Source organism: Streptomyces sp. NBC_01485, assembly GCF_036227125.1.
In the GTDB taxonomy this organism is placed as follows: domain Bacteria; phylum Actinomycetota; class Actinomycetes; order Streptomycetales; family Streptomycetaceae; genus Streptomyces.
Genome location: NZ_CP109435.1, coordinates 3366540 through 3481448 on the forward strand (window position 1 = coordinate 3366540; position 114909 = coordinate 3481448).

Below are 114909 nucleotides of genomic sequence, written 5' to 3' on the forward strand. Positions count from 1 at the left end.
TTCGTCGCCCCGGCGACCGCGACGGAGGAGAAGGTGGCCGAGGTCTTCGGCGCCGTGCTGTCCATGCCGCAGATCGGAGCCGACGGCAGCTTCTTCGAGCTGGGGGGCAACTCGCTCCAGGCGATGCGCGTGGTGAGCCGGCTGAACAAGCACTTCGGCGTCAAGGTCAACGTCCGTCTGCTGTACGGCGGTGCCACGGTCGCCACCATCGCCACGGCCGTCGACACCCTGACCGAGGCCAAGAAGGCGGCGGGTACACATGCTTGAGGCCCCGTCGGCCACGACGACCCCGACCCGCAGACACAACGACGCCCCTGCCGTTACCGGCTCCGCGCAGGCCCTGCTCCTGCGCCGTGGGGCGGAGCTGCTGAACCGGACCGATCCCGAGCTGGCCGTGCTGCTCGACCGGGAGGTGGAGGAGCAGACGGCGACGCTGGCGATGGTGGCGTCCTCCAGTGCCGCGAGCCCGTCGGTGCTGGCCACGGGCGGCGCCGCCCTGTCGAACGTGACGGCCGAGGGCTATCCGGGGGCCCGCTACCACCCCGGCGCGGGCCGGTTCGACGTGGTGGAGCGGCTGGCCGCCGACCGGGCCCGGCATGCCTTCGGCGCCCGCTACGCCAACGTCCAGCCGCACTCCTGCTCCTCGGCGAACCAGGCCGTGCTGGCCGCGTTACTGCCCCCGGGCGGCGTCCTGCTCGCCCTCGACCTGGACTCAGGGGGCCATCTCACCCACGGGTCCGCCGCCTCGGTCACCGGGCGCCACTACCGGGCCGTCCACTACGGCCTGGACGAACGGGGGTTCGTCGACTACGACCAGGCGGCCGAACTGGCCCGGCTGCACCGCCCCACGGTGCTCATCGCGGGGGCCAGCGCCTATCCGCGGATGCTCGACTTCGCCCGGTTCCGGGCGATCGCGGACTCCGTCGGGGCCTTCCTCGTGGCCGACGTCTCGCACATCGCCGGCCTGGTGGCCGCGGGCGAACACCCCAGCCCCATCGACCTCGCCCACGTCACCACCACCAGCACGTACAAGCAACTGGGCGGCCCGCGCGGGGGGTTGATCCTCATCGGCCGGGAACACCGCACCCCCGGCCCCGACGGCCGTACCCCGCTGGACCGGCTGATGCAGCGGGCGGTGTTCCCGCAGTCGCAGGGCACTCCGAGCCCGGCGGCGATCGCGGCGAAGGCGCATGCGCTCAAGTCGGTGGCGGAACCGGCGTTCAAGGAGACCATGCGGCTGGTCGTCGACGACGCCGCGGCGCTCGCCGGCGACCTGGCGGCGCTCGGCCACCGGGTGCTGACCGGCGGCACCGACAACCACATGGTGCTGCTGGACATGGCCGTACGCGGCATGACCGGTGTCGTCGCCGAACGGGCCCTGGAGGACTGCGGCATCCTCACGAACCGCAACCGCATCCCCGGCGACGTCAAACCGCCGCTCGTCGCCGGCGGCCTGCGGCTGGGCACGAACGTGCTGGCGCAGCGGGGCATGGGGCCCGCCGAGATGCGGGTCTGCGCCGGTCTCCTGCACGAGGTGCTCACCGCCACCACCGTCCGCACGGACACCGAGTACCGCACCGACCCGGCGGTCCGCGACCGGGTACGGGCCGAGGTGGCCGCCCTGTGCCGCGCCCACCCGCTGCCCTTCGCGGCCGCCGTTCCCGACGACGTCCCCGACCTCGCCCCAGGAGAGCGGCCTTGACCCTGAACGCGTCTCCCCACGCCCCCTCCCCGGCCGGTCGCCGCCCCACGCCTCCCGCGCTACTGCCGGCCGACCGGCCACGGCTGCCCGAAGCCGCCCCGGACCGCACCGCCACCGTCCGGGTGCGGCTCGGCCCCTCGGCCCGCACCGCCCCGGACGACCTGCTCCTGGCCGCGTTCACCGCGCTGCTGCACCGCTGGACGGGCCAGCCCGAGTTCACCTTCGCCGCCCGCACACCCGAGACGGGCGCGGTACACCTGACCTGCGCCGTCAAGGCGTCGGAGACCCTCACCGAACTGGCCCGCGCCACCGCCACCGCCACCACCTACCGGGCGGCGGCGGCCACGGACCCCGCCCACCCCGACGAGTTCGAACTCGTCCTGCACCCGCCGCACGCCGACGACGACCACCCGCGCACCGCCGAACTGCGGTACGCGCCCGCCCTGTTCGACCACGACACCATGGTCCGGCTGCTGGCCTGCTACCGCACCCTGCTGGACGACGCGCTGGCCGCCCCGGACCGTCCGGTCTCCGGGCTGCGTCTGCTCCCGGAGGCCGAGCTGCACCGCATGCTCGTCGAGTGGAACGCCACCGGCACGGACCTCCCGCACGACGTGTGCCTGCACACCGCGTTCGAGGCCCGCGCCGCCGCGTCGCCGGCCGCCCTCGCACTGGTCAGGGGCGGCAGCGGCCGGCGAACATGGACGTACCGCGAGGTCAACGAGGCGGCGAACCGGCTCGCCCACCATCTGCGCGACCTGGGCATCGGCCCCGACCGGCGGGTCGGCATCTGCCTGGAACGCTCCCCCGACCTGCTGGTCGCCGTCCTCGGAGTGCTCAAGGCGGGCGGCGCGTACGTACCGCTCGACCCCGACTACCCCGAGCAGCGTCTCGCCGCGATGATGACCGGCAGTTCGTGCACGGCGGTCGTCACCCGCAGCGGACCGGCCGCCGGCCTGCCCCTGCCGGACACCGCGCCGGGCGGCCCGGTGGTGCTCCTCGACCGCGACGAGGCCCTCCTCGCCGCCCGCCCGGCCCACAACCCGCAGGGCGGCGCCACCCCCGACGACCTCGCCTACGTCATCCACACCTCGGGCTCGACCGGCGCGCCCAAGCCGATCGCCCTGCGCCACCGCGGGGTGATGAACAACATCGCTGACCTCAACTCCCGTTACGGCGTGGGCCCTTGCGACCGGGTCCTCGCGCTGTCCTCGCCCAGCTTCGACATGTCGGTGTACGAGTTCCTCGGGCTGACGACCGCCGGCGGCACCGTGATCCTGCCGGAACCGGAGCGGGCCAAGGACCCCGAGCACTGGGCGGAGCTGCTGGCCGCCCACCGGGTCACCGTCTGGAACTCGGCCCCCGCCCTCCTCGACCTGGTCGTCAGCCACCTGGACGGCGTCGGCGCGCAGCCGCTCGGCGATCTGCGGCTGGCTCTGCTCGGCGGCGACTGGATCCCCGTGTCGCTGCCCGACCGGGCCCGCGCGGTGGCCCCCGCCCTGCGCTTCGTCGCCCTCGGCGGAGCCACCGAGTCGTCCATCCACTCCACCCTCTACGAGGTACGGGAGACCGACCCGCGCTGGACGAGCGTCCCGTACGGGCGCCCCATGGCCAACCAGCGCACCTACATCCTCGACGAGGCTCGCCGGCCGGTGCCGCCGGGCGTCCCCGGCGAACTCCACCTGGCGGGCATCGGGCTCGCCCGGGACTACCTCGGCCGGCCCGAGCAGACGGCGGAGCGGTTCTTCACCTGGTCCTGCGGCGAGGTGCGGGACGAGCGCCTCTACCGGACCGGCGATGTGGCCCGCTACGGCCCCGACGGCCTGATCGAGCTGCTGGGCAGGTCCGACTTCCAGGTCAAGGTGCGCGGTCTGCGCATCGAACTCGGCGAGATCGAGGCCGTCCTGCGGGCCCACGACACCGTCCGGGAGGCGGTCGTCACCGCGCACCCCGACGGGTCGGGCGACACCCGGCTGGTCGCCCATGTCGTCCCGGTGGCGGGCGGGGCCGTGAAGCCGGAGGCGGTCGGTGAGCATGCCGCACGGTCGCTGCCCCGCTTCATGGTGCCGAGTACCGTACTCGTCCTGGAAGAGCTGCCGTTGACGCCGAACGGCAAGGTCGACCGCAGGGCGCTGCCCGCCCCGCCGGCGGCCGTCGGCGAGCCGGACCGGTCGTACACGACGCCGGTCACGCCGACCGAGCGGACGGTGGCCGAGGTCTTCGCCACCGTGCTGTCCGTGTCCCGAGTCGGCGCGGACAGCAGCTTCTTCGCGGTCGGCGGCAACTCACTCCAGGCCATGCGCGCCGTCACCCGCCTCAACAAGCACTTCGGGGTGCGGGTCAGCGTCCGGCTGCTGTACGGCGACAGCACCGTCAGCGGCATCGCCTCCGTCATCGACGAGCGGCTCGCCCAGTCCGTACCGACCACGAACGGAGCACCGGAGCAGTGACCGAACCCTCCGTCGACAGCATCGTCCCCCTCCGCGAAACAGGCGCCCTGCCCCCGCTCCACTGCGTCCACCCGGTCTCCGGCTCGCCCTACTGCTACGCGGGCATGACGCACCAACTCGACGCCGAACGCCCGGTGTTCGGCTTCGAGGCACCCGGTTTCGACGGTGTCTCCGAGCCCGCGCGCTCCATCCAGGAGCTGGCCGACCGGCACACGGCCGCCCTGCGCACGGTCCGCCCGCACGGCCCGTACCAGTTGCTCGGCTGGTCGCTCGGCGGGGTCGTCGCCTACGAGATGGCACGCCTGCTGACCGCCGCGGGAGAAGACGTACCCCTGCTCGTCATCGTCGACGCGGCCCTGCCCGGCACGCAGTCCGTGCCGCCCGAGGACCAGCTCGCCCGCTACTTCCTGTACGACTTCCTCGGCGTGACGAGCGACCGGGCACCCGGCATCGACAAGGCCCTCGCGGGCATGCGGCCGGAGGCGGAACCGGCCGAGATCTTCGCCGCGGTGGAGCACGACGGCGCCGTGCCCGAGGAGTTCGACGCGGAGTTCCTGCTGGAGCGCTACGCCCTCTTCAGCACCCATGTCAGGGCCCTGCGGCAGCACTCCCTGACGTCGGACCACGACGGCCCCACGATCCTGATCAAGGCCGCGCGGTCGACGGAACGCCTGCTGGACTGGCACCCCCACCTGAGCCGGCTGACCGAACACACCGTGCCCGGCGACCACCACTCCGTGTGGCAGGAGCCCGGCCTCGCCGCCCTCAGCCGCATCGTCGACCAGGCCCTACGAGAGGCGACGCCGGCATGACGGAGCACGGCACCCACCCCGAGGCGGTCGCCACGGCCGAGCCGGACGGCCCACCGCCCCGCTCGCTGTGGCACCACCGGGACTTCATGGTGTTCTGGACGGGCGAGGCGCTCTCCCTGTACGGCACCCAGATCACCGCCCTGGCGCTGCCGCTCACCGCCGTCCTGGTCTTCGACGTGGGCGCGGAGCAGCTCGGCCTGCTGCGGTTCGCCCAGTTGGTCCCGTTCCTGGGGCTGGCGCTGCTCTTCGGCGTGTGGGTGGACCGGGTCCGCAAGCGGCCGGTGATGCTGGGCGCCAACCTGGCCCGGATGGTGCTGATCGGCCTGGTCCCGGTCCTCTACCACTACGACCTGCTGACGCTCCCGCTGCTGTACGTGCTGGCGCTGGGCGTCGGGGTGGCGACGGTGCTCTTCGACGTGAGCTGGATGTCGTACGTCCCGGTGCTGGTGAAGGACCGGCGCAGTCTGCTGGAGGCCAACACCAAGCTCAACGCCACGCTGTCGTCGGCGGACATCGCCGGTCCGGGCGTGGCCGGCACGCTGGTGAGCGCGTTCTCGGCGCCCTTCGCGATGACCGCCAACGCCTTCTCGTACGCCGTGTCGGTGGTCTCCCTCCTCCTCATCAGAACCCCCGAACCGGCCCCGCAGGCCCCCCGCGACAAACGGCCGCTGCGCGCCGAGCTCGCCGAGGGCCTGCGCTGGGTGTTCGGCAACCGGTGGCTGCGCGCGATCGGACTCGTCGGCTGCTCCTGCAACTTCCTGCTCACCATGGTGCAGTCGCTGTTCCTGCTGTACGCCGTGCGCGACAAGGACCTGTCGGCCGCCGCGGTCGGCTTCGTCATGGGCGCGGCGGCCGTGGGCGGTCTGCTGGGCGCGCTGGTGTCCGGCATGGTGGTGCGCCGGCTGACGGTGGGCCGCGCCTACCAGGTGTCGGTCTCGGTCATCTTCCTCGGCCCGCTGCTGATCCCGGTGGCGGCCGGTCCGAGCTGGCTGCTCATGATCTTCTTCGTCGCCTCGTTCTTCCTGGAGTACTTCGGCACCAGCGTCTCGAACGTCCTCATCGTGAGCCTGCGCCAGACCATCACCCCGCAGCACCTGATGGGCCGGATGACAGCCGCGATGCGCATGCTCCTGTACGGCGGCGGCGCGCTCGGCGGCCCCGTGGGCGGCCTGCTGGCGGCCCTGGCCGGACTGCACGGCGCCCTGTGGATCGCGGGCGTGATCTCCGCCGCGATGCTCGTCCCGATCATCCTGTCCCCGGTCGGCCGCCTCCGCGCCATGCCGACGGGGCCCGAGGACGGCGCCCTCACGGGCACGCCGGGTCCCGGGTAGGCGAGTTGCAGAAAGGTGACACTCCGGCACCGAAGTGTCACCTTTCTGTGCGGACCACCCCCGGGCAGGCACCCGACAGAGAGCCGCACCGCCCACGTGGTCAGCGGCCGTACCCGGCCAGCACGCCCGACCCGTCGCTCGGCTCGACCCGCACCGGGCCCGCCCCCGCCCCCGCCCCCGCCCCCGTCACGGCCACCGCCGCCGGATGCACCCCGGCGACGACCAGGTCCGCCATGCGCAGTCGGGGCCGGACGGTCACCTGTCCGGGCCAGGACAGCACGGCCGGCGGCAGGTCGGGCGCGGTCACTTCCAGCCCGCGCGGTGACACGCCCAGGCCCACGCCGAGGGCCTTCAGCACGGCTTCCTTCCTGGTCCAGACGCGCAGGAAGGCGGACGGCCGCTCGGCGTCGGGCAGGGCGTGCAGGGCGGCCAGTTCGGTGTCGGAGAGAGCGGCCCGCGCCGCGTTGTCGAGGGCGACGCCGACGAGGCTCCCGGCCTCCTCGACGTCCAGGCCCACCTGCCCGCCCCGGCACACGGCCACGCCGATGACGGCACCGCTGTGGGTGACGGAGAAGTCGTAGGGCACCGGCGCGTCCGGGGGCACGTCCAGCCGGGCCTTGCCGTGCGGTCCGCCGCAGCGCGGGCACACGCGCCGCAGGGGCACGTCCGCCGGGGGCAGACCGAGCAGCTCACCCAGGAGCAGCCGGCTCAGCGCGCAGCCGACCAGGAAACGGGCCTGGTCGGCGGGGTGGACGGTCGCGTCGTAGCGGCCACGCTCCACGGGGTCCAGCAGAGACAGCAGGCCCTCGTGGGCGTCACCGAGGCGCGCCCACGAGACCTGCACGGAGAACGTCAGTGCACGGCGCGCAGCATGCGCGTCACGTTGATCCGCGTCGGCGAAAGACCGAGCTCGACGCTCTGCATCATCCGCTCGCCGTTCAGCCGGCCGTAGGCCAGCAGATCCACGTTGGCCAGGCTGAATTCGGGCCAGGTGTGAATGCTCAGGTGCGACGCGGAAAGCAGCAGAATCGCGGTGACGGCACCGTTCGGGAAAACGTGCGATGCCTCGCCGAGTACCGTGGCGTTTCCCTTTTCGGCGGCCGTGCGCAGCACCTGGAGGAGGCGCTCCTCATCGGTCAGGATACTGTGATCGCTCACCCATACGTCGACGGCATAAGAGCACAGATCGTCGACGTTTATACCCTCGGTGGCGAGGTCGGTGGAGTTGGTCATGGGGAACCGGGGGTGACGAACCGCTGCCCCCGTCTCCTTTCACATAGGCGCTCGATGGTGCCCAGAGTAGCATCCGAGCCACCCTGCGGCGCGCAACCCTTTCCGGAAAGCGTTCCCGAAACACCTCGGTAAAACGTCCGACGGAAACTCCCGGGGAAATTCACAGAGAATATGCCGAGGGCCTTACCGAGGGATATGCCGGAGGCCACGGCAGGGAATGTGACGGGGAATATGACGGGGGAATTCGCAAGGCAGCCCACAGAGCGGGTCCGGACGGCTCCCCACCTGCCCGTATACTCGATAACCCGGAATCCATCATTCAGCCTGCCTGGAGCGGCATTGTGACGAACGCGCGTCGGCATCCTCGGAGTACCCCGGCCGATTCTGTACTCACGGAAGTCGCGGACGCCGTCCGGCTCCAGGAGGGCCCGCCCGGAGTACGGTCCGTCCTCCGCGCCCTGCGCCGCCTCGCCCCCGCCTCCACGAAGGATCTCAGCCGCGCGACCGGCCTGCCCGTCCCGATCGTGGCCGCGCTGGGGAACGAACTGCGCCGCCGGGACCTCGTCACCAAGCAGCGCCCGTCCCGGCTGACGGAAGCCGGTATGGACCTCGTCTCCCAGCTCGGCATGGACCTCGCCCTGGACGCCACCTGCCGCACCTGCGACGGGCGCGAGCTGGTCATCCCCGACGTGCTGGCCGAGGCCGTGCCGCGGCTGCGCGCGCTCATGGAGTCCGGCCCCGCCGCCGACATGGCCATCGACCAGTCGCACTGCACGGCCGAGACCAAGGTCCGCCGGGTCCTCGCGCTGCTCACGGCGGGCGCGCTGCCGGGCGGCTCGCTGCTGCTGATCGGCGACGACGACCTCGTCTCCCTCGCCGTCGCCGTGGTGGGCGACGTGCTCGGCGCCCCGATCGTCGAGCGGGTCACCGTCGTGGACATCTCCCCGGAGATCCTCGACCACATCCAGAAGGTGTCGGCCGGCCTCGGCACCCGGGTGGAGACCGTCCAGCACGACCTGCGCCTACCGCTGCCCGCCGAACTCCACCGGCAGCACGACGTGGCCATGACCGACCCGCCGTACACCCCCGAGGGCGCCCGGCTCTTCCTCTCCCGTGCGGTGGAGGGGCTGCGGCCGGGCCCGGCGCACAGCATCTTCTTCTCCTTCGGCGGCAAGAGCCCGGACGAGATGCTGGAGGTGCAGCGCGAGATCATGGCCCTCGGCCTGATCACCAACGGCTACATCCGCAACTTCAACGAGTACGAGGGCAGCGGCATCCTCGGCGGGGTCGGCTTCTTCCAGCACCTCCTGACCACCAACTCGACCACCCCCTCCCACGAGGGCGAGTTCAGCGGTCCCCTCTACACCGGCGACAAGCGGACCCGGCAGCGCGAGTACACGTGCGTGGCGTGCGACGCGCGGCTCCGCGTCGGCCCCGGCGCCCGCTGGGCCTCGGTCGCCGCCCTGCGCACCGAGGGCTGCCCGACCTGCGGCAAGGGCCCCTTCCGCCCGGGCCGCCTGGTCCCGGCGGAAGAACCGACGACGCCCCCGCCCCCCGCACAGTCCCCGGCCCCCGCCACCGCTCCCGCTCCCGCTCCCGCTCCCGCCACTCCCCCTGCCCCCACCGCGCCCACCCCCCGCGCCCACGGCTGGCATCCCCCGTCCGACGCCGACCGCGCCGCCCTCGCCGAGCGGGCGCGGCCGTACGCCACCCGGCAGGCCGGCGAGCGCGACCTGCCCGCCATCGGGGCGTTCGAGGCCGAGATCGCCCGGGTGTCGTTCGGCGAGGACGCCATCGACGATCCGGCCCGCTGGTCGGCACGCCTCGGCAAGGCCATGGAGAAGTCGAAGGAGGGCATGATCGTCGCCCACCGCCCGGGCGAGGACCCCGTCGGCTGGTGCTGGGTGAGCATCAACCAGAACGCCATGACCGGCGACCGCTACGCCAACTTCCGCTCCCTGGCGGTGTCCCCGCTGGACAACCGCGGCGACGTCGCCGAACTCCTCCTCACCGCGGGCCTGGAGTTCTGCCTGGCGAACGGCATCACGGAGGTCGTCGGCCGGGTGCACGTGAGCAACGTCCCGATGCGCACGGTCTACCGCAAGTTCGGCTTCGACCCCACCAGCCTGTCGATGAAGCTGTTCCTGCCCAAGAGCCGGGGGGACGCGTGACGTTCCCCGACCCCGGCCACGTCAAGTGCGTCGTCTGGGACCTCGACGGCACCCTCTGGGACGACATCGCCGTAGAGACCCCCACCGACGAACTCCCCACCCCCCGCCCGGAGATGCTCGCCGCGATCGACGCGCTGGCGGCACGCGGCGTGCTCAGCAGCATCGCGAGCCGCAGCGCGCCCGCCGTCCTGGACCGGCTGGCCGCCGGACGCCCGGAGGTGCGGGGCCGCTTCCTGGCCCCGCAGGTGTCCTGGCAGGACAAGAGCGAGTCGCTGCGCAGGATCGCCAAGGACCTCGGCATCGCGGCGGACGCCCTCCTCCTGGTCGACGACTCCCCGTACGAGCGCGCCGAGGTCGAGGCCCTGCTGCCGGGCGTGCGCACCCTCGCCCCCGAGGACGTGCCCGCGCTGCTGGCCGCGTTCGAGGGCCGGGAGGTCACCCCCGAGTCCCGTGAGCGCGTGCGCCGCTACCGCACCGAGGAGACCCGCCGGGCCGAGGGCGAACGCTTCCAGGGCTCACGCGAGGAGTTCCTGCGCTGGTGCGGCATGCGCCTCGCCGTCGGCGCGGCCACACCCGACGAGATCCCCCGCGCCCTGGAACTCGCCGCCCGCACCCACCGCCTGAACTCCTCCGGCCTCACCCCCGACCGGCTGCGCGAACTGGCCGCCTCGCCGGGACACGAGCTGTACACGGCCCGCATGGCGGACCGTTTCGGCGCGTACGGCGTCATCGGCGCCGCCCTCGTCGACCGCACCGCCCCCGCCGTCTGGTCCGTCCCGCTGCTCGCCCTCTCCTGCCGGGTCGCCGGCCGGGGCGCGGCGGCGGCCTTCCTGTTCCGGCTGCTGGAGCGGGCCCGCGCGGCGGGCGCCGAGGAGTTCCGGGTCACCCTGCGCCCGACCGACGCCAACCTGGAGATGCGCATCCTGCTCCGCCAGGCGGGCCTACGCCGCACGGACGACACCGGCCCCGCCCCTGCCACCGCCGCCGCCCCCGATGCGGCGGTGCTGGGCAGGCCCCTCCACGGCGACCTGCCGACCCCGCCCCCCTGGCTGCACGTATCCGACCGAGAGGAAGCCGACGCGTGACGGACACCCACAACCGGGCGACGGTGGAACGGCAGCTCCGTTCGATGATCGCCGAAGCCGCCCGCCTGGACGAGGCCGCCGTCGCGCGACTCCCCGCCGGCACCGAGCTGTTCGGCCCGGAGATCGCCCTCACCTCGCTGGCCGGCGTGACCCTGCTCGGCGCGATCGACCAGCGCTACGGCGTCGACGTGGCCACCCTGGACCTGAGCCTGGACAGCCTGCAGTCCATCGCCACCCTGACCGACTTCGTGACGGCACACCTCCAGTCGCACTAGCCACCCGTCTGTACGTCCCCCTTGTTCAAAAAGGGTGATCCGTACGGACGTGCCGTGACTCGTCCGGCGCGGCGGCGTTGAAGGGGAGTGCGGTGGCGCCCCCTGCCGCCGCGCGAACCGAATCACTAAGGAGAACGTGATGTCTCGCATCGCGAAGATCGCCGCTGTTGCCCTCGGCACCAGCGCCGTCGTGGTCAGCGGAGCCGGCCTGGCCATGGCGGACGCGGGCGCGCAGGGTGCGGCCGTGGGCTCGCCGGGCTTCCTGTCGGGCAACGTCGCGCAGGTTCCGGTCCACGTGCCGGTCAACGTCTGCGGCAACGCCATCAGCGTCATCGGCCTGCTGAACCCGTCCTTCGGCAACGCCTGCGCCAACGTCAGCGACCACGACCACGGCGACAAGCACGACGACAAGCACGGCGGCGGCTACGGCAACTGAGCAGTCTTCCGTACCCCCCGGTCGTACTCACCGTACGCACCACCAGGAAAGCCCCGGCACCTCGAGCGCCGGGGCTTTCCCCTGTCCCGGACCGGTCCGGGAACGACTCACGCGTACCGGCTCACGCGTACCGGTAGATCCCGGACACGTCCTCCAGTTGGTCCGGGGTCACGTCCCACGGGGGCATTTTCTCCAGCCGGGCGACGACCCGCCGGTACTGGCGGCCGGCCGGGCCGGGCGGTTCGGCGGGCAGGTAGCGGTGCTCGCGGTGCCGGCTCTGCCAGCGGGTCCACAGCAGGTCGACGAAGGCGTGGTGCAGCCAGAACACGGGGTCGTTGACGGAGGCGCCGCCGAGCATGACCCCGCCGACCCACCGGTGCACCCGGTTGTGGGTGTGCCAGGCGGCGCTGCCCGAGCCGGTCCCCCAGCCCTCCAGCTTGTTGCGGAAGCCCCGGGTGACCGTCGAGTCCCACGGCGAGGTGTCGTAGACCGGGTCCTGCAACGCCGCGTCCACCTCGCTCTTCGTGGGCAGGTCGATGGGGCTCGCGGCGCGGCCGAGGTCGCGGGTGAGGAACTCCCCGTCGGTCACGTTCTCCTTGAGGGTCCAGTCGCCGGTGGCGTAGGCGAACGGCCCGGTCGTCACCTGGTGGTCGGAGCGCCGTCCGTTGCCGCCGAGGAGATCCTTCGTCCAGGGCGCGGAGGTCGCGGTGCGCTCGCGCGTCCAGTCCCAGTACGGCACCGTCACCGAGGAGTCGACCCGGCGCAGCGCCCGCTCCAGGTCCAGCAGGAACCTGCGGTGCCAGGGCAGGAAGGAGGGCGCCATGTGGGCCGTCCGCAGCCCGCCGTCGCCGTCCGGGACGTAGTGGTCGATGTGCATCCGGACGAACTCGTCGTACTCCCCCGTCCGTTTGATCTCCAGCAGCGCCTTCACGAAGCGCCGCCGCTCGGCGGCGGTGAGGGTGCTGACGTCCTTACGCGTGTAGGCCATGGTGTCCCCCCATGTGTGTGTGATCGTGTGCCGCGGCCGCCTCGCGCAGCCGCTCGCCCGGCCCGAGTCCGTCGACGGCGGCGCGGGCCGCCTCCAGCGGCGTCGGGTACGAGCGGTAGTGGTCGACCATGCTCAGCCAGGTGCCGTCGGCGCGGCGCATGAGGTGCAGCGGGCGGCCGTCGACCGTGACCTCCCACTCGGCGCCGACCGCGGCCGCGGGCCCCGTCGGGGTGAGGACCCCGTGCAGGTGCCGGCCCCGGTAGGTCTCGTCGAACGAGGAGCCCGTGGGGCCGCCGTCCGCCGGGCGCGGGGGCCGGGAGGCGGCGAGGACGGGGACGATCGCGAGGGCGGCGGCGCCGCCGAGCAGCCCGCGCAGCAGGTCCCGGCGGCGGGCGAGGCGTGGCGGGCCGGCTCTGTCCGCGCCCGCCGGCAGTGCGGTCACGGGTACGGCGGTCACGGGTACCGCGTCGACGCTGACGGCCATGGTGTGCTCCTCGTCCGGTTGGGTTGTCCGAGGGAGTAACCGTCCGGTGGCCCGCCGGGACACGCGGACCGGGACACGCGGACCGGGCACGGCGACGGGCCCGGACGAGATGTCCGGGCCCGTGGTCGTGACGGTTCGTCGGTTCGTCGTCGGTCCTACAGTCCTTCGCCCAGACCGAGGTCCGCGCCGGGCACCGCCTGGAGCACCGGGGTGACCACGCCCGCCTCGGGCAGCTTCAGGTCCGGCAGACCGAAGCGGTCGGGGTTGGGCGCGGTGAGCGGGGAGTCCAGGGTCAGGCCGGGGCCGAGCGTGCGCAGGTCGGAGGCGGGGGCGTCGAGGGCGACGTGGTTGAACTGGTCCCCGAGGACCTCCGGCAGCGGCGCGCGCAGCCCCAGACCGGGCAGTCCGGCGGCGACCGGCAGTTGCGGGATCGCCCGCTCCGGGACGAGGCGGCCCTCGACGAAGCGCGGCCCTTCGGGCGCCCCGGGCGTCGGCAGCGGGATCTCGCCGCCGATCGTGGGCAGTTCCACGTTGAGGGACTTCTCGACGCCGTTCAGCGGTACGGGGACGGGGACCGTACCGATCGCGGCGGCGGGGGTCACGGAAGCGGCTGCGCCGGCCGCGGCCGCCACACACGTCAGCACTGCGGCGAGGGTTCCTCGGGTGGTCGACTTCATCTCGGGTACGGGCCCTTTCGAAGGAATACGGGAAATTCGGGGGGCGTTGCGTCCGTACCGGGTAACGAGCCGGAAAACGGCATCAGTTCACAATTCCCCCGACTGCCGTAATCGTGCGCATCATCAGCTCGTCCAGAAATCCCACCATCGGGTCAGGATCAGCATGCCGACCACGCCGATGTGCAGCAGCGGAGGCGCCCAGGCGAACTCGGCGAGGAAAGTCCGCACCCCGGCCGGGGCCGGCAGGAATCCGTGGCGTACGTCGAACGCGACGGCGTACCAGAACATGAGGATCGTGGCGACCCACGCCAGACAGCACCACAGGCACAGCGCGTTGATCCGGTACAGGGACTCGAACTGCAGCCAGGACACGAACCCGACGCCGAACAGGCAGCCGGCGGTGAAGGTCAGCCAGTACCAGCGGGGGAACGCGGCGCGGGCCAGCAGGCTCACGCCGACGCACACGACGATCCCGTAGGCCACCAGGCCCAGCATCGGGTTGGGGAACCCGAACGCCGAGGCCTGGTCGCTCTTCATGACGCCGCCGCAGGAGACGACGGGGTTCAGGCTGCACCCGGGCGTGAACCCGGGGTCCTCCAGCAGCTTGAACTTGTCGAGGGTGATGACCCAGGCGGCCAGCAGCCCGGCCGCGCCGGTGAGGACGAGCAGCAGGGCGTACGCCCGGCCGGCGCCCGCGGGCGCCGGGTGCGGATCGCTCATCAGCCGCGCAGGCGGCGGGCGGGCAGGACGATGTGCGCCGCGGCCGTCAGGGTCTCCTCGGCGCCCGCGAACGCGGTCAGCGCCTCGGCCGTGACGGCCTGGCCGGGCAGGGCCTCCGGCCAGGCGCGGGTGGTGAACACGAGGTAGGCGTAGCCGCGCTGCTCGACGGCCGCGAGCCACTCGGGCGGCGGCAGGCACTGGGCGTTGAGGCTCGGCATGTTCAGGACGGCCGCGCCGGACTCGACGAGCAGCGTGAACGGCAGGCTCGGCCGCTCGGTGCCGTCGACGACGTCCCCGCCGACGGGCATGCCGTTGTCGGTGAGCATCCGCTCGACGGCGGCGGCGGTCCCCTCGGGACCGTCCGCGGTGTCGCCGAGGGAGTAGGCCAGGAGGTAGGGCATGTCGCTGCCGTCGGGGGCCTCGCCGCTCCACGGCATCACGACGAGGGTGCCCAGGTCGGCCACGCGGAAGGGGCGGGTTGCGCTTGGGGTTGAGGTCACCGCGCGACCCTATCGGCGCGGCACGGGGCCGCCGGACGCGTTCTCACCCGACCGGAGGACGCCGGCCCGTTGCTCCACACGAACGAGGGACGCGCCGCTCGACCCGCCTCGAACAGCGCGAGGGCCGGTCCCGTCGGTGACGGGACCGGCCCTTTCGGTGGGACGCCTTCGTGGGGCCTTCGCGGGATGCCTTCGGGGGCGTCTCAGCCCTGCAGCGGCAGTCCGCCGAGGAGCGGGTTGTTCGTGTTGAGGGCACCGGCCGCGCCCTTGACGGTGCTGAGCACGGAGTCCTTGTTCTCGGTGTCGAGCGCGTTCGACTGGTGCTGGAGCGGCATCGCGTCCTCCAGCGTGATCGGCCCCCTGGTGAGGGTGTCCACAGCGCCGTTGAGGCTGGTGGGCGTGAGGTCGGCGGGGGTGGCGAACGCGGGTGCGGCGACACCGGCGAGAACCACGGATCCGGCAACGACAGCGGCAGCCTTCAGGGACTTCATCGGATTCCTTTCAGGGGAAACAAGGGAAATGACGACGTCGTGCCTAACGAGCCCCGCCGGGAGCGGAAACCCTGTACGCAGAAAATTTCTGCACCCCGGGGAGGAAGACACCGGGGTGCAGAAATCAGGGTTCGGAAACCGCGTGCGGAAACCGGGAAGGGGCCGTCAGCCGACGGGCAGGGCCGGCAGCGCCGGGGCCGCCGGAACGGCCGGTGCCGCGGGTACCGCCGGAGCCGCCGGAACCGCCGGTGCCTCGACCGGCAGGGTGGGCAGGGTCAGGCCCGCCCCGGCCAGCACCGCGGTGACCACACCGAGCAGACCGCCCACCACACCCGTCAGCGCCGGGGCGACCTTGCTGACGTCCAGCGACGTCGCCGCCGCGAGCAGCGCGTCAACTGCCTTCTGCAGCACCGCGACAGCGTCGGCCACGGGGTCGGCGGCAGCCGCCGCCCGCGACGTGCCGTGGCCGTGGCCGCTCTTGGCGAGCGCGGGAAGCGTGAGCACCGGCTTGGCCGGGAGAGCCGGGGCCGCCGGGAGAACGGGCGTGGCGGGGAGCGCCGGCGTGGCCGGGAGCGCTGGTGCGGCGGGGGTGGCGGGGAGCGCGGCGGCCGGGTCCGCGGGCAGCGCCGCGACCGGGTCGGCGGGCAGGGCGACCGGATCCGCGGGCAAGGCCTCGGTCGGGTCCGTCGGCAAGGCCTCCGTCGGATCCGCGGGCAAGGCCTCCGTCGGGTCGGTGGGCAGGGCCTCGGTCGGGTCCGTCGGCAGGGCCGGGGCCGTCACCGGGGCCGCTGCAGTGACCTTGGCGAGGGCCGCCTTGGCCGCGTCGCCGAGCTGGGTGGCCTGGTCGGCGGTGAGTTGACCGTCCTCGGCTTTGAGGACGGCGTCGACCAGGTCGGTGACCGGCTTGAGGACGGTGCCGAGATCGCCGAGGCCCTTGGCCTGGGTGAGCAACGCGTCGGTGCCGGGGACGGGCGCATCGGAAGCCGCGGCGGTGCGCTCACGGGCTGCGGCTCCGTCGGACGCCATGGCGGCGGGGGCGGCGATGCCGAGGACGAGGGTGGCGCACAGTGCGGTGCAGGCGATACGCCGTGTGGACAGGCCACGCATGAGGAAATCCTTTCGGTTGCGTCGGGTCTCGTGTCCACCGTGCAAACCGCCGTCGCACTCCGCAACAGATCCAACGCGCCGCGTAATCACCCATGGCCCACGTCGCACGCATCACCCCTGGTGAGGCGGCCTGTCAAGGTCCGTCGAGCGTGTCACGCGCTCCTCCCCCCATTCGGGGCAACACCTCAGGCGACGCATCCGGCAATGCGAACGGCCGCCCTCCTGGCGGGAGGGCGGCCGTTCGGCGAATGACGTGTCGTGACCTCTGGGGGGGGGAGGCGACGTCAGTCGTTGATGCAGGTGTTGCCGAAGGCCGGGTTCAGCAGGCCGACCAAGTTGAGCGTGTTGCCGCAGACGTTGACCGGAACGTGCACGGGAACCTGAACGACGTTGCCGGACAGCGCGCCCGGGGAGTGCTCGGCGACGCCGTTCGCGCCACTGTCGGCGGCGGCGATGCCGGAAGCGCCGGCGACGGCCGCAGCGGCAACGGAGGTCAGGACCAGGCCCTTCGCGATACGCGACATGGAGAGGTGCTCCTTGGGGGGTTTTGAAACAAACACCTGGGCGGGGATGCCCGGCGCTGAAGTCAACGCGCGGGGCGCACGGGAGTTGTGCCGCCGAACGAGTGATGCGACCGGAGAACAGGCTTCACCATTCCGACACAGTTGTCCGGTTTCGACGGATTAATCCGGACAGTGGTTAGAGTTACGCCTCGTCCGACGCACGCCTATAGCAGGCAAATCGCACGAAAGGGCACGCAGGTCATGCGTATTTCCCTGGGTTCCCTGGGCCCGACGCTGCGCCACGCGACGGCCGGCGTCCTCGCCCTCGCCTCCCTCTGGGTACCGGGCGGCGCCCGGGCGGCCGGCGCGCCGCCCGCGTCCGAGGCGCAGCGCCTGGCGTTCGCGCAGCGCTACCACGCGACACAGCACGGCGGGATCGTCCGCGCCGCCAACGCGGCGATCAGCTGCCGCGCGGCACCGGCGGCCGGGGCGACGCCCGTCTGCCCGTCCGTGCGCCAGGGCAAGGCTGCCGTCAACAACGAGTTCGACATGTTCTACGTCGACGTCGACGTAGACCCGAACACCTACAACTCCTCCAGCGCCGAGGTCCGTCTCCCGCAGGGCGCGCAGGTGTCGTACGCGCGGCTGTACTGGGGCGGCAACCTGCGCGTCGGCGAGCAGAAGCCGCCGAAGGACAACGGGCGGGTGCTGCTCGCCGAGCCGGGCGGGGAGTACAAGGCGGTGCTCGCGGACACGGTCGTCGGCCACCGGGTGGCGCAGGGCGCCGACGCCTTCCAGGCCTCCGCCGACGTCACCGACCTGGTGCGCGACAGCGGCACGGGGCTGTACACGGTCGCGCAGATCAACGTGGCCATGGGCAGGTCGGCGGCCGGCGCCTGGGGCGGCTGGACGCTGGTGGTGGCGTACGAGAACCCGGCGGAGCCGCTGCGCGACCTGTCGTTGTGGGACGGCTTCGACACCCTCGACGCCGCCGCCGGGAAGGAACTGCGGCTGCTCGGGCTCGACATCCCCCCGAACGCGAGTGGCCGGGCCGGGCTCGTCGGGTACGACGGCGACCGCGGCCGAACGGGTGATTCGCTCATGTTCTCGACCGGTGGCCGGGCGGCCTCCCCGCTCACGGACCCGGTCAATCCATCTGACGATGTGTTGAACTCCACGATCAGCGAGCCGGGGGAGGCTCCGGCGGCGCGTGCACCGGCGTACGTCAACACCCTCGGCTACGACTCCGACGTGTTCGATCTCGGCGGGGGTTTGCAGCGCGGCGGTGACCAGCTGGCCGTCCGGCTCGTTTCCCCCCGGGACGCGGCGTGGGCCGGGGCGCTCTTCGTCGCCGTCGACACACGAAAGAAGCAGTCAGGCGCGTTCCCGCACGTCCCGAGCGCCACCGTGAGCGAGGAAACCGCGCCATGCACCAGCCAGAACCCGACGACAGACCCCGGGTCCTGCACCTCACCCAGCCCGTGGACGGCGGCGTCGCCCGCGTCGTGACGGACCTGGCCCGGGCCCAGCTCGCGGCCGGTCTGCACGTCACCGTCGCCTGCCCCGGCAGCCCCCTCTCCGACACCCTGCGCTCACTGGGCGCGGACGTACGCGACTGGGCGGCGACCCGGTCGCCGGGACCCTCGCTCCCCGGGGAGGTGCGGCGGCTCGGACGCCTGCTCGACGAGGTACGCCCCGACCTGGTGCACGCGCACAGCGCCAAGGCCGGACTGGCCGGGCGGCTCGCGGTGCGCGGGCGGATCCCGACCGTGTTCCAGCCGCACGCCTGGTCCTTCGAGGCGGTCGGCGGCGCCACCGCCGCCCTCGCCCTCAAGTGGGAGCGGTTCGGGGCGCGTTGGGCGGACCGGCTGGTGTGCGTGAGCGAGGCGGAGCGCACGACCGGGCTGCGCGCCCGGATCGCCGGGCGGTGGAGCGTCGTCCCCAACGGCATCGACCCCGAGCGCTTCCACCCGGCCCCCGCCGGCACCGTACGGGCCTCGCTCCTGTCCGCTCTGCCCGCGCTCGACCCGGCCGCCCCGCTGGTGGTGTGCGTGGGGCGGCTGTGCCGGCAGAAGGGGCAGGACGTGCTGCTGGCCGCGTGGCCGGACGTCGCGGCGAAGGTGCCCGGGGCCCGGCTGGTGCTGGTCGGCGACGGGCCGGACGGGGAGCGACTGCGGTCCCGGGCACCGGAGTCGGTGCTGTTCGCCGGCGCCGTCGCCGACGCCGTGCCCTGGTACCAGGCCGCCGATCTCGTCGTCCTGCCCTCGCGCTGGGAGGGCATGGCGCTGGCCCCGCTGGAGGCGCTGGCCTGCGGGCGGCCCGTCGTGCTGACCGACGTGGACGGCGCCCGGGAGAGCCTGCCGGCCGCGCTCGCGCCCCGTGCTCTGGTGCCCGCCGAGAACCCGGCGGCGCTGGCCGACGCCGTCGCCGGACTGCTGCTCGACCCGCCGCTGCGCGAGGAGTTCGGCCACCAGGGGCGCCGGCACGTCCTGGCCACGCACGACGTGCGGCGGACGGCCGAGGCGGTCGCGGGCGTGTACCGCGAGCTGCTCACGACCACGGAAGGGGCGCGTGTCGCGCCCCCCGAGTGCAGGGAGTCCATCCTCTCGTGACTGCGGAAAGCACCGTCCCCTCTCCTGGCGTGCAGCCCGGATACTCGCCCGTCTCGGTCATTCCGCGGCGGGAGAGCGGAGCGGGATTCCGGTTCCCCACCCGGCGGCCCCCGGCGCGACCCCTGTCGCCGCTGCCGCTGCTGCTCGCCGACTGCCTGGCCGCGTTCCTCGGCGCGCTGGCCCTGACCGGGGCACAGCGCCGCCCCTTACTGGTCGCCCTGCTGGTCGCGGCGACGATACTGCTGCGCCCGCAGCGCCCGCGCCCGGTGGCGGGCGTGCTGGACGAACTGCCCGTCGTCTGCGGCCGGATCGCGGTGGCCTGGCTGACCCTGGGGGCGCTCGTCGCGGCCTGGCAGCCGGCGCACGCGCTCTCGGCCCGCACCCTGCTCCTGGGGTGCGCGGCGCAGGCCGTGGCCGCCTGCCTCGGCCGCGCTCTCGTGCACCGGCGGCGACGCCGGACGTTGCTGCGCCGGCCGCACGCCGCGCTCGTCATCGGCCCCGCCACGACCGCGCAGCGCGTGGCCGCCGCCGTGCTGCGCCACCCGCGCTGCGGCCTGCGGCCGGTGGGCATCGTGGCCGAGCGCCCCGACGGCTCCGACAGCCCCGACAGCCCCGACGCGCTGCCCGTGCTGACCACCGGTCAGGAGGTGCAGCGGGCCCTCATCCAGAACGGCGTCCGGGACGTCCTGTGCGTCCACCCCGCCGTCCGCACCGTGCAGGGCCCGCTGCTGCGGGCGCTCGCCGAGTCGGACTGCACGGTGTGGGAGGTCGACGCCGACACCCCCTCGTACGCGAGCCGTGAGCAGCTCGCCGGGTTCTCCTGCCGGCGTCTCGACATGGGCGGCCGGCGCCGGGGCGGCATCGGCAAGCGGCTGCTGGACATCGCGGCCTCCGGGACCCTGCTGCTGCTGATCAGCCCGCTGCTGCTGGTGTGCGCGGTGGTGCTGCGGCTGACCGACGGGCCGGGCGTCGTCTTCCGGCAGGAGCGCATCGGCAAGGACGGCCGGCCCTTCACGCTGCTGAAGTTCCGCACCCACCGCCCGGTCGACGAGCACGAGGCGGCGACCCGCTGGAGCGTGGCCGGCGAGCGGCAGATGAACCGCTTCTGCCGCATCCTGCGCCAGACCTCGCTGGACGAGCTGCTCCAGCTGTGGAACGTCCTGTGCGGCGACATGAGCCTGGTCGGGCCGCGCCCCGAACGGCCCTTCTTCGTCGGCGAGTTCAGCCAGACCTACCCCGGCTACGCGGCCCGCCACCGGATGCAGACCGGCATCACCGGCCTCGCCCAGGTGTACGGGCTGCGCGGCGACACCTCGATCGAGGACCGGGCCCGCTTCGACAACGCGTACATCGACAACTGGTCGCTGTGGCAGGACGTCTGCATCCTGCTGCGCACCGCGGCCTCCCTCGTCCGACCGACCGGGAGCTGACCCGCCGATGACCCTCGCCCTGCCCGTGCCGCGCGCCCGGACGCTGTCACCGGTCCTGCCCGTGGTCGCCGTGGTCGCCCTGCTCGGGCTGCCGCTCAACCCCGGCGCCGAGGGCGGCGCCGGGCCGGCCGACGCGCTGTCCGCGCTGGTCGTGCTGTTCTGCGCGGTCCGGCTGCTGCGGCAGCGGCACCGCCCCCTGTCCCGGACGGCCGCCCTGGTCCTCGGGCTGCCGGTCGCCGGGCTCGCGCTCGCCGCGATGGGCGCGTCCTCGCCGGGCGCGGGGCTCACCGGCCTCGGCCGCTACCTCCAGATCTTCGTGCTCGTCCCGGCGGCCGTCGTCCTCCTCGTCCGTGACCGGGCCGGCTTCCGGGTGCTGGCCTGGTCGTTCGTGGGGCTCGCGGGGTGGCAGGGGGCGGTCGGCGTCCATCAGTTCGTCACCGGGACCGGCGCCTCGTACCAGGGCGAGGAGATCCGGGCGGTCGGCACCTTCGGGCCGCAGGACGTGATGGGCATGGCGACCGTCGTGTCGTTCGGCCTGATCTGCGCGGTCGGGCTCGCCCTCGGCCGGACCTCGCTGCGGCAGCGGGCGATCGCCGCCGGCTTCGCGCTCGCGCTGCTGGTGCCGCTCGCGCTGTCCTTCAGCCGGGGCGCGTGGATCGCGACCGCGCTGACCTGCACGATCCAACTGGCCCTCGCCGGACTGCGGCGGGCGCTGAAGGTGGGCGCGGTGGCGGTCGCCGCCGGGGTGATCCTGGTCGGCGGCTTCGGCGTCGGCTCGGCGATGCTCCAGGAACGCATCAGCAGCATCACGCAGGTCGCGGACGCGCCCGACCAGTCGGTCACCGACCGGTACACGATGTGGGCGGCGGCGATCGGCATGTGGCGCGAACAGCCGCTCACCGGCGTCGGGTTGAAGGGTTTCCCCGAACACCGCGACGCGCACGCCTCCCTCGCGCTGTCCTCCGGCAGCGACACCGAGGGCGCCGGCTCGGGCTTCGTCCGGCAGCCGCTGCTCTCCCCGCACAACATGTACCTGCTGGTCCTCGCCGAACAGGGCCTGATCGGACTGCTCGCCCTCGCGGGCGGCTGGCTGGCGCTGCTGGCGTGCGGGCTGCGCGGCTGGTTCCGCGTCCGGCGGAGCGGCCCCGGCCTCGACTGCGCGCTCGTCGCCTGCGGCCTGCTGGTCTGGCAGCTCGTCGACTTCATGTACGCCGACATCGGCGGCCCCTCGACCGTCCTGACCGCCGTCGTCTTCGGGCTGGTGGCCTGGTGGGCACTGGTGGGCGCGGACACCGGCGACACCGGTCGCGGCGCCGACGGCAGCGCCGATGGCAGCGCCGGTCGCGGCATCAGTCGCGAGGAGACCCTCACCCGATGAAACCGACGCCGCCCCCGACCCCCCGCACGAACGACCCCGTCACCATGCCGTCGGCACGCTCCGCCGCGGAGACGGAGGAGCCGACCGAGCGGCCGACCGGGGAGACGGCAACGGCGACGGGGACAGTGGGGGCAGCGGGGGCAGCGGGGACAGCGGGGACAATTGAGCCGACGGCTGGGGAAGTACCCCAGGGGCCCGCCGGCACCGCCCGCCCCACGGCACCCACGGCACCCACGGCACCCACGGCACCCACGGCACCCACGGCCGAACACCCCCCGCCCTCCCGCGGTTTCCTGGCCAAGGCCGCTCTCGTCACCGCCGTGCTCTCCGTCGCCGGGGCGTTGCTCGGGCTGGTGCGGGATCAGGCGCTGGCGCGGCTGTTCGGGGCGGGGAGTGACACCGACGCGTTTCTCGTCGCGTGGACCGTGCCCGAGTTCGCGGCCACGCTGCTCATCGAGGACGGACTGGCGTTCGCGCTGATCCCCGCCTTCAGCATGGCACTGGCCCGCCGCTCCCAGGGCGCCCCCGGCGACCCGGTCCGCGCCCTGGTGGCCGGCACCCTGCCCCGCCTGTCGCTGGCGTTCGTCGCGGTCGGCGCCCTGCTCATCGGCATCGCCCCGCACCTGGTCGAGGCCCTCGCGCCCGGTCTGCCCGACCCGGCCCTCGCCGTCGACTGCACCCGGCTCACCGCGACCTGCGTGGTGAGCTTCGGCCTCGCCGGGTACTGCAGCGCGGCCCTGCGCGCCCACCGCCGGTACGTGGCGCCCGCCGCGATCTACGTCGCCTACAACGTCGGCATCATCACCGGGATGTTCGTGCTCGGCGGACGCTGGGGCGTGCGGTCGGCGGCGGCCGGGGTGGCGGTGGGCGGGCTGCTGATGGTCGTCGTCCAACTTCCTTCCCTGATCGGTCAGTTGAGGAGGCGAAAGGCAGGCGGGGCGGACGGTGACGTGGCCGCCGTGCCGGAGGCGCCCCGGCCGCTCGACACCGCTCTCCTCGCGACCGTCCTGCTGTTCGCCCTGTGCCGGCAGTCCCAGGTCCTCGTCGAGCGGTTCCTCGCCTCGCATCTCCCCGCCGGGGCGATCTCGCACCTCAACTACGCGCAGAAGGTCGCGCAGATGCCGATGATCCTGTCGGTGATGGTGTGCACGGTCACCTTCCCGGTGATCGCGCGGGCGCTGGCCGAGGGCGACACCGAGCGGGCCCGCGGCCGGGTGGAGCGGGATCTGGCGCTGGCCGCGTGCATCGTGCTGCTGGGCACCGCCGCCGTGGTGGCCTGCGCGCCGCAGATCGTCGAAGTGCTCTTCCAGCGGGGCGCGTTCACCGCGCGGGACACGGCGGCCACGGCCGGCGTGATGCGGGTGTACGCGCTCGGACTGCTCGGCCAGACCATGGTGGGCGTCCTGGTCCGCTCCTACTTCTCGGCGGGCCGCGGCTCCTGGTACCCGGTCGGCGCGATGGCCGCCGGCATCGCCGTGACCTCCTGGATCGGCGTCCTCGGCGTCACCGCCTGGGGCGTGTACGGGATCGCCGCCGCCAACGCGACCGGCATCACCGTCACCGCCCTGGTGCTGCTGGCCGGGATGGGCCCGCGCAGTGTCCCGGTCAGCGTCCGGGGCGTGCTGCGCGAACTGAGCCGGCCGGTGCGGGCGGCCCTGGTGGCGACCCTGACCGGGGCCCTCGCCGCCGCGCAGTTCACCGACCCGCTCGCCGGTCTCGCCGCCGGCGGGCTCACCGTGACCGCCGTCTTCCTGCTGTTCGGCCGGGCCCTGGGCGCCCAGGGCATCGTCTGCGCACTCCGTTCCGTACGTTCCGCGACCCGAAGGCTCTCCCATGGCCGCTTCTGACAACAGCAGACGCACTCCCGTCCCGTGGGTGGCGATGTACCACTCCGTGAACGACTGCCCCGAGGACCCGTACCACATCACGGTCACCCCCGAACGGCTGGAGAAACAGCTGATGTGGCTGCGCCGGCGCGGACTGCGCGGCGTCTCCATGTCCCGGCTGCTCGACGCCCGCGCCCGGGGCGAGGGCCACAACCTGGTCGGTCTCACCTTCGACGACGGGTACGCCGACTTCCTCACCGACGCCCTGCCCGTCCTGCGCCGCCACCGCTGCAACGCCACCCTCTTCGTGCTGCCCGGCCGGCTCGGCGGCGACAACGCCTGGGACCCGATGGGCCCGCGCAAGCCCCTGCTGACCGCCGACGGCATCTGCCGCGCGGCCTACGAGGGCGTCGAGATCGGCTCGCACGGCCTCACCCACGTCGACCTCACCCAGGCCGACGACCTCACCCTCAAGGCGGAGACCGTCGAGAGCCGCACCGCCCTCAGCGCACTCCTCGGCACCGAGATCGCCGGCTTCTGCTACCCGTACGGGACGATCGACCAGCGCGCCATGGACGCCGTGCGCGAAGCCGGATACTCCTACGCCTGCGCCATCGACCCCGGCGAGCTGAACGGCCTGCACGCCCTGCCCCGCCTGCACATCGGGCAGAACGACAACGCCCTGCGCATGTACCTGAAGTACCGGCTGCACGGGTTGCGCCGACGGCCCGTCGAGGGGCTGCGGTGAAGGCGCTGCACATCATCACCGGGCTGGGCGTCGGCGGCGCCGAGCAGCAACTGCGGCTGCTGCTACGGCACTTGCCGGTCGACTGCGAGGTGGTGACGCTGACGAACCCGGGGTCGGTGGCCGACGGGCTGACCGCCGACGGGGTGCGGGTCGTGCACCTCGGCATGGCCGGCAACCGCGATCTGGGCGCGCTGCCCCGGCTGGTCCGGCTCATCCGCTCCGGCGGCTACGACCTCGTCCACACCCACCTCTACCGGGCCTGCGTCTACGGCCGGCTCGCGGCGCGGCTCGCCGGGGTCCGCGCGGTCGTCGCCACCGAACACTCCCTGGGCGCCTCGCAGTTGGAGGGGCGCAGGCTGACCTCCGGGGTGCGCGCGCTCTACCTCGCCAGCGAACGCCTTGGCCGCACCACGGTCGCCGTCTCCCCCACCGTCGCCGACCGGCTGCGCAGTTGGGGCGTCCCGGCCCCCCGCATCGAGGTCGTCCCCAACGGCATCGACCTGACCCGCTTCCGCTTCGACCCGGACGCCCGCCATCGCACCCGCCGCCGCCTCGGCCTGCCCGACGACGCCTTCGTCATCGGCGGCATCGGCCGCCTCACGGCCGGCAAACGCTTTGACGTCGTCATCCGCGCCCTCGCCCAACTCCCCTCCGACCACTGGCTGTTGCTGGTCGGCGGCGGCCCCGAGGAGAACGTGCTGCGGCGCACCGCCCACGAGGCGGGGGTCGCCGACCGCGTCCTGTTCACCGGCGAACGCCCCTACGTCGCGGACCGCACGCCCGGCCCCGACCTGCCCTCCCTCACCTCCGCCATGGACCTGTTCGTCTCCCCCTCCCCCGAGGAGACCTTCGGCCTGGCGGTCGTGGAGGCCCTGGCCTGCGGCCTGCCCGTCCGCTACGCCTCCTGCCCCGCGATCGAGCACCTGCCCGCCCCCGCGACGGCCGGCGCCCACCGGGTGAGCGGCGGCCCCGAGGCGTTCGCCGCCGCGCTGGCCGAGGCCCGCGCGCAGGCCCCCGGCCCGCGCACCGCGCCCGACGCCGCCCGCCACTACGACATCACCCGCAGCGCCGCCCAGCTCATGGACGTGTACGCGGCCACCGTTTCCGGAGCACCCGTGCTCTCCCCCGCTTCCCCGACACCCCAGGGAGTCAGTTCCCCATGACCGAGAACCCCCGTCGTCCTGCCGGCCTGCGCCGCGCCAAGGCGCTCCCGCCCTGGTCCCTGCTCGCGGCCGGCGCCGCCGCCGGCGGCCTGCTCGGCGGCGTGTACGGGGCCGTCGAGCCGCCCGTGTACACGGCCACCGCCTACGTCGTCGCCGTCCCCACCGAGAAGTCCGACCCGGCGTCCGCGCTCGGCTTCGCGCAGGCCTACGGCCGGGTCGCCACCCAGCTCGCGGTGCTCGGCGACGCGCAGGTGTGGGCGGGCGTGCCGGTGAAGACGCTCCAGCAGAGCGTGCAGACGTCGACCTCGCCGGACGCCCCGATGGTGTCGATCACGGCGACCTCCGACCGGGCCGACCTGGCCGCCGACATGGCCAACGCGGTCTCCCGCTCGCTGACCCAGCACGCGAAGAGCTCCCGGGCCACCACCAACGTCGAGCTCCAGCAGTTCGCCCGCGCGATCCGGCCGACCGCCCCCTCCTCGGCGTCCCCGACGGTGACCGCCCTGGTCGGCGCGAGCGCGGGCGGGCTGCTCGGCGGGCTGGTGCTGCTCGTGCGGCCGAAGCGGGGCCGCGAGGAGGAGGCCGCGCGCCCCGCCGCCGTCCCCGGCCCGGCCCTCGCCGCCGACGCGCACGGAGCACTGTGAAACCGACGTTCACCACCGAACTCGTCACCGACGAGCAGGCCTTCGCCGCGCTCGCCCCCGCCTGGGGCCGCCTCTACCAGCGGTGCGCGACGGCCACCCCGTTCCAGAGCCACGCCTGGCTGCACTCCTGGTGGCTGTCGTACGGCAGGCCCGGCCGACTGCGCCTGCTGCTGGTCCGCGACGGCGCCGAACTCGTCGCCGCCGCCCCGCTGACCGCCGTCCGCCGACCGCTGCCGGCGCTCGTGCCGCTCGGCGGGGCGATCTCCGACTACGGGGACGTCCTCGTCGACGACGAACACGGCGAGCGGGCCGTCGCCGCGCTCACCGAGGGGCTCTCGGCGGCCGCCCGCACCGCGCTGATCGACTTCCGCGAGGTGCGGCCGGGCAGCGCGGTCGAGCAGGTCTACGAGCGGTGGCACGGGCCGCGACGCCGGGTGAGCGACTCGGTGTGCCTGGAGCTGCCGGCCGTCCCCATGGACGAACTGCTGGCCCGGCTGCCGTCGGCGAAGGCCCAGCGGGTGCGCGCCAAGCTGCGCAAACTGACCGCGCTGGGCGTCCAGCGCCAGATCGTCCGCCCGGAGGAGGTCGACTCGGCGCTGCGCCGCCTGCTGGAACTGCACCAGTTGCAGTGGCAGGGCCGGCAGGTGACCGGCGAGCACCTGCGCTCCCGTTTCTGCGAACACCTGGTCCGCTCGGTCGGGCCGATGGTGCGCTCCGGGGACGCGGTGGTCACCGAGTTCCGGCTGGACGACGACGTGGTCGCCGTCGATCTGACGCTGCTGTCGCGCCGGCTGGCCGGGGGCTATCTCTACGGCGCCCATCCGCGGTTGCGGGAGCGCAAGGCGGACGTCGCGGTGATGCTGCTCGACGCGTGCGCCGAGCACACCCGGGGCGGCGGGCGGGCCGCGCTGAGCCTGCTGCGCGGCAACGAGCCGTACAAGCACCACTGGCGGCCCGAACCGGTCGTCAACCAGCGGCTGCTGCTGGCCCGCCGGCGCACCGCGCCGCTGCTGTCGGCGGCCGTCTGCGACGTGGCCGCGCGGCGGCGGGGCAAGGAGCTGCTGCTCCGGCTGGAGCAGCGGCGGAAGGAGCGCGACGGTGGCGGCGGGTCCTGACGCGGGCCCGCCGCCACCGCACCGCGGTTCACCGGTTGCGCGACCACCAGTCCAGGCGGATGCACAGCTTGCCGCCGAGCCAGTACTCGACCCAGTCGCCGAGGTCCATCGGTGTGCAGTTCACCGGGGTCTCGGTCGTGGGCGGCTGCGGGGTGGGCTCGGTCGTGGGTTCTGTCGTGGTCGTCGGGGCGGTCGGTGTCGGGCTCGGCTCGTCCGTGCGGCCGGACAGGAGCGAGCGGTAGACCGCGGACGACTGCGGGTTCTGCCCGCACTGCCACACGCCGTGCGGGCAGTAGTCGGTCACCGTGTTGTACAGCGGTTTGTGCTCGTCCATCCAGGCGAGCATGCGCCGCATGTATTCGGCGTTGTCACCGTTGCGGAAGAGTCCCCATTCGGGATAGGAAATGGGTTTCCCGTGGGCTTTGGCGAATTCCACGTGTTCCTGGAGCCCGTAGGGTTCTTTCACCTGCTCGTCGAAGGACAGGCCGGTCGGCTGGTCGTAGGAGTCCATACCGACGATGTCGACGGTGTCGTCCCCCGGATAGCACCGGGTCCAGGGAACGGCGTCCCTGCCGCGGGTCGGCGTGAAGTCGAACCGGAATTTCTGGCCCGGCACCGAACGCATCGTGGAGACGATCCTGTTCCAGTACATCTTCCAGGCCTCCGGGTCCGGCCCGCACCGATGGGTGTACGTGATGCCGTTCATCTCCCAGCCGAGCACGATCACCGTGTCCGGCACCTCCAGTGCGACCAGCCGTTCGGCGAGAGCCCTGAAGTGGTGATCGAACTCCCCGGCCGCGCCCTGCCGCAGCAGCCCGCGCACCTCGGCGTCGGACACGCCCTCCTCGTTGCGCTCCATCATGGGCACGTTGAGGACGAGCATCCGGTCGTCCTTCTCCAGCCGCCAGTCCGCCCACACGTCGAGGAAGCCGGGCGGGCCCTCGATGTTGCGCCAGCGGTCGCCCGGCAGGTAGGTGTGGCCGACGCGCAGTTCGGCGCCGCCCAGCCAGTCGCTGAGCTCGGCGATCCGGGCCACGCCCCGGGCGCCGTAATCGAGGTAGGCGCCGAAGGCGGGGGCGACCTTCGCGGGCAGGGTGGACGGGGAGGCGGGGACCGGGGTGGGCGACTCCGCGGGGGTCTCCGGGGCCACCGGGACCGCTGGTGTCACCGGGGTCACCGGTGCCGCCGGGGTCGCGCTCGGCACGGGGGCGAACGGGTCGGCGTCCTCGGACACCGGGTCGGCCGCCGCGGGCGCCGGCTGGACGACCGCGGGCGCCGGGACGGTCGGGGTGGGAGCGGGAGGATCAGCGACCCGCACCACCCCCGCGCCCGCGGCGAAACCAGGTCCGGACGCCAGTGCGGCCGAGGCCGCGACCGCCGCCGCGACAACGGCCAGCCGTCGGGACCGCGCGCGGCGCTGTTGTGGAGCCATGCCTGCTCCTTTCTCCACTCTCACGTAACGCGCACTGCTCGCGCATTACCGACACTCAGTCATATGAAAGTCACACGAAAAGGAATCACGCCACCGCCGTTACGGCTTTCGAGTGCCTTGATCGCCCATATCGGTGACCTGAACCGAAGGACCCGGAGAAAAATGCCCGAGTCGCTGCTCGACACCCGCGTCCCCGCCGTTCTCCTGCGGATCGACCGGAATCCCTTTCACCACGGAACGCTGGGTGCCGTGCGCTCCCTCGGCAGAGCCGGCGTCGACGTGCACGTGGTCGCCGACTCGACGGGAAGTCCCGTACGCAAGTCCCGTTTCGTCCGCCAGTTGCATCCCCCGCCGCCGCCCGGCGCCACCCCCGCCGACATCGCCGCCGTCCTGCTGCGGGTCGCCGCCCGCATCGAACGGCCCGCCGTGCTGATCCCGATGGACGACGCGGGCGCGATCGCGGTGAGCCGGCTGCGCGAGGAGCTGGGGCCCGCCTACCTGCTGCCGCAGCAGCCCGGCACCGTGCCCGAACGGGTCGCCGACAAGGCGGAACTGGCCGATCTGTGCGCGGCGGCGGACGTGCCGCATCCGCTCACGGTCGTCCCCGACAGCGCGGCCCAGGCCGCCTCCGCCGCCTGGCGGCTCGGCCTGCCGGTGGTCGCGAAGTGGAGCCGGCCCTGGCTGCTGCCCGCCGGCTCGGGGCTGCGCAGCACGGTCGTGGTGCGCTCCACGCAGGAGGCGCGTGACCTGTACCTGCGCACCGAGGAGGCCGGCAGCCCGCTGCTGCTGCAGAACTTCCTGCCGCCGGCGCCGGACGGCGACTGGTTCTTCCACGGGTACGCCGACCGCACCGGCGCGGTCGGCGGCGGCGGCCCGGGCCGCAAGCTGTGCGCCTGGCCGCGCGGCGCGGGCCTCACAGCGGTCGGCGAGTGGACCGAGAACCCGCAGGTGCGGACGCTGGCCGAGCGGCTCACCGGCAGCCTCGGCTACCGGGGCATCTTCGACCTCGACTTCCGCCGCTGCGGCCTGACGGGCGACTACCACCTGCTCGACTTCAACCCGCGCCCCGGAGCCCAGTTCCGGCTCTTCGCCGACGGCGCCGGACTGGACGTCGTACGCGCCCAGCACCTGGACCTGACGCACCGTCCGCTGCCTGCCGGGGTGCCGCTGCCGGGGCGGGCGTTCGTGGTGGAGAACTACGCGCCGCTGGCCGCGCTGCGGCCGGCGCGGGCCGGCCGCGAACTGGCCTGGCACGCGGGCGACGACACCGCTCCCGGCCGGGCCATGTGGGGCCTGTGGGGCACCCACGTCGCACACCGGCTGCTCGACCGGGTCCGCCGGCTCGGCCCGGCGGGCGGGGCGGGGCTCCGCCCCCGCGTGATCCGCCAGGCGCCGCCGCCCCCGGTGTCCCTGACCGGCCTGACCGAACCGGCCGAAGCAGCCGAACCGACCGAACCGACCGACGACGAGAAAGCGAGCAGTTGCTGATGTACGACCTGCTGGTGGTGGGCGCGGGCCCGTACGGCCTGTCCATCGCGTCCCACGCCGCGGCCGCCGGGCTGAGCCTGCGCGTCTTCGGCCGACCGATGGCCTCCTGGCGCGACAACATGCCGGGCGGGATGTTCCTCAAGTCCGAGCCCTGGGCCTCCAACCTCTCCGACCCCGCGGCCCGCTGGCGGCTCGACGTCTACTGCGCGACCCAGGGCGTGACGGCCCGGCACGGGGAGCCGATCCCGGTGGAGATGTTCGCCGAGTACGGCCTGTGGTTCGCCCACAACGCCGTCCCGGACGTCGACGAGCGCACGGTGACCCGGATCGCGCCCCGGCCGGGCGGCTTCGAGGCGGTCACCGAGGACGGCGAGACCGTGCACGCCCGGACGGTCGCCCTCGCCGTCGGCGTGATGCCGTTCGTCGAGATCCCGGCGGCCCTGCGCGGCCTCTCCCCCGACCTCGTCTCGCACAGCAGCCACCACGGCGACCTCGAGCGCTTCCGCGGCCGGGACGTCACGGTCATCGGCGGTGGCCAGGCAGCCCTGGAGACGGCCGCCCTGCTCGCCGAACAGGACACCCGGGTAAGGGTGTTGGCCCGCGCCGGCCAACTGTGCTGGAACGACGTGCCGCCGCCCTGGGAACGCTCGTGGTGGCAGTCGGCCCGCTCCCCGCACAGCGGCCTGGGCCCCGGCTGGCGCAACTGGTTCTACGCCGAGCGCCCCGGCCTCTACCGCCGGCTCCCGGAGCCGACCCGGGCCCGGATCGCGGGGACAGCGCTCGGACCGGCCGGCGCGTGGTGGGTACGGGACCGGGTGGAGGGCTCCGTGGAGGTGCGCCTCGACCACGAGGTGACGGCGGCGCGGGCGGTGCCGGGCGGGGTGCGGCTGGAGGTGACGGGGGCGGAGCCCTTCGAGACCGAGCACGTCATCGCGGCCACCGGCTTCAAGGCGACCCGCGAGCGGCTCGGCCTGCTCTCCGGCGAACTGCGCGACGCGCTGGGCACGGTGGCCGACGGCTCCCCCGAGGTGGGCCGGGACTTCGAGTCGTCCTATCCCGGCCTGTTCATGGCCGGCCTGGTGACGGCGGCGGGCTTCGGCCCGGCGATGCGCTTCGTCCACGGCGCGACCTTCACGGCGGGGACGCTGGTCCGAGGCGTCCGGCGCCGGCTGCGCACGGGCGCGGCGAGCGGGGCGATCCCGGCGCCGGGCCGGCACGACGCGACGGAGACCGTGCGGGGTTGAGCGAGGCGGAGCGTGGGTGCCGGGCGCGAGGGCGTCCGGCACCCGCCGCGTTCACCGACCGGACGCCGCCCTGCCCCGCCGGTACAGCACGGCGCCACCCGCGATGAGCGCCGCACTGACCCCGGACGCGCCCAGCAGAGCCGCACTGTCACCACCGGTGTGCGCCAACTCCGGCGGCGTATGCCGACCACCCCCGTGGGGAGGCGTGGTGTGACCGCCACCGGGAGGGGGCGTGCTGCTGCCACCACCGCGGGGCGGGGTGGTGTGACCGCCACCGGGGGGCGGGGTCGTGTGACCCCCACCGGGAGGAGTACTCCCGCCGCCACCGGGGGGTGGGGTCGTGTGACCACCGCCGGGCGGAGTACTACCGCCACCACCACCGGACGGGGGCGTCGTGTGTCCCCCACCAGGCGGAGTGCTCCCGCCGCCACCGCCAGGCGGGGGCGTCGTGTGGCCTCCTCCACCCGGAGGCGGGGTCGTGTGGCCGCCACCTCCCGGGGGCGTGGCGTGACCGCCACCGGGAGGTGGAGTCGTGTGACCACCCCCGGGTGGAGGCGTGGTGTGACCACCGCCGGGAGGCGGGGTCGTGTGGCCACCGCCGGGGGGAGGCGTCGTGTGGCCGCCACCAGGCGGCGGAGTCGTATGACCCCCGCCGCCGCACGTGTCGCCGTAGCCCCCGCAGTCGTCACCCGGACCGTGGTCCCCGTATCCGTGGTCCCCGTACCCGTGGCCTCCGTACCCGTGGCCTCCGTACCCGTGGCCTCCGTATCCGGAGTCGCCGTATCCGGAGTCTCCGTACCCGTGGCCCCTGTGCCCGGAGTCCCTGTCCCCGGAGTCCCCGTAGCCGGAGTCCCCGTAGCCGGAGTCCCCGTAGCCCGAGTCGTCGTCGCCGTACGGGTTTGCGTGGGAGCGGTTCTTGTGGGTGTCCGCATGGTTGCCACAGGAGTTGCCGAACGCGGGGTTGAGCGCGGCGACGACGTCGACCGAGTTGCCGCAGGCGTTCACCGGTACGTGTACCGGGACCTCGACCTGGTTGCCCGACAGGGCTCCGGGCGAACCCTTGGCGGCCCCGTCGGCCTGCGAGTCGGCGAAGGCGTAACCGCCCCCGCACAGGGACAGAATGCTCGTCGCGGCGGCCGCCGCGACCATTCCCCTGCTCAGGGTCTGTCGCAATCTCGTTGTCTTCCTGCTTGAAGAAGTGGGAAGAGCCGGCCCTGGACCACGGGAAGTCGGTCCAAGGCCGGCCCTCGACCCAGCCGTACGGCTGGTGTGACGTGTCGTCAGTCGTTGACGCAGACGTTGCCGACGGTCGGGTTCAGCAGCGCGATGATGTTGATCGAGTTGCCGCACGCGTTGATCGGGATGTGGATCGGAGCCTGGACCACGTTGCCCGACAAGAAACCCGGGGAGCCGATGGCAGCACCGTGGGCGTCGGCGTCGGCGAAGGCCGGGGCGGCCCCGCCCAGCGCCAGGATCAGACCCGCGAAAACAGCAGCGCTCTTCTTCATGTCATTCCCTTCTCTGCGGTCATGCCTAGATGACGGTCGAAACCGAGCGAGCACAACTGGAACGGCTCACCATGACTCACAGACTGCAAACGAGAGATAGACAACCGAAGAAACTAAGGAACGTACGTCGCCAGGGAATTCACTCGAACGCCTTCATATAATTGACGCATCAGGCCCACTGGAGAAGAAACGCTTCGCCTGAGCAACTAGCCAAAATTGGCAGAATGTCAGTGGAAAACGGTGAACGAGCCGGTCCAACCAGTCCGCCGACGGCCCGCCCGCCGGAAGCGTGCGGGCCGTCGGCGGGCGATGCCGGTGAACGTCAGTGGTTGGCCACACCGTTGCCCGAGAGCGCCGAGATGTCGTCCAGGATGTGCGACAGGGGCTCGTCGCCCTTGGCCTGGGTGCTGTTCTCGACACACTGCTGGTTCTGCGGGGAGGACAGGATGTTGATGTCCTGGACCGCGACCGGGACCACGCCGAGGAGCGAGCCGGGGTTGACCTTGGCGGGCAGGCCGACGCACAGCTTGTTGAGGGAGCCCTGGACCAGCGTGGCCTGCGGGCTCATGTCGCCCTTGGTGATCGAGTTGCCGAACGCCTCGTGCGCGCCGTTGCCACTGGCGGAGGTGGTGCCGGCGTCGTCCCCGATGGCAAGCGCCTGAGGGGCGACCGCCGCGGACATACCGACGACGGAAGCGGCGACCGCCGCCACGGCCATTGCCTTCTTCAGCATTTCGCTATTCCTTTCCCTGTCCTGGCTCCGGGCCAGGACCATGTGCCTGCCACCGAACAACCGGATGCGTCGGGTTTGGTTGCGGCCCTTCACCCGATCGGTTTTTCCGACCCGCCGAAGGGAGTTCGCACCAATAGGCCATCGGAGTGAAGCAGAGCAACCAAACAGGGCGAGGGGAGTTAATCAGAACGCTCCGGTGGACGGGGTTTCTCACGAAGGGACTTATCAAGTGATCAAGAAGGTTCTGGCCACCGCCGCGGTCGCCGCCTCCGTCGTCGGTGTCTCCGCCGCCGCAGCAGCCCCGGCGCTCGCCATCGGCAACGACTCCGGCACCACCTCCGCCAGCGGCAACGGTGCCAGCCAGTCATTCGGCAACTCGGCCACCTTCGGCAACATGAGCCCCCAGATGGCACTCATCCAGGGCTCCCTCAACAAGCCGTGCATCGGCCTGCCCGCCAAGGTCAACCCCGGCTCGCTCCTCGGCGTGGTCCCGGTCGCGGTCCAGGACATCAACATCCTGTCCTCCCCGCAGAACCAGCAGTGTGTCGAGAACAGCACCCAGGCCAAGGGCGACGAGCCCCTGTCGCACATCCTGGACGACATCTCCGCGCTCTCGGGCAACGGCGCGGCCAACCACTGACCCGACGCGCTGAACGGGTTCTTTTCCTGAGCCCCGGGGTGGTTTCTCCGCCCGGACAGCGGGCCGCCGGATCATCGGCGGCCCGCTGTTCTAGCGTGCGGCGCGTGACGATGAAGAGAAACCTTTGGCCACGCCGCCTGGCGATTCCCGGAATCGTCCTGGCCGCCACCGGCGCGCTGCTCGGCAGTTCCGCGGCTCCCGGCCGGGAGCACGCTCCGCGCGCGATGAACATCCTGCTGATGGGCACCGACGAACGGGACACCATCACCACCGCCGAGAAGCACGCGTTCCACGCCGGCGGTCAGCCCTGCGGCTGCTCGGACGTCCTGATGCTGGTCCATCTCTCGGCCCGCCGGGACCGTGTCAGCGTGATCGGCATGCCCCGTGACTCGGCCGCGGAGATCCCGCCGACCCGCGACGAGGCGAGCGGCGTGAAGCGGCCGCCGCATCCGGCGAAGATCAACGCCGCCTTCCAGGAGGGCGGCCCCGGACTCGCCGTCCGGACCGTGGAGTCGATGACCGGGGTGCGCGTCGACCGGTTCGTCCAGGTGGACTTCCGGCGGTTCATGGACAGTGTGGACGAGGTCGACGGCGTCGAGGTGTGCACTCCGCGGCGGCTCAGGGACTCCGCGACCAAGCTCGACCTCGAGCCCGGCAAGCACCGGCTGCGCGGCGGGCCGGCGCTGCAGTACGTCCGCTCACGGCATGTCGACGACAGTGCCGACCTCGGCCGGATCCAGCGTCAGCAGCGGTTCCTCGTCCAGGCGTTGCGCGGGTTGCAGGCGCGCAGGCTGCTCAGCGATCCGGCGCGCACGGCGCATCTGGCGCGCACGCTCCTCGGGTCGGGCCCCCAGGGCTTCACGGTCGCCGAGCTCGCGGAGCTGGCGGCCCTGCTGCACCGGCTGCCGGCTTCGGCGACGGAGTTCACGACCGTGCCGATCGCCGGGTTCACCCCGCCCGACCTGGGCATCGGCGCGGCGCTGGCCTGGGACCGGGAGCAGGCGGACGCGCTGTTCGCGAAGGTGCGCGAGGACCGGCCGCTGGTCGCGAAGGGCGCGCAGTCCCTGCCGAAGGACCCGCCGACCGTCCTCGGCAGCACGGCCGCGGTGCGCGGGAGCGCGTACGCGTGCCGGTGAGGGGCGCACGGCCGTCGGGCGCGATGCGCTACGCCGATCGGGGCACAGCACGCAACCCCGGGCGGGGGCGGGGCGTTGATGATCACGCAGCTCCTCCCCCGGAGTCCGCATTTCGAAAGGGAACGAACATGAAGAAGCTGTGGGCATCCGCGGCCCTCGCCGCCTCCATCGCCGGTCTCGCGGGTGTGAGCGCCCCGCAGGCCCTCGCCATCGGTGACGACAGCGGCACCACCTCCGCCAGCGGCAACGGCGCCTCGTCGGAGTTCGGCAACTCCGCCACCTTCGGCGACTTGAGCCCGCAGTTCTCGCTGGTCCAGGGTTCGCTGAACAAGCCGTGCATCGGCCTGCCCCTCAAGGCGAACGCGGGCGGGGTTCTCGGCGTGGTCCCGGTCACCCCCCAGGACATCAACGTCCTGTCCTCCCCGCAGAACCAGCAGTGTGTCGAGAACAGCACCCAGGCCAAGGGCGACGAGCCCCTGTCGCACATCCTGGACGACATCTCGGTCCTGGCGGGCAACGGCGCGGGCAACGGCTGAGCCACACCCTGACGTACCGCGACGGCGGGTCACCGGTTCTCCGGTGACCCGCCGTTTCGTGCGCGGCCTACGACACCACGTCCTTGCGGGCGAAGCCGCGGAAGGCCAGGGCGAACAGGATCAGGGCGTAGGTCACGGAGACGGCGGTGCCCTGGATCATGCCGGACCACTCGGGGGTGGGCTGGACGGCGTCGGCCCAGGCGAACTGCCAGTGCGCGGGCAGGAAGTCGCGCCAGTCGCCGAGAGCGGTGACGGCGTCGAGGACGTTGCCGACGATGGTCAGGCCGACCGCGCCGCCGACCGCGCCGAGCGGGGCGTCGGTCTTCGTCGAGAGCCAGAACGCCAGCCCCGCGGTGACCAGTTGGGAGACGAAGACGTACCCGACGACGATCACGAGGCGCCCGGCCGCCGTGCCCGGGGCGAGGGCGCCGCCCGTGGGGAGTTCCAGCGGGCCCCAGCCGTAGGCCGCCGTGCCGACGGCGAGGGCGACGACCGGGAGCAGGACCATCGCGGCGAGGCTGAGGCCGAGGCCGACGACGAGCTTGGACCACAGCAGGCGGGCCCGGGGCACGGGTGCGGCGAGGAGGTAGCGCAGGGAGGACCAGCCGGCCTCCGAGGCGACCGTGTCGCCGCAGAACAGGGCGACCGGGATGACGAGGAGGAAGCCGGCCGACACGAACAGGTTGACGGCGGCGAAGTTGGCGCCGGACGCGGTCGCCGTGTCCATCAGGGTCACCCGGTCGTTGCGGCCGCCGGGCTCGCCGCCGATCGCGAAGGCGATGAGCAGGACGAACGGGAGGGCGGCGAGGATGCCGCCCATGATCAGCGTGCGGCGGCGCTTGAGCTGGCGGACCAGTTCGACGCGCAGCGGCAGCGTGCGGCCCGCCTGGTAGCCGGAGGCGACCTCGGTGAGCGTGCTCATGCGGAACCTCCGATCAGGGTGAGGAAGGCGTCCTCCAGGCGGCGGTGCGGGCCGACCGACGTCACGGGCACGTCGAGCCGGACGAGTTCGGCGACCAGGTGCTGGGCGGTGCCGCCGGTGTCCAGGCGGATCAGCAGGCCGTCGTCGGCGGGGACCGCGGAGGCCACGCCGGGCAGGGCGGCGATCTTCTCGGCGAGCGGCTCGTCCACGGGGGCGGCGGTGCCGACGAGGAGGGTGTCGCCGGAGCCGACGATCTCGGCGACCGGGCCGGCCTGGACGAGCTTTCCGCGGTCCATGACGACGAGGTGCGTGCAGGTCTGCTCGACCTCGGTCAGGAGGTGGCTGGAGACGATCACCGTGCGGCCGGCGGCCGCGTAGCGGATCATCACCTCGCGCATCTCGCGGATCTGCGGCGGGTCGAGGCCGTTGGTCGGCTCGTCGAGGATGAGCAGGTCCGGGAGGCCCAGCATGGCCTGGGCGATGGCCAGGCGCTGGCGCATGCCCTGGGAGTAGGTGCGTACCGCGCGGGCGAGGGCGTCGCCGAGGCCGGCGATCTCCAGGGCCTCCGCGAGGTGGGCGTCGGCGGCCGGGCGGCCGGTGGCCTGCCAGTACAGCTCCAGGTTCTCCCGGCCGGACAGGTGCGGGAGGAAGCCGGCGCCCTCGACGAAGGAGCCGACGCGGGAGAGGACGGGGGCGCCGGGGCGGATGGCGTGGCCGAAGACGTGGATCTCGCCGGCGTCGGGCCTGATCAGGCCCATCAGCATGCGCAGGGTGGTCGTCTTGCCCGCGCCGTTCGGGCCGAGGAGGCCGAGGACCTGGCCCTGCTCGACGCGGAAGGAGAGGTCGCGGACGCTGTAGCGGTCGCCGTTCGCGTACTTCTTGCTCAGGTCGGTGATCTGGAGCGGGACGCCGGCCAGCTCCGGGTCGGGGGCGGGGGTGGCGGTGCGGCGGCGGGCCGTCAGGAGCAGGGCGAGCGCGATCGCCGCGCCGGTGAGGGGCAGCCACCAGACCCAGGACGGGAGCTGGGCCGCCGCTGTCGTCACGGCGGGGGCGGTGGGGACCTCGAGGTCGCCCTTCACGGAGACGGTGTACGTCGCCGGGGTCAGCGGGGAGGCGTAGCCGAGGTCGGTGGAGGCGAGGACCAGGCGCAGGCGGTGGCCGTCGTCGACCTTGTGGTCGATCGCCGGGAGCGTGATCGGGACGTCCTTGCCCGCCTTGGCGCCCTCGACGCGGACCGGGGCGACGAGCTGGGAGGGCAGCACCTGCCGGGCGCCGTCGGCGCCGACGTCGTAGACCTTGGCGAAGAGGACGGCCGTGTCGGACGTCGATTTCACGTGGACGGTGACCGTCGGGGAGCCGGTGACGCGCAGGTCGTCGGTGACCGGCGCGGATTCGAACGCGGCGTACTGGCCGGGGAAGTCGAGGGAGACGCCGACGCCGAGGGCGGAGAGCTGGGAGAGGCCGCCGCCGCCGAGGCCGGGCAGGGCGGAGACGGCGGGCGGGCTGGCGCCGGCCGGGTTGGCGAAGGACTGCTCCTCGCGGCGGCCGGTCAGCGCGAACGCGCGCTCGCCGCTCTCCAGGCCGGGGTAGCTGTCCGCGCTCGCGCCCCGGAGCCGGGCGGCGCCGTCGGTGGAGTCGACGCCGCCGGTGCGGGTGACGCGGAAGGCGGGGCCGGTGTCGGCGGACTTGTCGTCCTTGAGGTAGCGGTCGAACCAGGACCGCACCCGGGTCTGCACGCGCGCGGTCTCCAGGTCGCCGCCGTCGTGGCCGCCCGCGATCCAGTCGACGTCGACGGGCGCGCCGTTCGCGCGGATCGCCTTCTCGGCGGCGTCGGACTGGGCGAGGGTGAAGAGGGAGTCGGTCTGGCCCTGGATCAGGAGGGTGGGGACCTTGATGCGGGCGGCGACGGCGGACGGCGAGCGCGCTTCGAGGAGCGCGCGGGCGGCGGCGTCGGGGGTGCCGGACTCGGCGACGCGCTCGTACATCGCGGCCAGCGCGGGTTCGAAGTGGGCGGCGCCGCCACCGGTGTTGAAGAAGATGCCGGACCACAGCTTCTTGAAGACGCCGTCGGGGAACAGGGCGTCCGCGAGGTTCCAGTAGGTGATCGCGGGGGCGATGGCGTCGACCCGGTCGTCGTGGCCGGCGGCGAGCAGGGAGACCGCGCCGCCGTAGGAGGCTCCGGCCACGCCCACGCGCGGGTCGCCGGTCTTGTCGAGCTGGACCTGCGGCTGCTTCGCCAGCCAGTCGATCAGCTTCGAGACGTCGGCGACCTCGCCCTTCGGGTCGTTCAGCCCGATCCTGCCGGTGGACTCGCCGAAGCCGCGCGCCGACCAGGTCAGCACCGCGTAGCCGTCCCGGGCGAGGTTCTCGGCCTGCTGCCGGACGTCGTCCTTGCTGCCGCCGAAGCCGTGCCCGAGGAGAACGGCGGGGCGGCGGCCGGCGGAGCCGGAGGTGAAGAAGGACGTGTCCAGCTTCACCCCGTCCACGGCCATGACCCGGTCGGTGCTCCGCACCGCGGGCGTGCCGTCGTCGGAGGCGACGGCCGTCCAGGTACCGGCACCGGCGAGTACGACGACGGCGGCTGCGGCTGCGGCGGAGAGGAGCCGCCGCGGCCGCCGTAGCCCTCGCAGCCCGGACAGTCGAAGATCCATGCTTCAACCGTACGGGGTCAACCTGTCGGAGACGTGTCACCGGAGGCCGAACTCCGGGACCTCCCCGGGGCGTACGGGCCGGTGTCGTCGTACACCAGCCGCGGTACGCCCCCGGTGAAGGCGCGTGCTCAGTGGTTGCGCGGGAAGCCCAGGTCGACGCCGCCGGGGCCGTCGGCCGGGTCGGGCCAGCGGGTGGTGACGACCTTGCCCCGGGTGTAGAAGTGGGTGCCGTCGTTGCCGTAGACGTGGTGGTCGCCGAAGAGGGAGTCCTTCCAGCCGCCGAAGCTGTGGTAGCCGACGGGGACCGGGATCGGGACGTTCACGCCGACCATGCCGGCCTCGATCTCCAGTTGGAAGCGGCGGGCCGCGCCGCCGTCCCGGGTGAAGATCGCGGTGCCGTTGCCGAAGGGCGAGCTGTTGATCAGCGCCACGCCGTCGTCGTACGACTCGACGCGCAGGACGCACAGGACCGGGCCGAAGATCTCCTCCTGGTAGGCCTTCGCGGTCGTGGGCACCTTGTCGAGGAGCGAGATGCCGATCCAGTGGCCGTCCTCGAAGCCGTCGACCGTGTAGCCGGTGCCGTCGAGGACGACCTCCGCGCCCTCGGCCGCCGCGCCCGTGACGTACGACGCCACCTTGTCGCGGTGGACGGCGGTGATCAGCGGGCCCATCTCGCTCGTGGGGTCGTTGCCGGGGCCGATCTTGATCTTTTCGGCGCGTTCGCGGATCTTCTGCACCAGTTCGTCGCCGATCGCGCCGACGGCGACGACCGCGGAGATCGCCATGCAGCGTTCGCCCGCCGAGCCGTAGGCGGCGGACACGGCGGCGTCGGCCGCCGCGTCCAGGTCGGCGTCCGGGAGGACCAGCATGTGGTTCTTCGCGCCGCCCAGGGCCTGGACGCGCTTGTGGTTCGCGGAGGCGGTGGTGTGGATGTGGCGGGCGATCGGGGTCGAGCCGACGAAGGAGACCGCCTTGACGTCCGGGTGGTCGAGGAGGCGGTCCACCGCCACCTTGTCGCCGTGGACGATGTTGAACACGCCGTCGGGAAGGCCCGCCTCCGCGAGCAGTTCGGCGATCTTGAGCGACGCCGACGGGTCCTTCTCGGACGGCTTCAGCACGAACGTGTTGCCGCACGCGATGGCCATCGGGAACATCCACATCGGGACCATCGCCGGGAAGTTGAACGGCGTGATGCCCGCGACGACGCCCAGCGGCTGGCGGATGGACGAGACGTCCACGCGGCTGGCGACCTCGGTCGACAGCTCGCCCTTCAGCTGCACGGTGATCCCGCACGCCAGGTCGACGATCTCCAGGCCGCGCGCGACCTCGCCCAGCGCGTCGCTGTGCACCTTGCCGTGCTCGGCGGTGATCAGCTCCGCGATCGCGTCCCGGTTCGCGTCGAGCAGCGCCCGGAACTTGAACAGGATGGTGCTGCGCCTGGCGAGCGAGGTGGTGCCCCAGCTCGCGTACGCGCCCTTGGCCGCGGCGACGGCCGCGTCGACCTCGTCGACGGTCGCGAACGGGACCTTCGTGGTGACCGCGCCGGTCGCCGGGTCGGTGACGGGTCCGTAGGTACCCGACGCGCCTTCGACGGACTTGCCGCCGATCCAGTGGTTGAGGATCTTCGTCATGGCCCAGTACTCCTTCACAGATGGTGGCGTCGGGTGGAGACGTGCCGTTCGTACAGCTCGCGTGCCCTGACCGCGGACGGTCGGGTCGCGGTCTCGGCCACAGGTACATCCCACCAGGCCTGCGCGGGCGGCGGCCCCGACACAGTGTCGGCTGTTTCGGTCTCCACGTAGACACAAGTGGGAGTGTCGGCGCGGCGCGCCTCGGCCAGGGCCTCGCGCAGTTCGCAGACGGTCTTCGCGCGCAGCACCCGCATGCCCAGGCTGGCCACGTTGGCGGCCAGGTCGACGGGCAGCGGGGCCCCGGTGAAGGTGCCGTCCGCCGAGGTGAAGCGGTACGCGGTGCCGAACCGCTCGCCGCCCACCCTCTCCGACAGACCGCCGATCGAGGCGTAGCCGTGGTTCTGCACGAGCAGGATCTTGATCGCGATCCCCTCCTGCACGGCCGTCACGATCTCCGTCGGCATCATCAGGTACGTGCCGTCGCCGACCAGCGCCCAGACGTTGCGTTCGGGGGCGGCCAGCTTCACGCCGATCGCGGCCGGGATCTCGTACCCCATGCAGGAGTAGCCGTACTCCAGGTGGTACTGGTCCCGGGAGCGCGCCCGCCAGAGTCTGTGCAGGTCGCCGGGGAGCGAACCGGCCGCGTTGATGATCACGTCCGACTCGTCGGCCAGGGCGTCGAGCGCGCCGAGCACCTGGGACTGGGTGGGGCGGACGTCGGGTTCGTCCGCCTCGTAGCAGGCGTCGACGCGCTGCTCCCAGCGCTCCTTGTCCTCGGAGTACTCGGTGACGTACGCGTCCGCGACCCGGTGGCCGTGCAGGCCCAGGGCCTGGGTCAGCTCCGTCAGGGCGCTGCGGGCGTCCGCGACGAGCGGGAGGCCGGCGAGCTTGTGGCCGTCGTAGGGGGCGATGTTGAGGTTGAGGAAGCGGACGCCGTCGCCGGTGAAGAGGGTGTGGGAGGCGGTGGTGAAGTCGGTGTACCGCGTGCCGACGCCGATGACCAGGTCGGCCGTGCGGGCGAGTTCGTCGGCGGTGGCGGTGCCGGTGTGGCCGACGCCGCCGACGTCCTGGGGGTGGTCGTAGCGCAGCGAGCCCTTGCCTGCCTGGGTGGAGCCGACCGGGATGCCGGTGGCCTCGGCGAACTCGGCGAGGGCCTCCTCGGCGCGGCTGTGGTGGACTCCGCCGCCGGCGATGAGGAGGGGGCGCCTGGCGGCGCGGACGGCGGTGACCGCCTCGGCGAGTTCGGTGGGGTCGGCTCCGGGGCGTCGTACGACCCAGGTGCGCTCGGCGAAGAACTCGTCGGGCCAGTCGTGGGCCTCGGCCTGGACGTCCTGGGGCATCGCGAGGGTGACCGCGCCCGTGTCGACGGGGTCGGTGAGGACGCGCATGGCCTGGAGGGCGGCCGGGATGAGGGCCTCGGGGCGGGTGACGCGGTCGAAGTACTTCGACACCGGGCGCAGGGTGTCGTTGACCGAGACGTCGCCCGCGTACGGCACTTCGAGCTGCTGGAGGACCGGGTCGGCGACGCGGGTCGCGAAGACGTCACCCGGGAGGAGGAGGACCGGGAGGTGGTTGACGGTGGCGAGGGCGGCGCCGGTGACCAGGTTGGTCGCGCCGGGGCCGATGGAGGTCGTCACCGCGTGGGTGGAGAGGCGGCCCGACTGGCGGGCGTACCCGACGGCCGCGTGCACCATCGACTGCTCGTTGCGGCCCTGGTGGAACGGCATCACGTCGCGGGCCTCGATGAGCGCCTGGCCGAGGCCGGCCACATTGCCGTGGCCGAAGATGCCCCAGGTCGCGCCGATCAGCCGCTGCCGGACACCGTCGCGCTCGGTGTACTGGGCGGCGAGGAACCGCACGAGCGCCTGGGCCACCGTGAGCCGCGTCGTCGAGGTCCGCACCGTCATCGGTAACCCTCCGAGTGGTCCGGGTGGAAGCAGATCCGCCACTCCCGCTTCTCGCCCGGCCCGGCCATGACGTTCAGGTAGTACATCGCGTGCCCGGGCTGGGCGATCGACGGACCGTGCCAGCCGTCCGGGACGAGGACGGCGTCGCCGGAGCGGACCTCGGCGAGGACCTCGGAGCCGCCCTCGCGCGACGGGGACACCCGCTGGTAGCCGAAACCGTTCGGGCCGTCGATCTCGAAGTAGTAGATCTCCTCGAGCTCGGCCTCCTCGCCCGGCCGGTTCTCGTCGTGCTTGTGCGGCGGGTACGAGGACCAGTTGCCGCCGGGGGTGATCACCTCGACGGCGATCAGCTTGTCGCACTCGAAGGCGGAGGCGGAGGCGAAGTTGCGCACCAGGCGGGTGCAGGCGCCGCTGCCGCGCTCTTCGACGGGGACCTCCGGCGCGGGGCCGTAGCGGGCGGGGAGTTGTCGCTCGCACTTCGCTCCTGCCAGGGCGAAGCGGCCTCCCGCGCCGGAGGCGATCGTGGCCCGGGCGTCCCGGGGAACGTACGCGAAGTCGGAGACCGACGCGAACACCGTTTCCCTGCCCAGGAGTTGGAACTCTTCTCCATCTGTTTGTACGATACAGCCACCTTCGAGCGGAAGGACGATCCACTCACTGTCACCGGTGGCGAAGGTGTGGGTGCCGCCCGGCGCCAGCTCGACGATCCGCAGACTGCTGTGGGTCCAGCCGGCCCGCTCCGGATCGATGTCCAGGACGTGGTCCCCGTCGGCGGTGGCGCCGCGCGGGATGTACAGGTCCTTCGTGTTCGTCATACGGCGGCCCTCACAGCAGTCCTACGGCGGTGTCCACGGCGGCGACGACGTCCCCGCCGGCCGGGTACAGCAGCGAGCGGCCGACCACCAGGCCCCGCACGGTGGGCAGGCGCAGCGCGCTGCGCCACTTCTCGTACGCGCCGTCCTGATCGTCGCCGACCTCGCCGCCCAGCAGGACGGCGGGGAGCGTGGACGCCTCCATGACCTCGGCCATGTCGTCGGGGTTCTCGGTGACGGGGAGCTTCAGCCAGGTGTAGGCCGAGGTGCCGCCCAGGCCCGAGGAGATGGCGATCGACTTGATGACGGCCTCGGCGGAGAGGTCGTTCACCACCTTGCCCTCGGGGGTGCGCCGGCTGATGAACGGCTCGACGAAGAGGGGCAGCTTGCGGGCGGCCATGTCGTCGACGGCGCGGGCGGTGCTCTCCAGGGTGGTGAGGGAGCCCGGGTCGTCGTAGTCGAGGCGCAGGAGCAGCTTGCCCGCGTCGAAGTTCAGGCGCTGGATGTCCTCGGGGCGGTGACCGGTGAAGCGGTCGTCGAGCTCGAAGACGGAGCCCTGGAGGCCGCCCCGGTTCAGCGAGCCCATGACGACCTTGCCGTCGAGCGCGCCGAGGAGGAGCAGGTCGTCCAGGATGTCGGCGGTCGCGAGGACACCGTCCACACCGGGGCGGGACAGTGCCAGCACCAGGCGTTCCAGCAGGTCGGCGCGGTTGGCCATGGCCAGCCCGTTACCGCCGACGCCGAGCGCGCCACGCGCCGTGTGGTCGGCGGCGACGATCATCAGACGGCCGGAGTCCTGGATGAGCGGCCTGCGGAGGCGGCGGGCGGCCGCCTCGGCGATCGCCTCGGGGTGCTGCGCGCGCAGCCGGACGAGTTCGGAGACGTCGACGTTCGTCACAGTACGGCTCCTGCCTCGATCGCGGCTTCCACTTCGTCCGGCGTCGGCATCGCGGAGGAGCACTCCAGACGGGAGGCGACGATCGCGCCGGCGGCGTTGGCGTGACGCATGATCTTCTCCAGGTCCCAGCCCGCGAGCAGGCCGTGGCAGAGGGAGCCGCCGAAGGCGTCACCGGCGCCGAGGCCGTTGAGGACGTTCACCGGCAGCGGCGGGACCTCGGCGGTCTCGCCCTCGCGGTTGACGGCCAGGACGCCCTTGGGGCCCTGTTTGACGACGGCGAGCTCGACGCCGGCGTCCAGCAGCGCCTGCGCCGCCGCCCGCGGCTCGCGCACGCCGGTGGCCACCTCCACCTCGTCGAGGTTGCCGACGGCGACGGTGGTGTGGCGGAGGGCCTCCTCGTAGAAGGGGCGGGCGACCGCGGCCGGGTCACCCCCGGACGGGTGCTTCCAGAACATCGGGCGCCAGTCGAGGTCGAAGACCGTGGTGCCGGCCTTGGCCCGGTGGGCGAGGGCGGCGAGGGTCGCCGTACGGCTGGGCTCCTCGCTGAGGCCGGTGCCGGTGACCCAGAAGACGCGGGCCTCGCGGACGGCGTCGAGGTCGAGCTCCTGGGCGTCGATCTCCAGGTCCGGGGCCTTTGGCTGCCGGTAGAAGTACAGCGGGAAGTCGTCCGGCGGGAAGACCTCGCAGAAGGTGACGGGCGTCGGCAGGCCGGGCACGGGCGTGACCCAGCGGTCGTCCACGCCGAAGCCGCGCAGGGCCTCGTGCAGGTAGGCGCCGAAGGGGTCGTCGCCGGTGCGGGAGATCACGGCCGTCTCCCTGCCGAGCCGGGCGGCGGCCACTGCGACGTTGGTCGCCGATCCGCCCAGGAACTTCCCGAAGGACGTGACCTGCGGGAGTGGGACACCCGTCTGCAGCGGGTAGAGGTCCACGCCTATCCGCCCCATGGTGATCAGGTCGTACCCCATCGAGTTCCCTTCGTACCGGCTCGTCCTCGTGTCGTATCCCATGCCGTACCCGTGTCGCACCCGGTCGTGTCGGCTCGTGGCCCGCGGCGCGCGGCGCCGCTCGTGGCGTGCCTCGGCGCACGTCGCCGTTATCGGCTCTCACGGCTTTGTAGCCCCGGTCGGCGGGCCCTGTCAATGTTTTGTCCAGACATTCGGACCACCCTTGACACCCCCTTCCGAAGACCGCACCCTGGCGCCCATGACGTCGTTGTCACCTGAGTCCTCTCAGTCCTCACTTTCCCGCATCCGGGTCGGATCGGCCCCCGACAGCTGGGGCGTCTGGTTCCCGGACGATCCCGCCCAGGTCCCCTGGCAGCGCTTCCTCGACGAGGTGGCGCAGTCCGGCTACGAGTGGATCGAGCTCGGCCCCTACGGGTACCTGCCGACCGATCCCGCAATCCTCACCGCCGAGACCTCCAGGCGCGGCCTGAAGGTGTCCGCGGGCACGGTCTTCACCGGCCTGCACCACGGCGAGGCCGTGTGGGAGAAGACCTGGGCGCACGTCGCGGACAACGCGGTGCTCGCGCAGGCGATGGGCGCGAAGCATCTGGTCGTCATCCCGTCCTTCTGGCGGGACGACAAGACCGGCGAGGTGCTGGAGCCGGACACGCTCACGCCCGAGCAGTGGCGCAGCCTCACCTCGCTGACCGAGCGGCTGGGCAAGGAGGTGCGGGAGCGGTACGGGCTGCGGATCGTCGTCCACCCGCATGCCGACACCCACATCGACAGCGAGGAGAACGTCGTCCGGTTCCTGGACGGCACGGACTCCGACCTGGTGTCGCTGTGCCTGGACACCGGGCACTACGCGTACTGCGGCGGCGACAGCGTCAAGCTGATCGAGACGTACGGGGAGCGGATCGGGTACCTGCACCTCAAGCAGGTCGACCCCGAGATCCTCTCCGAGGTGAAGGCCAAGGGGACGCCGTTCGGGCCGGCCGTGGCACAGGGCGTGATGTGTGAACCGCCCATGGGAGTACCGGAGTTGGGGCCCGTACTGGAGGCTGCGGGGAAGCTGGACGTCGATCTGTTCGCGATCGTCGAGCAGGACATGTACCCCTGCGCGCCGAGCGCTCCGCTGCCGATCGCACAGCGCACGCGGGCGTTTCTTCGATCGTGCGGGGCATAAACGGGCGCCTATCGGGGTGCCGGGTTTCGCCGAGTGGGCGCGTGCGGGTTTTTTGTGGCTTGTCGCGCCCACGCGGCGGAGCCGCAGATCGGCACAGCCCCGCGCCCCTTGGGGGACTGCGGTTGCCGCTCGTGGCATGGGTGCCCGTGTGCCTTTGTCGACGCGCCCATCCCGTAGGTACCGCGTGCGCCTTTGCGGCGTTCGTGTCACAAAAGACTCCTTCGTGTCACACATGTCGCGTGTACGCGGGTCTTGCGTCACACGCGGTCAACAGCCGCTTCCCGGCAGTCACCGAGCGTCGTTCACGGGGCACTGGCTTGGTGATCGCCAGCGTGCGCCGGGCTCCCCCGGGCGGCCTCCCGGCCGCCGCCCCCGCGTACGCAGGGAGGTGCAGCTCATGACCGACCGAAGGCTCTGGTCCTACAAGGAGATCGCGGCTCACATCAAGGTGCAGCCGGACACCGTACGGTCCTACCGCAAGCACGGACTGCTGCCGGCGCCCGACCACGTCGAGGGCGGCAAGCCCTTCTGGTACGCCGACACCGTCCACGCCTGGGTCGCCTCCCGACCGGGCAACCGGGGCCGCCGGTTCGACTGATCCCCACCGGGAGGGCTCCCCCGGCCGGCGGGCCCTCCCTCAGCTCCCCCGTTTTCTCAACTCCCTCAGCTCCCTCAGCTCCACGGCTCGATGACCGTCACTCCCGCGCCCGGCGCCGTCCCCAGTGCCGCCAGTGCCTGTGGGGCGGCGTCCAGGGTGATCGTCGACGTCACCAGGAGGTCGGGGCGCAGCACCCCCGTCCGGACCAGCTCCAGCATCTGCGGGTAGGCGTGCGCGGCCATGCCGTGGCTGCCCAGGATCTCCAGTTCCAGGGCGATGGCGCGGGCCAGCGGGACGGGGGTCGTGCCGTCCGCCGAGGGGAGCAGGCCGACCTGGACGTGCCGGCCGCGACGGCGCAGGCCGTTCACCGAGGCGGCGCAGGTGGCGGGAGCACCGAGGGCGTCGAGGGAGAGGTGCGCGCCGCCGCCGGTCAGCTCACGGACCGCCGCCGCCGTGTCCGGTGTACGCGTCGCGTCCACGCATTCCGCCGCGCCGAACTTCCGCGCCAGGTCCAGGGCCTTCGGGGAGACGTCCACGGCGACCACCCGCGCTCCCGAGGCCGCCGCGATCATCACCGCCGAGAGGCCCACGCCTCCGCAGCCGTGCACCGCCACCCACTCCCCCGCCGCGACCCGGCCCTGCCGCACGACCGCCCGGAACGCCGTGGCGAACCGGCAGCCGAGGGAAGCGGCGGTGGCGTACGACAGGTCGTCGGGGATCGCGATCAGGTTCACGTCGGCGTGGTCCAGGGCCACGTACTGGGCGAAGGAGCCCCAGTGCGTGAAGCCGGGCTGGGTCTGCCGCTCGCACACCTGGTGGTCGCCGGCCGCGCAGGACGGGCAGGTGCCGCAGCCGCACACGAAGGGGACGGTGACGCGGTCGCCGGGCCGCCAGCCGGTGACCCGGTCGCCGACCGCCTCGACGACACCGGCGAGTTCATGCCCCGGCACGTGCGGCAGGGTGATGTCCGGGTCGTGGCCCTGCCAGCCGTGCCAGTCGCTGCGGCAGAGGCCGGTGGCTTCCACGCGTACGACCACTCCGTGAGGGGCGGGTCGGGGGTCGGGGACCTCCCGTACCTCAGGGGGTTCGCTGTACCGCTCGAAGACCACCGCTCGCATCTGTGCTCCCATCGTCGTCTCCGTCTGCCGGTACATCGTGGCCGGTCGCGTAGTTCCCCGCGCCCCTCGCGGGGCGCTCGTCGTCACCTTCGCTCAAGCCGAACCGTTCGTGGAAGTGCCTCAGCGGGCCCGGTGCCCACCAGGTCGCCTTCCCCGTCAGCCGCATCACTCCGCAGACGCACAGAACTCCGGCGCTTCGCGCCTCCGGGCCGAGGACCGCATCCCGCCCGGCCTGAAGGACTCTGAAGGCCGGGGCTCGTGAAGCCGAGCAGGCCGGAGAGGTGGCCGTCCTGGAAGACCCGGACCACCGCGCCGAACATCGCCGTCAGGCTCAGCGCGTTGAGCAGCACCGCCGGGAGCGGGATCAGCACGCTGCCGGTCAAGAGGACGACCCTCACACGGTCGACCCTTCTTTGGGAAATACCCCCTAGGGGTATAGTGTGAGTCAACGGGAGACCTCTCACGGTCCCGACCGCCCCACCTGTGCCGCCACGAGGAGAACGACATGACCGCTCAAACCGACACCCCGGGCTCCGTCACCACCCTCTACAAGGTGAGCGGCATGAGCTGCGGCCACTGCGAGGGCGCCGTCTCCGGCGAGCTCTCCGAGCTCTCCGGGGTCACCTCGGTGAAGGCCGTCGCCTCGACCGGTGAGGTCACGGTCGTCTCCACGGGCCCGCTCGACGACGCGGCCGTCCGCGCCGCCGTCGACGAGGCCGGTTTCGAGCTCGTCGGCCCGGCCTGAGGCACCCTCCAGCACCCTCCAGCACCCCCAGCACCCCCAGCACTCCCCTTCCTCCACCCACCGGGCGTACCGACCAGCTGATACTGGTTCCGTACGGTCCGGCCCGCTTCCTGGAGTACGGACATGACCAGCACCGCGACCGCTGAGACACCGATAGCCTCCCCGGCCTCCGGGTCCGAGGTCGAACTGCTCATCGGCGGGATGACCTGCGCCTCCTGCGCGGCCCGCGTCGAGAAGAAGCTCAACCGCGTGGACGGCGTCACCGCGACGGTCAACTACGCGACGGAGAAGGCGAAGGTCAGCTATCCGGCCGGCGTCGAGGTCGCCGACCTGATCGCGGTCGTGGTGAAGACCGGGTACACGGCCGAGGAACCCGCGCCCGTGGCCGTGCCGGAGCAGGTCCAGGAGGAGCACGGCTCCCGGGATCCCGAGCTGGCGAGCCTGCGGCACCGGCTGCTCGTGTCCGTGCTGCTCGCCGCGCCCGTCGTACTGCTCGCGATGGTCCCGTCGCTGCAGTTCGACAACTGGCAGTGGCTCTCGCTGACGCTCGCCGCGCCCGTGGTCGTCTGGGGCGGCGGCCCGCTGCACCGGGCCGCGTGGACGAACCTGCGGCACGGCGCGGCCACCATGGACACGCTGGTCTCCGTCGGCACGCTGGCCGCGCTCGGCTGGTCGCTGTGGGCGCTGTTCTTCGGCGACGCGGGCATGCCCGGCATGCGGCACCCCTTCGAACTCACCGTCTCCCGCACGGACGGCGCCTCGACGATCTATCTGGAGGTCGCCGCCGGCGTCACCGCGTTCATCCTGCTCGGCCGCTACCTGGAGGCCCGCTCCAAGCGGCGCGCGGGCGCGGCCCTGCGGGCGCTGATGGAGCTGGGCGCGAAGGACGTCGCCGTCCTGCGGGGCGGGAAGGAAGTGCGGGTTCCCGTCGACCGGCTGGCGGTCGGGGACCGGTTCGTCGTACGGCCCGGGGAGGAGATCGCCACCGACGGGACGGTCGTGGAGGGTACGTCCGCCGTGGACGCCTCGATGCTGACCGGCGAGTCGGTGCCGGCGGACGTCGGGCCGGGCGACGCCGTCACCGGGGCGACCGTGAACGCGGGTGGCCGGCTGGTCGTCGAGGCCACCCGGATCGGCGCGGACACGCGGCTCGCGCGGATGGCGCGGCTGGTCGAGGAGGCGCAGACCGGCAAGGCGGAGGTGCAGCGGCTGGCCGACCGGATCTCCGGGATCTTCGTGCCGGTGGTGCTGCTGATCGCGCTCGCCACCTTCGGCGGCTGGCTCGGCGTGACGGGTGACACGGTCGCCGCGTTCACGGCGGCCGTCGCGGTCCTGATCATCGCCTGCCCGTGCGCGCTCGGGCTCGCCACGCCCACCGCGCTCATGGTCGGCACCGGGCGCGGCGCGCAGCTCGGCATCCTCATCAAGGGCCCCGAGGTGCTGGAGTCCACGCGCCGCGTCGACACCGTCGTCCTCGACAAGACCGGGACCGTCACCACGGGACGTATGACGCTCCAGGACGTCCACGTCGTCGACGGGACCGACGAGCGGGAGCTGCTGCGGCTCGCGGGCGGCCTGGAGCACGCCTCCGAGCACCCGGTCGCGCGGGCGGTGGCGGCGGGCGCCGAGGAGCGGGTCGGGGAGCTGCCGGTCGCCGAGCGGTTCGAGAACGTGCCCGGGCGGGGCGTGCGGGGGCGCGTGGCGGGGCGCGAGGTGGCCGTGGGCCGTCTCTTCGAGACGGTCCCGGACGCGTTGGCGCGGGCCAAGGACGAGGCCGAGCGGGGCGGTCGTACGGCCGTCCTCGTCGGGTGGGACGGAGTGGCGCGCGGAGTGCTCGCGGTCGCCGACGCGGTGAAGGAGACCAGCGCGGAGGCGGTGCGGGAGCTGCGCGCGCTGGGGCTCACGCCGGTGCTGCTGACCGGGGACAACCGGGCGGTCGCGGAGGCGGTCGCGCGGGCCGTGGGGATCGACCGGGTGATCGCCGAGGTGCTGCCCGAGGACAAGGTCGCCGTCGTGCGGGAGCTGCAGGGCGAGGGGCGGGTCGTCGCGATGGTCGGGGACGGGGTCAACGACGCGGCGGCGCTCGCCACGGCCGATCTGGGGCTGGCCATGGGGACGGGGACGGACGCGGCGATCGAGGCGAGCGACCTGACGCTGGTGCGCGGGGATCTGCGGGTGGCCGCGGACGCGATCCGGCTGTCCCGGCGGACGCTGGCGACGATCAAGGGGAACCTGGTGTGGGCGTTCGGCTACAACGTGGCCGCGTTGCCGCTGGCCGCGGCCGGACTGCTGAACCCGATGATCGCGGGCGCGGCGATGGCGTTCTCGTCGGTTTTCGTCGTGACCAACAGCCTGCGGCTGCGGACCTTCAAGTAGGACCGCCATATCTTCAACTGAGACCGTGCCTTTGTCCGAGACCCCTGGAGTCCTGCGCGAGCCTCACATAAGCTCTTCACAAGGCTCCCGCATCATGCTTACGCTTGGGCCTCGATCGCCGTATCCGGTCTCTTGCGCATCTAACGGACATATGCAAGAGACACAGATCACAGTGATGGGAACGTAACCATCGAAGGGGCTCGAAGGTCTAAGTTGACGGTGTCAGGAAGCGTCTTGGGGGGCGTGACCTGACGTCTGGGGAATGTCTTGGGGGACTTCCTCGGAGATGCGTTGCCGGGGCAGTACACCGGGAAGCTTTGAGCGGCCCTCCCAACGTGCGCTGTCCCGGCAGATCGCACACGCGGTAGTACGGCGAGTTCTGCTCGTTCTGCTCAACCGCGGGCACGACAACCGAAGATGGTCACGTAGAACCGAAGCGCAGCCGAAGCACGTACAACCGAAGATGGTTACGAACAGCGAATTCAGGCGCTGTCCTCACAACGCCCGGCCGGATCCCGTGGGGGGAATCCGCACCGGGACATGGGAAGGCGCCCTGGTCGTCGGCCCGTGGGGGGACCGCCGCCGGGGCGCCTTCCGTATGCCTTGCGCCAAGCGCCGCGCGCCATGCGCCACACGTCGTGCGTCTTACGTCGTATGCGTTACGGCTTCTGCGAGAGGCCGCGCATCTCACGCCTCACGCGAGACTCCGCCCCGCCCAGGCAGCCGTCCTGCCTCCTGCCCGGGCGACGGTGACCACGGAGCTCCCCGAACCCGCAGCGGGCTCGACCCCGGCGACGGGGCGCCCTGCCGAGCGGCGCCCCCATCGGCAGGTGTCAGCGCTCCTCGACCGGGACGAAGTCGCGCTCGACGACGCCGGTGTAGATCTGGCGGGGGCGGCCGATGCGGGAACCCGGCTCCTTGATCATCTCGTGCCACTGGGCGATCCAGCCCGGGAGGCGGCCGAGGGCGAAGAGGACCGTGAACATCTCGGTCGGGAAGCCCATGGCCCGGTAGATCAGGCCGGTGTAGAAGTCGACGTTGGGGTAGAGGTTGCGCGAGACGAAGTAGTCGTCGGAGAGCGCGTGCTCCTCCAGCTTCAGGGCGATGTCCAGCAGCTCGTCGGACTTGCCGAGGGCCGAGAGGACGTCGTGCGCCGCCGCCTTGATGATCTTCGCGCGCGGGTCGAAGGACTTGTACACCCGGTGGCCGAAGCCCATCAGGCGGACGCCTTCTTCCTTGTTCTTCACCTTGCGGATGAAGGAGTCGACGTCGCCGCCGTTGGCCTGGATGCCCTCGAGCATCTCCAGCACGGACTGGTTGGCGCCGCCGTGCAGCGGGCCCCACAGGGCGTTGATGCCGGCCGAGATCGACGCGAACATGTTCGCCTGCGACGAGCCGACCAGGCGGACCGTGGACGTGGAGCAGTTCTGCTCGTGGTCCGCGTGCAGGATCAGCAGCTTGTCGAGCGCGGAGACGACGACCGGGTCGAGGTCGTACTCCTGCGCCGGCACCGAGAACGTCATGCGCAGGAAGTTCTCGACGTAGCCGAGGTCGTTGCGCGGGTAGACGAACGGGTGGCCGATCGACTTCTTGTACGCGTACGCCGCGATCGTCGGAAGCTTGGCGAGCAGCCGGATCGTGGAGAGGTTGCGCTGCTTCTCGTCGAACGGGTTGTGGCTGTCCTGGTAGAACGTGGACAGCGCCGAGACGACCGACGACAGCATGGCCATCGGGTGCGCGTCGCGCGGGAAGCCGCGGTAGAAGTTCTTGACGTCCTCGTGCAGCAGGGTGTGCTGCGTGATGTCGTTCTTGAAGACGGTGAGCTCGTCGACGGTCGGCAGCTCGCCGTTGATCAGCAGGTAGGCGACCTCGAGGAAGGTCGACCGCTCGGCCAGCTGCTCGATCGGGTAGCCGCGGTACCGGAGGATGCCCTGCTCGCCGTCCAGGTAGGTGACGGCGGATTTATAGGCGGCTGTGTTGCCGTATCCGCTGTCCAGGGTCACCAGACCGGTCTGGGCGCGGAGCTTCCCGATGTCGAAGCCCTTGTCGCCGACGGTGCTGTCGATCACCGGGTAGGTGAACTCTTCGCCGCCGAACCGCAGTACTACAGAGTTGTCGCTCACGTCATCCCTCACCGACGTTGTGCCTCTTCTTCGAGGTTGCCCTGACTGTCTCTACCATCCCCCATTTGGCGCAGGAGAGTGCACTCGGGGTCGACCATTGGGCGTATTGGCGGCACTCAGTGCCGCCAACTAGCTCATCCTGCCGCCTTCGTCACGGCGGGGGAAGTCCCCTGTGACCTTTGTGACTCATTTGATCGATCATTTTTTGTGGTCACCTGCCATTGACCGGCCCGCCCAACCACCGGTCCACCGGCCTGCCGACCTACCGGCCCACCGGCCCCACCCGTCGCTCACTGCCGCGCGAGCCTGAAATCGAGGGCTGTGCAGCGGCGGCCCGCCGACACCGTGCGCACCGCCTGGCCGATCGCCTTGCGTGAGCCGACGAGCACGACCAGCTTCTTCGCACGGGTGACGGCCGTATACAAAAGGTTCCGCTGGAGCATCATCCATGCTCCCGTGGTGACGGGGATCACCACTGCGGGATATTCACTCCCCTGTGAACGGTGGATCGTCACCGCGTACGCGTGGGCCAGTTCGTCCAGTTCGTCGAACTCGTACGGAACCTCCTCGTCCTCGTCGGTCAGGACCGTGAGGCACTGCTCGACCGGATCGAGCGAGGTGACCACGCCCACGGTGCCGTTGAAGACGCCGTTCTTCCCCTTGTCGTAATTGTTGCGGATCTGGGTGACCTTGTCGCCGACGCGGAAGACCCGGCCGCCGAACCGCTTCTCGGGGAGGTCGGGGCGGCCGGGGGTGACGGCCTGCTGGAGCAGGCCGTTGAGGGCGCCCGCGCCGGCCGGGCCGCGGTGCATGGGGGCCAGGACCTGCACGTCCCGGCGCGGGTCGAGGCCGAACCTGGCCGGGATGCGGCGGGCGGCCACGTCCACCGTGAGGCGGCCGGCCTCCTCCGTGTCGTCCTCGACGAAGAGGAAGAAGTCCTTCATGCCGTCGGTGAGCGGGTGCTGCCCGGCGTTGATCCGGTGCGCGTTGGTCACCACGCCCGACTGCTGGGCCTGGCGGAACACGCGCGTGAGGCGCACGGCCGGGACGGGGCTGTCGGCGGCGAGCAGGTCGCGCAGCACCTCGCCCGCGCCGACGCTGGGGAGCTGGTCGACGTCCCCGACGAAGAGCAGGTGGGCGCCCGGCGGTACGGCCTTGACCAGCTTGTTGGCGAGCAGCAGGTCCAGCATCGACGCCTCGTCGACGACGACCAGGTCGGCGTCCAGCGGGCGTTCACGGTCGTAGGCCGCGTCGCCGCCGGGCTTGAGCTCCAGCAGGCGGTGGACGGTGGAGGCCTCGGCGCCGGTCAGCTCGGCCAGGCGTTTGGCGGCGCGGCCGGTGGGGGCGGCGAGGACGACCTTGGCCTTCCGCGCGCGGGCCAGCTCCACGATCGAGCGCACGGTGAAGGACTTGCCGCAGCCGGGGCCGCCGGTGAGTACGGCGACCTTCTCGGTCAACGCCAGCTTGACGGCGGCCTCCTGCTCGGGCGCGAGCTCGGCCTTCGTACGGGCCTTCAGCCAGGTCAGCGCCTTGTCCCAGGCCACGTCCCGGAAGGCCGGCATCCGGTCCTCGCCGGTGCGCAGCAGGCGCGAGAGCTGGGCGGCGAGGGACAGTTCGGCGCGGTGGAAGGGGACCAGGTAGACGGCCGTGACGGAGTCTCCTCCGTCGGCGGCCGGGACCTTCTCGCGTACGACCCCGGGGTCCTCGCCCTCCTCCGGCGGCGTCGCGAGGTCGGCGAGGCACTCGATGACGAGGCCGGTGTCGACCTGGAGCAGCTTCACCGCGTCGGCGATCAGGCGCTCCTCGGGGAGGTAGCAGTGGCCCTGGTCGGTGGCCTGGGACAGCGCGTACTGCAGGCCCGCCTTGACGCGCTCCGGGCTGTCGTGCGGGATGCCGACGGACTGGGCGATCTTGTCCGCGGTGAGGAAGCCGATGCCCCAGACGTCGGCGGCGAGGCGGTACGGCTGGTTCTTCACCACCGAGATCGAGGCGTCGCCGTACTTCTTGTAGATGCGCACGGCGATGGACGTGGACACCTCGACGGTCTGGAGGAAGAGCATGACCTCCTTGATCGCCTTCTGCTCCTCCCAGGCGTCGGCGATCTTCTTCGTGCGTTTCGGGCCGAGGCCCGGCACCTCGATGAGCCGCTTCGGCTCCTCCTCGATGACGGTGAGGGTGTCCATGCCGAAATGCTGCGTGATGCGGTCGGCGAAGACCGGGCCGATGCCCTTGACCAGGCCGGATCCCAGGTAGCGGCGGATGCCCTGGACGGTGGCGGGCAGGACGGTCGTGTAGTTCTCGACGGTGAACTGCTTGCCGTACTGGGGATGCGAGCCCCAGCGGCCCTCCATCCGCAGGGACTCCCCCACCTGCGCGCCGAGCAGCGCTCCGACGACCGTGAGAAGGTCGGCGGCGCCTCTGCCGGTATCCACTCGGGCGACCGTGTAGCCGTTCTCCTCGTTCGCGTACGTGATGCGTTCGAGCACGCCTTCCAGCGTGGCCAGTTGCCGCTCTCCCGCCCCTGGGGCGGCCCCCGTCTGTTGGGACATGATCCGACGGTACCGCCCGGCACTGACAGCCCCGCCCGGACGGTCCTTTCCCTATCAAGCCTGCGGGCATATCCGGTCCTCCCCCGCCGATTGACCACCGCTTGGCACGGGCATGCCACCCGTTGCCGACAAAGGCAGCCCGGATCCCTTCGCACCACCGTTCATCACGATCGGGTTTCAGCCGCGTCGGAGGCTTGATTCACGGGCTTGTAATCGATTCCAATCCTTCGGTACACGTTCATGTAATCGATTCCACGAGGAGGTGGAGTGGCGATGGCGAGCATGAAGGACGTCGCTGCCGAGGCGGGGGTCTCCGTCGCCACGGTGTCGCGCGTCCTGAACGACCATCCGTCGGTCAGCGCGGACGCACGCGCGCGCGTGCTGGTCGCCGTCGAGGCGCTGGGCTACCGCCCGAACGCCGTCGCCCGGTCGCTGCGCACCGACCAGACCCGCACGCTCGGCCTGGTCATCAGCGACGTGATGAACCCGTACTTCACCGAACTGGCCCGTTCCGTCGAGGAGGAGGCCAGGGCGCTCGGCTACAGCGTGATCATCGGGAACGCCGACGAGCGGCCGGATCTTCAGGACCACCACGTACTGACGCTGCTGGACCGCCGTATCGACGGGCTCCTGGTGTCCCCCACGGACGGCGGCTCGCCGCTCATCATCGATACCGCGCGCGGGGGGACGCCCATGGTGTTCGTCGACCGGTGGATCCCGGGCGTGGACGTGCCGGTGGTGCGGGCGGACGGGCGCGCGGCGGTACGGGACCTGGTCGCGCACCTGCACTGGCTGGGGCACCGGCGGCTCGCCATCATCGCGGGCCCCGCCGCCACGACGACCGGCAGCGAGCGCGTGGAGGCCTTCCGGGCCGCCATGGCCGAGTACGGGCTTCCCCTGCCGGACGCCTACATCGGCCAGGGCGACTTCCAGGCCGAGAGCGGGCGCCGCGTCACCGAGGGCTTCCTCGACCTGCCCGAGCCGCCCGAGGTCGTCTTCGCGGCCGACAACCTGATGGCCCTGGGCGCGCTGGACGCCGTACGCGCGCGTGGGCTGCGCGTTCCGGACGACATCGCGCTCGCCGCGTTCGACGACATCCCGTGGTTCGTGCACACCGATCCGCCGGTCACGGCGATCGCGCAGCCCACGGGCGAGCTGGGGCGGGCCGCGGTGCGCGCGCTGGTCGACCGGATCGAGGGGCGGCCCCCGCAGTCCGTCACCCTCGCCGCCCGGCTCGTCGTGCGCCGCTCGTGCGGCGAGGCCGCCCCCCGGCGACAACCGGCTTCCGCTGAGCCGTCTCACGAGTCGTCTTCCGAGCCGTCCCCCGAGTCGTCTTCCGAGTCGTCTTCGGAGCCGTCTTCCGTAACGGACAGGAGTAAGTCGTGAGCAGCCACGACGAGTTGCTGCGCATCGAAGGCATACGCAAGACCTTCCCCGGGGTGGTCGCGCTCGACGGCGTCGACTTCGACCTGCGCCGGGGCGAGGTGCATGTGCTGCTCGGTGAGAACGGCGCGGGCAAGAGCACCCTCATCAAGATGCTCTCCGGCGCCTACACGCCCGACGCCGGGCGGATCCTGGCCGGTGGCGAGGAGGTGCGCATCCACGGCGCGCAGGACTCCGAGCGCCTCGGGATCGCCACCATCTACCAGGAGTTCAACCTCGTCCCCGATCTGACGGTCGCCGAGAACATCTTCCTGGGACGGCAGCCGCGCCGTTTCGGGATGATCGACCGGAAGCGGATGGAGGCCGAGGCCGCCGTCCTGCTGGAGCGGGTCGGGGTGAACGTGTCGCCACGCGCGCGCGTGCGTGAACTCGGCATCGCGTGGCTCCAGATGGTCGAGATCGCCAAGGCGCTGAGCCTCAACGCGCGCGTGCTGATCATGGACGAGCCGACCGCCGTGCTGACCTCCGAGGAGGTCGAGAAGCTCTTCGGCATCGTGCGCAGGCTGCGCGAGGACGGCGTGGGCATCGTCTTCATCACGCATCACCTGGAGGAGATCGCCGCCCTGGGCGACCGGGTCACGGTCATCCGGGACGGGAAGTCCGTCGGCCAGGTGCCCGCCACCACGCCCGAGAACGAGCTCGTACGGCTCATGGTGGGCCGTTCCATCGAGCAGCAGTACCCACGCGCGCGTGCCGAGAAGGGTGCCGCCCTGCTGTCCGTCGAGGGGCTGACGCGGGACGGCGTCTTCCACGACGTCAGTTTCGAGGTGCGCGCCGGTGAGGTCGTCGGCGTCGCGGGGCTCGTCGGCGCGGGTCGTACCGAAGTGGTACGGGCCGTCTTCGGGGCTGACCCCTACGACCGGGGAGCTGTGCGGGTCGCGGGTGACCGGCTTCGCGGGTATGACGTGAGCGCCGCGATGGCGGCCGGGATCGGGCTGGTGCCCGAGGACCGCAAGGGTCAGGGGCTGGTGCTCGACCAGTCGGTCGAGGAGAACCTCGGGCTCGTCACCATGCGGGCCGCGACCCGGGGCGGGGTCGTCGACCTCAAGGGCCAGCACGTCGCCGCCGCGCGGATCGCCGAGCAGCTCGGCGTGCGGATGGCCGGGCTCGGCCAGCAGGTGCGCACCCTCTCCGGCGGCAACCAGCAGAAGGTCGTCATCGGCAAGTGGCTGCTCGCCGACACCAAGGTGCTGATCCTCGACGAGCCGACGCGCGGGATCGACGTCGGCGCGAAAGTCGAGATCTACCAGCTGATCAACCAGCTGACGGCCGCCGGGGCCGCCGTCCTGATGATCTCCAGCGATCTGCCCGAGGTGCTCGGCATGAGCGACCGGGTCCTGGTGATGGCGCAGGGCCGGATCGCCGGCGAACTCCCGGCCGACGAGGCCACGCAGGACGCCGTGATGGCGCTCGCGGTAAGCAACCCCGTTACCACCGAACTGGAGGCCGGCAGTGGCCGCTGAAACGCTCGAGAGCACGACGGGCGCCGGTGGTGGCGCCGCGGCGGTCCGCCGTCTGCTCCTCGACAACGGCGCGCTGACCGCGCTGATCGTCCTCGTCATCGCCATGTCGGCGTTGTCGGGCGACTTCCTGACCACCGACAACCTGCTCAACGTCGGCGTCCAGGCGGCTGTGACCGCCATCCTCGCCTTCGGCGTGACCTTCGTGATCGTCTCGGCGGGCATCGACCTGTCGGTCGGCTCGGTGGCGGCGCTGTCGGCCACCGTGCTGGCCTGGAGCGCGACGCAGCAGGGCGTGCCGGTCGTCATAGCGGTCGTACTCGCCGTTGCCACCGGTGTCGCGGCCGGTCTGGTGAACGGTTTCCTCATCGCGTACGGCAAGCTGCCGCCGTTCATCGCGACGCTCGCGATGCTGTCGGTGGCGCGCGGTCTGTCGCTGGTGATCTCCGAGGGCTCGCCGATCGCCTTCCCCGACTCGGTGTCGCACCTGGGGGACACGCTCGGCGGCTGGCTGCCGGTGCCGGTGCTGGTCATGGTCGTGATGGGGCTCATCGCGGCGTTCGTGCTCGGCCGGACGTACATCGGCCGTTCGATGTACGCCATCGGTGGCAACGAGGAGGCGGCCCGGCTGTCGGGGCTGCGGGTGAAGAGGCAGAAGCTCGCGATCTACGCGCTGTCCGGTGTGTTCGCCGCCGCGGCGGGCATCGTGCTCGCCTCCCGGCTGTCCTCCGCGCAGCCGCAGGCGGCCGACGGCTACGAGCTGGACGCGATCGCCGCGGTCGTCATCGGCGGCGCGTCCCTCGCAGGGGGTACGGGCAAGGCCTCGGGGACCCTGATCGGCGCGCTGATCCTCGCGGTGCTGCGCAACGGCCTCAACCTGCTGTCCGTGTCCGCGTTCTGGCAGCAGGTCGTCATCGGCGTCGTCATCGCGCTGGCCGTGCTGCTGGACACCGTGCGCCGCAAGGCGGGGTCCTCCCCGGGGGCGGCGGGTGCCGGTCTCGGCGGCGCTCTCGGCGGCGGCAAGGGGAAGCAGGCGGCTACGTACGGGCTCGCGGCCGTGGTGACCGTGGCGATCGTCGGCGCGACCTCCTTCCTGCACGGCGGCACCTCGTCGACGGCGAACCCGAAGGTCGGGCTGGCGCTGTCCACGCTCAACAACCCGTTCTTCGTGCAGATCCAGTCGGGCGCGCAGGCGGAGGCGAAGAAGCTGGGCGTGGACCTGACGGTCACCGACGCGCAGAACGACGCCTCCCAGCAGGCCAACCAGTTGCAGAACTTCACCAGTTCCGGCTTCGACTCGATCATCGTCAACCCGGTGGACTCGGACGCGGCGAGCAACTCGGTGAACGCCGCCGACAAGGCGAAGATCCCGGTCATCGCGGTCGACCGGGGCGTCAACAAGGCCACGGTGGACGCGCTGGTCGCCTCCGACAACGTGGCGGGCGGCGAGCTGGCGGCGAAGACGGTCGCCGAGACGCTGGGCGGCAGCGGCAAGATCGTGATCCTCCAGGGGCAGGCGGGCACATCGGCGGCGCGGGAGCGGGCGGAGGGTTTCGCCAAGGGGCTGAAGGCCTACCCCGGCATCCAGGTCCTGGCCCAGCAGCCGGCCGACTTCGACCGCACCAAGGGGCTCGACGTGATGTCGAACCTGCTCCAGGCCCACCCGGACGTCCAGGGCGTCATCGCCGCCAACGACGAGATGGCGCTCGGCGCGATCAAGGCGCTGGGCTCCAAGGCCGGCAAGTCCGTCCAGGTCGTCGGCTTCGACGGCACCCCGGACGGCCTGACCGCCGTCAAGAACGGCACGCTGTACGCATCCGTGGCGCAGCAGCCGTCCGAACTGGGCAGGATCGCCGTGCGGAACGCGCTGGACGCGCTGCGGGGCAAGAAGGTCGAGGCGACGGTGAAGGTGCCGGTGAAGGTCGTCACCAAGGGGAACGTGGCGGGGTTCAGCGGCTGACATGTGACACCTGACCCCCGAGGTGTCACATTTCGCAATTGGCCATGGTCCATTGGCCATTGGCATCGGCGAGGAGTGCTTCATGTACGACTACGACCTGCTGGTCGTAGGGTCGGCCAACGCCGACCTGGTGATCGACGTCGAGCGGCGCCCGGGTGCCGGTGAGACGGTTCTGGGCGGCGACCTGGCCGTCCACCCCGGCGGCAAGGGCGCGAACCAGGCCGTGGCGGCCGCCCGCCTCGGGGCCCGCACGGCCCTGCTGGCCCGGGTCGGCGACGACGCGTACGGCCGGCTGCTGCTCGACTCGCAGCGGGCGGCCGGGGTCGACACGGTGGGCGTCCTGGTGGGCGGGGCGCCGACCGGGGTCGCGCTGATCACCGTGGACCCGTCGGGCGACAACAGCATCGTGGTGTCGCCGGGCGCGAACGGGCGTCTGACGCCGGAGGACGTCCGGGCCGCCGCCCCTCTCTTCCACACCTCCCGGGTGGTGTCGGCCCAGTTGGAGATTCCGCTGGAGACGGTCGTGGAGGTCGTGAAGGTCGTACGGGATCTGGCGCCGGGCAGCCGCTTCGTGCTGAACCCGTCTCCGCCGCGCCCGTTGCCGGCCGAGGTGCTGGCGGCGTGCGACCCGCTGATCGTCAACGAGCACGAGGCGAAGGTGCTCCTGGGTGAGGCGGGCGGGAGTCCTTCGGGAGGCGAGGAACCCGAGGACTGGGCACGGGTGTTGCTCGCGAAGGGGCCCAAGTCGGTGGTCGTGACGCTGGGTTCGCGGGGCGCGTTGGTCGCCTCGGCGGAGGGCGTTGCGCGGGTGGCGTCGGTGAAGGTGGACGCCGTGGACACGACGGGTGCGGGTGACTCCTTCACGGCGGCGCTGGCGTGGAAGCTGGGCACGGGCTCGTCCCTGGCCGAGGCCGCGGCGTACGCGGCACGGGTCGGGGCGGCGGCGGTGACCCGGCGGGGCGCGCAGGAGTCGTTCCCGACGGCGGAGGAGGTCGAGGCTCTGTGCTGTGCCTTCCCGGGGGACAACCCCCGGACCCCCGGCCGGAAAAGCAGCCCGGAGGGGACGGCCGGAGAGACCTTGCGAGGCGACCACCAGTGAAGAAGGCCGGGATTCTCAACCGTCAACTCTCCGGGGCGCTGGCCGAGTTGGGGCACGGGGACGGGGTGCTGGTGTGCGACGCCGGCATGCCGATACCGGACGGGCCCCGGGTCGTGGACCTCGCTTTCCGGGCGGGGGTGCCGTCGTTCGCGGAGGTGGTCGAGGGGCTGCTCGCCGAGCTGGTCGTGGAGGGCGCCACGGCGGCGGCGGAGGTCCGGGAGGCGAATCCGGCGGCGGCCGGACTGCTGGCGGGGCACTTCGCGGAGCTGACGTTCGTCTCGCACGAGGAGCTGAAGAGGCTGTCGGCGGGGGCGCGACTGGTGGTGCGCACGGGTGAGGCGCGGCCGTACGCGAACGTGCTGCTGCGGTGCGGGGTCTTCTTCTGACGGAGCCTGGGCGGCCGCCGGCACCGCAATGTGCAGGTCGACAACGGGATCAGCACCGGTTACGTCAACGACTGGTACTTGGACACCCGGGGACCAGGCACCTGGAAGCAGCAGCTCCCGCAGTGCCGACGGGGAACGCGGGAAGAGCTTCGAGAAAGCCTCGAGGGGGTCTGGTCGTCGACCAGGCCCCCTCGGCTTTTCCCCTCCGTGTCAGAACCCCCGCGATCCCCCCGGATCCCCCTCCAGAAGTCCTGATGCCATGTACGACACGCATAAGCCGGTAAGGGTTGCGCGGTCCTCAGGAAATTTTTCGGAGTGAGTTCCGAGCGAGTTCGCCATGCGCTCGGTATGCGTGCGGCGTGGAACGGGTTAGCGAAGAGAACAGGCCAACGGCACATGCCGGACGCACTAAACAATTTCCATGCATATTCCATCATTTGTGGTGAACACCCCAGCTCAAATGGGTGATACGCCCGAATTACCCCGCATGATGACGTCGTCTCCCCACCCCTCCCCGAGTCTCATGAGGAGTACGACCATGTCCGAGACGACCGAGCCCAACGTCGGTACGTTCACCCTCGGCGCCGCGCCGACCGCCGAACGCGCCACCCCGGTCGAGGTACCGGAACACGAGGAATGGCCGCTGCCGAACGGCTTCGCCTGGGTCTTCCCCGGCGACGGCAACGACACCGGCGGCCTCGTCCGGCCCGTGATCATGGCCGACGGCTTCAACCTCGGCCGCAGCAAACTCGACGAGCTCTACCAGGGGCTGGAGAGCGGCTACCCGTTCGTCAGCGAGCTGCGCCGGCGCGGCAGGGACGTGATCCTGCTCGGCTTCGAGGAGCGCAGCGCGTCCATCCTGGACAACGCGCAGGCGGCCGAGGCCCTCATCCTGGAGGCGATCGGCCGCCGTGTCGGTGACGCCCGGCTGGTCGTCGGCGGCTTCAGCATGGGCGGCATCGTCACCCGCTACGCGCTGGCCAAGCTGGAGACGCAGCGGATGGACCACCAGACCGAGCTGTACTTCTCGTACGACAGCCCGCACCGGGGCGCGTCCATCCCGGTCGGCGTGCAGGCGTTCTCGCACTTCATCCCGTTCCCGAACGACTTCGCGAGGCAGATGGACAGCCCGGCCGCGCGCCAGATGCTGTGGCGGCACTACGACAAGGACACCGGCAAGATCGGCGTAGCCCCCGAGCGCACGCACTTCCTGGCCGCGCTGGAGCGGTTCGGCGGCTGGCCGATGATCCCGCGCAAGATCGCCGTCGCCAACGGCCGCGCGGACGGGGTCGGCCTGCCCGACGTACTGCCCGGCGAGGTCGCGCTGCGGATCGACCAGATCTACCCCGGCACCACCTTCTACACCCAGGCCCAGGGCGACGACGTGACGGTCGCCTACCTGAACCGCAGGTTCCCCAAGGCCGATGACACCATCACGACCAGCGGCTTCCCGGAGCTGGACGGCGCGCCGGGCGGCACGCTGCACACGTACAAGATCCTCGCCGACGCGATGCGCAAGCTCGGCGGCACGGTGGATCTGCGGCACGAGGAGGTGTGCTTCGTCCCGTCGGTGAGCGCGGTCGCGATCCGCGACGTCGAGCGGCAGGACGACCTGTACGCGCGGATCGACGAACTCCCGCAGGAGGAGAGCGAGTTGGACGAATTCCTCTGCTCTCCCACGACCACCGCGCACACGGCCATCACCGAGGAACTGTGCACGTGGCTGCTGGCCCGCCTCCCCAAGTGACCTCTTTGACCCCTTGATCCCGGCCATGCGCCACCGGGGCCGCCCCGTCCGCTCACACCCGGCGGAGGGCGGCCCCTTCCTCGCGTTCCTCGCCTTCGTCGGCGTCCTCGCTCCGGCCGCCGAGCCGTGCTCCCCGGCTCTCCGCCACCCTCCTGACGTCCCGCAGGGAGTCGACCAACAGCCGTGCGAGGTAGCGCAGTTCGGCACCGGTCGTCCGGTGTTCCGCGAGGAGTGCGCCGGCGTGGCCGAGGAGGTCGTCCGCCATGCCGAGTTGTACGCACTCGACGTCGTCCGCCATCCGCCACACGTAGCCCGTCCCGTCGCCCACGACGTAGCAGGGCTTGCCCTCGGGAGTCGTCCAGGGCAACAGGCGGGCGGGCGACTTCTCGTGTTCCGTAGCGCTCACGTGTCGCTCCCCACGCGAGGCCAGAACAGCGAGCCGAGCCCGATCCCCAGGACGACGGGCGGCACGACTTCAGCCGGACGCTCCCCCGTGCCGTAGCCCGTCGGGCCGCTGACGTACGCGCACGAGTACGGGCGGACCGGCGGCGCGGGCTCCGTACGGCGGCGTCCCCACGCCAGGGACAGGAGCCTCCCGAACGGCCTGAAGAGTCGGGTCAGTTGTGTCACGTCAACCTGCTTTCCCACCTGCGGCGACTTCGCTCTGTTGCGAATCACTCACAGCGTGGGGTCGACGGTGGCTACGCTGCCAGTACCTGGAGGTTGACAACGCGCTTGTCAAGTTGGGAGTCAGCGGCATGACCAAGCCTCGTGCGCCACGAACACAACGGGAGAAGTACGGGGAGGAGCTGAGACTGCGGCGCATCGCGGCCGGCCTCACGCAGGAGGAACTGGCCGATCAGGTCTTCTGCTCTCCCACTCTGATCAGCCACTTCGAGGCGGGCAGGCGGCTTCCCAGGCAGGCCGACGCAAGGCTGATCGACCGGGCGCTGGGGACGGACGGGTTCTTCCTCCGCTGGCTGGAGGAGTTGGAGAACCGGTACGCGAGGCACTTCTCCGCAGTCGCCGAGCTTGAGCGAAAAGCGGTGATGATCCAGCAGTTCGCACCCACCTTGATTCCGGGGATCTACCAGACCCCCGACTACGCACGGGCTGTGTTCCGCGCCTACCGGCCCAACTACACAACCGAGGAGATTGACAGGGAAGTTGTCATTCGAACGGAGCGTGCCGATGTAGTGAACGGCTCGTCGCGTCCCGTCCTGTGGACGCTGCTCGACGAGGCCGTGCTCAGACGCCCGGTCGGCGGGCCAAAGGTCATGGCCGAACAGCTATGGAAAATGGCGGACTTGGCAGAGGAAGGACGCGTGCGGCTCCATGTGCTCCCCTACAGGATCGGGGCGTACGCGATCCAAGAGGGCCTGCTCACGCTGATGAGCTTCGAGAAGGCGGCCACGGTGGCCTACATGGAAGGGTTTGGCATCGGGCAACTCGTAAAAGGCCGAGCACGGGTGAGTGAGTGTCAGACGGCGTACGAGCTGGTGCTCGGTGAAGCGTTGCCGCAGCAGGAGTCACTGGCCTTCGTCAAGTCCGTAGCGGAGGAACACGCGCATGACCAGCAGTGAGCCCATCACCCTCACCGGGTGGTACAAGTCCAGCCACAGCGGCGGCAGTGGGAACGAGTGCCTCGAAGTCGCCCGTGGCCACGCTGGTGTGCCCGTCCGCGACAGCAAGGCCGTCAGCGGTCCGGCGGTGGTCTTCTCGGGGCGCGGATGGTCGGAGTTCGTCGGGGCGGTCAAGGAGGGGCTTCGCTAGCTCGGGTTCAGGAATCCGGCGCGGAGTCCGGGGTCTCGGAGGAGAATGCCTGCGAGGCTCGTCGCCGACCGGATCTGCGAAGTTGAGCGGTGCACCCCTTCGACGCGCTGCGGAGAGCCAGGGCCGCCCCGTGGAAATGTGACACTTCCATGCTGGAGTGTCACACTTTCGCGCCACGTCCACCCACCCCCGGAGGCTCGCCCGCACCGCTCACCTTCGAAGACCCGGGAAACCGGTTCCGCTTCTGGTTGCTGTTGCAGAACGAGCAGGCGAGCAAGTGGTTGAGCCAGTCGAAGGTGCACAGCGGCACGTACAGGGGAATCGATCCTACGGTCGGGGGCGGACCCTCAGCGGTTCAGGTCCATGATGCCGACTCCGAGTCCTTCGTACGGTTGCGGTGTCACGGTGGCGATCAGGCCGCCCATGGGGAGCGTCTGGTTGGGGCGCGCTGCGTGGACGGCCGCCGAGACGCCGAAGTCGACGCCCGCGCGGCCCAGTTCGGCGATGGTCACCGCCATGGCGTGGTCGTCGCCGACGAGATGCAGTACGTCCACCAGCACGCCCGCGTGGTCGACGATCCCGGCGCGTCGGCGCTCGGCCTCCAAGAGGCACAGGACAGGTACCCACAGGCGCATGTCGTCGCTGGCGGCAGCGGCATGGATGAGTCCGGAGACCTGCTTGTCGCCTCCCATCGCCAGGAGGGTGGGGGTGTCGAGTACGTAGTGCTCGGTCCAGCTCAAGGGGACGGCTCCGTCCCGGCCGTCCCGGCCAGGGCGGCGCGGTGAGCGGCGGAGGCCTCCCGCATCTTGCGCCGCATCTCGGCGGACTCCTCGTCCGACACGTGGTGCCCGAAGCGCTCGGCGAGCAGCGTGCGGGTGCGGTCGGCCCGTTCCCTGATCTGCTCGGGAGTCAGCGTCTGAGCGGCTATGTCCTGCATGAGGGCACGAAGGCTGGTGCCCCGCGCCTCGGCGACGGCGGCGAGCTGGTCACGGACTTCGGCGGGTACACGGATCATCACGTCGGCCATCCGGCAAGTATACGTCACGTATACAGCAGTGTCCGGAGAGGTCGACGCCCCTCTCCGGACACTGCCTCCACGACGCGCTACGACTCGCTACGCCGTGTGCTTCACGAACCGGGCCGCCGTCTCCGCCAGCACCTCGCGGCCGTCGCGGGCCCACAGCCCGTCGTTGAACAGTTCGACCTCGATCGCGCCGGTGTAGCCGGCCGTCTCCACGTAGGCCTGCCATTCGCGCATGTCGATCGTGCCGTCGCCGATCTGGCCCCGGCCGGTCAGAACGCCCTCGGGCAACGGGGTGGTCCAGTCGGCGAGTTGGAAGGTGTGGATGCGGCCGGTCGCGCCGGCGCGGGCGATCTGGGCCGGGGCCTGGTCGTCCCACCAGATGTGGTACGTGTCCACGGCCACGCCTACCTGGTGGGCGGGGAAGCGTTCGGCCAGGTCCAGGGCCTGGGTGAGGGTGGAGACCACGCAGCGGTCGGCGGCGTACATGGGGTGGAGGGGCTCGATGGCCAGTTTCACGCCGTGGTTCTCGGCGTAGGGGCCCAGCTCCGCCAGTGCGTCCGCGATGCGTTCCCGTGCGCCGTGCAGGTCCTTCGAGCCGGGCGGGAGGCCGCCGGAGACGAGGACCAGCACCTCGGTGCCCAGGGCCGCGGCCTCGTCGATCGCCCGGCGGTTGTCGGACAGGGCCGTCGCGCGTTCGGCCGGGTCGATCGCCGTGAAGAAGCCGCCCCGGCACAGCGTCGTCACCGTGAGGCCCGCGTCGCGGACCAGTTCGGCGGTCGCCTCCACGCCGTACGTCTGGACCGGCTCGCGCCACAGGCCGACCGCCGGCACGCCCAACTGCACGCACGCGTCGACCAGTTCGGGCATCGACAACTGCTTCACCGTCATCTGGTTGATGCTGAAGCGGGTCAGAGAGTCGGTGGTCACTGCGTTACTCCGTACTGGGCCAGCAGGGTCTTCATGCGTTCCTCCGCCAGCTTCGGGTCGGGGAACAGGCCCAGGCCGTCGGCGAGTTCGTAGGCGCGGGCGAAGTGCGGGAGGGAGCGGGCCGACTGGAGGCCGCCGACCATCGTGAAGTGCGACTGGTGGCCGGCCAGCCAGGCCAGGAAGACCACGCCCGTCTTGTAGAAGCGGGTGGGAGGCTGGAAGAGGTGGCGGGACAACTCGACCGTGGGGTCGAGGAGTTCACGGAAGCCTGCCACGTCGCCCGTGTCCAGGACTCGTACCGCCTCCGCCGCCAGCGGGCCCAGGGGGTCGAAGATGCCCAGCAGGGCGTGGCTGAAGCCCTTCTCGTCGCCCGCGATCAGCTCGGGATAGTTGAAGTCGTCGCCCGTGTAGCAGCGGACGCCCTGCGGGAGTCTGCGGCGGATGTCGATCTCGCGCTGGGCGTCCAGGAGCGAGACCTTGACGCCCTCCACCTTGTCGGGGTGGGCCGCGATGACCTCCAGGAACGTGTCCGTCGCCGCGTCCAGGTCGGACGAGCCCCAGTAGCCCTCCAGCGCCGGGTCGAACATCGGGCCCAGCCAGTGCAGGATCACCGGGTCGGCGGACTGGCGGAGAAGGTGGCCGTAGACGTCCAGGTAGTCGTCGGGGCCGGTCGCCGCCGCTGCCAGGGCTCGGGACGCCATCAGGATCGGGCGGGCGCCCGACTCCTCCACCAGCGCGAGCTGCTCCTCGTAGGCCGTCCGGACCTCCGCGAGGGACGCCGGAGCGGTGAGCTGGTCCGTGCCCACGCCGCACGCGATCAGGCCGCCCACCGACCTGGCCTCCGCCGCCGACCTGCGGATCAGCTCCGCCGCGCCGGCCCAGTCCAGGCCCATGCCGCGCTGGGCGGTGTCCATCGCCTCGGCGACGCCCAGGCCGTGGGACCACAGGTGGCGGCGGAAGGCGAGGGTGGCGTCCCAGTCGACGGCGGCGGGGGAATCGGGGGACACGTCCGCGAACGGGTCCGCCACGACGTGCGCCGCCGAGAAGACCGTACGGGAGGTGAAGGGGGCGCCGGCGGTCAGGGGGAGGGGCGTCGTGCGGGGCTCGTATGTCCGCAAGTCACCTGCTGAGTCCGGGAGTTGGATCGTCACAGCGTGACCTCCGGGATGTCGAGGCGGCGGCCCTCCAGCGAGGACTTCAGGCCCAGCTCGGCGAGTTGGACGCCGCGGGCGCCGGCCAGCAGGTCCCAGTGGTAGGGGGCGTCGGCGTAGACGTGCCGCAGGAACAGTTCCCACTGGGCCTTGAAGCCGTTGTCGAACTCGCCGTTGTCGGGCACCTCCTGCCACTGGTCGCGGAAGGAGTAGGTGGCGGGGATGTCCGGGTTCCAGACCGGCTTGGGGGTCGTGGAGCGGTGCTGGACACGGCAGTTGCGCAGGCCGGCCACCGCCGAGCCCTCCGTGCCGTCCACCTGGAACTCCACCAGTTCGTCGCGGGCCACGCGGACCGCCCAGGAGGAGTTGATCTGGGCGATCGCGCCGCCCTCGAGTTCGAATATGCCGTAGGCGGCGTCGTCGGCCGTGGCGTCGTAGGGCTTGTCGTTCTCGTCCCAGCGCTGCGGGATGTGGGTGGTGGCGATGGCCTGGACGGACTTCACGCGGCCGAACAGCTCGTGGAGCACGTACTCCCAGTGCGGGAACATGTCGACGACGATGCCGCCGCCGTCCTCCGCGCGGTAGTTCCAGGACGGGCGCTGAGCGGCCTGCCAGTCGCCCTCGAAGACCCAGTAGCCGAACTCGCCCCGGACGGACAGGATCCGGCCGAAGAAGCCCCCGTCGATGAGGCGCTTCAGCTTGAGCAGACCCGGGAGGAACAGCTTGTCCTGGACGACGCCGTGCTTGATGCCGGCCGCATTGGCGAGGCGGGCCAGTTCCAGGGCGCCGTCGAGACCGGTCGCCGTCGGCTTCTCCGTGTAGACGTGCTTGCCGGCCGCGATCGCCTTCTTGATCGCCTCCTCGCGGGCGGACGTCACCTGGGCGTCGAAGTAGATCTCGACGGTCGGGTCGGCGAGGACCGCGTCGACGTCCGTGGAGACGTTCTCCGGGTCCAGGCCGTGCTGCTCGGCGAGCGCCCGCAGCGCGTGCTCGCGGCGGCCGACGAGGATCGGCTCCGGCCACAGCACGGTGCCGTCGCCGAGGTCGAGGCCGCCCTGTTCGCGCAGGGCCAGGATGGAGCGGACGAGGTGCTGGCGGTAGCCCATGCGCCCCGTCACGCCGTTCATGGCGATCCGCACCGTCTTGCGTGTCACGTCGATCCCTTCGTAGGCGTCGTGCGCGGCATGCCTCCGTGCTGCGTGCTCGGTGGCATGCCTGCGCGTTTCGTACGCGGTTCGTGCGCGCCGCGTACGCCTCTTCCTGATCAGCGTTACAGCAAGCGCTTTCTATGCAAGAAGAAGCTAGCCTCTGACCGGTGGTCCGGACAAGACCGTGTCCATCCCGAGTTGTTCGAGGGGGCGAACAACAGGGGTGCGGGGCCGTAAGGTCTGCTCGACACGCCCGGAACCGTGCCGAGCCCGGCTGCTGTCTACCACCAGGGCGTACGACGACGTACGACGATATGCGTAACCGGAGGACTAGTAGATGACGGTGACCCTGGCGGACGTGGCGGCCCGCGCGCAGGTCTCGCCCGCGACGGTGTCGCGCGTGCTGAACGGGAACTATCCCGTCGCCGCCACCACCCGGGAGCGGGTGCTGCGGGCGGTCGACGAGCTGGACTACGTGCTGAACGGGCCGGCGAGCGCGCTGGCCGCGGCGACGTCCGACCTGGTGGGAATCCTCGTCAACGACATCGCCGACCCCTTCTTCGGGATCATGGCGAGCGCGATCCAGTCGGAGATCGGGGGGCCGGGCGGGCGCGCCGGGGGCGAGCGGCTGGCGGTGGTCTGCAACACCGGGGGGTCGCCGGAGCGGGAACTGACCTATCTGACCCTGTTGCAGCGGCAGCGGGCCGCGGCCGTGGTGCTGACCGGCGGGGCCGTGGAGGACGAGCCGCACGCGTCGGCGGTGGCGGCGAAGCTGCGCAGGCTGGGGGAGGCGGGGACGCGGGTGGTGCTGTGCGGGCGGCCCCCGGCGCCGGAGACCTCGGCGATCGCGCTGACCTTCGACAACCGTGGCGGCGGGCGGGAGCTGGCCGAGCACCTCATCGGCCTCGGCCACCGGCGGCTCGGCTACATCGCGGGCCCCGAGGAGCGGACGACGACCCGGCACCGGCTGGAGGGCCACCGCGCGGCGCTGGCCGCGGCCGGCATCGAGGAGGACCCGCGCTGGACCGTGCACGGCCCCTACGACCGGCGCGCGGGCTACGAGGCCACGCTGGAACTGCTGCGCCGCGACCCGTCGCTGACGGCGGTCGTCGCCGCCAACGACTCCGTCGCGCTGGGCGCGTGCGCGGCGCTGCGGGAGTCGGGGTTCCGGATCCCGGAGGACGTGTCGGTCGCGGGCTTCGACGACCTCCCGTTCAGCATCGATGTGGTGCCCGCCCTCACGACGGTACGGCTGCCGCTGGCGGAGGCGGGGGCACGGGCGGGCCGCATCGCCATGGGGCGCGAGGAGCCGCCGCCCGGGGGGATCGCCACGGTGCGGGGGGAGTTGATGGTGCGGGGGTCTTCGGGGGTGCCGAGGGGGTCTTCAGGGGGGCCGAGGGGGTCTTCAGGGGGGCCGAGGGAGTCTTCGGGGGTTCCGGGGGTTCCGAGAAGTTGAGACTCCCTCGCTCTCACGAGAGGGCCGAACTCGTCGAGGTGGTCCGCATCACCGATTCCGCCCGGCATCTCACCTCGCGGGATCTGACCGGCGACACCGTGAGGTCTGGGCCGGGGACGAGGTGCGGCAGGCCTGGCCCTGGTCGTCGAGTTGCCCCCACTGGACCCGCGCCCCCGACCGGGTGACAGTAGGACCATGAAGCTCGCCTTCTCCACCCTCGGTGTTCCAGGGCTGCCGGTACCGGAGGTGCTGGCGCTCGCGTCCGCGCACGGGTACCACGGGGTCGAACTGCGCGCCCATCCGGAGGAGCCGGTTCATCCCGGGATCGGGCCGGAAGAGCGGGCCGGGGTGGCCGCCGCGTTCGAGGCGGCGGGGGTGGAGGTGCTGGGGATCGCCGGGTACGCGCGGGTCGCGGCTCCCGGGGACGACGCGGCGGTCGTGGAGGAGGTCAGGACGCTGATCGACCTCGCCGTGGACCTCGGGGCGCCGTACGTCCGTGTCTTCCCGGGCGGGGCCGACGGGCAGACGGACGCCGACGCCGTCGCCGCGCGCAGGCTCGGCACGGCCGCGGAGTACGCCGCCGACCGCGACGTACGCATCCTGCTGGAGACCCACGACTCGCACCGCACGGGCGCCGCCGCCATCCGCGTCCTCGGGCCGGTCGGGCACCGGCAGGTGGGCGCGCTGTGGGACGTCATGCACACCTGGCTGGGCGGCGAGCAGCCGCAGGAGACGTACGCGGCGCTGTCCCCGTACCTCGGATACGTCCAGGTCAAGGACATCTCCTCGGCCGAGGACACCACCCCGCTGGCGCTGGGCGCCGGGGGGCTGCCGCTCGCCGAGTGCGTGGAGGTGCTGGCGCGGCACGGCTGGGACGGGTGGCTGTGCTGGGAGTACGAGAAACGCTGGTACGAGGCGGCGGCGCCGCTGCCGGGTCTGCTGGGACGCGGGCGGGAGTATCTGGGACGGCTGCTCAACGACTCGGCGTGAACCACGGCCGGGGTCGGCCAGGGTCACGGTCTCCAGGTGGTTTCGGTCAGGTGATGATCGCCGTCATCAGCAGGGCAGCCCATACCGCGAGCACCGTGACCGCCCGGGCCTGGATCACCCCGTCGAGGGTCCTGGCCAGTCGGCCGGTCCCGTCGCCCGTGCGTCGGCGTAGGGCCCGGGTGAGCAGCAGTGACGCCCCCGCCGTGCAGGCCGGCAGGAAGAAGGGGCCCTCGCTGGGGTAGTCCGGGTCCCATGGCTCCCTGGCCTGGTTCTCCAGGTGGAGGAGCAGGCCCGCGGCCAGCCACAGCAGTGCGCTGCCGCCGGTGAGCACGGCTTCCTGGGCGGCGGACAGGCGCCTCGGTGTCCTCGGGGTCCTCGGGGTCATGACACGCTCCGTTGCGCTCCCGCTCGCCGAGATCGCCGAAGCCCATCGCACCGGCGAGCAGGGCCGCGTACGAGGCAGGCTGGTGCTCGTGATCGGCTGATGATGGTGGCCGTGGGGGTGAGCCCTGTGCCGCCGTCAGATTCCGTCTACCGCTCTGGATGGACGACCGGTATGTGATACCGCGCAGGTTTACCAGGGACGTCAATCTCCGGCTGTACGCGTGTGCGAAAACATTCTGTGATTCTCCTCCTATACCACACAGCGAACACGCGCTGAACCACCTCGGACTTCTCCTGGTTACGTGGGATGACTGAAGGGCGAATCCATGAAACTCATCAGACGGCTCGCACCGGCGGCAGTGACCGCCGCGGCTCTCGTGATCGCCGGCCCGGTGGCATCGGAGGCCGCCGCGGCCACGACCGCCGTAGCCGCCGCCAACCCTTGCGCCACCCACTCCATCAGCCTTCGGCAGGGATCGTTCAACTACACCGAGTGTCACTACGACTGGGGTGTCCGCGTCACCGGCAACCTGCACAACAACGGCTACCGCGGCTGCGTGAAGATCGAGGTCAACTTCGACAACGGCGCCTACCGCTACAAGACGAAGTGCGGCAGCTCCGGCGGCGTGGACGTCAACTGGAGCGAGGGCGGAGCTCGCGACGCCTACCTTTACCTGAGCTACTCCTAGCCGGCCGCTGCTTTGGCCGGGGACGTCCGGAAGCGTTCTCGGCGTCCCCGGCCAGAGTGGTCAGAGTGGTCAGAGTGCCGACTGTGTGCCGGCTACCCAAGGTCTGCACGGATAGCGTTGCCACAACGTCTGGTTGATGCCTGTCTCCGCCAAGCCGGTCTACTCTGCGCGCGTGCTGCGGAACAGAGGGCTGGTGGACGTGGGCTTGGCGCTGGCTTTCGCAGTGGCGAGCATGCTGCTCGGGCGCGAGCGGGTCCTGCCGCCCGGCTGGGAGCCGCTCGACTCCTTCGGCTATGCGCTGACCGCACTGGTCAATCTGCCCGTCGCCGCCCGCCGCCGGGCCCCCGTCGCCGTCTGCCTGATCGTAGGCACCGCGTGGGCCGGCTACATATACGCCGGCTACTGGCCGGTGGTGAACTGCCTCGCGCCGATGCTGGCGCTCTACACCGTCGCCGCCGCGCGCTCGCTGCGCACGGCGCTGGGCTGCGCGGCGCTGACGGGCGGGGTGTGGCTGTATGCGGGGCTGAGCGCCCAGGCGAGTTCCATGGCCACGGTGACCGTGCAAGCGGTGGTGTTCCCTCTGGTCATGTGCCGGTTCGGTCACGCGGCCCAGGTGTCCGCCGATCGGGGCGACCAACTGGCCCTACTGACCGAGCAACTGCGCCGTGAGCAGGCGGAACGTGCCCGGCGAGCGGTCGCCGAGGAGCAGGGCCGCATAGCGCGCGAGCTGCATGACGTGGTCGCCCACCACATGTCGGTGATCTCGGTGCAGGCCGGGATGGCCGGATACGTCTTCGGCTCCGACCCCGGCGCGGCACACGACGCGTTGCGCACGATCAGCGACACCAGCCGGGAGGGGCTGGAGGAGCTGCGCCGCATGCTGGCCGTCCTGCGCACCGACGACAACGGCGACGGCAAGGGCCCGGCTCCGTACGACTCCGTGCCCGGCCTCGGTCGGCTCGACGAGATGGCCGGACGCATCCGGGCCGCAGGGGTACCGGTGGAGTTGACCGTCACCGGGCGGCCACGCCCGCTCGCACCGGGCGTGGAGCTGTGCGCGTACCGAGTGGTGCAGGAGGCGCTGACGAACGTACTCAAGCATGCGCATACGGCGCGGGCGGTCGTCGTGGTCGCGTACGAAGCACGGCAGCTGTCGGTGACCGTCACGGACGACGGCGGCGCGAAACAGCGTACAGATCCGGACAGAATCCTTCCGGGCGCCGGACACGGCTTGATCGGCATGCGCGAGCGCGCAAGGCTCTACGGCGGGACGGTGGACATCGGCCCCCGGCCCGAGGGGGGCTTCGGCGTCCGGCTGACGCTGCCCACCTCGGCGTCGGCCACGCCTCAGGGGGACGAGACACGCACATGACGAGGGTGCTTGTCGTCGACGACCAGTTCCTGATCCGGGCCGGACTCGTGGGGCTGTTGCGCGCCGCACCCGGCATCGAGGTCGTCGGTGAGGCGGCCGACGGGGCGGAGGCCGTCGAGCAGGCGGCGGCGACGAGCCCCGACGTGGTCCTGATGGACATCCGCATGCCGGGCATGAGCGGCATCACCGCCACCGAACGGATCCTGGCCGGGGCGGACGGCGCGGGGCCGCCGCCCAGGATCCTGGTGCTGACCACGTTCGACCTCGACGAGTACGTCTACGCCGCGCTGCGCGCGGGAGCGTCCGGCTTCCTGCTCAAGGACGCCGGCCCCGAGCGGCTGCTCGCCGCCGTGGCGGCGGTCGCGGGCGGCGACACACTCTTCGCGCCGAGCGTGACCAGGCGGCTGATCGAGGCTCTCGCCCCCCATAACCGGGCGGCGGAGCCGTCGGCCGATCTGGCGGTCCTCACGGCGCGCGAGGTGGAGGTGCTCCGGCTGATCGCGCAGGGGTTGTCGAACATGGACATCGCCGACCATCTGTTCATCAGCGAGGCGACCGTCAAGACGCATCTGAACCGCACCATGTCCAAGCTCGACCTCGGCAGCCGCGCGCAGGCGGTGGTGCTGGCGTACGAGACCGGGTTGGTGAAACCGGGGCCCGCAGGTCTTCCTGGCTGATGTGCCACGTGTCGGTGATCGCTCGCCGGTTCCACGCTGCCCCGGTGACTGATCTGACTGAACTGACTGAACTGACTGATCCCTGACGAGCGTTTTCCCAGATCAGAGTTCGGCAGGGGCGGCGTCATTCGTATGAACAACCGGGGGAACCCGCGGCGGGGCAACCGGGGGAACGGAGGGCGGAACCGTCGGCGAACCCGTCGGTGGAACCGTCCTCCTCGTCGGCGCCAGGGACGTCAGTGCCACGCCGCCCACCAGCAGTGCCGCCGCGCACCAGCGCAGGCCGCTCACCGACTCGTCGAGGAACACGGCGGCCGACGTCATGCCGAAGACGGGGACCAGGAGGGAGAAGGGCGCCACCGTGGACGCCGGGTGGCGGTGCAGCAGCCAGCCCCAGGCGCCGAAGCCGAAGACGGTGGTGACCCAGGCGACGTAGACGACCGTGCCCGCGCCCTGCCAGTCCAGGGCGCGCAGGGCGGCCAGGTCCCTCGCCGGGCCCTCCGTCAGCAGGGACAGGGCGAGCAGCGGCAGCACCGGGACCGTGCTGACCCAGACCATGAAGTTCAGCGCGTCCGGCGGGGACGCCTTGCGGGTGAGGACGTTCGACGCGCCCCAGCACACCGCCGCCGCGATGACGAGCGCGAACGCGCCGAGCGGGCCTGAGGCGCCCTCGTCGACGGCCGCGACGCCGATGCCGGCGAGGGCGACGCCCATGCCCAACAGGCGGACGCGGGTGGGGCGTTCGCCGAGCGCGACGAAGGCGATGGCCGCCGTGAACACCGACTGTATCTGCAACACCAGCGACGACAGTCCGGCCGGCATCCCCGAGGCCATCCCGGTGAACAGCAGCCCGAACTTGGCCATCCCCAGCACCAGCCCCACCGCCACGATCCACTTCCAGGCCACCTTCGGGCGGCCGACGAAGAACACCGCGGGCAGCGCCGCCACCAGGAAGCGCAGGGCGGAGAAGAGCAGCGGCGGGAAGTGGCCGAGGCCGATCTCGACGACGGTGAAGTTCACGCCCCAGACGGCGGCGACGAGGACGGCGAGAACGAGGTGAGAGGGGGCGAGGTGAGAGGGGGCGAGTTGAGAGGGGCGCATACGGTGAGGATCACCGCAGCGGACCAGGTAGCACCAGCGCTGATTGCTGCATGGTTGGATGAAGCAACGCTACCGATTGGATTCACGGTGCTCGATCTCCAGCGCCTGCGCGCCCTGCACGCCGTCTCCGTCCACGGCACCGTCGGCGCCGCGGCCGTCGCCCTCGGCTACACCTCGTCGGCGGTCTCCCAGCAGATCGCCAAGCTGGAACGGGAGACCCGGACGGTCCTGCTGGAGCGCGAGGGGCGCGGTATCCGGCTCACCGACGAGGCACTCCAACTCGCCGCCACGGCAAAGGAGTTGCTGGCGATCGTCGAGCGCGCCGAGACCGAGCTGGAGGAGCGGCGCGGGGTGCCGGCCGGGCGGCTGGCCATCGCCGCGTTCGCCTCGGCGGCGCGCGGGCTGCTGCCCTCGGTCCTGGCCGACCTGGCCCGTCGGCACCCCGCCCTGGACGCCCGGCTCACCGAGGTCGACCCGCATCTGTCGGTGGACCTGGTCGCGAAGGGCGCCGTGGACCTCGCCGTCGCGCACGACTGGGACATCGCGCCGCTGCCCGCCCCGGCCGGCGTGGAGCAGGCGGTGATCGGGGACGACCTGTGCGACCTGCTGGTCCCCGCGGGCCACGCCTTCGTGGGGCGGACGACCGTACGGCGGGAGGAGCTGGGCGGCGAGCGGTGGATCTGCCAGCCGCCGGGCCGGGTCTGCCACGACTGGCTGCTGCGCACGCTGCGCGCGGCCGGGCACGAGCCGGACCTCGTCCACACCGCCGACGAGAACCCGACCCTCGTCGCCCTGGTCGCCGCCGGCCTCGGCGTCGCCCTCATCCCCCGGCTCGGGCGCGGCCCGCTGCCGGCCGGGGTGGTGGAGGTGCCGCTCGACCCGATGCCCGTACGACGCCTGTACGCGCTGTGGCGCACGGGCGCGGCACGGCGGCCGGCGATCGCGGAGACGGTGCGCGTGCTGCGCGAGCAGTGGCCGCAGGCGTCGGCCCACTGAGGCCCTGGAAGGAAGGAAGCGAGGGGGGAGGGAGCGAAGGAAGGAAGGAAGGCCGCCGCTGAATTCCGGGAATGGCCGGCTCAGGAGCCCCTCCCGTCACACCTGTCCCGACTTCCGGAAATCCGGGCGCGGGCGGGAACCCTGCCGACGGCCCGCTCGTCCAACTCGCAGGCTGTCGGACGAGTCACCTCCTCGGTGCGGTGTCGGCCCTCGCTGCTGGCTGCGATCGCTGACCCACCCTCTCCGCCGCACCGCCGGCAACCGAGCCGTCATCGGCGCGCCCCCTCCAATGCGCCGATGGCGGCGCCCGCGCGGGTAGCGTGCGCCCCGGACCCCCACCTCTCCCCACCGGACCCCCCTCCGGAAGGAGCGCGCCCATGCCCTCCAGACGCACCGTCCTCGCCGCCACCGCAGGCGTCACCGCCGCCCTCACCGTCGGCGCCGCGCCCCCCGCGCACGACCGCGACCCGAGCGCTCCCCTCTCCCGGACGACCTCCCGGATGATCTCCCGCACGCTCTCCCGGATGACCCTGGAGGAGAAGGTCGGACAGGTCTTCGTCTCGCGGGTCTACGGCCACTCGGCGACCGCGCCCGACCAGGCCGACGTCGACGCCAACCTCGCCGAACTCGGCGTGCGCACGGCCGCCGAGCTGCTCGCCCGCTACCGGCTCGGCGGGATCGTCTACTTCACCTGGGCGCGCAACACCCGCGCCCCGGCGCAGATCGCGGACCTCTCCAACGGCATCCAGCGGGCCTCCCTCCAGCAGCCGCGCGGGCTGCCGGTGCTGATCTCCACCGACCAGGAACACGGCGCCGTCTGCCGGGTGGGCCGGCCCGCCACCCTCTTCCCGGGCGCGATGGCGATCGGCGCCGGCGGCTCCCGCGCCGACGCCCGCACCCTCGGGCGGCTCGCCGGGCGCGAGCTGCGGGCGATGGGCATCCGGCAGGACTACTCCCCCGTCGCCGACGTCAACGTCGACCCGGCCAACCCGGTCATCGGCGTGCGCTCCTTCGGCGCCGACCCGGACGCGGTGGCCGGTCTGGTCGCGGCGGAGGTCGAGGGCTTCCGGGCGGCGGGGGTGGCGGCGACGGCCAAGCACTTCCCCGGGCACGGCGACACGGCCGTCGACAGCCACACCGGCTTCCCCGTCATCACCCACACCCGTGAGGTGTGGGAGGCGCTGGACGCGGTGCCCTTCCGGGCGGCGATCGCGGCCGGCGTCGACTCCCTGATGACCGCGCACATCCTGGTCCCCGCCCTCGACGTCCCCCACTCTCGGCTTCGCTCGAGCGGGGGGACCCCCATCGGCGACCCCGCCACCCTCTCCCGTCCCATCGTCACCGGCATCCTGCGCGAGAGGCTCGGCTACGACGGGGTCGTGGTCACCGACGCCCTCGACATGGCGGGCGTGCGCACCAAGTACGGCGACGACCGGGTGCCCGTCCTCGCGCTGAAGGCCGGCGTCGACCAGCTCCTCAACCCGCCCAAGCTGGACGTGGCGTTCAACGCCGTGCTGAAGGCCGTCCGGGACGGGGAGCTCACCGAGCGGCGGCTCGACGAGTCGGTCCTGCGGATCCTGCGGCTGAAGGCACGGCTGGGACTGTTCGACGAGCCGTACGTCAGCCTGGCCGACGTCGGGCGGACGGTCGGCGCGCGGGCGCATCTCGCGGCGGCCGACGAGATCGCCGAGCGGACGACGACCCTGCTGGTCAACGAGGGCCCGGTGCTGCCCCTCTCCCCCCGCACCCACCCCCGTCTGCTGGTCGTCGGCGCCGACCCGGCCTCGCCCACCGGCACCACCGGCCCGCCCACCGGTGTCCTCGCCGCCGCCCTCACCGCCCTGGGCTTCGGGGCGACCGCCCTGTCCACGGGCACGGACCCGTCGCCCGAGGCGATCACGCGGGCGCTGACGGCGGCGGGCGCGGCGGACGCCGTGGTGGTCGCCACGTACAACGTCACGGCGGACGGTGCGCAGCGGACGCTCGTGGAGCAGTTGGTGAGGCAACTGGCCGCGACCGGGCGGCCGGTGGTCGCGATGGCGATCCGCAACCCGTACGACGTGGCCCAACTGCCTTCGGTGCAGGCCTGCTTGGCCACCTACTCCTGGACCGACGTCGAACTGCGCGCCGCCGCCCGGGTGATCGCAGGGACGGTCGCACCGCGCGGAAAGCTACCGGTGCCCGTGCAGCGGGCGGACGATCCGACGCGGGTGCTGTACCCGACGGGACACGGCCTGACGTACTAGAGAACGTACGTGCGCACCAGAGGACGTACTCGGCCTACGCCGACCGTCGGGCGCGCGCCCCGCACCACGGCGGCGCGGGCAGGGGTCAGGTCCGTGAGACGGCGTGCGACGGGTCGGGGACCAGGAAACCGAAGTACAAGGTGACGAAGGCCGTGGACGTCCGCGCGATGCCCGGCGTCAACGGCCCTCTACGTCCAACTCGGCGGCGACACCCACCCGGTGGGCTGCGCGCGGCCGGTCTGAGTCACGTCACGGACGCAGCGCGGGCTCCCGCTCCACGTCCCGCACGTCCAGCTTCGCGTCGAACTTCGCCAGCGGCCTGGCCTGGGAGACGGCGGTGGCGGCGACGCCCGCCCAGTCCAGGATCCGGGCCGTGGCCAGCGACTTCTGGTCCGCGACGAGGCCGGCGACGTTCGCGCCGTGGTTCAGGCCGGGGGCCGTGAAGACGTACGAGTCCTTCGCGCCCTTGCCGAGCCGGAACGGCTCCGCGCCCCACGGGTCGTTCTGGCCGTAGACGAAGAGCATGTGGCGGGCGTTGTGCTTGACCCACGTGTCGACGTCCCGCATCGCGCCCGGCTGGAACTTCATCCGGATGTCGCGGGGGACGAAGTTGCGCGGCGGCTGGTAGCCGTAGCGGATGTACCGCTTCTCGATGTTCGGGAAGTGGATGGTGGGGGCGCCCAGTTGGGTGCCGGCCTGGTAGTAGTACGGGGTGTACGTCTCCAGGCCCTGGTCGGCGTAGGCGGAGAACCCGGAGATCGTGTCGATCGAGTCGAAGATCTCGTCGTCCGTGGCGGTCGCCGCGTTCGCGGGGATCGTGGCGCAGTCCGACAGCAGGCTGTACTGCCAGAAGCCCCAGACGTAGTCCAGCACCACGGCCTCGTAGGCGCGGTCGAGGCTGCCGATGGTGGTGAACGTGTAGCCGTTCTCCGCCGCGTACGCCTCGTACTTCTTCTCCAGCGGCTCCCGGCGCACCAGCGCCTCGCGCTGCACGGCGTTCAGCCGGTCGCGGCACTCCTTGGTGCCGACGCGGGCGAAGAAGCGGTCGTAGGCGGAGTCCTCGTCGTTGACGACGTCGTTGGGGGCGACGTAGGCCACCACGCCGTCCATGTCACGCGGGTAGAAGCGCTCGTAGTACGTCGCCGTCATGCCGCCCTTGGAGCCGCCGGTGGAGATCCAGTTCTTGGCGTAGATCTTCTTCAGCGCCTTGAAGATGCGGTGCTGGTCGCTCGCCGCCTGCCAGATGTCCAGCTTGGACCAGTCGGCCGGGTCGGGGCGGGAGGGGTTGAAGAAGCGGTACTCCATGGAGACCTGGTTGCCGTCGACGATCTGGGTCGGCTCGCGGCGGCTGGGGGTGGTGGAGACGTTGTAGCCGCCGGTGTAGAAGACTGTGGGGCGGCTGACGTCCTTGTGCAGCACGGTGATGCGCTGCTGGAAGGTGCCCTTGGACGGGTGCCGGTGGTCGACCGGCTGCGTGTAGTTGAGGACGAAGTAGCGGTAGCCGGGATACGGCTTCTCCTGGACCAGGCTCATGCCCGGGACGGAGAGCAGCCGGTCCTTGATGTCCGTCGGCTCCGGCGATGGGGGTCCCCCCGCGCGAGCGAAGTCGAGCGTGGGGGAGGCGGTCGCCGCTCCGGCCGTGCTCAGCGTGCCTATGAGCACGGTGAGCGCCAGCAGCCATCTGAGCGCTTTGCGCATGCGCGTGCACCCTTCCCTGTGAGACAGATGTGCACACCGGAAGCTATCCGGGGCAACGCCCGTCGCACCAGAGGGGGTTGCCGAGGGTTACCCCTACACCGGGTTCAGCACACGATCCAGCCCGAGCTGTACGAGCCGCCGCCCACCGAGCCCCTCACCCACACGCTCCGGTGTCCCGCGTAGACCCGCACCACCGGTGAACTGCGGGTGTGCCGCCTCGACTTCGGTACGGCGACATGGCCGCGCGCCTGCACGCTCACCGAGATCAGCCGCTTGGTGCCGGGCTTCTTCTGGACGGTGTAGGCGCAGACCAGGCCGCCGTCCCTGTACACCAGTACGGAACCGGTGGAGAAGGACAGGGTGCGCACCTTCCGCCCTGTACAGGAGGTGGCGGAAGAGGCGGCGGAGGCGGACGCGGCCTGGGCGCTGCCCGGCGCCACGACGGCGAGCAGCGCGGCCACGGTCAGCAGAACCAGTCCCCCCACCAGCCGCCGCCCCGCCGTACTCCCCACACTCCCCGCGCCCCCACCACTCCCCGTACTCCCGCTTCTCCCTCTGCGCCCTCGGTTTCCAGGCCCCCAAGTCCCCCCTGTGCCCACGGTCCCCGTCCCCTCCCGCCTTCGCCGTACGCGATTGCCGTACTGGTGTACGGACGCACGGCGTGTGTCGGATGGTTGCGCGACCGTCACCGGGACGCGCTCACCGACTCCTCGGGCTCGTCCGCGCCGACGAAGGTCCGCCACAGGCGGGCGTAGCGCCCGTCGAGGGCGAGGAGTTCCGTGTGCGTGCCGTCCTCCACGACCCGGCCGTGGTCCATCAGCACGACACGGTCCGCGCGGGCCGCGGTGGTCAGGCGGTGGGCCACCACCAGGGTGGTGCGGCGGCCCGCGAGGCGGTCCGTGGCCTGGTTGACCTGGGCTTCCGTGGCCAGGTCGAGGGCGGCCGTCGCCTCGTCGAGGAGCAGGACGTCCGGGTCGACGAGTTCGGCGCGGGCCAGTGCGATCAGTTGGCGCTGGCCTGCGGAGAGGTTGCGGCCTCGCTCGGACACCTCGTGGAGGTAGCCGCCGTCGAGGGTGGCGATCATGTCGTGCGCGCCGACCGACCGCGCCGCCGCCTCGACCTCGGCGTCGGTGGCGTCGGGCCGGCCGTAGGCGATGGCGTCGCGGACGGTGCCGGGGAAGAGGTACGCCTCCTGCGGGACGACTCCGAGACGGTGGCGGTACGAGGTGAGGTCCAGGGAGCGGAGGTCCGTGCCGTCGACCGTCACCCGGCCGCCGGTCGGGTCGTAGAAGCGGGCCACCAGCTTGACGAGGGTCGACTTGCCGGCGCCGGTCTCGCCGACGAACGCGACCGTCTGGCCGGCCGGGATGCTCAACTCGATCCCGGTCAGGGCCTCTTCCTCCGCCCCGTACGTGAAGTGCACGTCCTCGAAGGCGATTTCGCCGCGCAGCGAGAGCACTTCGAGCGGCTCGTCGGCGGACCGCGTGGACGTCGGCTCCTGGAGCAACTCCTGGATGCGGCCCAGGGACACGGTCGCCTGCTGGTAGCCGTCGAAGACCTGGGAGAGCTGCTGGACGGGGGCGAAGAACAGGTCGATGTAGAGGAGATACGCGACCAGGGCGCCGGTCGTCAGCGTCGCCGCGTCGACCCGGCCCGCGCCCGCGACCAGTACCGCTGCCGCCGCGATCGACGACAGGAACTGCACGAAGGGGAAGTAGACCGAGATCAGCCACTGGCCCCGGACGCGGGCCACGCGGTAGCTGTCGCTGGCCTCCGCGAACCGCGCCCGGCCGTCCCGCTCGCGCCGGAAGGCCTGCACGATCCTGAGCCCGGACACCGACTCCTGGAGGTCGGCGTTGACCGACGACACGCGCTCGCGGGCGAGTTCGTACGCCTTCACACTCGCCCTGCGGAAGAAGTAGGTGGCGATGATCAGGGGCGGGAGCGTCGCGAAGACGACGAGCGCGAGCTGTACGTCGATCACCAGCAGGGCGACCAGGATGCCGAAGAACGTGACGACCGAGACGAAGGCGGTGACCAGCCCGGTCTGCAGGAACGTGGACAGGGCGTCGACGTCGGTCGTCATCCGGGTCATGATCCGGCCGGTCAACTCCCGTTCGTAGTAGTCGAGTCCGAGCCGCTGGAGCTGGGCGAAGATCTTCAGGCGGAGGGTGTAGAGGACGCGTTCGCCGGTGCGGCCGGTCTTGCGGATCTCGCCGGTCTGCGCGACCCACTGCACCAGCACGGCGAGCAGGCCGAGCAGCGAGGCGGCCCAGACGGCGCCCAGCGCCATCCGGCTCACGCCCTGGTCGATGCCGTGCCGGATCATCACCGGCAGCAGCAGGCTCATCCCGGCGTCGACGGCGACCAGGCCGAGGCTGACGAGGAGCGGGGCGCCGAAGCCGCGCAGCAGCCTGCGCAGGCCGTAGGACTCCTCCGGCTGCACCGCCCGCCCCTCGTCGACGTCCGGTGTGTCGGCGGCCGGGGGCAACTCCTCGATCTGGGCGAGGAGTTCGGGGGTGGCCGGCATCTCGGAGAGCGCGGTGTCCTTCGGCTCACGGTCGCCGGTCCACAGCCGGGGCGTCACCCCGCGCTCGGCGTCGAACTCGGCGTCCAGTTCGTCGCGGACGGTGGTGTCCTCGCCCGCTGCGAGCGGCCGGGCGTGGCCGGGCGAGACGCCGCCGAGCTCGTCCGGGTCGGTGAGCAGGCGGCGGTAGAGCGGGGAGCGTTTCTGGAGCTCCTCGTGGGTGCCGAGGTCGGCGAGGCGTCCGGCGTCGAGGACGGCTATGCGGTCGGCGAGGCCCAGGGTGGAGCGGCGGTGGGCGATGAGGAGGGTCGTACGGCCCTCCATGACCTGCCCCAGCGCCTCGTGGATCTCGTGCTCGACGGCCGCGTCCACGGCGGAGGTGGCGTCGTCGAGGACCAGCAGGCGGGGGTCGGTGAGGATCGCGCGGGCGAGCGCGACGCGCTGGCGCTGGCCGCCGGAGAGGGTGAGGCCGTGTTCGCCGACCTTCGTGTCGTAGCCCTCGGGCAGCTCGGCGATGAACCCGTCGGCCTGGGCGACGCGGGCGGCCTCCTCGATCTGCTCCCGGGTCGCGTCGGGACGCCCGTACGCGATGTTGTCGCGGACCGTGTCGGAGAAGAGGAAGGAGTCCTCGGGGACCAGGCCGATCGCGGCGCGCAGCGAGTCGGAGGTGAGCTCGCGGACGTCGTGGCCGCCGATGAGGACGGCGCCCCGGGTGACGTCGTAGAAGCGGGGCACGAGGAGGGAGACCGTCGACTTGCCCGAGCCGGAGGAACCGACGACGGCCAGGGTCTCGCCGGCGCGGATCTCCAGGCTGAGGCCGTCGAGGACGGGGCGCTCGGGGTCGTAGCCGAAGGAGACGTCGTCGAACTCGACCGTCGCCGGGGCGTCGGCGGGGAGCTCCTTGGCGCCGTCCGTCATCGACGGCTCGGTGTCGATCAGCTCCAGGACGCGTTCGGTGCCGGCGCGGGCCTGCTGGCCGACCGTGAGGACCATCGCGAGCATCCGGACCGGGCCGACGAGCTGGGCGAGATAGGTGGAGAACGCGACGAACGTGCCGAGGGTGATGTGCCCGCGCACGGCCAGCCAGCCGCCGACCGCCAGCATGGCGACCTGGCCGAGCGCGGGGACGGCCTGCAGGGCGGGGGTGTACGCAGAGTTCAGCCGGATCGTGCGCAGCCGGCCCGCGAAGAGCCGGCGGCCGACCTCGCGCAGCTTGCCCGTCTCCTGGTCCTCCTGCCCGAAGCCCTTCACCACGCGTACGCCGCTGACGGCGCCGTCGACCACGCCCGCGACCGCCGCCGCCTGCGCCTGCGCGTACCAGGTGGCCGGGTGCAGCTTCGTACGGCTGCGCTTGGCGATGTACGCGAGGGCGGGCGCCACGGCGAGGGCGACCAGGGTGAGCGGGAGCGACAGCCACGCCATGATCACCAGGGAGATCAGGAAGAGGAGCAGGTTCCCGATCGTCATCGGGAGCATGAACAGCAGGCCCTGGATGAGCTGGAGGTCGCTGGTGGCGCGGCCGATGACCTGCCCGGTGGACAGCTCGTCCTGGCGGCGGCCGTCGAGCCGGGTGATCGTCTCGAACATCTCGGTCCGCAGGTCGTGCTGGACGTCGAGGGCGAGCCGGCCGCCGTAGTAGCGGCGGACGTAGGTGAGGGCGTACACGACGAGCGCGGCGGCGAGGAGGGCTCCCGCCCAGGGCGCCATGGCACGGGTGTGGCCGCCGATGACGTCGTCGATGATCACCTTGGTGACCAGCGGGACCAGTGCCATGACGGCCATGCCGGCGAGCGAGGAGCCGAGCGCGAGGACGACGTCCGTCGGGTGGCGCCATGCGTAGCCCGCCAGGCGGTGTGCCCAGCCTCGCGGTGTCTCCCCCTGCTGCGCTGCCACCCGGTGCCTTCCTTCAGACCAGACCTTCAGGCCTGATGTTCGGCCTGATCTTCCGGAAGGCACCAACGCGGAACGGGGCGGATTTCATCCCGCCGCGACAATTCGCTCCGCAGGTTCGGCCGTCTTTCGGGTGCTGCGCCGTGGGGGCTGGTCGCGCCCAAGCGGTGGAGCCGCAGATCGATACAGCCCCGCGCCCCTAGCCCGCGACCCTCACCCGCAGAAAATAGAGACGGGTGACCTGTGCGGCGTTCTGGTTGTCGTCGCTGACCAGGAGGACCTTGAGGCGGCCCTTGGCCTGGCCGGTGATCACCATGCCCTCGATGTTGTCGAGGAGGGGGTTCGGCTGGGGCTGCTCGGCGGTCGCTCCCAGTGACGGGCACGTCGCCACGTCCGTCAGCAGGGTCTTCTTGATCAGGCGGACGTCGCCCTGGCCCGTGAGGCTGTCGACACCGCTCGTGTTCGTCGCGTGGCGCGGGTCGGCCAGATAGAGGCGGACCGTGTTGCCGACGCCCGGGGTGAAGCCGCGCTCGAGGACGAGGAGGCGGCCGTCGGGGGTGGCCTGGACCTCGGGGACGCCGAGCCCGGCGTCGGTGCGGTAGGCGTACTGGGCGCCCAGCGCGAAGTGCCCGCCCTTGGTCCCGGCCCGGTTCCAGGTCTGGAAGCGAACCATGTTCGTGCTGTCTCCGGAGATCGCGTACTCCATCGACGCGAGGAGGGTGCGCCCGCCGGGCAGGAGGGTCAGGCCCTCGAAGGTCTGGTTGGACGTGGCGCGCCCGGCGGGGGCGACGAGCAGCGAGGACGGAACCGGAAGCCGGTCGAGGATCTTGCCGGTGCGGCTGTAGCGGCGGATCGACGGCTCGGTCTCCGAGGTGATCAGCCGGGTGCCGTCACGGTCCACGACCAGGCCCTCGGAGTCGAGGGCGGCGCCGTTCTCGTCGGCGAGCGGGACGACGCCCTTCGGCTGGAGCGTCTTGGCGTCCAGGTCGAAGAGGGAGGAGCGGTCGGAGAGGGCCGCGAGGGAGCCGATGGGGGTCCCCCCGCTCGAGCGAAGCCGAGCGTGGGGGACGTCCACGGCGAGCGCGGAGAGGTTTCCGACGAAGGTGCCGTCGTAGGTCGTCCTGTCGAGGGCGTCGGAGAAGCGGTCGATGGCGACGGAGGGTGAACAGGCGTTGCCAGCACCCGAGTCGGCACTGGCGACGGGCCCGGCGGCGGTGACGGCGGTGGCCGCCGCCAGGCCGGCGACGAGGGCGGCGAGTACGGTTCGCAGACGCATGGACGTCACCGTAGGACGCGGTGGTGACGGCCGGTAGGACTGCCGGTTAAAGATCGCGGCCCGGCCACGAACACGGCTAGGAGGCCGCGAGATCCTTGTGGATGACCTTGGCGACGCCCTGGATGGTCGCGATGCCGTAGTTCATCGTGCTGTTGCCGTGGGTGAGGACCGTCATGGTGTAGTCGTGGCCGCCGCCCTTGAAGGTGCCGACGCTGTGCACCCGCCAGCCGAGCGTGGCCCGCGACAGCCAGCCGTTCTTGACATGCCAGGTGACACCGGCGGGCACGCCGTACGGCGTGCCCCAGCGCTGGGCGGAGACGACCTGGCCCATCAACTGGTTGACGTAGGCGCGCGAGGCGTCGGTGAGGACGGTGTTCTTGGCCGTGAGCAGGTTCAGCAGTTTCTGCTCGTCGGTGACGGTGATCTGGGTCAGGCCCCAGTAGCCGTTGGCGCCCGGCTTGGTCAGGGTCATCTTGGCGGCCGTCAGGAAGTTCTTGATCTTCGTCGGACCGAGCTGCGTCCACAGGGTGGAGGTGGCGGCGTTGTCCGACTTGGTGATCATGGCCGTGGCGAGGGACTTCTCCCGGCTGGTCAGCGCCCGGCCGGTCTTCTGCGCGTCCCACAGCAGCGCGGACAGGACGGTGACCTTGACGACGCTGGCCGAGTCGTAGGCGGTGGTGGCGCGCAGGGTGCAGGTGGTGTTGGTGGTGCGGTCGTACAGCCCGACGCCGACCGTGCCCGTGCGTCCCACGAGCGCGGCGGTGATGTCCTTCTTCAGCTTGGCCGCGAGGGCCGCCTTGGACGACGTACAACTGACGGTGGGCGTGGCGGCGGCCGCGGCGGGTGTGGCGACGGCCACACCGGTTATGAGGAAGCCGGCGCCGAACGCGGTGGCGACCAGTCCTCTCCTACGTCTTACGGTCGGGTGAGTCATGCCCAGTTGACTCACACATACGACCGATAGTTGTACTCACGTTCCATCCGGCGCACCACGGCGAGGCAATCCGCCGCCCCTTGCGCTCACTTCCTTACCCGTCTCTCACCCACCCACAGGTCGCCCCCAGGTGGAGCACAGCCCTCGCTCATCGGCCGTACGCATCGTGCAGTGGTGACCTCTGCCACCGATCCACTCCCCAACCCGACCGCGCCCCCCGCGTCCCCCGCGTCCCCCGTGTCTGCGGACTGGGCGCCGCCGACGGCGACCGGTGAGGCGCCGCCGGCGGACAAGGCGCCGCGCTGGTCGTTGCCCGCGCTGCTCGCGATCCTCGCCCTGGCGGCCGTGCTCTACGGCTGGAACCTGTCGTCGAACAGCCTCAACAGCTTCTACAGCGCCGCCGTCTACAGCGGTACGCAGAGCTGGGAGGCGTGGTTCTTCGGCTCGCTCGACGCCGGGAACTTCATCACCGTCGACAAGCCGCCGTTCGCGCTCATGATCATGGGTCTGTCCTGCCGGATCTTCGGGTTCGGCACCTGGCAGATGATGGCGCCGGAGATCGCGGCGGCACTGGGCACGATCTGGATCCTGCACGCGTCCGTGAAGCGGGTCTTCGGGCATGTGGCGGCCGCCGTCGCCGCGCTCGTCCTCGCGCTGACGCCGATCACCGTCGCCATCAACCGCGACAACAACCCGGACACCGTCCTCGTGCTGCTGATGGTCGCGGGCGCGGCCCTCGCGCTGCGCGCCACGCGGGACGACCGGCTGCTGCCGCTCATCGGCTCCGCCGTCTGCTTCGGGCTCGCCTTCAACACCAAGATGCTCCAGGGCTACATCGCCCTGCCGGCCGTCTTCGCCGTGTACGTGTACGCGTCGAAGCCGGGGTGGAAGAAGAAGGTCGTCAACCTCGCGCTCGCGGCGGTGGCGCTGGCCGTCGCCAGCTTCTGGTGGGCGACAGCGGTGTCGCTCGTGCCCGCCGACGACCGTCCCTACATCGGCGGTTCGACCGACGGCAGCGCCTGGGACCTGATCATGGGCTACAACGGGCTGGGCCGGGTCCTCGGCGGCGAGGGCAACGGCGGAGGCGGCGGGGGCGGCGGGGGCGGCACCTTCGCCGGGACCGCGGGCATCGGGCGGATGTTCAACGACATCCTCGGCGGCCAGATCTCCTGGCTGATCCCCTTCGCGGGCATCGCGCTCGTCGCCGGGCTCGTACTGTGCGGGCGCGCCCCGCGCACCGACGTGACGCGCGCCGCGCTGGTGCTGTGGGGCGGCTGGCTGGTGCTGCACTACCTGACGTTCGCCATGGCCGAGGGCACGATGCACCCGTACTACACGACCGCGCTCGCCCCGGGCATCGCGGCGCTGTGCGGGGGCGGGGGCGTGCTGCTGTGGCGCGCCTTCAGGAGCGGTGACGCGAAGTGGTCGTGGGTGCTGCCGGCGGGGCTGGCCGTCACCGGCGTCTGGGCGATCGTGCTGCTGCGCCGGGCCGGCGGGTGGAACACCTGGTTGTGGCCGGCGATCGGCGTGGTCATGGTTCTGGCCGTCGTGGGGCTGTTCGTGCTGCGGTCCGCGAGTTCCGGTACCCGGCTGCGGCTGCTCGGGGTGTCCGTCGCCGCGGCGGTCGTGGCGGCCCTCGCGGGTCCGACGGCGTACGCAGCCTCGCCCGCCTTCGGTTCCTCCAGCGGCATGATGGGCGGCACCAATCCGACCGCGGGTCCCTCCACCGGGGGCGGCATGGGCGGCCCCGGCGGCGGCGGCGGCCGGGGTGGCTTCGGCGGCAACGGCAACGGTGGCGGCGGGGGCGGTAACGGTGGTCCCGGTGGTCCCGGTGGTCAGATGTCGGGGGGCACGCAGCAGGGTGGCCAGGCGGGCGGGGAGTTCCCCGGCGGCAACGGCAACGGCCAGATGACACCGGGCGGCGGCACCGGGGAACTCCCGCAGGGCGGCCAACAGGGTGGCACGAACGGGGAGTTGTCGGGCGGCGGCACCCAGGGTGACCGTGGGACCAGCGGTGGGCCCGGTGGCGGCGGAGGCGGTACGGGCGGTGGTGGCGGAGGCGGTATGGGCGGCGCCGACAGCGAGCTCGTCTCGTACCTGGAGAAGCACCAGGACGGCGCCAAGTGGCTGATCGCGGTGTCGAATTCGCAGAGCGCGGGCCAGATGATCCTCAGCACCGGTAAGCCCGTCATCTCCATGTGGGGCTTCACCGGCTCCGACCAGGCGATGACGCTCGCCAAGCTCAAGGAGCTGGTGAAGAGGGGCGAGTTGCACTACATCCAGCTCGGCGGCGGGATGGGCGGTGGCGGTATGGGCGGCAACAGCAGCCTGAACCAGGAGCTCACCGCCTGGGTGCAGGAGAACGGGACGGCGGTGAAGGAGAGCGAGTACAGCAAGAGCACGTCGTCGAGCTCCGAGACCGGCACGTCCGCCGAGTCCGGCACGTCGTCGAGCGCCGAGTCCGGCACCTCCGGCACCACCTCCAACACCTCCACCGTCTATCGGCTGGACCCCTCCGACGTGAGCTGACCCTCACCCCGACCGGCACAGCACCAACGGCCCCTGACTCTCCTGTCAGGGGCCGTTTCCTCACGTCAACTCGCGTAGACAAGGGGCAATTTGCCGGTTCTCGTCATCTGAACGACACGTCGGATTCATTGCCATGACTGCATGTGCATGCCACTCTCCCGATTGCCGCCTCCAATCCACCCGCGTAGATCGGACCCCACATGCTGGCGACACGCATACGCCGATGGAAGTCGGTGGCCCTTGCCACCACTACCGTCCTGGTCGGCCTCACCGCGCCCGCGCTCACGGCGACCCCCGCCGCCGCGACCACCACGGCGTACGACTCGACGTACTACAAGAACGCGGTCGGCAAGACCGGTACGAGCCTGAAGTCGTCCCTGCATACGATCATCAGCGCCAACGTCACGAAGATCTCGTACTCCGCGGTCTGGAACGCGCTGAAGGTCACCGACCAGGACCCGAACAACAGCAGCAACGTGATCCTGCTGTACAGCGGCGTCTCGCGCAGCAAGTCCCTCAACGGCGGCGACCTCGGCGACTGGAACCGCGAGCACGTGTGGGCCAAGTCCCACGGCGACTTCGGCGAGGTGACCGGTCCCGGCACCGACCTGCACCACCTGCGGCCCGCGGACGTCCAGGTCAACAGCATCCGCGGCAACAAGGACTTCGACAACGGCGGCAGCACGGTCTCGGGCGGCGGCGGCAGCCTCACCGACTCCGACTCCTTCGAGCCGCGCGACGCCGACAAGGGCGACGTGGCCCGCATGATCCTCTACATGGCGGTCCGCTACGACGGCGGCGACGGCTTCGCCGACCTGGAGCCCAACGAGAAGGTCGACAACGGCAGCAACCCGTACATCGGCAAGCTGTCCGTCCTGAAGCAGTGGAACGACGAGGACCCGCCGAGCGCCTTCGAGGAGAAGCGCAACCAGGCCATCTACGACACCTACCAGCACAACCGCAACCCGTTCATCGACCACCCGGAGTGGGTCGAGTCGATCTGGTAGGACACGGCACAACGCAACACGGCAGGACACAGCACAGGGCCCTCCCGGCAACTCCCGGGAGGGTCCTGTGCGTTCGGTTCACGCCCTGGTTCTCATTTTCCGATCCATGACACGGACGCGTGGACGATGGCGTTGAACGTACGCGTACCCGGTGACCGAGGCGCTGGCCAGCAGGTCCACACCGGGCAGCACCTCGCGGTACTCGGCGGTGTCGCCGGACAGCACGGGCTCGGGCAGCGGCCTGGGCCAGCGCAGGGTGAAGGACCTGCCGTCCTCGCCGAGGGTCACGAGGTCGGACGAGCCGCCGGCCGCGAAGGCCAGGTCGACGACGGCGGCCTTCGGCCCGACGGTCCCGTCGGCCCGCCGCTCCAGCGTCGGATCGGCGGCGGCCCAACTGCCGTCCGCCCGGTGCACCCGCTGGGGCTGCACGCTGGTCTCACCGGTGAGCGAGCCGTCCGGATTGGCGAAGACGAGTTCGTCCTCGGTGCGGCGCGGCACGATCTCCACCGGTTCGCCGGTGGCGGCGGCCTCGGCGAACGCGGTCGCCTCGGCGGTGGTCGCGGCGCTTGTGGTTGCGGTTGCGGTTGCGGTTGTGGTTTCGGTGGCGGCCTCGGCCGCACTGGTGACGGCGGGCAGCGTGCCCAGGACGACGGCGCTGCCGAGCAGCACACCGAGCGTCCGGGTACGACGAAGCCGCCGGAACCAAGGGTTGGTCATTCCCTTGTCTCCCCCTGAAGCTCTCCCCAGAGCTCCCTATGACGAATATGAAGTTGATGCGGCCAGAGTCGATGCGGCCAGAGTCGATGCGGCCGAAGCTGATGTGGCCGGAGCTGATGTAACCGAAGTCGACGACGCTGCCGAAGTTGATGTGGCCATGCCGTACTTCAGTGGCGAGGGAGAACGTATGGGGGTTCCTTTACCGATTCAAGCCACTTTCCATATCGAACGACGAGTTCCCTCACACCGGTGATGTGGATCTTCATCCCGGGCATGTCGCGAGCCGGGCCGGAAGCATGGGGTCCGCCAAGGCAGCAGCCGAGGCGATTCCTGTCCCACCGCTCCCCCTCCCCCGGAGACCTTCATGAACCTGCGCGCCTGGTCCTTCGCCGCCGCCCTCGCCCTGACCGCCCTCGCCCTGCCGGCCCAGGAAGCCACGGCGGCTGCGGCGCCTTCCTGTCCCGACGGCTCGATCTGCTTCTACAGCGGCGAGGGCTTCGGCGGCAGCACCTGGGAGTGGACCGCCCGCAGCGGCTACCGCGACATGCCGCCCTACCTCCACGACCATGTCGGCTCCTTCGTCGCCAGCACCCGCGCCTGCTTCATCAACTGGGGCCCGGTCGAGAAGCGGGACGTCTTCAACGGCGACTACCGCTCGCGCTACCAGGGCGACTTCGGCGGCAGGATCGACGGGGTGGGCCCCGGAGCCTGCTGAGCCGCTTCACGGGTCATCGAAGTCGAACGGTGCGGCCCTTCGACGCACGACGGGGACCCGGGGGCTTCCCCGTGAAACTGTGACACTTTCGACCCGGAGTGTCACAGTTCGCGCGCCACACCCCCCGCCCTCGGACGCTCGCACGCACCACCGCTGACCGTCGAAGCCCCGTTTCACCGCTCGCCCCGGGGAGCGCCGTACCACCGCCACCGCGTGAGGCGCGCGTGACCCGGAATCTCCCCTCGACCGGTGGCCCAGAGCAGAGTGGGCCACCGGTCGGTGCCGGTAGGGGCGTCGGGAAACAGCCGCACCAGCACCCGGTCGCACAACCCGGCATCCGGCGCCCACCCGACCCCGAGCCCCTCGGCGACGTCGTACAGATGCACCAGCGTCTCGACGACCCCCATGGCGGCGAACCCTTCGGCGTCGGAAACCCCGAAGTCGTGAAGTCGCGGTCAGCCCAGGTGTGTAGGCGCGAACATCCGTAGTAGCGCCGGGAGCACGAGCACCGACGGGCCGGGCTCGGACAGTGCCTTCGTCAGGTCCGTTTCCAGGGTTTCCGGGGACGTCAGCACCGCCGGTACCCCGAACGACTCCGCCAGGGCCACGTAGTCCGGGCGGGTCAGGTCCGTTGCCGTGGGCTCGCCGAAGGTGTCCGTCATGTATTCGCGGAGGATGCCGTAGCCGCCGTCGTCGATGATCAGCCAGGTGACGGGGAGGGCGTACTGCTTCGCTGTCGCCAGTTCGGCGATCGAGTAGAGGGCGCCGCCGTCGCCCGAGACCGCCAGGGCCGGGCGGGTCGGGTCGGCCGCCGCCGCGCCCAGGGCCGCCGGGAAGGCGTAGCCGAGGCCGCCGGCGCCCTGGGCGGAGTGCATGGTGTTGGGGGCCTCGGGGTCGAAGGCCGACCAGGCCCAGTAGGACAGGATCGTCATGTCCCAGAAGGACGGGGAGTCGGCGGGGAGGGCGCTGCGGATCGACTTCAACAGGCCCTGTTCCAGGGTCAGTTCCTGGGACGCGATGCGGTCGGCGACCTTCGCGAGGAGCGTCCGCACGCGGTCCCTCGCCGTCTCACCCGCCCGCGCCCCCCGCTCCTCCCGCTCCTCCCGTTCCCCCCGCTCCTCCCGTTCCTCCACCGTCTCCAACAGCGCCTGCAACGCGAGCCTCGCGTCCGCGTGGATGCCCAACCCCGGGTGGTTCGACTCCAGTTTGCCGAGGTCCGCCTCGATCTGGATGACCCGGCCCCGCGGCTTGAACGTGTGGTAGTTGGACGAGAGTTCGCCCAGGCCCGAGCCCACCACCAGCAGGACGTCCGCGTCCTCCAGGAAGTCCGTCGTGTGGCGGTCCTCCAGCCAGGACTGGAGGGAGAGGGGGTGGTTCCAGGGGAACGCTCCCTTGCCGCCGAAGGTCGTCACCACCGGGGCCTGGAGTCGCTCCGCCAACTGCCGCAGCTTGCCCGACGCGTCCGACCGCACCACTCCGCCGCCCGCGATGATCGCCGGACGGTCGGCCGTGGACAGCAAGTGGGCTGCCAGCGCCGTCAGTTCGGGGCGCGGGGGGAGTTCCTCCGGGAAGGCGTCGCCGCCCGTAACCACCGGGATCGACGTCTCGGCGAGCAGTACGTCCTGCGGGATCTCCACCCACACCGGCCCGTGCGGAGCCGTCAGCGCCGACTTCCAGGCCTCCGCGATCGCCGACGGGATCTGCGACTGGGTGCGGACCAGGTGGACCGACTTCACCACGCCCCGGAACGAGGCCGACTGGTCGGGGAGTTCGTGCAGGTAGCCGTGCCGGCCGCCGCCCAGACCCGGCGTCGGGATCTGGCTGCTGATCGCCAGCACGGGGGCCGAACCGGCCGCCGCCTCCTGGAGCGCCGCCAGCGACGTCAGCGCGCCCGGACCCGTCGACAGCAGCAGCGGCGCCGCCTCGCCCGTGATCCTGCCGTACGCGTCCGCCGCGAAGCCCGCGTTGTTCTCCACCCGCAGGCCGATGTAGCGCAGCGACGAGCGGCGCAGGGCGTCGAACAGGCCCAGCGCGTGCTGGCCGGGCAGCCCGAAGACGGTCGTCGCGCCGAGCCCGGACAGCGTCTCCACGACCAGGTCTCCGCCGTTGCGGCCGGCGGGAGGGTTCAGCGCGGCCTCGGTCTGCGCCTCCGTCGGGCGCAGCACCAGGTCGTGGTCGTGGGTCACTTGCCCTCGTTCTCCTTACGCGCCGCCGCGATCTGGCGGGACATGATCGTGGTCAGTTCGTACGCCGTGTGGGACGCGGCCACCGACGTGATCTCCGCGTGATCGTACGCGGGGGCCACCTCGACGACGTCCGCCGAGACCAGGTTGCAGCCGGCCAGGCCGCGCAGGATCTCGAGCAGCTCCCGCGACGTCATGCCGCCCGCCTCCGGCGTCCCCGTGCCGGGCGCGTGCGCCGGGTCGAGGCAGTCGATGTCGATGGAGATGTAGAGGGGGCGGTCGCCGATGCGCTGACGCAACTGGTCGGCGACCTCGTCGGCGCCGCGCCGGTAGACGTCCGACGACGTGACGATGCCGAAGCCCATCTTCTCGTCGTCCGTGAGGTCCTGCTTGCCGTACAGCGGGCCGCGGATGCCGACGTGCGACAGCGCCGACGTGTCGAGGACGCCCTCCTCCACCGCCCGCCGGAACGGCGTCCCGTGCGTGTACTCCGCGCCGAAGTACGTGTCCCAGGTGTCGAGATGCGCGTCGAAGTGCAGCAGGGCGACCGGGCCGTGCCGCTTCGCCACCGAGCGCAGCAGCGGCAGCGCGATGGTGTGGTCGCCGCCCAGGGTCATGAGCCTCGCCCCCGTGCCGAGCAGTTCGTCCGCCGCCGCCTCGATGGTGTCGACGGCCTCGTTGATGTTGAACGGGTTCGCCGCGATGTCACCGGCGTCCGCGACCTGCGCGAGGGCGAACGGGGAGGCGTCCTGCGCCGGGTTGTACGGGCGCAGCAGCCGGGACGCCTCGCGGATCGCGTTGCCGCCGAAGCGGGCGCCCGGCCGGTACGAGACGCCCGAGTCGAACGGCACGCCCACCACGGCGACGTCCGCGCGGCCGACCTCGTCGAGCCGGGGCAGCCGGGCGAAGGTGGCGGGTCCGGCGTACCGCGGGATGCGGGAGGAGTCGACGGGGCCGCGGGGCGTCTCGTTGCCGCTCATGGTCACATGCCTTCTTTCTTACGCTGGCCGCGTGCGCGAGGGAGGCCCCTCCCGACGCCGCACGACGAGCACGATCACTTGCCACGTATCGCGCATGACGAGCACCGACCATAGGCGGCCGGACAGCGACTGCGAAGCGCGTGCGGCAGCGGATCGCCCGTCGCACGGCCCTGCTGGGGACGGACCTGGACGATCCGGACGTACGGATGGAGTTGTGGTTCGCCCTGAAGCAGGGCTGGGCGAAGGCCGAGTGACGCGTGTCGCAGCGTCCGGAACAGCGAAGACGACCGCTGTCCGCTGCCTCACAATGGGACCATGCCGATACCCGGGACGCCCAGCCGCGCCGAACTAGTCGACCACCTCGTCAGAACCCGTATCGCCGGGGACGTCGCCACTCCTCGCGAGAACAACCTCTCCCACTACCGCCAACTCGCGAACGGCGTCCGCAACTTCTGGCTCGGCCTGGAACTCGGCGACCGCTGGAGCGACGAGCAGGACGTGCTCGCGGTGATGGCGGAGCGGGTCGGCGTGAACGACGATCCCGAGCACCGCTACGGCCAGGACACCATCGACCCCGAGCTGACGGTCGACGGCCTGGACCGGCTGGCGGCGCGGCTGCGCAAGGCCGCCGAGGGGCGGCAGCGGGTCCTGTGCGCCACCGGCCACCCGGGCGGCCTGCTCGACGTGCACCGCGCCACGGCCGCCGCCCTGCGCACGGCCGGCTGCGAGATCGTCGTCATCCCGGAGGGGCTCCAGACGGACGAGGGGTACGTCTGGCAGGTCGCGGACGTCGCCGTCCTCGAACACGGCGCGACCCTGTGGCACACGCACTCGGGCGAGCCGATGAAGGCGATCCTCACCGCGCTGGAGCGCGCGGGCCGCCCGCTGCCCGACCTGGTCGTCGCCGACCACGGCTGGGCGGGTTACGCGGGGCAGCACGGCGTCGACTCCGTCGGGTACGCCGACTGCAACGACCCGGCGCTGTTCCTCGCCGAGGCCGAGGGCACCGTCCAGGTGGCGGTCCCGCTCGACGACCACGTCGTCAGCCCGCGCCACTACGACCCGATGATCGCGTACCTGCTGGCGGCGGCGGGGCTCTAGAACAGGGCTCGGCGGGGGGACGCCTCAACGGGGGACGCCTCGGCGGGGGACGCCTCAACGGGGGACGCGGACCACGCCCTCCTGGATCACCGACACCGCGAGCCGGCCGTCCTGGGTGTAGATGCGGGCCTGGCCGAGTCCCCGGCCGCCGTGCGCGGACGGCGACTCCTGGTCGTAGAGGAGCCACTCGTCGGCGCGGAACGGGCGGTGGAACCACATCGCGTGGTCCAGGGACGCTCCGACGACGTCGCCGACCGCCCAGCCGCCGCGGCCGTGCGCGAGGAGGACCGAGTCGAGGAGCGTCATGTCGGAGACGTAGGTGGCGAGGACGACGTGCAGCAGCGGGTCGTCGTCGAGTTTGCCGTTGGTGCGGAACCAGACCTGGCTGCGCGGTTCGCGCGGCTCGCCGAACTTCCCGTACGGCGGCTCGTCGACGTACCGGAGGTCGATCGCCTCGCGGGCCTCGATGAACCGCTCGACGATGCCCGGGTCGAGGTGGTCGTAGCCGCGCAGGCGTTCCTGGCCGGTCGGGACGGTCTCCGGGTCCGGCGCCGGCGGCATGGGGGTCTGGTGGTCGAGTCCGTCCTCGTACGTCTGGAAGGACGCCGACAGCGCGAAGATCGGCCGGCCGTGCTGGACGGCGACCACGCGGCGGGTGGTGAAGGAGCGGCCGTCGCGGATCCGCTCGACGTTGTAGACGATGGGCGCGCCCGGGTCGCCGGCGCGCAGGAAGTACGCGTGCAGGGAGTGGGCGTGCCGGTCCGCGGGGACCGTACGCCCGGCGGCGACCAGCGCCTGCGCCGCCACCTGGCCCCCGAACACGCGGGGGACGACGGCGGAGCGGGACTGGCCGCGGAAGATGTTCTCCTCGATCTGTTCCAGGTCGAGCAGATCGAGGAGATCGAGAAGTGCCTGGCTCATGGCGTTCATTTCTACCGGCGAGCAGTTGCCGGAACCTTACAGACCCATGTCCTTGCAGTCCTGTGTGCCTACAAACCTGTGTGCCTACAGACCCATGTCCTTACAGGCCCATGTCCTTCGCGATGATCGACTTCATGATCTCGCTGGTGCCGCCGTAGATGCGGTTGACGCGGTTGTCCGCGTACAGGCGGGCGATCGGGTACTCGTTCATGAAGCCGTAGCCGCCGTGCAGCTGGAGGCAGCGGTCGATCACGCGGTGGGCGACCTCGGTGCAGAACAGCTTCGCGGAGGCGGCCTCGGCGGGGGTCAGCTCGCCCGCGTCCAGGGCCTCCGTGGCGCGGTCGGCGACGGCCTCGGCCGCGTCCACCTCGGCCTGGCAGGCGGCCAGCTCGAACTTGGTGTTCTGGAAGTGCGCGACCGGCTTGCCGAAGACGACGCGCTCCTGGACGTACTGCTTGGCGAACCGGACGGCGGCCCTGGCCTGCGCGTACGCGCCGTAGGCGATGCCCCAGCGCTCGGAGGCGAGGTTGTGGCCGAGGTAGTAGAAGCCCTTGTTCTCCTCGCCGAGGAGGTCCTCGACGGGCACCTTGACGTCGACGAACGCCAGCTCGGCGGTGTCGGAGGTCTTCAGGCCGAGCTTGTCGAGCTTGCGGCCGACGGAGTAGCCCTCGGCCTTGGTGTCCACGACGAAGAGGGATATGCCGTGGCGGCGGTCCTCGGCGGTGGGCGCGGCGGTGCGGGCGCAGACGATCATGCGGTCGGCGTGCACGCCACCGGTGATGAAGGTCTTGGAGCCGTTGAGGATGTAGTGCGTGCCGTCCTCGGAGAGCTTGGCGGTGCTCTTCATTCCCGCGAGGTCGGAGCCGGTGCCCGGCTCGGTCATCGCGATCGCCCACATCTCCTCGCCGGAGACGAACTTCGGCAGGAAGCGCTTCTTCTGCTCGTCGTCGGCGAGCAGCTTGATGTACGGCAGACCGAGCAGCACGTGCACACCGGAGCCGCCGAAGGACACGCCCGCGCGGGCGGTCTCCTCGTACAGGACGGCCTCGAACTTGTAGGAGTCGATGCCGGCGCCGCCGTACTCCTCGTCGACGCGGATGCCGAAGACACCCAGCTCGGCGAGCTTGTAGTAGAAGTCGCGCGGCGCCTGGCCGGCGGCGAACCACTCGTCGTAGACGGGGACGACCTCGGCCTCGATGAAGGCCCGGAGAGTCTCCCGGAACGCCTCGTGATCCTCGTTGAACACCGTACGGCGCACTCTCCGCCACCTCCACTGACCCGCATCGGACGTATCTGCATCGCGCAATACGCGCACTACGCCATGCCTAAGCGCTTGCTCAGGCAACCGTACCGGCGAGTAAGGAAGCCGTCCAGGGTGAAACCGGGGTAACGCTCGTCACGCCCCGGCGGCGGAGAACGCCCCCCTGGCCATCCGGTGCAGCAGCTCCGCCGTGACGACGCGGCCCGGCAGGGCGCCCGGCCTGCCCAGGTGCGGGGTCGAGTTCAGCAGGCCGAAGACCGAGTGCACGGCCGAGCGGGCCGTCGGTTCGGTCAGCGCCGGGTACACCTCGCGGACGACCTCCACCCACAGTTCGACGTACTGCCGCTGGAGCTGGCGCACCAGCTTGCGGTCGCTGTCACGGAGGCGGTCCAGCTCGCGGTCGTGCAGGGTGATCAGGGAGCGGTCGTCGAGGGCGAAGTCGATGTGGCCCTCGATGAGCGAGTCGAGGACCTCCCCGGCGGGCACGCCGTCGGCCTCCCCGAGACGCCGCTTCGCACCGGTCAGCAGCCGGCCGCTGATGCCGACCAGCAGCTCGGCGAGCATCGCGTCCTTGCCCGGGAAGTGCCGGTACAGCCCCGGACCGCTGATGCCGACCGCGGCGCCTATCTCGTCCACCCCGACGCCGTGGAACCCGCGCTCGGCGAACAGCCGCGCGGCCTCCTTGAGGATCTGCTCACGGCGGGTGGGGGCGTCGGTTCTCGTGGCCATGAAAGCAATTCTAGACAGGGACGTTAGCGGTCGTTAACCTGGAGGAAATGGTTAACGCTCATTAACAGCCGAGCGCGGCCGAGAAACACGAGAGCACGCGAACACGAGAACAGCCGATCACGGGTCTCACCGGGTGAGGGGAAGCCGCAGGATGGAGCAGGCACCGGAGCTGACGAGCGCGGCAGATCCCGCGTCGGAGGTCTGGCGGGCCAACGAGGAGGCGCACCGCGTCCTCGTCGAGGAGTTGCGCGGCAAGCTCGCCGCGGCCCGGCTGGGCGGCGGGGAGAAGGCGCGGGCCCGCCACACCGCGCGCGGGAAGCTGCTGCCCCGGGACCGGGTGGACACCCTCCTGGACCCCGGGTCGCCCTTCCTGGAGCTCGCGCCGCTGGCCGCCGACGGGATGTACGAGGGGCAGGCCCCGGCCGCCGGGGTCATCGCCGGGATCGGGCGGGTCGCCGGACGCGTGTGCGTGATCGTCGCCAACGACGCCACCGTCAAGGGCGGCACGTACTACCCGATGACGGTGAAGAAGCACCTCCGCGCGCAGGAGGTGGCTCTGGAGAACCGCCTGCCCTGTCTGTACCTGGTCGACTCCGGCGGCGCCTTCCTGCCCCTTCAGGACGAGGTGTTCCCGGACCGCGACCACTTCGGGCGGATCTTCTACAACCAGGCCCGCATGTCCGGCGCCGGCATCCCGCAGATCGCGGCCGTACTGGGCTCCTGCACGGCCGGCGGCGCCTACGTCCCGGCCATGAGCGACGAGGCCGTCATCGTCCGCGACCAGGGCACGATCTTCCTGGGCGGGCCGCCGCTGGTGAAGGCCGCCACCGGCGAGGTCGTCACCGCGGAGGAACTGGGCGGCGGCGAGGTCCACGCGCGCGTGTCGGGCGTGACCGACCACCTCGCGGAGGACGACGCGCACGCGCTGCGCATCGTGCGGAACATCGTCGCCACGCTCCCCGCGCGCGGGCCGCTCCCCTGGGAGGTGCGGCCGTCCGTCGAACCCAAGGTGGACCCCTACGGGCTCTACGGCGCGGTCCCCGTCGACTCTCGTACCCCCTACGACGTACGGGAGGTCATCGCGCGCGTGGTCGACGGCTCCCGGTTCGCGGAGTTCAAGTCCGAGTTCGGGCAGACCCTGGTCACCGGCTTCGCCCGGATCCACGGCCACCCGGTCGGCATCGTCGCCAACAACGGCATCCTGTTCTCCGAGTCCGCCCAGAAGGGCGCCCACTTCATCGAGCTGTGCGACCAGCGCGGGATCCCCCTGGTGTTCCTGCAGAACATCTCCGGCTTCATGGTCGGCCGGGACTACGAGGCGGGGGGCATCGCCAAGCACGGCGCCAAGATGGTGACGGCCGTGGCGTGCACGCGCGTGCCGAAGCTGACGGTCGTCATCGGCGGGTCGTACGGCGCCGGGAACTACTCCATGTGCGGCCGGGCCTACTCGCCCCGCTTCCTGTGGATGTGGCCGGGCGCCAAGATCTCCGTCATGGGCGGCGAACAGGCCGCGTCCGTCCTCGCGACCGTCAAGCGCGACCAGTCGGAGGCACGGGGCGAGGAGTGGCCCGCCGAGGCGGAAGAGGCGTTCAAGGCCCCGATCCGCGCCCAGTACGAGCGGCAGGGCAACGCCTACTACGCGACCGCCCGGCTCTGGGACGACGGGGTCATCGAGCCGCTGGAGACCCGGCAGGTGCTGGGCCTGGCCCTGACCGCCTGTGCCAACGCGCCGCTGGGGGAACCCCGGTTCGGCGTCTTCCGGATGTGAGGAGGGGAGCCTTGATGTTCGACACCGTGCTTGTGGCCAACCGGGGCGAGATCGCCGTCCGCGTCATCCGCACGCTGCGCGCGCTGGGGGTGCGCTCGGTGGCCGTCTTCTCCGACGCGGACGCCGACGCGCGGCACGTCCGGGAGGCGGACACGGCCGTCCGGATCGGTCCGGCGCCGGCCGCCGAGAGCTATCTGTCCGTGGAGCGGCTGCTTACGGCCGCCGCGCGCACGGGCGCCCAGGCCGTCCACCCGGGATACGGCTTCCTGGCCGAGAACGCGGGCTTCGCACGCGCGTGCGCCGCCGCGGGGCTCGTCTTCATCGGGCCGCCCGCCGACGCCATCGCCCTCATGGGCGACAAGATCCGCGCCAAGGAGACCGTGCAGGCGGCCGGGGTGCCGGTCGTCCCCGGCGGGCGTGACCCCGACCTCGCCGAGGCCGCCCACGCGTTGGGCGCGCCCGTCCTGCTCAAGCCGTCGGCCGGCGGCGGCGGCAAGGGCATGCGCCTGGTGCGGGACCTGTCCGTGCTGGACGAGGAGATCGCCGCCGCCCGCCGCGAGGCCCGCGCCTCCTTCGGCGACGACACGCTCCTCGTCGAGCGGTGGGTCGACCGGCCCCGGCACATCGAGATCCAGGTCCTGGCCGACGGCCACGGGAACGTGGTGCACCTGGGCGAGCGCGAGTGCTCCCTCCAGCGCCGGCACCAGAAGGTCGTCGAGGAGGCCCCGAGCGTGCTCCTCGACGAGGCCACGCGCGCGTCGATGGGCGAGGCGGCCGTACAGGCGGCGCGCTCCTGCGGGTACCGGGGCGCGGGCACGGTGGAGTTCATCGTGCCGGGCACCGACCCGTCCTCGTACTACTTCATGGAGATGAACACCCGCCTCCAGGTGGAGCATCCGGTGACCGAGCTGGTCACCGGCCTGGACCTGGTGGAGTGGCAGGTGCGGGTCGCGGCGGACGAGGCCCTGTCCTTCGGACAGGAGGACGTCCGGCTGACCGGCCACGCGGTCGAGGCGCGGATCTGCGCCGAGGACCCCGCGCGCGGTTTCCTCCCGTCCGGCGGGACGGTGCTACGACTTCACGAACCCCAGGGCGACGGCGTCCGCACCGACTCCGGGCTCAGCGAGGGCACCGAGGTGGGCAGCCTGTACGACCCGATGCTGTCCAAGGTGATCGCCCACGGCCCGGACCGCGAGACGGCGCTGCGCAGACTCCGCGCCGCCCTCGCGGAAACGGTCACACTGGGTGTCCCGACCAACGCGGGCTTCCTGCGCCGCCTCCTCGCCCATCCGGCGGTCGTGGCGGGCGAGTTGGACACCGGGCTGGTGGAGCGCGAGGTGGAGGGGCTGGTATCGGACGCGGTGCCGCAGGAGGTCTACGCGGCGGCGGCGCTGCTGCGCCACGGCGCGCTCGCCCCGACCGCCGGCTCCGGGTCCGGCTCCGGGTCCGGCTCCGGCTGGACGGATCCCTTCGCCGCCGCCGACGGCTGGCGCCTGGGCGGCGAGCGGGCCTGGACACCGCACCACCTCCAGGTGCCCGGCCACGAGCCGGTGACCGTGCGCGTGCGCAGCACGCCGGACGGCGCGACGGACGGCACGGCGGAGCTGCTCCTGCCCGGCGCGGACCACCCCCTGCGGGGGTCCGGGGGCCTGCCCCCGCGACACGGCACCGACCACCGGTTCACCTTCCTGCTCGACGGCGTCCGTCACACCTTCGCCGCCCTGCCGGACGGCACCTGGCTCGGCCGCGACGGCGACGCCTGGCACGTGCGTGACCACGACCCGGTCGCCGCGTCCCTGTCCGGTGCCGGTCACGCGGGCGCCGACTCGCTCACCGCGCCCATGCCCGGCACGGTGACGGTCGTGAAGGTCGCCGTGGGCGACGAGGTGACGGCGGGTCAGAGTCTGCTGGTGGTGGAGGCGATGAAGATGGAGCACGTCATCTCCGCCCCGCACGACGGCACGGTCGCCGAGCTGGACGTCACACCGGGGACGACGGTCGCCATGGACCAGGTGCTCGCCGTCATCACACCGGCAGAGGAGACCCCGTGACACTCCCCATGGTCGTACCGGCCCCCGATCTGCCCGCGCGGGTCAGGATCCACGAGGTCGGCGCGCGGGACGGGCTGCAGAACGAGAAGTCGACCGTGCCGACGGCGGTGAAGGCGGAGTTCGTCCGCCGGCTGGCCGACGCGGGCCTGACGACGATCGAGGCGACGAGCTTCGTCCACCCCAAGTGGGTGCCGCAACTCGCCGACGCCGAGGAGCTGTTCCCGCTCGTCTCCGACCTGCCGGTGGCCCTCCCGGTCCTCGTGCCGAACGGGCGCGGGCTGGACCGGGCCCTGGCCCTGGGAGCGCGGCGCGTCGCCGTCTTCGCCAGCGCCACGGAGTCCTTCGCGAAGGCCAACCTCAACCGCACTGTGGACGAGTCGCTCGCGGTGTTCGAGCCGGTGGTGCGGCGGGCGAAGGACGCGGGCGCGCACGTACGCGGCTATGTGTCGATGTGCTTCGGCGACCCCTGGGAGGGGCCGGTCCCGCTCCACCAGGTGGTCCGGGTCTGCGCGGCGCTGCGCGCCATGGGCTGCGACGAACTGAGCCTGGGCGACACGATCGGCGTCGCCACCCCCGGCCATGTCCTGGAACTGCTCTCCTCCCTCAACGAACAGGGCGTGCCGACGAACGTGCTCGGCGTGCACTTCCACGACACCTACGGCCAGGCCCTCGCCAACACCCTCGCCGCGCTCCAGCACGGCGTGACCACCGTCGACGCCTCGGCGGGCGGTCTCGGCGGCTGCCCGTACGCCAGGTCCGCCACCGGAAATCTCGCCACCGAAGACCTCGTGTGGATGCTGCGGGGCCTCGGCATCGACACCGGGGTCGACCTCGGCCGTCTCGTCGCCACGAGCGAGTGGATGGCCGGACAACTGGGCCGACCCAGCCCTTCCCGCACCGTCCGAGCCCTGTCCCACAAGGAGCAGTGACCCGACATGGACCACCGTCTCTCCCCCGAGCTGGAAGAACTCCGCCGTACCGTCGAGGAGTTCGCGCACGACGTCGTCGCGCCCAAGATCGGCGACTTCTACGAGCGGCACGAGTTCCCGTACGAGATCGTCCGCGAGATGGGCCGCATGGGCCTGTTCGGACTGCCGTTCCCCGAGGAGTACGGCGGCATGGGCGGCGACTACCTCGCCCTCGGCATCGCGTTGGAGGAGCTCGCGCGCGTCGACTCGTCCGTGGCGATCACCCTGGAGGCGGGCGTCTCGCTGGGCGCCATGCCGGTCCATCTCTTCGGCACGGAGGCACAGAAGCGGGAGTGGCTGCCGCGACTGTGCTCCGGTGAACTGCTGGGCGCGTTCGGCCTGACCGAGCCCGACGGCGGCTCGGACGCGGGCGCGACGCGGACGACGGCCCGCCTCGACCCGGGCACCGACGAATGGGTGATCAACGGCACCAAGTGCTTCATCACCAACTCGGGCACGGACATCACGGGGTTGGTCACGGTCACGGCGGTGACGGGCCGCAAGCCGGACGGCAGGCCGCTGATCTCGGCGATCATCGTCCCGTCCGGCACCCCGGGCTTCACGGTCGCCGCCCCCTACTCGAAGGTCGGCTGGAACGCCTCCGACACCCGTGAGCTGTCCTTCTCCGACGTGCGCGTCCCGGCGGCGAACCTGCTGGGCGAGGAGGGGCGCGGGTACGCGCAGTTCCTGCGGATCCTCGACGAGGGCCGCGTCGCCATCGCCGCGCTCGCCACCGGGCTCGCGCAGGGCTGTGTGGACGAGTCGGTGAAGTACGCGAAGGAACGGCACGCGTTCGGCCGTCCGATCGGCGCGAACCAGGCCATCCAGTTCAAGATCGCCGACATGGAGATGAAGGCCCACACGGCCCGCCTCGCCTGGCGCGACGCGGCCTCCCGGCTGGTGTCCGGCGAGCCCTTCAAGAAGGAGGCGGCGGTCGCCAAGCTCTACTCCTCCACGATCGCCGTCGACAACGCCCGCGAGGCCACCCAGATCCACGGCGGCTACGGCTTCATGAACGAGTACCCGGTGGCCCGCATGTGGCGCGACTCCAAGATCCTGGAGATCGGGGAGGGCACGAGCGAGGTACAACGGATGCTGATCGCCCGCGAGCTGGGACTGCCGGGCTAGGCCCGACGTACTGACAGGCTGACAGGCTGACAGGCTGACAGGCTGACGGACTGACGGACTGACGGCGGCCTGGCGGCCGGAAATCGACCCACTGGGGCGGCCTCAGAGACACCTCTGAGGCCGCCCCATCGTTCTTCACTTCCTCGGGTGGACACCAATCCCGAGTCAGAACCAGGCTCCTGACAGCCCGTACACCTTTGATCCATAGGTTACGCACAGAAACGAGGCACTTACCGCCCCCCGCCCTCCATGTCCTGAAATCACCCACTGGACAACAGGTGAGGTTAGGCTAACCTACATTCGAACTCGCCCCCGGGTGATCCGCCCCGTTCGAAAGTAGCCAGACACATGTCCAACGCCAGAGCCGCTCGTCCCACCCGCCGTGGCATCCTCGCCGCCGGTGGCGCCCTCGGCCTCGGTGCCGTACTCGCCGCCTGCGGAGACGAAGACGCGAGCAGCAGCGGCTCGGAGTCGTCGGCGGGCGCCTCGGCCAAGTCCGGCCCCTGGACCTTCAAGGACGACCGCGGCACCACGGTGAAGCTCGACAAGATCCCCGCGAACATCGTCGCGTTCACCGGCGTCGGCGCCGCCCTCTACGACTACGGCATCCAGGTCAAGGGCGTCTTCGGCCCGACCAAGACCACCGCCGGCAAGGCCGACGTCCAGGCCGGCGACATGGACGTCACCAAGGTCGAGATCCTCGGCAACGTCTGGGACGAGTTCAACGTCGAGAAGTACGCGGCCCTCACGCCCGACGTGCTCATCTCCACGACGTTCGACAGCGCCGGCACCCTCTGGTACGTCCCCGAGGCATCCAAGGACAAGATCGCCAAGCTCGCCCCGAGCGTCGCCGTGTCCGTCTACGACCGTCAACTGACCACCCCGCTCCAGCGCATGTGGGAGCTGGCCGAGTCCCTCGGCGCCGACATGACGGCCGCCGCGGTCACCGACGCCAAGAAGAAGTTCGAAGCCGCCGCAGCCCGGCTGCGCGCCGCCGCCAAGGCCAAGCCCGAGATCAAGGTGCTGGCCGGTTCCGCGAGCGAGGCGCTCTTCTACGTCTCCGGCACCAACCTCTCCATCGACCTGGAGTACTTCAAGGCCCTCGGCGTGAACTTCGTCGAGCCGCCGGAGAGTGCGAAGGCGCAGGGCGGCGGCTGGTACGAGTCGCTGAGCTGGGAGAACGTCGACAAGTACCCGGCCGACGTCATCATGATGGACGACCGGTCCTCGACGATCCAGCCTTCGGCGATCACTGAGGCGACCTGGAAGAAGCTGCCCGCGGTGAAGGCGGGGCAGGTCATCGCTCGGTCGCCGGAGCCGATCCTGTCGTACGACAAGTGTGTGCCGCTGCTCGAGAACCTTGCCGAGGCTCTCGAGAAGGCGAAGAAGGTCAGCTGAAGAGTCGGCTGGCGTCGCGGGTGAGCCGCGGGCCCGTCGTGGCTGGTCGCGCCCACGCGGCGGAGCCGCGAATCGATACAGCCCCGCGCCCCTCAAAACGCTGCCCTGCCCCCGCCCAAAGCCTGACGAAGTTTCAGGAGGCCACATGACCACGGCCGTCGTCGCTCCCTTCCGGTTCTTCTCGCTCCATGTCGTGCGGACCCGGCAGCTCTCGCCGTCTCTCGTCCGGGTTTCGTTCGGCGGGGAAGACCTCGAGCACTTCTTCTCCGACGGGCGGGACCAGTCGCTCTCGCTGTTCCTGCCGCATCCCGGACAGTCCGCGCCCGCCGTCCCCATCGAACTCGGGGACGGCTGGTGGCAGGGATGGCGTGAACTGCCGGACGACGTACGGGCCGTTATGCGGTCGTACACCCTGCGCGCCCTGCGCGCCCTGCACGGCGGTCCCGCCGAGATCGACATCGACTTCGTGCTGCACACCCCGGCCGGCCCCGCCTCCGCGTGGGCCGCCCGGGCCGTCGCCGGGGACCGGGTCGTCGTGCTGGGGCCGGCCGTCGCCGACAACCGGGCGATCCGGTTCCGGCCGCCGCAGGACACCGACCTGGTCGTGCTGTGGGGCGACGAGACCGCGCTTCCGGCGATCGCGTCGATCCTGGAGTCGCTGCCGGCCGGCCAGCGGGCACGGGTGTGGCTGGAGGTGCAGGACGCCAGGAACGTACTGGACTTGGCGACCGCGGCGGACGCCGAGATCACATGGGTCGTCGGGGAGAGTTCCGTCGACGCCCTCAGGGAGGCCGAACTGCCGCCCGCCGGGCATCCGTACGTGTGGATCGCGGGCGAGTCGGGGTGCGTGAAGGCGTTGCGCCGGCACTTCGTCCAGGAGCGCGGCGTCGACCGGCGCCGGGTCACCTTCGTCGGGTACTGGCGCCAAGGCATGAGCGAGGAACAGCTCCGCGAGGCGGAGTAGCAGCAACCACCGTGCCCCCGCAGGCAGTTGCGCGGGGGCACGGTGTGGCCGACACGACTGACGTGACCCACGTGACCCACGTGACCACAGTCACGGCAGAGGCAGGGTTCCCATCGCGTTACTTAGGTTAGGCTAACCTAAGTTGAACCCGAGGCCTCGTCCCTCGAACCGTCCCGCAGCGGACCCGTCCCCTTACCCCGGAGGACCCTCACCATGCGCTCGCACCTGCTCAATGACACGACCGCGGAGCAGTACCGCCGTTCCGTGACCGAAGGAGTAGAGCGGGTGGCCGCCAAACTCGCCGCCACCGACCGTCCGTTCACCGGCGTCACGGTCGACGCCCTCGCGCCCCGCATCGACGGGATCGACCTCGACCAGCCGCTGCACGACACCACGGCCGTCCTGGACGAGCTGGAGGAGGTCTACCTCCGCGACGCGGTCTACTTCCACCACCCCCGCTACCTCGCCCACCTCAACTGCCCGGTCGTCATCCCCGCCGTGCTGGGCGAGGCGGTCCTGTCCGCCGTCAACTCCTCCCTCGACACCTGGGACCAGTCGGCCGGCGGCACCCTCATCGAGCGCAAACTGATCGACTGGACGGCGGAGCGGATCGGCCTCGGGCCGGCCGCCGACGGCATCTTCACCTCCGGCGGCACGCAGTCCAACCTCCAGGCGCTGCTGCTCGCCCGCGAGGAGGCCAAGACCGACAGCCTGGCCGAACTGCGCATCTTCGCCTCCGACGTCAGCCACTTCAGCGTGAAGAAGTCCGCGAAACTCCTCGGGCTCGGCGCGGACTCGGTCGTGTCGGTCCCCGTCGACACCGACAAGCGGATGCAGACCGTCGCGCTCGCCCATGAGCTGGAGCGCTGCAAGAAGGCCGGGCTGACCCCGATGGCCGTCGTCGCGACCGCCGGCACCACCGACTTCGGCTCCATCGACCCGCTGCCCGAGATCGCCGAGCTGTGCGCCCAGTACGGCACCTGGATGCACGTCGACGCCGCCTACGGCTGCGGACTCCTCGCCTCCCTCAGGCACCGGGGCCGGATCGACGGCATCGAGCGCGCCGACTCCGTCACCGTCGACTACCACAAGTCCTTCTTCCAGCCGGTGAGTTCGTCCGCCCTGCTGGTCCGCGACGCGGCCACCCTGCGCCACGCGACCTACCACGCCGAGTACCTGAACCCGCGCCGCATGGTGCAGGAGCGCATCCCCAACCAGGTGGACAAGTCCCTGCAGACCACCCGCCGCTTCGACGCGCTCAAGCTGTGGATGACGCTGCGCACGATGGGCGCCGACGGCATCGGGCAGCTCTTCGACGAGGTCTGCGACCTGGCCGTCGAGGCCTGGAGACTGCTGGCCGCCGACCCCCGCTACGACGTCGTCGTGCAGCCCTCCCTCTCCACCCTGGTGTTCCGCTACATCCCCGCCGCCGTCACCGACCCGGCCGAGATCGACCGCGCCAACCTCTACGCCCGCAAAGCCCTGTTCGCCTCCGGGGACGCGGTGGTCGCGGGCACCAAGGTCGGCGCCCGCCACTACCTGAAGTTCACCCTGCTCAACCCCGAGACGACGACCGACGACATCACGGCCGTCCTCGACCTGATCGCCGGCCACGCCGAGCAGTACCTGGGAGAGTCCCTTGACCGCGCTTCCTGAGCCCGTTTCCCTGACGAGGACCTACGACTTCGTGGGCATCGGGCTCGGCCCGTTCAACCTCGGCCTGGCCTGCCTCACCGAGCCGATCGACGCGCTCGACGGCGTCTTCCTGGAGTCCAAGCCCGACTTCGAGTGGCACGCCGGCATGTTCCTCGAAGGCGCCCACCTCCAGACGCCGTTCATGTCGGACCTGGTCACCCTCGCCGACCCGACGTCCCCGTACTCCTTCCTCAACTACCTGAAGGAGAAAGGGCGGCTGTACTCGTTCTACATCCGCGAGAACTTCTACCCGCTGCGCGTCGAGTACGACGACTACTGCCGCTGGGCGGCCGGCAGACTGAGCAGCGTGCGCTTCAACACGACTGTCTCGGCGGTGACTTACGAGGACGAGCTGTACGTCGTACGGACGGCCGCCGGGGACGAGTTCCGCGCCCGGCACCTGGTCCTGGGCACCGGCACCCCGCCGTACGTCCCCGAGGCCTGCCAGGATCTGGGCGGCGACTTCATCCACAACTCCCGCTATGTGCAGCACAAGGCGGAGTTGCAGAAGAAGGAGTCGATCACCCTCGTCGGCTCCGGCCAGTCCGCCGCCGAGATCTACTACGACCTGCTCAGCGAGATCGACGTCCACGGCTACCGGCTGAACTGGGTCACCCGCTCCGCGCGCTTCTTCCCGCTCGAATACACCAAGCTCACGCTGGAGATGACCTCCCCGGAGTACATCGACTACTTCCGCGAGCTGCCGGAACAGACCCGCTACCGGCTCACGGCCGAGCAGAAGGGCCTGTTCAAGGGCATCGACGGCGACCTCGTCGACGAGATCTTCGACCTGCTCTACCAGAAGAACATCGGCGGCCCCGTCCCCACCCGCCTCCTCACCAACTCCGCGCTCACCAGCGCGCGTTACGCCGACGGCAGCTACACGCTCGGCTTCCGCCAGGAGGAGCAGGAGAAGGACTACGCACTGGAGTCCCAGGGCCTGATCCTGGCCACCGGCTACAGGTACGCCGAACCGGAGTTCCTCGCGCCGGTCAAGGACAGACTCCGCTACGACTCCCAGGGCAACTTCGACGTCGCCCGCAACTACGCCGTCGACACCACGGGCCGAGGCGTGTTCCTCCAGAACGCGGCCGTGCACACCCACAGCATCACGTCCCCCGACCTCGGCATGGGCGCCTACCGCAACAGCTCCATCATCCGCGAGCTGCTCGGCAGCGAGTACTACCCGGTCGAAAAGACCATCGCGTTCCAGGAGTTCGCCGTATGACTTTCGCCTTCCGCCCGCTCGACCCCCTGAACGACGCCGAGTTGCTGCACTCCTGGGTCACGCATCCCAAGGCCGCCTACTGGATGATGCGGGACGCGACACTGGTGGACGTCGAGCGTGCCTACATGGAGGTCGCCGCCGACGAGCACCATCACGCGCTGCTCGGGCTGCGGGACGGCGTGCCCGTCTTCCTGATGGAGAAGTACGACCCCGCCCACCGTGAACTGGTCGGCCTGTACGAGCCGTTGGCCGGTGACATAGGCATGCACTTCCTCACCCCGGCGACCGACGCCCCGGTGCACGGCTTCACCCTCGCCGTCATCACGGCCGTCATGGCGCACCTCTTCGAGGACCCGGCGGTGCGGCGCGTCGTCGTCGAGCCGGACGTGTCCAACAAGGCCGTGCACGCGCTCAACGAGGCCGTCGGGTTCGTGCCCGAGCGGGAGATCCAGAAGCCGGAGAAGAAGGCCTTGCTGAGTTCCTGCACCCGGGAACAGTTCCGCGCGGCGACGGCGGTGGCCGTATGAGCCTCGCCGACGCCGTGGCCCACCTCTCCTCCGAGCGCTGGGAGAAGGCCAACCGCCTGCTGGTCCGCAAGGCCCTCGCCGAGTTCGCGCACGAGCGGCTCATCACTCCCGAGGAGAAGGACGGACGCTACGTCGTGCGCAGCGACGACGGGCTGACGTCGTACCGCTTCACCGCCGTCCGCCGCGCCCTCGACCACTGGCAGGTGGCCGCCGACTCGATCACCCGCACCCGCGACGACGCCGAACTCCCCCTCACCGCACTGGACTTCTTCATCGAGCTGAAGAAGACCCTGGGCCTCAGCGACGAGATCCTGCCGGTCTACCTGGAGGAGATCTCCTCCACCCTCTCCGGCACCTGCTACAAGCTCACCAAACCGCGGATCACCTCGGCGGAGCTGGTCGGGAGCGGCTTCCAGGCCATCGAGACCGGGATGACCGAGGGCCACCCCTGCTTCGTCGCCAACAACGGGCGGCTCGGCTTCGGCGTCCACGAGTACCTGTCGTACGCCCCGGAGACGGCGAGCCCGGTCCGGCTGGTCTGGCTGGCCGCGCACCGCTCGCGCGCCGCGTTCACGGCGGGCGCCGGCATCGAGTACGAGGCGTTCGTACGGGCCGAGCTCGGCGATGTGACAGTGAATCGTTTCGCTGTCACCTTGCGCGAACAGGGGCTGGACCCCGCCGACTACCTCCTCGTCCCCGTTCACCCCTGGCAGTGGTGGAACAAGCTCACCGTCACCTTCGCCGCCGAGATCGCGCGCGGGAACCTGGTGTGCCTGGGCGAGGGCGACGACGAGTATCTGGCGCAGCAGTCCATCCGGACGTTCTTCAACTCCTCGCACCCCGAGAAGCATTACGTGAAGACGGCCCTGTCCGTCCTCAACATGGGCTTCATGCGCGGCCTTTCGGCCGCCTACATGGAGGCGACCCCGGCCATCAACGACTGGCTCGCCCAACTCATCGACAACGACCCGGTGCTGAAGTCGACCGGCCTGTCGATCATCCGGGAGCGGGCCGCCGTCGGCTACCGGCACCTGGAGTACGAGGCGGCGACGGACCGCTACTCGCCGTACCGCAAGATGCTGGCCGCGCTGTGGCGGGAGAGCCCGGTGCCGACGCTCCGCGGCGGCGAGTCGCTCGCGACGATGGCCTCCCTGGTCCATGTGGACCACGAGGGACGGTCGGTGGCCGGCGCGCTCATCGAGCAGTCGGGACTGGCGCCGGTGGAGTGGCTGCGGCACTACCTCCAGGCGTACTACACCCCGCTGCTGCACAGCTTCTACGCCTACGACCTGGTCTTCATGCCTCACGGCGAGAACACCATCCTGGTCCTGAAGGACGGGGTCGTGCAGCGGGCGATCTACAAGGACATCGCCGAGGAGATCGCCGTCATGGACCCGCACGCGGTGCTGCCGCCCGAGGTCCGGCGCATCCGCGTCGAGGTGCCCGAGGACAAGAAACTGCTGTCCGTCTTCACCGACGTCTTCGACTGCTTCTTCCGCTTCCTCGCGGCCGGCCTCGCCGCCGAAGGGATCCTGGAGGAGGACGACTTCTGGCGCACGGTCGCCGAGGTCACCCGCGCCTACCAGGACGCCAACCCCGAACTGGCCGACAAGTTCCGCCAGTACGA

99 protein-coding genes and 4 pseudogenes (2 of these 103 running past the window's edge) are annotated in these 114909 nt (G+C 71.6%); 57 read left to right on the forward strand and 46 right to left on the reverse strand.

The annotated features are described in order from the left end of the window. The 5 genes in view from OG352_RS15410 to OG352_RS15430 are tightly spaced (each overlapping or abutting the next) and all read left to right on the forward strand, a layout consistent with a single transcriptional unit that may run on beyond the window. On the forward strand, positions 1 to 267 hold the 3' portion of the coding sequence (locus tag OG352_RS15410) for a non-ribosomal peptide synthetase (RefSeq protein WP_329217519.1). 2919 nt of this gene lie to the left of the window's left edge; 267 of the gene's 3186 nt are visible here — the last part of the coding sequence; its start codon lies off the left edge, out of view; it ends in the stop codon at positions 265 to 267. Further along, positions 260 to 1702, forward strand: coding sequence for a serine hydroxymethyltransferase (gene glyA, locus OG352_RS15415; RefSeq protein WP_329217520.1), 1443 nt, complete (start codon positions 260 to 262; stop codon positions 1700 to 1702). Before OG352_RS15410 ends, glyA begins: the two co-directional genes overlap by 8 nt. Then, on the forward strand, positions 1699 to 4152 hold the full coding sequence (locus tag OG352_RS15420) for a non-ribosomal peptide synthetase (protein ID WP_329217521.1): 2454 nt from the start codon (positions 1699 to 1701) through the stop codon (positions 4150 to 4152). The genes glyA and OG352_RS15420 overlap by 4 nt, the downstream gene beginning before the upstream one ends. Continuing rightward, positions 4149 to 4964, forward strand: coding sequence for a thioesterase domain-containing protein (locus OG352_RS15425; RefSeq protein WP_329217522.1), 816 nt, complete (start codon positions 4149 to 4151; stop codon positions 4962 to 4964). The genes OG352_RS15420 and OG352_RS15425 overlap by 4 nt, the downstream gene beginning before the upstream one ends. Continuing rightward, positions 4961 to 6295, forward strand: coding sequence for an MFS transporter (locus tag OG352_RS15430; protein WP_329217523.1), 1335 nt, complete (start codon positions 4961 to 4963; stop codon positions 6293 to 6295). Before OG352_RS15425 ends, OG352_RS15430 begins: the two co-directional genes overlap by 4 nt. A gap of 100 nt (positions 6296 to 6395) precedes the next feature. Here OG352_RS15430 and OG352_RS15435 read toward each other — a convergent pair whose 3' ends face one another. Then, entirely contained in the window at positions 6396 to 7139 is a 744-nt protein-coding gene (locus OG352_RS15435) for a 4'-phosphopantetheinyl transferase family protein (protein ID WP_329217524.1), read from the reverse strand. Positions 7140 to 7147: 8 nt separating this feature from the next. Next, the gene (locus tag OG352_RS15440) at positions 7148 to 7528 is read right to left on the reverse strand and encodes an S-adenosylmethionine decarboxylase family protein (protein WP_057574603.1); all 381 of its coding nucleotides are present in this window, start codon (positions 7526 to 7528) and stop codon (positions 7148 to 7150) included. Positions 7529 to 7869: 341 nt separating this feature from the next. On the opposite strand from OG352_RS15440, the gene OG352_RS15445 reads away from it, so the two are divergent. The 4 genes from OG352_RS15445 (at position 7870) to OG352_RS15460 (ending at position 11495) form a co-directional block, all read left to right on the forward strand. Next, the gene (locus OG352_RS15445; protein ID WP_329217527.1) at positions 7870 to 9699 is read left to right on the forward strand and encodes a GNAT family N-acetyltransferase; all 1830 of its coding nucleotides are present in this window, start codon (positions 7870 to 7872) and stop codon (positions 9697 to 9699) included. Further along, on the forward strand, positions 9696 to 10784 hold the full coding sequence (locus OG352_RS15450) for an HAD-IIIC family phosphatase (protein WP_329217529.1): 1089 nt from the start codon (positions 9696 to 9698) through the stop codon (positions 10782 to 10784). Before OG352_RS15445 ends, OG352_RS15450 begins: the two co-directional genes overlap by 4 nt. After that, on the forward strand, positions 10781 to 11059 hold the full coding sequence (locus OG352_RS15455; protein WP_329217531.1) for an acyl carrier protein: 279 nt from the start codon (positions 10781 to 10783) through the stop codon (positions 11057 to 11059). Before OG352_RS15450 ends, OG352_RS15455 begins: the two co-directional genes overlap by 4 nt. 139 nt (positions 11060 to 11198) lie before the next feature. Continuing rightward, positions 11199 to 11495, forward strand: coding sequence for a chaplin (locus tag OG352_RS15460; RefSeq protein ID WP_329217533.1), 297 nt, complete (start codon positions 11199 to 11201; stop codon positions 11493 to 11495). Positions 11496 to 11616: 121 nt separating this feature from the next. Here OG352_RS15460 and OG352_RS15465 read toward each other — a convergent pair whose 3' ends face one another. The 8 genes from OG352_RS15465 to OG352_RS15500 all read right to left on the reverse strand — a co-directional run bounded on the left by OG352_RS15465 (position 11617) and on the right by OG352_RS15500 (position 16986). After that, positions 11617 to 12483 (reverse strand): tyrosinase family protein, encoded by an 867-nt coding sequence (locus OG352_RS15465; protein WP_329217534.1) that lies wholly within the window; start codon positions 12481 to 12483, stop codon positions 11617 to 11619. Continuing rightward, positions 12467 to 12967: a tyrosinase family oxidase copper chaperone gene (locus tag OG352_RS15470; RefSeq protein WP_329217536.1), complete on the reverse strand. Its 501-nt coding sequence runs from the start codon at positions 12965 to 12967 to the stop codon at positions 12467 to 12469. The genes OG352_RS15465 and OG352_RS15470 overlap by 17 nt, the downstream gene beginning before the upstream one ends. A 155-nt stretch (positions 12968 to 13122) precedes the next feature. Beyond that, positions 13123 to 13644, reverse strand: a complete 522-nt coding sequence (locus tag OG352_RS15475; RefSeq protein WP_329217537.1) for a hypothetical protein — start codon at positions 13642 to 13644, stop codon at positions 13123 to 13125. Between the two features lie 123 nt (positions 13645 to 13767). Continuing rightward, positions 13768 to 14364, reverse strand: coding sequence for a vitamin K epoxide reductase family protein (locus OG352_RS15480; protein ID WP_329217538.1), 597 nt, complete (start codon positions 14362 to 14364; stop codon positions 13768 to 13770). Continuing rightward, positions 14364 to 14864, reverse strand: coding sequence for a DUF5949 family protein (locus OG352_RS15485; RefSeq protein ID WP_329217540.1), 501 nt, complete (start codon positions 14862 to 14864; stop codon positions 14364 to 14366). Before OG352_RS15485 ends, OG352_RS15480 begins: the two co-directional genes overlap by 1 nt. A gap of 203 nt (positions 14865 to 15067) precedes the next feature. Beyond that, complete coding sequence (locus tag OG352_RS15490; RefSeq protein ID WP_329217541.1) at positions 15068 to 15355, reverse strand: hypothetical protein; 288 nt, start codon at positions 15353 to 15355, stop codon at positions 15068 to 15070. 165 nt (positions 15356 to 15520) lie between these two features. Further along, positions 15521 to 16462, reverse strand: a complete 942-nt coding sequence (locus OG352_RS15495; RefSeq protein ID WP_329217543.1) for a hypothetical protein — start codon at positions 16460 to 16462, stop codon at positions 15521 to 15523. Positions 16463 to 16746: 284 nt separating this feature from the next. Next, a complete protein-coding gene (locus OG352_RS15500) occupies positions 16747 to 16986 on the reverse strand; it encodes a chaplin (RefSeq protein WP_329217545.1) in 240 nt (79 codons plus the stop codon). A 240-nt stretch (positions 16987 to 17226) separates the two neighbouring features. Between OG352_RS15500 and OG352_RS15505 the strand changes: the two genes are divergently transcribed. Genes OG352_RS15505 through OG352_RS15545 form a run of 9 tightly spaced genes read left to right on the forward strand, consistent with a single transcriptional unit; the run spans position 17227 to position 27881 of the window. Further along, positions 17227 to 18474: a DUF3344 domain-containing protein gene (locus OG352_RS15505; RefSeq protein WP_329217546.1), complete on the forward strand. Its 1248-nt coding sequence runs from the start codon at positions 17227 to 17229 to the stop codon at positions 18472 to 18474. Beyond that, entirely contained in the window at positions 18393 to 19577 is a 1185-nt protein-coding gene (locus OG352_RS15510; protein ID WP_329217547.1) for a glycosyltransferase, read from the forward strand. The genes OG352_RS15505 and OG352_RS15510 overlap by 82 nt, the downstream gene beginning before the upstream one ends. Then, positions 19574 to 21007 (forward strand): exopolysaccharide biosynthesis polyprenyl glycosylphosphotransferase, encoded by a 1434-nt coding sequence (locus tag OG352_RS15515; protein ID WP_329217549.1) that lies wholly within the window; start codon positions 19574 to 19576, stop codon positions 21005 to 21007. Before OG352_RS15510 ends, OG352_RS15515 begins: the two co-directional genes overlap by 4 nt. Before the next feature lie 7 nt (positions 21008 to 21014). Then, positions 21015 to 22385, forward strand: coding sequence for an O-antigen ligase family protein (locus OG352_RS15520; RefSeq protein WP_329217550.1), 1371 nt, complete (start codon positions 21015 to 21017; stop codon positions 22383 to 22385). Beyond that, a complete protein-coding gene (murJ, locus tag OG352_RS15525) occupies positions 22382 to 24232 on the forward strand; it encodes a murein biosynthesis integral membrane protein MurJ (protein ID WP_329217551.1) in 1851 nt (616 codons plus the stop codon). Before OG352_RS15520 ends, murJ begins: the two co-directional genes overlap by 4 nt. Then, positions 24219 to 24959 carry a polysaccharide deacetylase family protein gene (locus tag OG352_RS15530; RefSeq protein WP_329217552.1) on the forward strand — a complete coding sequence of 247 codons (741 nt, stop codon included), beginning with the start codon at positions 24219 to 24221 and terminating at the stop codon, positions 24957 to 24959. Before murJ ends, OG352_RS15530 begins: the two co-directional genes overlap by 14 nt. Continuing rightward, complete coding sequence (locus OG352_RS15535; RefSeq protein WP_329217553.1) at positions 24956 to 26122, forward strand: glycosyltransferase; 1167 nt, start codon at positions 24956 to 24958, stop codon at positions 26120 to 26122. Before OG352_RS15530 ends, OG352_RS15535 begins: the two co-directional genes overlap by 4 nt. Next, entirely contained in the window at positions 26119 to 26766 is a 648-nt protein-coding gene (locus tag OG352_RS15540; protein WP_329217555.1) for a lipopolysaccharide biosynthesis protein, read from the forward strand. The genes OG352_RS15535 and OG352_RS15540 overlap by 4 nt, the downstream gene beginning before the upstream one ends. Then, complete coding sequence (locus tag OG352_RS15545; protein ID WP_329217556.1) at positions 26763 to 27881, forward strand: GNAT family N-acetyltransferase; 1119 nt, start codon at positions 26763 to 26765, stop codon at positions 27879 to 27881. The genes OG352_RS15540 and OG352_RS15545 overlap by 4 nt, the downstream gene beginning before the upstream one ends. A gap of 28 nt (positions 27882 to 27909) precedes the next feature. Here the strand turns inward: OG352_RS15545 and OG352_RS15550 are convergent, their stop codons facing one another. Beyond that, positions 27910 to 29313 carry a glycoside hydrolase family 26 protein gene (locus OG352_RS15550; RefSeq protein ID WP_329217558.1) on the reverse strand — a complete coding sequence of 468 codons (1404 nt, stop codon included), beginning with the start codon at positions 29311 to 29313 and terminating at the stop codon, positions 27910 to 27912. A gap of 162 nt (positions 29314 to 29475) precedes the next feature. Between OG352_RS15550 and OG352_RS15555 the strand changes: the two genes are divergently transcribed. Further along, entirely contained in the window at positions 29476 to 30801 is a 1326-nt protein-coding gene (locus OG352_RS15555; RefSeq protein WP_329217560.1) for a carboxylate--amine ligase, read from the forward strand. Further along, complete coding sequence (locus OG352_RS15560; RefSeq protein ID WP_329217562.1) at positions 30801 to 32045, forward strand: NAD(P)-binding domain-containing protein; 1245 nt, start codon at positions 30801 to 30803, stop codon at positions 32043 to 32045. The genes OG352_RS15555 and OG352_RS15560 overlap by 1 nt, the downstream gene beginning before the upstream one ends. A 51-nt stretch (positions 32046 to 32096) precedes the next feature. Here OG352_RS15560 and OG352_RS15565 read toward each other — a convergent pair whose 3' ends face one another. From OG352_RS15565 to OG352_RS15575, 3 genes are all read right to left on the reverse strand, one after another. After that, a complete protein-coding gene (locus OG352_RS15565) occupies positions 32097 to 33194 on the reverse strand; it encodes a chaplin family protein (RefSeq protein ID WP_329223836.1) in 1098 nt (365 codons plus the stop codon). Positions 33195 to 33325: 131 nt separating this feature from the next. Next, positions 33326 to 33553 (reverse strand): chaplin, encoded by a 228-nt coding sequence (locus tag OG352_RS15570; protein WP_329217563.1) that lies wholly within the window; start codon positions 33551 to 33553, stop codon positions 33326 to 33328. Positions 33554 to 33875: 322 nt separating this feature from the next. After that, on the reverse strand, positions 33876 to 34286 hold the full coding sequence (locus tag OG352_RS15575; protein WP_329217564.1) for a rodlin: 411 nt from the start codon (positions 34284 to 34286) through the stop codon (positions 33876 to 33878). A gap of 229 nt (positions 34287 to 34515) precedes the next feature. Between OG352_RS15575 and OG352_RS15580 the strand changes: the two genes are divergently transcribed. The 3 genes from OG352_RS15580 to OG352_RS15590 all read left to right on the forward strand — a co-directional run bounded on the left by OG352_RS15580 (position 34516) and on the right by OG352_RS15590 (position 36598). Continuing rightward, on the forward strand, positions 34516 to 34926 hold the full coding sequence (locus OG352_RS15580) for a rodlin (RefSeq protein WP_329217566.1): 411 nt from the start codon (positions 34516 to 34518) through the stop codon (positions 34924 to 34926). A 110-nt stretch (positions 34927 to 35036) separates the two neighbouring features. After that, entirely contained in the window at positions 35037 to 36062 is a 1026-nt protein-coding gene (locus OG352_RS15585) for an LCP family protein (RefSeq protein ID WP_329223837.1), read from the forward strand. A gap of 128 nt (positions 36063 to 36190) precedes the next feature. Next, the gene (locus OG352_RS15590) at positions 36191 to 36598 is read left to right on the forward strand and encodes a rodlin (protein ID WP_329217567.1); all 408 of its coding nucleotides are present in this window, start codon (positions 36191 to 36193) and stop codon (positions 36596 to 36598) included. 67 nt (positions 36599 to 36665) lie between these two features. Here OG352_RS15590 and OG352_RS15595 read toward each other — a convergent pair whose 3' ends face one another. The 7 genes from OG352_RS15595 to iolC form a co-directional block, all read right to left on the reverse strand. Next, complete coding sequence (locus tag OG352_RS15595) at positions 36666 to 37520, reverse strand: ABC transporter permease (RefSeq protein ID WP_329217569.1); 855 nt, start codon at positions 37518 to 37520, stop codon at positions 36666 to 36668. Beyond that, positions 37517 to 40171, reverse strand: a complete 2655-nt coding sequence (locus OG352_RS15600) for a CocE/NonD family hydrolase (protein WP_329217570.1) — start codon at positions 40169 to 40171, stop codon at positions 37517 to 37519. The genes OG352_RS15595 and OG352_RS15600 overlap by 4 nt, the downstream gene beginning before the upstream one ends. Positions 40172 to 40299: 128 nt before the next feature. Further along, positions 40300 to 41802: a CoA-acylating methylmalonate-semialdehyde dehydrogenase gene (mmsA, locus tag OG352_RS15605; RefSeq protein WP_329217572.1), complete on the reverse strand. Its 1503-nt coding sequence runs from the start codon at positions 41800 to 41802 to the stop codon at positions 40300 to 40302. Between the two features lie 14 nt (positions 41803 to 41816). Next, positions 41817 to 43709 carry a 3D-(3,5/4)-trihydroxycyclohexane-1,2-dione acylhydrolase (decyclizing) gene (gene iolD, locus OG352_RS15610; RefSeq protein ID WP_329217574.1) on the reverse strand — a complete coding sequence of 631 codons (1893 nt, stop codon included), beginning with the start codon at positions 43707 to 43709 and terminating at the stop codon, positions 41817 to 41819. Next, a complete protein-coding gene (iolB, locus tag OG352_RS15615) occupies positions 43706 to 44524 on the reverse strand; it encodes a 5-deoxy-glucuronate isomerase (RefSeq protein WP_329217576.1) in 819 nt (272 codons plus the stop codon). Before iolB ends, iolD begins: the two co-directional genes overlap by 4 nt. A 10-nt stretch (positions 44525 to 44534) precedes the next feature. After that, the gene (locus tag OG352_RS15620; protein WP_329217578.1) at positions 44535 to 45419 is read right to left on the reverse strand and encodes a Cgl0159 family (beta/alpha)8-fold protein; all 885 of its coding nucleotides are present in this window, start codon (positions 45417 to 45419) and stop codon (positions 44535 to 44537) included. Next, positions 45416 to 46384 carry a 5-dehydro-2-deoxygluconokinase gene (iolC, locus tag OG352_RS15625; RefSeq protein ID WP_329217580.1) on the reverse strand — a complete coding sequence of 323 codons (969 nt, stop codon included), beginning with the start codon at positions 46382 to 46384 and terminating at the stop codon, positions 45416 to 45418. The genes OG352_RS15620 and iolC overlap by 4 nt, the downstream gene beginning before the upstream one ends. A gap of 238 nt (positions 46385 to 46622) precedes the next feature. Between iolC and OG352_RS15630 the strand changes: the two genes are divergently transcribed. Both OG352_RS15630 and OG352_RS15635 read left to right on the forward strand, forming a co-directional pair. Continuing rightward, entirely contained in the window at positions 46623 to 47549 is a 927-nt protein-coding gene (locus OG352_RS15630) for a sugar phosphate isomerase/epimerase family protein (RefSeq protein WP_329217581.1), read from the forward strand. Between the two features lie 397 nt (positions 47550 to 47946). Beyond that, positions 47947 to 48147 carry a helix-turn-helix transcriptional regulator gene (locus OG352_RS15635; protein WP_329217583.1) on the forward strand — a complete coding sequence of 67 codons (201 nt, stop codon included), beginning with the start codon at positions 47947 to 47949 and terminating at the stop codon, positions 48145 to 48147. Between the two features lie 74 nt (positions 48148 to 48221). On the opposite strand, the gene OG352_RS15640 is transcribed toward OG352_RS15635, so the two are convergent. After that, positions 48222 to 49265, reverse strand: a complete 1044-nt coding sequence (locus OG352_RS15640; protein WP_329223838.1) for a zinc-dependent alcohol dehydrogenase family protein — start codon at positions 49263 to 49265, stop codon at positions 48222 to 48224. Next, a pseudogene (locus OG352_RS15645) lies at positions 49225 to 49657 on the reverse strand (hypothetical protein); the annotation flags it as partial. The pseudogene OG352_RS15645 and the gene OG352_RS15640, both read right to left, overlap by 41 nt. Before the next feature lie 113 nt (positions 49658 to 49770). On the opposite strand from OG352_RS15645, the gene OG352_RS15650 reads away from it, so the two are divergent. Beyond that, positions 49771 to 50010 carry a heavy-metal-associated domain-containing protein gene (locus OG352_RS15650; RefSeq protein WP_329217585.1) on the forward strand — a complete coding sequence of 80 codons (240 nt, stop codon included), beginning with the start codon at positions 49771 to 49773 and terminating at the stop codon, positions 50008 to 50010. Between the two features lie 123 nt (positions 50011 to 50133). After that, positions 50134 to 52386 carry a heavy metal translocating P-type ATPase gene (locus tag OG352_RS15655; RefSeq protein WP_329217587.1) on the forward strand — a complete coding sequence of 751 codons (2253 nt, stop codon included), beginning with the start codon at positions 50134 to 50136 and terminating at the stop codon, positions 52384 to 52386. Between the two features lie 833 nt (positions 52387 to 53219). On the opposite strand, the gene OG352_RS15660 is transcribed toward OG352_RS15655, so the two are convergent. Beyond that, a complete protein-coding gene (locus OG352_RS15660) occupies positions 53220 to 54509 on the reverse strand; it encodes a citrate synthase (protein WP_329217589.1) in 1290 nt (429 codons plus the stop codon). A 290-nt stretch (positions 54510 to 54799) separates the two neighbouring features. After that, positions 54800 to 57058, reverse strand: a complete 2259-nt coding sequence (recD2, locus tag OG352_RS15665) for an SF1B family DNA helicase RecD2 (protein WP_329217591.1) — start codon at positions 57056 to 57058, stop codon at positions 54800 to 54802. A 273-nt stretch (positions 57059 to 57331) separates the two neighbouring features. Between recD2 and OG352_RS15670 the strand changes: the two genes are divergently transcribed. The 6 genes from OG352_RS15670 to OG352_RS15695 all read left to right on the forward strand — a co-directional run bounded on the left by OG352_RS15670 (position 57332) and on the right by OG352_RS15695 (position 65153). Further along, positions 57332 to 58444 carry a LacI family DNA-binding transcriptional regulator gene (locus OG352_RS15670; protein WP_329217592.1) on the forward strand — a complete coding sequence of 371 codons (1113 nt, stop codon included), beginning with the start codon at positions 57332 to 57334 and terminating at the stop codon, positions 58442 to 58444. Continuing rightward, the gene (locus OG352_RS15675; protein ID WP_329217593.1) at positions 58441 to 59964 is read left to right on the forward strand and encodes a sugar ABC transporter ATP-binding protein; all 1524 of its coding nucleotides are present in this window, start codon (positions 58441 to 58443) and stop codon (positions 59962 to 59964) included. Before OG352_RS15670 ends, OG352_RS15675 begins: the two co-directional genes overlap by 4 nt. Then, the gene (locus OG352_RS15680; RefSeq protein ID WP_329217594.1) at positions 59954 to 61921 is read left to right on the forward strand and encodes an ABC transporter permease/substrate-binding protein; all 1968 of its coding nucleotides are present in this window, start codon (positions 59954 to 59956) and stop codon (positions 61919 to 61921) included. The genes OG352_RS15675 and OG352_RS15680 overlap by 11 nt, the downstream gene beginning before the upstream one ends. A gap of 82 nt (positions 61922 to 62003) precedes the next feature. Continuing rightward, positions 62004 to 63020 (forward strand): ribokinase, encoded by a 1017-nt coding sequence (locus tag OG352_RS15685; RefSeq protein ID WP_329217595.1) that lies wholly within the window; start codon positions 62004 to 62006, stop codon positions 63018 to 63020. Then, entirely contained in the window at positions 63017 to 63406 is a 390-nt protein-coding gene (gene rbsD / locus OG352_RS15690) for a D-ribose pyranase (RefSeq protein WP_329217597.1), read from the forward strand. The genes OG352_RS15685 and rbsD overlap by 4 nt, the downstream gene beginning before the upstream one ends. A 538-nt stretch (positions 63407 to 63944) precedes the next feature. After that, the gene (locus OG352_RS15695; RefSeq protein ID WP_329217598.1) at positions 63945 to 65153 is read left to right on the forward strand and encodes an esterase/lipase family protein; all 1209 of its coding nucleotides are present in this window, start codon (positions 63945 to 63947) and stop codon (positions 65151 to 65153) included. A gap of 52 nt (positions 65154 to 65205) precedes the next feature. Here the strand turns inward: OG352_RS15695 and OG352_RS15700 are convergent, their stop codons facing one another. Together OG352_RS15700 and OG352_RS15705 are read right to left on the reverse strand one after the other, a co-directional pair. Further along, a complete protein-coding gene (locus tag OG352_RS15700; RefSeq protein ID WP_329217599.1) occupies positions 65206 to 65559 on the reverse strand; it encodes a hypothetical protein in 354 nt (117 codons plus the stop codon). After that, entirely contained in the window at positions 65556 to 65783 is a 228-nt protein-coding gene (locus OG352_RS15705) for a hypothetical protein (protein ID WP_329217601.1), read from the reverse strand. The genes OG352_RS15700 and OG352_RS15705 overlap by 4 nt, the downstream gene beginning before the upstream one ends. A gap of 128 nt (positions 65784 to 65911) precedes the next feature. Here OG352_RS15705 and OG352_RS15710 point away from each other — a divergent pair, with 128 nt between their 5' ends. After that, positions 65912 to 66736, forward strand: coding sequence for a helix-turn-helix domain-containing protein (locus tag OG352_RS15710; protein ID WP_329217603.1), 825 nt, complete (start codon positions 65912 to 65914; stop codon positions 66734 to 66736). Further along, on the forward strand, positions 66723 to 66926 hold the full coding sequence (locus tag OG352_RS15715; RefSeq protein WP_329217605.1) for a DUF397 domain-containing protein: 204 nt from the start codon (positions 66723 to 66725) through the stop codon (positions 66924 to 66926). Before OG352_RS15710 ends, OG352_RS15715 begins: the two co-directional genes overlap by 14 nt. Before the next feature lie 347 nt (positions 66927 to 67273). Here OG352_RS15715 and OG352_RS15720 read toward each other — a convergent pair whose 3' ends face one another. The 5 genes from OG352_RS15720 to OG352_RS15740 all read right to left on the reverse strand — a co-directional run bounded on the left by OG352_RS15720 (position 67274) and on the right by OG352_RS15740 (position 71182). Beyond that, positions 67274 to 67666: a hypothetical protein gene (locus OG352_RS15720; protein ID WP_329217606.1), complete on the reverse strand. Its 393-nt coding sequence runs from the start codon at positions 67664 to 67666 to the stop codon at positions 67274 to 67276. Further along, complete coding sequence (locus tag OG352_RS15725) at positions 67663 to 67953, reverse strand: Arc family DNA-binding protein (RefSeq protein ID WP_329217607.1); 291 nt, start codon at positions 67951 to 67953, stop codon at positions 67663 to 67665. The genes OG352_RS15720 and OG352_RS15725 overlap by 4 nt, the downstream gene beginning before the upstream one ends. 87 nt (positions 67954 to 68040) lie before the next feature. Beyond that, positions 68041 to 68838, reverse strand: coding sequence for a sugar phosphate isomerase/epimerase family protein (locus OG352_RS15730; protein WP_443072481.1), 798 nt, complete (start codon positions 68836 to 68838; stop codon positions 68041 to 68043). A gap of 35 nt (positions 68839 to 68873) precedes the next feature. Then, positions 68874 to 70028 carry a dihydrodipicolinate synthase family protein gene (locus OG352_RS15735; RefSeq protein WP_329217610.1) on the reverse strand — a complete coding sequence of 385 codons (1155 nt, stop codon included), beginning with the start codon at positions 70026 to 70028 and terminating at the stop codon, positions 68874 to 68876. Next, positions 70025 to 71182, reverse strand: a complete 1158-nt coding sequence (locus tag OG352_RS15740; protein ID WP_329217611.1) for a Gfo/Idh/MocA family protein — start codon at positions 71180 to 71182, stop codon at positions 70025 to 70027. Before OG352_RS15740 ends, OG352_RS15735 begins: the two co-directional genes overlap by 4 nt. A 331-nt stretch (positions 71183 to 71513) precedes the next feature. Here OG352_RS15740 and OG352_RS15745 point away from each other — a divergent pair. Together OG352_RS15745 and OG352_RS15750 are read left to right on the forward strand one after the other, a co-directional pair. Next, positions 71514 to 72557: pseudogene (locus OG352_RS15745) on the forward strand (LacI family DNA-binding transcriptional regulator); the annotation flags it as partial. A gap of 270 nt (positions 72558 to 72827) precedes the next feature. Beyond that, complete coding sequence (locus OG352_RS15750) at positions 72828 to 73622, forward strand: sugar phosphate isomerase/epimerase family protein (RefSeq protein ID WP_329217612.1); 795 nt, start codon at positions 72828 to 72830, stop codon at positions 73620 to 73622. A 46-nt stretch (positions 73623 to 73668) separates the two neighbouring features. Here the strand turns inward: OG352_RS15750 and OG352_RS15755 are convergent, their stop codons facing one another. After that, positions 73669 to 74007: a hypothetical protein gene (locus OG352_RS15755; protein ID WP_329217613.1), complete on the reverse strand. Its 339-nt coding sequence runs from the start codon at positions 74005 to 74007 to the stop codon at positions 73669 to 73671. Positions 74008 to 74332: 325 nt separating this feature from the next. Between OG352_RS15755 and OG352_RS15760 the strand changes: the two genes are divergently transcribed. The 3 genes from OG352_RS15760 to OG352_RS15770 all read left to right on the forward strand — a co-directional run bounded on the left by OG352_RS15760 (position 74333) and on the right by OG352_RS15770 (position 76744). Then, entirely contained in the window at positions 74333 to 74695 is a 363-nt protein-coding gene (locus OG352_RS15760) for a hypothetical protein (RefSeq protein WP_329217615.1), read from the forward strand. A gap of 136 nt (positions 74696 to 74831) precedes the next feature. Beyond that, the gene (locus tag OG352_RS15765; protein ID WP_443072280.1) at positions 74832 to 76067 is read left to right on the forward strand and encodes a sensor histidine kinase; all 1236 of its coding nucleotides are present in this window, start codon (positions 74832 to 74834) and stop codon (positions 76065 to 76067) included. Continuing rightward, positions 76064 to 76744 carry a response regulator transcription factor gene (locus OG352_RS15770; RefSeq protein WP_329217617.1) on the forward strand — a complete coding sequence of 227 codons (681 nt, stop codon included), beginning with the start codon at positions 76064 to 76066 and terminating at the stop codon, positions 76742 to 76744. The genes OG352_RS15765 and OG352_RS15770 overlap by 4 nt, the downstream gene beginning before the upstream one ends. A gap of 102 nt (positions 76745 to 76846) precedes the next feature. On the opposite strand, the gene OG352_RS15775 is transcribed toward OG352_RS15770, so the two are convergent. Further along, positions 76847 to 77845: an EamA family transporter gene (locus OG352_RS15775; RefSeq protein ID WP_329217619.1), complete on the reverse strand. Its 999-nt coding sequence runs from the start codon at positions 77843 to 77845 to the stop codon at positions 76847 to 76849. Between the two features lie 87 nt (positions 77846 to 77932). Between OG352_RS15775 and OG352_RS15780 the strand changes: the two genes are divergently transcribed. Beyond that, the gene (locus tag OG352_RS15780; protein ID WP_329217622.1) at positions 77933 to 78841 is read left to right on the forward strand and encodes a LysR family transcriptional regulator; all 909 of its coding nucleotides are present in this window, start codon (positions 77933 to 77935) and stop codon (positions 78839 to 78841) included. 377 nt (positions 78842 to 79218) lie between these two features. Further along, positions 79219 to 81087: a glycoside hydrolase family 3 protein gene (locus OG352_RS15785; protein WP_329217624.1), complete on the forward strand. Its 1869-nt coding sequence runs from the start codon at positions 79219 to 79221 to the stop codon at positions 81085 to 81087. A 249-nt stretch (positions 81088 to 81336) separates the two neighbouring features. On the opposite strand, the gene OG352_RS15790 is transcribed toward OG352_RS15785, so the two are convergent. The 5 genes from OG352_RS15790 to OG352_RS15810 form a co-directional block, all read right to left on the reverse strand. Beyond that, positions 81337 to 82785 (reverse strand): S28 family serine protease, encoded by a 1449-nt coding sequence (locus OG352_RS15790; RefSeq protein WP_329217625.1) that lies wholly within the window; start codon positions 82783 to 82785, stop codon positions 81337 to 81339. Positions 82786 to 82889: 104 nt separating this feature from the next. After that, positions 82890 to 83270 (reverse strand): hypothetical protein, encoded by a 381-nt coding sequence (locus tag OG352_RS15795; protein WP_443072281.1) that lies wholly within the window; start codon positions 83268 to 83270, stop codon positions 82890 to 82892. Between the two features lie 200 nt (positions 83271 to 83470). Next, positions 83471 to 87205: an ABC transporter ATP-binding protein gene (locus OG352_RS15800; protein ID WP_329217626.1), complete on the reverse strand. Its 3735-nt coding sequence runs from the start codon at positions 87203 to 87205 to the stop codon at positions 83471 to 83473. A 196-nt stretch (positions 87206 to 87401) separates the two neighbouring features. Further along, a complete protein-coding gene (locus OG352_RS15805) occupies positions 87402 to 88478 on the reverse strand; it encodes an esterase-like activity of phytase family protein (protein ID WP_329217627.1) in 1077 nt (358 codons plus the stop codon). 76 nt (positions 88479 to 88554) lie between these two features. Next, on the reverse strand, positions 88555 to 89412 hold the full coding sequence (locus OG352_RS15810; RefSeq protein ID WP_329217629.1) for a serine hydrolase: 858 nt from the start codon (positions 89410 to 89412) through the stop codon (positions 88555 to 88557). Between the two features lie 174 nt (positions 89413 to 89586). Here OG352_RS15810 and OG352_RS15815 point away from each other — a divergent pair, with 174 nt between their 5' ends. Beyond that, positions 89587 to 91941, forward strand: a complete 2355-nt coding sequence (locus OG352_RS15815; RefSeq protein ID WP_329217630.1) for a glycosyltransferase family 39 protein — start codon at positions 89587 to 89589, stop codon at positions 91939 to 91941. Positions 91942 to 92141: 200 nt separating this feature from the next. Next, positions 92142 to 92948, forward strand: a complete 807-nt coding sequence (locus tag OG352_RS15820; protein WP_329217631.1) for an endonuclease I family protein — start codon at positions 92142 to 92144, stop codon at positions 92946 to 92948. A gap of 78 nt (positions 92949 to 93026) precedes the next feature. Here OG352_RS15820 and OG352_RS15825 read toward each other — a convergent pair whose 3' ends face one another. After that, positions 93027 to 93665 carry a hypothetical protein gene (locus tag OG352_RS15825; protein WP_329217632.1) on the reverse strand — a complete coding sequence of 213 codons (639 nt, stop codon included), beginning with the start codon at positions 93663 to 93665 and terminating at the stop codon, positions 93027 to 93029. Between the two features lie 364 nt (positions 93666 to 94029). On the opposite strand from OG352_RS15825, the gene OG352_RS15830 reads away from it, so the two are divergent. Beyond that, positions 94030 to 94380: a peptidase inhibitor family I36 protein gene (locus OG352_RS15830; RefSeq protein ID WP_329217634.1), complete on the forward strand. Its 351-nt coding sequence runs from the start codon at positions 94030 to 94032 to the stop codon at positions 94378 to 94380. Between the two features lie 173 nt (positions 94381 to 94553). Here OG352_RS15830 and OG352_RS15835 read toward each other — a convergent pair. The 3 genes and pseudogenes from OG352_RS15835 to speB form a co-directional block, all read right to left on the reverse strand. After that, positions 94554 to 94826, reverse strand: a pseudogene (locus OG352_RS15835) (hypothetical protein); the annotation flags it as partial. A gap of 9 nt (positions 94827 to 94835) precedes the next feature. Continuing rightward, positions 94836 to 96566, reverse strand: a complete 1731-nt coding sequence (locus tag OG352_RS15840) for a thiamine pyrophosphate-binding protein (RefSeq protein ID WP_329217636.1) — start codon at positions 96564 to 96566, stop codon at positions 94836 to 94838. Continuing rightward, positions 96563 to 97543, reverse strand: a complete 981-nt coding sequence (gene speB, locus OG352_RS15845) for an agmatinase (protein ID WP_329217637.1) — start codon at positions 97541 to 97543, stop codon at positions 96563 to 96565. Before speB ends, OG352_RS15840 begins: the two co-directional genes overlap by 4 nt. 119 nt (positions 97544 to 97662) lie before the next feature. Between speB and OG352_RS15850 the strand changes: the two are divergent. Continuing rightward, positions 97663 to 97797, forward strand: a pseudogene (locus tag OG352_RS15850) (helix-turn-helix domain-containing protein); the annotation flags it as partial. Between the two features lie 61 nt (positions 97798 to 97858). Continuing rightward, positions 97859 to 98644 carry a phosphatase gene (locus OG352_RS15855; protein WP_329217638.1) on the forward strand — a complete coding sequence of 262 codons (786 nt, stop codon included), beginning with the start codon at positions 97859 to 97861 and terminating at the stop codon, positions 98642 to 98644. Between the two features lie 54 nt (positions 98645 to 98698). Here the strand turns inward: OG352_RS15855 and tesB are convergent, their stop codons facing one another. From tesB to OG352_RS15870, 3 genes are all read right to left on the reverse strand, one after another. After that, positions 98699 to 99565, reverse strand: a complete 867-nt coding sequence (gene tesB / locus OG352_RS15860) for an acyl-CoA thioesterase II (protein WP_329217640.1) — start codon at positions 99563 to 99565, stop codon at positions 98699 to 98701. A gap of 100 nt (positions 99566 to 99665) precedes the next feature. Continuing rightward, a complete protein-coding gene (locus tag OG352_RS15865) occupies positions 99666 to 100823 on the reverse strand; it encodes an acyl-CoA dehydrogenase family protein (RefSeq protein ID WP_329217641.1) in 1158 nt (385 codons plus the stop codon). 138 nt (positions 100824 to 100961) lie between these two features. Further along, positions 100962 to 101555: an SACE_7040 family transcriptional regulator gene (locus OG352_RS15870; protein ID WP_329217643.1), complete on the reverse strand. Its 594-nt coding sequence runs from the start codon at positions 101553 to 101555 to the stop codon at positions 100962 to 100964. Positions 101556 to 101706: 151 nt separating this feature from the next. Between OG352_RS15870 and OG352_RS15875 the strand changes: the two genes are divergently transcribed. The 10 genes from OG352_RS15875 to OG352_RS15920 form a co-directional block, all read left to right on the forward strand. Continuing rightward, positions 101707 to 103323: a carboxyl transferase domain-containing protein gene (locus OG352_RS15875; protein WP_329217644.1), complete on the forward strand. Its 1617-nt coding sequence runs from the start codon at positions 101707 to 101709 to the stop codon at positions 103321 to 103323. Positions 103324 to 103337: 14 nt separating this feature from the next. Beyond that, entirely contained in the window at positions 103338 to 105374 is a 2037-nt protein-coding gene (locus tag OG352_RS15880) for an ATP-binding protein (protein WP_329217645.1), read from the forward strand. An 8-nt stretch (positions 105375 to 105382) separates the two neighbouring features. Further along, positions 105383 to 106303 (forward strand): hydroxymethylglutaryl-CoA lyase, encoded by a 921-nt coding sequence (locus OG352_RS15885; RefSeq protein WP_329223841.1) that lies wholly within the window; start codon positions 105383 to 105385, stop codon positions 106301 to 106303. A gap of 6 nt (positions 106304 to 106309) precedes the next feature. Beyond that, entirely contained in the window at positions 106310 to 107470 is a 1161-nt protein-coding gene (locus OG352_RS15890; RefSeq protein ID WP_329217646.1) for an acyl-CoA dehydrogenase family protein, read from the forward strand. A 348-nt stretch (positions 107471 to 107818) separates the two neighbouring features. Next, positions 107819 to 108868 carry an ABC transporter substrate-binding protein gene (locus OG352_RS15895; protein WP_329217648.1) on the forward strand — a complete coding sequence of 350 codons (1050 nt, stop codon included), beginning with the start codon at positions 107819 to 107821 and terminating at the stop codon, positions 108866 to 108868. Positions 108869 to 109013: 145 nt separating this feature from the next. Beyond that, positions 109014 to 109832, forward strand: a complete 819-nt coding sequence (locus OG352_RS15900) for a siderophore-interacting protein (protein WP_329217650.1) — start codon at positions 109014 to 109016, stop codon at positions 109830 to 109832. Positions 109833 to 110045: 213 nt separating this feature from the next. Next, complete coding sequence (desA, locus tag OG352_RS15905) at positions 110046 to 111488, forward strand: lysine decarboxylase DesA (RefSeq protein WP_329217651.1); 1443 nt, start codon at positions 110046 to 110048, stop codon at positions 111486 to 111488. Then, positions 111472 to 112755, forward strand: a complete 1284-nt coding sequence (locus OG352_RS15910; protein ID WP_329217652.1) for a lysine N(6)-hydroxylase/L-ornithine N(5)-oxygenase family protein — start codon at positions 111472 to 111474, stop codon at positions 112753 to 112755. Before desA ends, OG352_RS15910 begins: the two co-directional genes overlap by 17 nt. Further along, positions 112752 to 113282, forward strand: a complete 531-nt coding sequence (locus OG352_RS15915) for a GNAT family N-acetyltransferase (protein WP_329217653.1) — start codon at positions 112752 to 112754, stop codon at positions 113280 to 113282. The genes OG352_RS15910 and OG352_RS15915 overlap by 4 nt, the downstream gene beginning before the upstream one ends. Further along, positions 113279 to 114909: the 5' portion of an IucA/IucC family protein gene (locus OG352_RS15920; protein ID WP_329217654.1), read on the forward strand. The gene runs 139 nt beyond the window's last position; 1631 of the gene's 1770 nt are visible here — the first part of the coding sequence; the start codon lies at positions 113279 to 113281; the stop codon falls past the right edge of the window. The genes OG352_RS15915 and OG352_RS15920 overlap by 4 nt, the downstream gene beginning before the upstream one ends.

Excerpts from the sequence above, each read along its gene's own strand:
- glyA (WP_329217520.1), top strand. The coding sequence starts at position 260 with ATGCTTGAGGCCCCGTCGGCCACGACGACCCCGACCCGCAGACACAAC.
- OG352_RS15430 (WP_329217523.1), top strand. The coding sequence starts at position 4,961 with ATGACGGAGCACGGCACCCACCCCGAGGCGGTCGCCACGGCCGAGCCG.
- OG352_RS15440 (WP_057574603.1), bottom strand. The coding sequence starts at position 7,528 with ATGACCAACTCCACCGACCTCGCCACCGAGGGTATAAACGTCGACGAT.
- OG352_RS15460 (WP_329217533.1), top strand. The coding sequence starts at position 11,199 with ATGTCTCGCATCGCGAAGATCGCCGCTGTTGCCCTCGGCACCAGCGCC.
- OG352_RS15465 (WP_329217534.1), bottom strand. The coding sequence starts at position 12,483 with ATGGCCTACACGCGTAAGGACGTCAGCACCCTCACCGCCGCCGAGCGG.
- OG352_RS15470 (WP_329217536.1), bottom strand. The coding sequence starts at position 12,967 with ATGGCCGTCAGCGTCGACGCGGTACCCGTGACCGCCGTACCCGTGACC.
- OG352_RS15475 (WP_329217537.1), bottom strand. The coding sequence starts at position 13,644 with ATGAAGTCGACCACCCGAGGAACCCTCGCCGCAGTGCTGACGTGTGTG.
- OG352_RS15480 (WP_329217538.1), bottom strand. The coding sequence starts at position 14,364 with ATGAGCGATCCGCACCCGGCGCCCGCGGGCGCCGGCCGGGCGTACGCC.
- OG352_RS15490 (WP_329217541.1), bottom strand. The coding sequence starts at position 15,355 with ATGAAGTCCCTGAAGGCTGCCGCTGTCGTTGCCGGATCCGTGGTTCTC.
- OG352_RS15495 (WP_329217543.1), bottom strand. The coding sequence starts at position 16,462 with ATGCGTGGCCTGTCCACACGGCGTATCGCCTGCACCGCACTGTGCGCC.
- OG352_RS15500 (WP_329217545.1), bottom strand. The coding sequence starts at position 16,986 with ATGTCGCGTATCGCGAAGGGCCTGGTCCTGACCTCCGTTGCCGCTGCG.
- OG352_RS15505 (WP_329217546.1), top strand. The coding sequence starts at position 17,227 with ATGCGTATTTCCCTGGGTTCCCTGGGCCCGACGCTGCGCCACGCGACG.
- OG352_RS15510 (WP_329217547.1), top strand. The coding sequence starts at position 18,393 with ATGCACCAGCCAGAACCCGACGACAGACCCCGGGTCCTGCACCTCACC.
- OG352_RS15520 (WP_329217550.1), top strand. The coding sequence starts at position 21,015 with ATGACCCTCGCCCTGCCCGTGCCGCGCGCCCGGACGCTGTCACCGGTC.
- murJ (WP_329217551.1), top strand. The coding sequence starts at position 22,382 with ATGAAACCGACGCCGCCCCCGACCCCCCGCACGAACGACCCCGTCACC.
- OG352_RS15530 (WP_329217552.1), top strand. The coding sequence starts at position 24,219 with ATGGCCGCTTCTGACAACAGCAGACGCACTCCCGTCCCGTGGGTGGCG.
- OG352_RS15540 (WP_329217555.1), top strand. The coding sequence starts at position 26,119 with ATGACCGAGAACCCCCGTCGTCCTGCCGGCCTGCGCCGCGCCAAGGCG.
- OG352_RS15550 (WP_329217558.1), bottom strand. The coding sequence starts at position 29,313 with ATGGCTCCACAACAGCGCCGCGCGCGGTCCCGACGGCTGGCCGTTGTC.
- OG352_RS15555 (WP_329217560.1), top strand. The coding sequence starts at position 29,476 with ATGCCCGAGTCGCTGCTCGACACCCGCGTCCCCGCCGTTCTCCTGCGG.
- OG352_RS15560 (WP_329217562.1), top strand. The coding sequence starts at position 30,801 with ATGTACGACCTGCTGGTGGTGGGCGCGGGCCCGTACGGCCTGTCCATC.
- OG352_RS15565 (WP_329223836.1), bottom strand. The coding sequence starts at position 33,194 with ATGGTCGCGGCGGCCGCCGCGACGAGCATTCTGTCCCTGTGCGGGGGC.
- OG352_RS15570 (WP_329217563.1), bottom strand. The coding sequence starts at position 33,553 with ATGAAGAAGAGCGCTGCTGTTTTCGCGGGTCTGATCCTGGCGCTGGGC.
- OG352_RS15575 (WP_329217564.1), bottom strand. The coding sequence starts at position 34,286 with ATGCTGAAGAAGGCAATGGCCGTGGCGGCGGTCGCCGCTTCCGTCGTC.
- OG352_RS15585 (WP_329223837.1), top strand. The coding sequence starts at position 35,037 with ATGAAGAGAAACCTTTGGCCACGCCGCCTGGCGATTCCCGGAATCGTC.
- OG352_RS15590 (WP_329217567.1), top strand. The coding sequence starts at position 36,191 with ATGAAGAAGCTGTGGGCATCCGCGGCCCTCGCCGCCTCCATCGCCGGT.
- OG352_RS15595 (WP_329217569.1), bottom strand. The coding sequence starts at position 37,520 with ATGAGCACGCTCACCGAGGTCGCCTCCGGCTACCAGGCGGGCCGCACG.
- OG352_RS15600 (WP_329217570.1), bottom strand. The coding sequence starts at position 40,171 with ATGGATCTTCGACTGTCCGGGCTGCGAGGGCTACGGCGGCCGCGGCGG.
- mmsA (WP_329217572.1), bottom strand. The coding sequence starts at position 41,802 with ATGACGAAGATCCTCAACCACTGGATCGGCGGCAAGTCCGTCGAAGGC.
- iolD (WP_329217574.1), bottom strand. The coding sequence starts at position 43,709 with ATGACGGTGCGGACCTCGACGACGCGGCTCACGGTGGCCCAGGCGCTC.
- iolB (WP_329217576.1), bottom strand. The coding sequence starts at position 44,524 with ATGACGAACACGAAGGACCTGTACATCCCGCGCGGCGCCACCGCCGAC.
- iolC (WP_329217580.1), bottom strand. The coding sequence starts at position 46,384 with ATGGGGTACGACCTGATCACCATGGGGCGGATAGGCGTGGACCTCTAC.
- OG352_RS15630 (WP_329217581.1), top strand. The coding sequence starts at position 46,623 with ATGACGTCGTTGTCACCTGAGTCCTCTCAGTCCTCACTTTCCCGCATC.
- OG352_RS15635 (WP_329217583.1), top strand. The coding sequence starts at position 47,947 with ATGACCGACCGAAGGCTCTGGTCCTACAAGGAGATCGCGGCTCACATC.
- OG352_RS15640 (WP_329223838.1), bottom strand. The coding sequence starts at position 49,265 with ATGCGAGCGGTGGTCTTCGAGCGGTACAGCGAACCCCCTGAGGTACGG.
- OG352_RS15650 (WP_329217585.1), top strand. The coding sequence starts at position 49,771 with ATGACCGCTCAAACCGACACCCCGGGCTCCGTCACCACCCTCTACAAG.
- OG352_RS15655 (WP_329217587.1), top strand. The coding sequence starts at position 50,134 with ATGACCAGCACCGCGACCGCTGAGACACCGATAGCCTCCCCGGCCTCC.
- recD2 (WP_329217591.1), bottom strand. The coding sequence starts at position 57,058 with ATGTCCCAACAGACGGGGGCCGCCCCAGGGGCGGGAGAGCGGCAACTG.
- OG352_RS15670 (WP_329217592.1), top strand. The coding sequence starts at position 57,332 with ATGGCGAGCATGAAGGACGTCGCTGCCGAGGCGGGGGTCTCCGTCGCC.
- OG352_RS15685 (WP_329217595.1), top strand. The coding sequence starts at position 62,004 with ATGTACGACTACGACCTGCTGGTCGTAGGGTCGGCCAACGCCGACCTG.
- OG352_RS15695 (WP_329217598.1), top strand. The coding sequence starts at position 63,945 with ATGTCCGAGACGACCGAGCCCAACGTCGGTACGTTCACCCTCGGCGCC.
- OG352_RS15710 (WP_329217603.1), top strand. The coding sequence starts at position 65,912 with ATGACCAAGCCTCGTGCGCCACGAACACAACGGGAGAAGTACGGGGAG.
- OG352_RS15715 (WP_329217605.1), top strand. The coding sequence starts at position 66,723 with ATGACCAGCAGTGAGCCCATCACCCTCACCGGGTGGTACAAGTCCAGC.
- OG352_RS15725 (WP_329217607.1), bottom strand. The coding sequence starts at position 67,953 with ATGGCCGACGTGATGATCCGTGTACCCGCCGAAGTCCGTGACCAGCTC.
- OG352_RS15730 (WP_443072481.1), bottom strand. The coding sequence starts at position 68,838 with ATGACGGTGAAGCAGTTGTCGATGCCCGAACTGGTCGACGCGTGCGTG.
- OG352_RS15750 (WP_329217612.1), top strand. The coding sequence starts at position 72,828 with ATGAAGCTCGCCTTCTCCACCCTCGGTGTTCCAGGGCTGCCGGTACCG.
- OG352_RS15755 (WP_329217613.1), bottom strand. The coding sequence starts at position 74,007 with ATGACCCCGAGGACCCCGAGGACACCGAGGCGCCTGTCCGCCGCCCAG.
- OG352_RS15760 (WP_329217615.1), top strand. The coding sequence starts at position 74,333 with ATGAAACTCATCAGACGGCTCGCACCGGCGGCAGTGACCGCCGCGGCT.
- OG352_RS15765 (WP_443072280.1), top strand. The coding sequence starts at position 74,832 with ATGCCTGTCTCCGCCAAGCCGGTCTACTCTGCGCGCGTGCTGCGGAAC.
- OG352_RS15770 (WP_329217617.1), top strand. The coding sequence starts at position 76,064 with ATGACGAGGGTGCTTGTCGTCGACGACCAGTTCCTGATCCGGGCCGGA.
- OG352_RS15775 (WP_329217619.1), bottom strand. The coding sequence starts at position 77,845 with ATGCGCCCCTCTCAACTCGCCCCCTCTCACCTCGCCCCCTCTCACCTC.
- OG352_RS15785 (WP_329217624.1), top strand. The coding sequence starts at position 79,219 with ATGCCCTCCAGACGCACCGTCCTCGCCGCCACCGCAGGCGTCACCGCC.
- OG352_RS15790 (WP_329217625.1), bottom strand. The coding sequence starts at position 82,785 with ATGCGCAAAGCGCTCAGATGGCTGCTGGCGCTCACCGTGCTCATAGGC.
- OG352_RS15805 (WP_329217627.1), bottom strand. The coding sequence starts at position 88,478 with ATGCGTCTGCGAACCGTACTCGCCGCCCTCGTCGCCGGCCTGGCGGCG.
- OG352_RS15810 (WP_329217629.1), bottom strand. The coding sequence starts at position 89,412 with ATGACTCACCCGACCGTAAGACGTAGGAGAGGACTGGTCGCCACCGCG.
- OG352_RS15820 (WP_329217631.1), top strand. The coding sequence starts at position 92,142 with ATGCTGGCGACACGCATACGCCGATGGAAGTCGGTGGCCCTTGCCACC.
- OG352_RS15825 (WP_329217632.1), bottom strand. The coding sequence starts at position 93,665 with ATGACCAACCCTTGGTTCCGGCGGCTTCGTCGTACCCGGACGCTCGGT.
- OG352_RS15830 (WP_329217634.1), top strand. The coding sequence starts at position 94,030 with ATGAACCTGCGCGCCTGGTCCTTCGCCGCCGCCCTCGCCCTGACCGCC.
- speB (WP_329217637.1), bottom strand. The coding sequence starts at position 97,543 with ATGAGCGGCAACGAGACGCCCCGCGGCCCCGTCGACTCCTCCCGCATC.
- OG352_RS15855 (WP_329217638.1), top strand. The coding sequence starts at position 97,859 with ATGCCGATACCCGGGACGCCCAGCCGCGCCGAACTAGTCGACCACCTC.
- tesB (WP_329217640.1), bottom strand. The coding sequence starts at position 99,565 with ATGAGCCAGGCACTTCTCGATCTCCTCGATCTGCTCGACCTGGAACAG.
- OG352_RS15870 (WP_329217643.1), bottom strand. The coding sequence starts at position 101,555 with ATGGCCACGAGAACCGACGCCCCCACCCGCCGTGAGCAGATCCTCAAG.
- OG352_RS15875 (WP_329217644.1), top strand. The coding sequence starts at position 101,707 with ATGGAGCAGGCACCGGAGCTGACGAGCGCGGCAGATCCCGCGTCGGAG.
- OG352_RS15880 (WP_329217645.1), top strand. The coding sequence starts at position 103,338 with ATGTTCGACACCGTGCTTGTGGCCAACCGGGGCGAGATCGCCGTCCGC.
- OG352_RS15885 (WP_329223841.1), top strand. The coding sequence starts at position 105,383 with ATGGTCGTACCGGCCCCCGATCTGCCCGCGCGGGTCAGGATCCACGAG.
- OG352_RS15890 (WP_329217646.1), top strand. The coding sequence starts at position 106,310 with ATGGACCACCGTCTCTCCCCCGAGCTGGAAGAACTCCGCCGTACCGTC.
- OG352_RS15895 (WP_329217648.1), top strand. The coding sequence starts at position 107,819 with ATGTCCAACGCCAGAGCCGCTCGTCCCACCCGCCGTGGCATCCTCGCC.
- OG352_RS15900 (WP_329217650.1), top strand. The coding sequence starts at position 109,014 with ATGACCACGGCCGTCGTCGCTCCCTTCCGGTTCTTCTCGCTCCATGTC.
- desA (WP_329217651.1), top strand. The coding sequence starts at position 110,046 with ATGCGCTCGCACCTGCTCAATGACACGACCGCGGAGCAGTACCGCCGT.
- OG352_RS15915 (WP_329217653.1), top strand. The coding sequence starts at position 112,752 with ATGACTTTCGCCTTCCGCCCGCTCGACCCCCTGAACGACGCCGAGTTG.